97 protein-coding genes, 4 tRNA genes, 3 rRNA genes, 3 pseudogenes and 1 riboswitch (2 of these 108 running past the window's edge) are annotated in these 113,733 nt (G+C 60.6%); of the genes and pseudogenes, 56 read left to right on the forward strand and 51 right to left on the reverse strand.

The annotated features are described in order from the left end of the window. From acs to dksA, 11 genes are all read right to left on the reverse strand, one after another. Positions 1–1,565, reverse strand: the 5' portion of a protein-coding gene (acs, locus tag J4E63_RS01610; RefSeq protein ID WP_207280861.1) for an acetate--CoA ligase. The gene continues 373 nt to the left of window position 1, outside the view; 1,565 of the gene's 1,938 nt are visible here — the first part of the coding sequence; it begins with the start codon at positions 1,563–1,565; the stop codon falls past the left edge of the window. Between the two features lie 200 nt (positions 1,566–1,765). Beyond that, a complete protein-coding gene (gene pgi / locus J4E63_RS01615; protein WP_060740585.1) occupies positions 1,766–3,430 on the reverse strand; it encodes a glucose-6-phosphate isomerase in 1,665 nt (554 codons plus the stop codon). Between the two features lie 327 nt (positions 3,431–3,757). Continuing rightward, a complete protein-coding gene (gene panC / locus J4E63_RS01620) occupies positions 3,758–4,618 on the reverse strand; it encodes a pantoate--beta-alanine ligase (RefSeq protein WP_207280863.1) in 861 nt (286 codons plus the stop codon). Continuing rightward, the gene (gene panB / locus J4E63_RS01625; RefSeq protein WP_060740587.1) at positions 4,615–5,415 is read right to left on the reverse strand and encodes a 3-methyl-2-oxobutanoate hydroxymethyltransferase; all 801 of its coding nucleotides are present in this window, start codon (positions 5,413–5,415) and stop codon (positions 4,615–4,617) included. The genes panC and panB overlap by 4 nt, the downstream gene beginning before the upstream one ends. A gap of 365 nt (positions 5,416–5,780) precedes the next feature. After that, positions 5,781–6,266: a 2-amino-4-hydroxy-6-hydroxymethyldihydropteridine diphosphokinase gene (gene folK / locus J4E63_RS01630; RefSeq protein ID WP_207280865.1), complete on the reverse strand. Its 486-nt coding sequence runs from the start codon at positions 6,264–6,266 to the stop codon at positions 5,781–5,783. Between the two features lie 3 nt (positions 6,267–6,269). Next, positions 6,270–7,667 carry a polynucleotide adenylyltransferase PcnB gene (locus tag J4E63_RS01635; protein ID WP_060740589.1) on the reverse strand — a complete coding sequence of 466 codons (1,398 nt, stop codon included), beginning with the start codon at positions 7,665–7,667 and terminating at the stop codon, positions 6,270–6,272. Positions 7,668–8,459: 792 nt separating this feature from the next. Beyond that, positions 8,460–9,893, reverse strand: coding sequence for a sigma-54 dependent transcriptional regulator (locus J4E63_RS01640; protein ID WP_060740590.1), 1,434 nt, complete (start codon positions 9,891–9,893; stop codon positions 8,460–8,462). Between the two features lie 22 nt (positions 9,894–9,915). After that, entirely contained in the window at positions 9,916–12,870 is a 2,955-nt protein-coding gene (locus J4E63_RS01645) for a sensor histidine kinase (protein ID WP_207280866.1), read from the reverse strand. Next, positions 12,854–13,030 carry a hypothetical protein gene (locus J4E63_RS01650; RefSeq protein ID WP_003176118.1) on the reverse strand — a complete coding sequence of 59 codons (177 nt, stop codon included), beginning with the start codon at positions 13,028–13,030 and terminating at the stop codon, positions 12,854–12,856. The genes J4E63_RS01645 and J4E63_RS01650 overlap by 17 nt, the downstream gene beginning before the upstream one ends. Positions 13,031–13,107: 77 nt before the next feature. Further along, positions 13,108–13,989: a tRNA glutamyl-Q(34) synthetase GluQRS gene (gene gluQRS, locus J4E63_RS01655; protein WP_207280867.1), complete on the reverse strand. Its 882-nt coding sequence runs from the start codon at positions 13,987–13,989 to the stop codon at positions 13,108–13,110. Between the two features lie 235 nt (positions 13,990–14,224). Beyond that, the gene (gene dksA / locus J4E63_RS01660) at positions 14,225–14,668 is read right to left on the reverse strand and encodes an RNA polymerase-binding protein DksA (protein WP_003205639.1); all 444 of its coding nucleotides are present in this window, start codon (positions 14,666–14,668) and stop codon (positions 14,225–14,227) included. A 338-nt stretch (positions 14,669–15,006) separates the two neighbouring features. On the opposite strand from dksA, the gene J4E63_RS01665 reads away from it, so the two are divergent. Both J4E63_RS01665 and sfsA read left to right on the forward strand, forming a co-directional pair. After that, on the forward strand, positions 15,007–16,179 hold the full coding sequence (locus J4E63_RS01665; RefSeq protein WP_103310725.1) for a pyridoxal phosphate-dependent aminotransferase: 1,173 nt from the start codon (positions 15,007–15,009) through the stop codon (positions 16,177–16,179). Beyond that, positions 16,179–16,934: a DNA/RNA nuclease SfsA gene (gene sfsA, locus J4E63_RS01670; RefSeq protein WP_072411740.1), complete on the forward strand. Its 756-nt coding sequence runs from the start codon at positions 16,179–16,181 to the stop codon at positions 16,932–16,934. Before J4E63_RS01665 ends, sfsA begins: the two co-directional genes overlap by 1 nt. On the opposite strand, the gene J4E63_RS01675 is transcribed toward sfsA, so the two are convergent. Then, positions 16,890–17,207 (reverse strand): Rieske (2Fe-2S) protein, encoded by a 318-nt coding sequence (locus J4E63_RS01675; RefSeq protein WP_192263723.1) that lies wholly within the window; start codon positions 17,205–17,207, stop codon positions 16,890–16,892. The genes sfsA and J4E63_RS01675 overlap by 45 nt on opposite strands. Before the next feature lie 256 nt (positions 17,208–17,463). On the opposite strand from J4E63_RS01675, the gene J4E63_RS01680 reads away from it, so the two are divergent. The 4 genes from J4E63_RS01680 to J4E63_RS01695 are packed head-to-tail and all read left to right on the forward strand — an operon-like array spanning position 17,464 to position 21,014. After that, a complete protein-coding gene (locus tag J4E63_RS01680; protein WP_207280868.1) occupies positions 17,464–18,342 on the forward strand; it encodes a hemin ABC transporter substrate-binding protein in 879 nt (292 codons plus the stop codon). Positions 18,343–18,392: 50 nt separating this feature from the next. Next, positions 18,393–19,376 (forward strand): iron ABC transporter permease, encoded by a 984-nt coding sequence (locus J4E63_RS01685; protein ID WP_207282434.1) that lies wholly within the window; start codon positions 18,393–18,395, stop codon positions 19,374–19,376. Next, the gene (locus J4E63_RS01690; RefSeq protein WP_207280869.1) at positions 19,376–20,143 is read left to right on the forward strand and encodes a heme ABC transporter ATP-binding protein; all 768 of its coding nucleotides are present in this window, start codon (positions 19,376–19,378) and stop codon (positions 20,141–20,143) included. Before J4E63_RS01685 ends, J4E63_RS01690 begins: the two co-directional genes overlap by 1 nt. Positions 20,144–20,165: 22 nt before the next feature. Then, on the forward strand, positions 20,166–21,014 hold the full coding sequence (locus J4E63_RS01695; RefSeq protein ID WP_207280871.1) for a ChaN family lipoprotein: 849 nt from the start codon (positions 20,166–20,168) through the stop codon (positions 21,012–21,014). Positions 21,015–21,236: 222 nt separating this feature from the next. On the opposite strand, the gene J4E63_RS01700 is transcribed toward J4E63_RS01695, so the two are convergent. The 3 genes from J4E63_RS01700 to J4E63_RS01710 all read right to left on the reverse strand — a co-directional run bounded on the left by J4E63_RS01700 (position 21,237) and on the right by J4E63_RS01710 (position 23,722). Continuing rightward, positions 21,237–21,509, reverse strand: a complete 273-nt coding sequence (locus J4E63_RS01700; RefSeq protein ID WP_072411727.1) for a TfoX/Sxy family protein — start codon at positions 21,507–21,509, stop codon at positions 21,237–21,239. A 223-nt stretch (positions 21,510–21,732) separates the two neighbouring features. After that, a complete protein-coding gene (locus J4E63_RS01705; protein ID WP_060740600.1) occupies positions 21,733–22,074 on the reverse strand; it encodes a pentapeptide repeat-containing protein in 342 nt (113 codons plus the stop codon). Positions 22,075–22,165: 91 nt separating this feature from the next. Further along, positions 22,166–23,722, reverse strand: a complete 1,557-nt coding sequence (locus J4E63_RS01710; protein WP_207280872.1) for a bifunctional aminoglycoside phosphotransferase/ATP-binding protein — start codon at positions 23,720–23,722, stop codon at positions 22,166–22,168. Positions 23,723–23,841: 119 nt separating this feature from the next. On the opposite strand from J4E63_RS01710, the gene mrcB reads away from it, so the two are divergent. Genes mrcB through J4E63_RS01725 form a run of 3 tightly spaced genes read left to right on the forward strand, consistent with a single transcriptional unit; the run spans position 23,842 to position 27,225 of the window. Beyond that, on the forward strand, positions 23,842–26,160 hold the full coding sequence (gene mrcB, locus J4E63_RS01715) for a penicillin-binding protein 1B (protein WP_060740602.1): 2,319 nt from the start codon (positions 23,842–23,844) through the stop codon (positions 26,158–26,160). Between the two features lie 16 nt (positions 26,161–26,176). After that, entirely contained in the window at positions 26,177–26,896 is a 720-nt protein-coding gene (locus J4E63_RS01720) for a M48 family metallopeptidase (RefSeq protein ID WP_207280873.1), read from the forward strand. Beyond that, a complete protein-coding gene (locus J4E63_RS01725; RefSeq protein ID WP_060740604.1) occupies positions 26,896–27,225 on the forward strand; it encodes a YqcC family protein in 330 nt (109 codons plus the stop codon). Before J4E63_RS01720 ends, J4E63_RS01725 begins: the two co-directional genes overlap by 1 nt. A 6-nt stretch (positions 27,226–27,231) precedes the next feature. On the opposite strand, the gene J4E63_RS01730 is transcribed toward J4E63_RS01725, so the two are convergent. Then, positions 27,232–27,654, reverse strand: a complete 423-nt coding sequence (locus J4E63_RS01730; protein WP_207280874.1) for a DUF4124 domain-containing protein — start codon at positions 27,652–27,654, stop codon at positions 27,232–27,234. Between the two features lie 401 nt (positions 27,655–28,055). Here J4E63_RS01730 and J4E63_RS01735 point away from each other — a divergent pair, with 401 nt between their 5' ends. The 14 genes from J4E63_RS01735 to J4E63_RS01800 all read left to right on the forward strand — a co-directional run bounded on the left by J4E63_RS01735 (position 28,056) and on the right by J4E63_RS01800 (position 43,517). After that, entirely contained in the window at positions 28,056–29,780 is a 1,725-nt protein-coding gene (locus J4E63_RS01735; protein WP_192263712.1) for an acetolactate synthase 3 large subunit, read from the forward strand. Positions 29,781–29,782: 2 nt separating this feature from the next. After that, the gene (gene ilvN, locus J4E63_RS01740) at positions 29,783–30,274 is read left to right on the forward strand and encodes an acetolactate synthase small subunit (protein WP_003176102.1); all 492 of its coding nucleotides are present in this window, start codon (positions 29,783–29,785) and stop codon (positions 30,272–30,274) included. Positions 30,275–30,319: 45 nt separating this feature from the next. After that, positions 30,320–31,336, forward strand: a complete 1,017-nt coding sequence (ilvC, locus tag J4E63_RS01745) for a ketol-acid reductoisomerase (RefSeq protein WP_003185459.1) — start codon at positions 30,320–30,322, stop codon at positions 31,334–31,336. A 146-nt stretch (positions 31,337–31,482) separates the two neighbouring features. Then, complete coding sequence (gene pssA / locus J4E63_RS01750; RefSeq protein WP_060740606.1) at positions 31,483–32,328, forward strand: CDP-diacylglycerol--serine O-phosphatidyltransferase; 846 nt, start codon at positions 31,483–31,485, stop codon at positions 32,326–32,328. 75 nt (positions 32,329–32,403) lie between these two features. Next, positions 32,404–33,417, forward strand: coding sequence for a protein-methionine-sulfoxide reductase catalytic subunit MsrP (gene msrP / locus J4E63_RS01755; protein WP_207280878.1), 1,014 nt, complete (start codon positions 32,404–32,406; stop codon positions 33,415–33,417). Then, positions 33,417–34,037: a protein-methionine-sulfoxide reductase heme-binding subunit MsrQ gene (msrQ, locus tag J4E63_RS01760; protein WP_207280879.1), complete on the forward strand. Its 621-nt coding sequence runs from the start codon at positions 33,417–33,419 to the stop codon at positions 34,035–34,037. Before msrP ends, msrQ begins: the two co-directional genes overlap by 1 nt. 542 nt (positions 34,038–34,579) lie before the next feature. Beyond that, positions 34,580–36,116 (forward strand): 16S ribosomal RNA (locus tag J4E63_RS01765). Positions 36,117–36,197: 81 nt separating this feature from the next. Beyond that, a tRNA-Ile gene (locus J4E63_RS01770) sits at positions 36,198–36,274 on the forward strand. Positions 36,275–36,304: 30 nt separating this feature from the next. Next, a tRNA-Ala gene (locus J4E63_RS01775) sits at positions 36,305–36,380 on the forward strand. Positions 36,381–36,625: 245 nt separating this feature from the next. Further along, positions 36,626–39,517: ribosomal RNA gene (locus J4E63_RS01780) — 23S ribosomal RNA — on the forward strand. Positions 39,518–39,687: 170 nt separating this feature from the next. Further along, positions 39,688–39,803: ribosomal RNA gene (rrf, locus tag J4E63_RS01785) — 5S ribosomal RNA — on the forward strand. The 16S, 23S and 5S rRNA genes sit together here with 2 tRNA genes alongside, the layout of an rRNA operon. A gap of 148 nt (positions 39,804–39,951) precedes the next feature. Next, on the forward strand, positions 39,952–40,611 hold the full coding sequence (locus J4E63_RS01790) for a paraquat-inducible protein A (RefSeq protein ID WP_072412160.1): 660 nt from the start codon (positions 39,952–39,954) through the stop codon (positions 40,609–40,611). Beyond that, a complete protein-coding gene (locus J4E63_RS01795; RefSeq protein WP_060740610.1) occupies positions 40,598–41,221 on the forward strand; it encodes a paraquat-inducible protein A in 624 nt (207 codons plus the stop codon). The genes J4E63_RS01790 and J4E63_RS01795 overlap by 14 nt, the downstream gene beginning before the upstream one ends. Beyond that, complete coding sequence (locus J4E63_RS01800) at positions 41,214–43,517, forward strand: PqiB family protein (protein ID WP_207280881.1); 2,304 nt, start codon at positions 41,214–41,216, stop codon at positions 43,515–43,517. The genes J4E63_RS01795 and J4E63_RS01800 overlap by 8 nt, the downstream gene beginning before the upstream one ends. 188 nt (positions 43,518–43,705) lie before the next feature. On the opposite strand, the gene mksF is transcribed toward J4E63_RS01800, so the two are convergent. The 3 genes from mksF to mksB are packed head-to-tail and all read right to left on the reverse strand — an operon-like array spanning position 43,706 to position 48,514. Next, positions 43,706–46,546, reverse strand: coding sequence for an Mks condensin complex protein MksF (mksF, locus tag J4E63_RS01805; RefSeq protein ID WP_207280883.1), 2,841 nt, complete (start codon positions 46,544–46,546; stop codon positions 43,706–43,708). Next, positions 46,543–47,244 carry an Mks condensin complex protein MksE gene (gene mksE, locus J4E63_RS01810; RefSeq protein ID WP_003205590.1) on the reverse strand — a complete coding sequence of 234 codons (702 nt, stop codon included), beginning with the start codon at positions 47,242–47,244 and terminating at the stop codon, positions 46,543–46,545. Before mksE ends, mksF begins: the two co-directional genes overlap by 4 nt. Next, positions 47,234–48,514, reverse strand: coding sequence for an Mks condensin complex protein MksB (gene mksB, locus J4E63_RS01815; protein WP_060743131.1), 1,281 nt, complete (start codon positions 48,512–48,514; stop codon positions 47,234–47,236). The genes mksE and mksB overlap by 11 nt, the downstream gene beginning before the upstream one ends. A 181-nt stretch (positions 48,515–48,695) precedes the next feature. Here mksB and J4E63_RS01820 point away from each other — a divergent pair, with 181 nt between their 5' ends. Together J4E63_RS01820 and rimI are read left to right on the forward strand one after the other, a co-directional pair. Continuing rightward, positions 48,696–49,475, forward strand: coding sequence for an energy transducer TonB (locus J4E63_RS01820; RefSeq protein WP_207280885.1), 780 nt, complete (start codon positions 48,696–48,698; stop codon positions 49,473–49,475). Continuing rightward, positions 49,468–49,920, forward strand: coding sequence for a ribosomal protein S18-alanine N-acetyltransferase (gene rimI, locus J4E63_RS01825; RefSeq protein ID WP_047229376.1), 453 nt, complete (start codon positions 49,468–49,470; stop codon positions 49,918–49,920). The genes J4E63_RS01820 and rimI overlap by 8 nt, the downstream gene beginning before the upstream one ends. Before the next feature lie 186 nt (positions 49,921–50,106). Here the strand turns inward: rimI and J4E63_RS01830 are convergent, their stop codons facing one another. Then, positions 50,107–50,511, reverse strand: a complete 405-nt coding sequence (locus J4E63_RS01830; protein WP_207280886.1) for a serine kinase/phosphatase — start codon at positions 50,509–50,511, stop codon at positions 50,107–50,109. Positions 50,512–50,643: 132 nt separating this feature from the next. Between J4E63_RS01830 and can the strand changes: the two genes are divergently transcribed. Then, complete coding sequence (gene can / locus J4E63_RS01835) at positions 50,644–51,288, forward strand: carbonate dehydratase (RefSeq protein WP_003185433.1); 645 nt, start codon at positions 50,644–50,646, stop codon at positions 51,286–51,288. 10 nt (positions 51,289–51,298) lie between these two features. On the opposite strand, the gene J4E63_RS01840 is transcribed toward can, so the two are convergent. From J4E63_RS01840 to J4E63_RS01850, 3 genes are all read right to left on the reverse strand, one after another. Further along, complete coding sequence (locus J4E63_RS01840; RefSeq protein ID WP_207280887.1) at positions 51,299–51,826, reverse strand: lysine methyltransferase; 528 nt, start codon at positions 51,824–51,826, stop codon at positions 51,299–51,301. Positions 51,827–52,006: 180 nt separating this feature from the next. Beyond that, entirely contained in the window at positions 52,007–53,176 is a 1,170-nt protein-coding gene (locus tag J4E63_RS01845; RefSeq protein ID WP_207280888.1) for a hypothetical protein, read from the reverse strand. 113 nt (positions 53,177–53,289) lie between these two features. Further along, the gene (locus J4E63_RS01850; RefSeq protein WP_192264329.1) at positions 53,290–54,708 is read right to left on the reverse strand and encodes a short-chain fatty acid transporter; all 1,419 of its coding nucleotides are present in this window, start codon (positions 54,706–54,708) and stop codon (positions 53,290–53,292) included. Between the two features lie 308 nt (positions 54,709–55,016). Here J4E63_RS01850 and J4E63_RS31135 point away from each other — a divergent pair. The 4 genes and pseudogenes from J4E63_RS31135 to J4E63_RS01865 all read left to right on the forward strand — a co-directional run. Beyond that, positions 55,017–55,703 (forward strand): annotated as a pseudogene (locus J4E63_RS31135) (PAS domain-containing protein); the annotation flags it as partial. A gap of 108 nt (positions 55,704–55,811) precedes the next feature. Further along, positions 55,812–56,243 (forward strand): annotated as a pseudogene (locus J4E63_RS31140) (methyl-accepting chemotaxis protein); the annotation flags it as partial. Between the two features lie 125 nt (positions 56,244–56,368). Then, positions 56,369–56,887, forward strand: a complete 519-nt coding sequence (locus tag J4E63_RS01860) for a DUF2975 domain-containing protein (protein WP_310650579.1) — start codon at positions 56,369–56,371, stop codon at positions 56,885–56,887. A 7-nt stretch (positions 56,888–56,894) separates the two neighbouring features. Beyond that, a complete protein-coding gene (locus J4E63_RS01865; RefSeq protein ID WP_207280890.1) occupies positions 56,895–57,113 on the forward strand; it encodes a helix-turn-helix transcriptional regulator in 219 nt (72 codons plus the stop codon). Here the strand turns inward: J4E63_RS01865 and ggt are convergent. From ggt to J4E63_RS01880, 3 genes are all read right to left on the reverse strand, one after another. Beyond that, the gene (gene ggt / locus J4E63_RS01870) at positions 57,110–58,951 is read right to left on the reverse strand and encodes a gamma-glutamyltransferase (protein WP_310650691.1); all 1,842 of its coding nucleotides are present in this window, start codon (positions 58,949–58,951) and stop codon (positions 57,110–57,112) included. The two genes, J4E63_RS01865 and ggt, sit on opposite strands and share 4 nt — an antisense overlap. 163 nt (positions 58,952–59,114) lie before the next feature. Continuing rightward, positions 59,115–61,499: a penicillin acylase family protein gene (locus J4E63_RS01875; RefSeq protein WP_207282436.1), complete on the reverse strand. Its 2,385-nt coding sequence runs from the start codon at positions 61,497–61,499 to the stop codon at positions 59,115–59,117. Between the two features lie 47 nt (positions 61,500–61,546). Then, positions 61,547–62,776, reverse strand: coding sequence for a cation:proton antiporter (locus J4E63_RS01880; protein WP_060740622.1), 1,230 nt, complete (start codon positions 62,774–62,776; stop codon positions 61,547–61,549). A 222-nt stretch (positions 62,777–62,998) separates the two neighbouring features. On the opposite strand from J4E63_RS01880, the gene J4E63_RS01885 reads away from it, so the two are divergent. The 10 genes from J4E63_RS01885 to J4E63_RS01930 all read left to right on the forward strand — a co-directional run bounded on the left by J4E63_RS01885 (position 62,999) and on the right by J4E63_RS01930 (position 71,715). Further along, positions 62,999–63,307, forward strand: coding sequence for a hypothetical protein (locus J4E63_RS01885; protein WP_060740623.1), 309 nt, complete (start codon positions 62,999–63,001; stop codon positions 63,305–63,307). Between the two features lie 26 nt (positions 63,308–63,333). Then, positions 63,334–64,218, forward strand: coding sequence for a hypothetical protein (locus tag J4E63_RS01890; protein WP_207280891.1), 885 nt, complete (start codon positions 63,334–63,336; stop codon positions 64,216–64,218). A 1-nt stretch (position 64,219) separates the two neighbouring features. After that, positions 64,220–64,915, forward strand: a complete 696-nt coding sequence (locus J4E63_RS01895) for an SDR family NAD(P)-dependent oxidoreductase (protein WP_207280892.1) — start codon at positions 64,220–64,222, stop codon at positions 64,913–64,915. Continuing rightward, positions 64,912–66,279, forward strand: coding sequence for a fatty acid--CoA ligase family protein (locus J4E63_RS01900; protein WP_207280893.1), 1,368 nt, complete (start codon positions 64,912–64,914; stop codon positions 66,277–66,279). The genes J4E63_RS01895 and J4E63_RS01900 overlap by 4 nt, the downstream gene beginning before the upstream one ends. Next, positions 66,276–66,896, forward strand: coding sequence for a hypothetical protein (locus tag J4E63_RS01905; protein ID WP_060740627.1), 621 nt, complete (start codon positions 66,276–66,278; stop codon positions 66,894–66,896). The genes J4E63_RS01900 and J4E63_RS01905 overlap by 4 nt, the downstream gene beginning before the upstream one ends. Before the next feature lie 15 nt (positions 66,897–66,911). Then, positions 66,912–68,624, forward strand: a complete 1,713-nt coding sequence (gene cmlS / locus J4E63_RS01910) for a chloramphenicol-biosynthetic FADH2-dependent halogenase CmlS (protein ID WP_060740628.1) — start codon at positions 66,912–66,914, stop codon at positions 68,622–68,624. Further along, positions 68,614–69,171, forward strand: a complete 558-nt coding sequence (locus tag J4E63_RS01915; protein ID WP_207280894.1) for an alpha/beta hydrolase — start codon at positions 68,614–68,616, stop codon at positions 69,169–69,171. Before cmlS ends, J4E63_RS01915 begins: the two co-directional genes overlap by 11 nt. Before the next feature lie 63 nt (positions 69,172–69,234). Beyond that, positions 69,235–70,638 carry a hypothetical protein gene (locus J4E63_RS01920; RefSeq protein WP_207280895.1) on the forward strand — a complete coding sequence of 468 codons (1,404 nt, stop codon included), beginning with the start codon at positions 69,235–69,237 and terminating at the stop codon, positions 70,636–70,638. A 10-nt stretch (positions 70,639–70,648) separates the two neighbouring features. After that, on the forward strand, positions 70,649–71,020 hold the full coding sequence (locus tag J4E63_RS01925; protein WP_207280896.1) for a hypothetical protein: 372 nt from the start codon (positions 70,649–70,651) through the stop codon (positions 71,018–71,020). Continuing rightward, entirely contained in the window at positions 71,017–71,715 is a 699-nt protein-coding gene (locus tag J4E63_RS01930) for a 4'-phosphopantetheinyl transferase superfamily protein (RefSeq protein ID WP_207280901.1), read from the forward strand. The genes J4E63_RS01925 and J4E63_RS01930 overlap by 4 nt, the downstream gene beginning before the upstream one ends. Here the strand turns inward: J4E63_RS01930 and J4E63_RS01935 are convergent. From J4E63_RS01935 to J4E63_RS01945, 3 genes are read right to left on the reverse strand one after another with little or no spacing between them, the layout of a single operon-like run. Next, entirely contained in the window at positions 71,702–72,430 is a 729-nt protein-coding gene (locus J4E63_RS01935; RefSeq protein ID WP_192264347.1) for a LuxR family transcriptional regulator, read from the reverse strand. The two genes, J4E63_RS01930 and J4E63_RS01935, sit on opposite strands and share 14 nt — an antisense overlap. Before the next feature lie 45 nt (positions 72,431–72,475). After that, positions 72,476–73,402 carry a DMT family transporter gene (locus J4E63_RS01940; RefSeq protein ID WP_207280902.1) on the reverse strand — a complete coding sequence of 309 codons (927 nt, stop codon included), beginning with the start codon at positions 73,400–73,402 and terminating at the stop codon, positions 72,476–72,478. Continuing rightward, complete coding sequence (locus tag J4E63_RS01945; protein ID WP_207280903.1) at positions 73,402–73,758, reverse strand: hypothetical protein; 357 nt, start codon at positions 73,756–73,758, stop codon at positions 73,402–73,404. Before J4E63_RS01945 ends, J4E63_RS01940 begins: the two co-directional genes overlap by 1 nt. Before the next feature lie 112 nt (positions 73,759–73,870). Here J4E63_RS01945 and J4E63_RS01950 point away from each other — a divergent pair, with 112 nt between their 5' ends. Then, positions 73,871–74,785 carry a LysR substrate-binding domain-containing protein gene (locus J4E63_RS01950; RefSeq protein WP_207280904.1) on the forward strand — a complete coding sequence of 305 codons (915 nt, stop codon included), beginning with the start codon at positions 73,871–73,873 and terminating at the stop codon, positions 74,783–74,785. A 60-nt stretch (positions 74,786–74,845) separates the two neighbouring features. Here the strand turns inward: J4E63_RS01950 and J4E63_RS01955 are convergent. Continuing rightward, positions 74,846–74,922, reverse strand: a tRNA-Met gene (locus J4E63_RS01955). Between the two features lie 103 nt (positions 74,923–75,025). Further along, a complete protein-coding gene (locus J4E63_RS01960; RefSeq protein WP_207280905.1) occupies positions 75,026–77,083 on the reverse strand; it encodes a methyl-accepting chemotaxis protein in 2,058 nt (685 codons plus the stop codon). Positions 77,084–77,413: 330 nt separating this feature from the next. Between J4E63_RS01960 and J4E63_RS01965 the strand changes: the two genes are divergently transcribed. The 5 genes and pseudogenes from J4E63_RS01965 (at position 77,414) to J4E63_RS01980 (ending at position 84,720) form a co-directional block, all read left to right on the forward strand. Further along, complete coding sequence (locus tag J4E63_RS01965) at positions 77,414–78,631, forward strand: MFS transporter (RefSeq protein ID WP_207280906.1); 1,218 nt, start codon at positions 77,414–77,416, stop codon at positions 78,629–78,631. A gap of 66 nt (positions 78,632–78,697) precedes the next feature. Continuing rightward, positions 78,698–79,759, forward strand: a complete 1,062-nt coding sequence (locus tag J4E63_RS01970) for an ankyrin repeat domain-containing protein (protein WP_259333564.1) — start codon at positions 78,698–78,700, stop codon at positions 79,757–79,759. A 737-nt stretch (positions 79,760–80,496) separates the two neighbouring features. Next, positions 80,497–81,519: pseudogene (locus J4E63_RS31145) on the forward strand (HAMP domain-containing protein); the annotation flags it as partial. 111 nt (positions 81,520–81,630) lie between these two features. Then, complete coding sequence (locus tag J4E63_RS31150; RefSeq protein WP_404942838.1) at positions 81,631–82,443, forward strand: methyl-accepting chemotaxis protein; 813 nt, start codon at positions 81,631–81,633, stop codon at positions 82,441–82,443. A gap of 51 nt (positions 82,444–82,494) precedes the next feature. Next, complete coding sequence (locus tag J4E63_RS01980) at positions 82,495–84,720, forward strand: OsmC domain/YcaO domain-containing protein (RefSeq protein WP_207280911.1); 2,226 nt, start codon at positions 82,495–82,497, stop codon at positions 84,718–84,720. Between the two features lie 49 nt (positions 84,721–84,769). Here the strand turns inward: J4E63_RS01980 and J4E63_RS01985 are convergent, their stop codons facing one another. Genes J4E63_RS01985 through J4E63_RS01995 form a run of 3 tightly spaced genes read right to left on the reverse strand, consistent with a single transcriptional unit; the run spans position 84,770 to position 87,584 of the window. Continuing rightward, positions 84,770–85,561, reverse strand: coding sequence for an ABC transporter ATP-binding protein (locus tag J4E63_RS01985; RefSeq protein ID WP_207280912.1), 792 nt, complete (start codon positions 85,559–85,561; stop codon positions 84,770–84,772). Then, positions 85,558–86,574 (reverse strand): iron ABC transporter permease, encoded by a 1,017-nt coding sequence (locus J4E63_RS01990; RefSeq protein ID WP_207280915.1) that lies wholly within the window; start codon positions 86,572–86,574, stop codon positions 85,558–85,560. The genes J4E63_RS01985 and J4E63_RS01990 overlap by 4 nt, the downstream gene beginning before the upstream one ends. Continuing rightward, positions 86,571–87,584, reverse strand: a complete 1,014-nt coding sequence (locus J4E63_RS01995) for an ABC transporter substrate-binding protein (protein ID WP_207280917.1) — start codon at positions 87,582–87,584, stop codon at positions 86,571–86,573. Before J4E63_RS01995 ends, J4E63_RS01990 begins: the two co-directional genes overlap by 4 nt. Positions 87,585–87,724: 140 nt before the next feature. Continuing rightward, positions 87,725–87,920, reverse strand: a riboswitch (cobalamin riboswitch). 145 nt (positions 87,921–88,065) lie between these two features. Here J4E63_RS01995 and J4E63_RS02000 point away from each other — a divergent pair. After that, positions 88,066–88,509 (forward strand): DUF3592 domain-containing protein, encoded by a 444-nt coding sequence (locus tag J4E63_RS02000; protein WP_207280919.1) that lies wholly within the window; start codon positions 88,066–88,068, stop codon positions 88,507–88,509. Positions 88,510–88,512: 3 nt separating this feature from the next. Next, the gene (locus J4E63_RS02005; protein ID WP_207280921.1) at positions 88,513–89,100 is read left to right on the forward strand and encodes a hypothetical protein; all 588 of its coding nucleotides are present in this window, start codon (positions 88,513–88,515) and stop codon (positions 89,098–89,100) included. Between the two features lie 1,001 nt (positions 89,101–90,101). Here J4E63_RS02005 and J4E63_RS02010 read toward each other — a convergent pair. The 9 genes from J4E63_RS02010 to J4E63_RS02050 form a co-directional block, all read right to left on the reverse strand. After that, entirely contained in the window at positions 90,102–91,310 is a 1,209-nt protein-coding gene (locus J4E63_RS02010; RefSeq protein ID WP_207280923.1) for an MFS transporter, read from the reverse strand. A 298-nt stretch (positions 91,311–91,608) separates the two neighbouring features. Continuing rightward, on the reverse strand, positions 91,609–92,709 hold the full coding sequence (gene ychF, locus J4E63_RS02015; protein ID WP_060740647.1) for a redox-regulated ATPase YchF: 1,101 nt from the start codon (positions 92,707–92,709) through the stop codon (positions 91,609–91,611). 22 nt (positions 92,710–92,731) lie between these two features. Next, positions 92,732–93,316: an aminoacyl-tRNA hydrolase gene (gene pth / locus J4E63_RS02020; RefSeq protein ID WP_003185374.1), complete on the reverse strand. Its 585-nt coding sequence runs from the start codon at positions 93,314–93,316 to the stop codon at positions 92,732–92,734. A gap of 166 nt (positions 93,317–93,482) precedes the next feature. Next, positions 93,483–94,085 carry a 50S ribosomal protein L25/general stress protein Ctc gene (locus J4E63_RS02025; protein ID WP_060740648.1) on the reverse strand — a complete coding sequence of 201 codons (603 nt, stop codon included), beginning with the start codon at positions 94,083–94,085 and terminating at the stop codon, positions 93,483–93,485. Between the two features lie 142 nt (positions 94,086–94,227). Beyond that, positions 94,228–95,169, reverse strand: a complete 942-nt coding sequence (locus J4E63_RS02030; RefSeq protein ID WP_003171603.1) for a ribose-phosphate pyrophosphokinase — start codon at positions 95,167–95,169, stop codon at positions 94,228–94,230. Positions 95,170–95,216: 47 nt separating this feature from the next. Beyond that, positions 95,217–95,291 (reverse strand) — tRNA-Gln (locus J4E63_RS02035). A 37-nt stretch (positions 95,292–95,328) separates the two neighbouring features. After that, positions 95,329–96,180 (reverse strand): 4-(cytidine 5'-diphospho)-2-C-methyl-D-erythritol kinase, encoded by an 852-nt coding sequence (ispE, locus tag J4E63_RS02040; protein WP_207280925.1) that lies wholly within the window; start codon positions 96,178–96,180, stop codon positions 95,329–95,331. Between the two features lies 1 nt (position 96,181). Further along, the gene (gene lolB, locus J4E63_RS02045; protein ID WP_030138578.1) at positions 96,182–96,799 is read right to left on the reverse strand and encodes a lipoprotein insertase outer membrane protein LolB; all 618 of its coding nucleotides are present in this window, start codon (positions 96,797–96,799) and stop codon (positions 96,182–96,184) included. A gap of 4 nt (positions 96,800–96,803) precedes the next feature. Next, positions 96,804–98,528, reverse strand: a complete 1,725-nt coding sequence (locus J4E63_RS02050) for a tetratricopeptide repeat protein (RefSeq protein ID WP_060740651.1) — start codon at positions 98,526–98,528, stop codon at positions 96,804–96,806. A 172-nt stretch (positions 98,529–98,700) separates the two neighbouring features. Here J4E63_RS02050 and hemA point away from each other — a divergent pair, with 172 nt between their 5' ends. The 6 genes from hemA to J4E63_RS02080 all read left to right on the forward strand — a co-directional run bounded on the left by hemA (position 98,701) and on the right by J4E63_RS02080 (position 104,079). Further along, complete coding sequence (hemA, locus tag J4E63_RS02055) at positions 98,701–99,990, forward strand: glutamyl-tRNA reductase (RefSeq protein WP_092172160.1); 1,290 nt, start codon at positions 98,701–98,703, stop codon at positions 99,988–99,990. Then, complete coding sequence (gene prfA, locus J4E63_RS02060) at positions 99,987–101,069, forward strand: peptide chain release factor 1 (protein ID WP_060740653.1); 1,083 nt, start codon at positions 99,987–99,989, stop codon at positions 101,067–101,069. The genes hemA and prfA overlap by 4 nt, the downstream gene beginning before the upstream one ends. A gap of 14 nt (positions 101,070–101,083) precedes the next feature. After that, positions 101,084–101,914 carry a peptide chain release factor N(5)-glutamine methyltransferase gene (prmC, locus tag J4E63_RS02065; RefSeq protein ID WP_207280926.1) on the forward strand — a complete coding sequence of 277 codons (831 nt, stop codon included), beginning with the start codon at positions 101,084–101,086 and terminating at the stop codon, positions 101,912–101,914. Beyond that, positions 101,908–102,663, forward strand: coding sequence for a molybdopterin-synthase adenylyltransferase MoeB (locus tag J4E63_RS02070; RefSeq protein WP_060743134.1), 756 nt, complete (start codon positions 101,908–101,910; stop codon positions 102,661–102,663). The genes prmC and J4E63_RS02070 overlap by 7 nt, the downstream gene beginning before the upstream one ends. After that, positions 102,656–103,447, forward strand: coding sequence for a glutamate racemase (gene murI / locus J4E63_RS02075; RefSeq protein WP_103309093.1), 792 nt, complete (start codon positions 102,656–102,658; stop codon positions 103,445–103,447). Before J4E63_RS02070 ends, murI begins: the two co-directional genes overlap by 8 nt. Positions 103,448–103,560: 113 nt before the next feature. Further along, positions 103,561–104,079 carry an acyloxyacyl hydrolase gene (locus tag J4E63_RS02080; protein WP_060740656.1) on the forward strand — a complete coding sequence of 173 codons (519 nt, stop codon included), beginning with the start codon at positions 103,561–103,563 and terminating at the stop codon, positions 104,077–104,079. A gap of 111 nt (positions 104,080–104,190) precedes the next feature. On the opposite strand, the gene J4E63_RS02085 is transcribed toward J4E63_RS02080, so the two are convergent. The 6 genes from J4E63_RS02085 to J4E63_RS02110 all read right to left on the reverse strand — a co-directional run bounded on the left by J4E63_RS02085 (position 104,191) and on the right by J4E63_RS02110 (position 109,949). After that, on the reverse strand, positions 104,191–104,496 hold the full coding sequence (locus tag J4E63_RS02085) for a YkgJ family cysteine cluster protein (protein WP_060740657.1): 306 nt from the start codon (positions 104,494–104,496) through the stop codon (positions 104,191–104,193). Positions 104,497–104,523: 27 nt separating this feature from the next. After that, the gene (locus J4E63_RS02090; RefSeq protein ID WP_207280927.1) at positions 104,524–105,291 is read right to left on the reverse strand and encodes an SDR family oxidoreductase; all 768 of its coding nucleotides are present in this window, start codon (positions 105,289–105,291) and stop codon (positions 104,524–104,526) included. A gap of 120 nt (positions 105,292–105,411) precedes the next feature. Continuing rightward, on the reverse strand, positions 105,412–106,863 hold the full coding sequence (phrB, locus tag J4E63_RS02095) for a deoxyribodipyrimidine photo-lyase (protein WP_207282438.1): 1,452 nt from the start codon (positions 106,861–106,863) through the stop codon (positions 105,412–105,414). A gap of 12 nt (positions 106,864–106,875) precedes the next feature. Further along, positions 106,876–107,823 carry a MerR family transcriptional regulator gene (locus J4E63_RS02100; protein WP_207280928.1) on the reverse strand — a complete coding sequence of 316 codons (948 nt, stop codon included), beginning with the start codon at positions 107,821–107,823 and terminating at the stop codon, positions 106,876–106,878. Beyond that, positions 107,823–108,785, reverse strand: coding sequence for a DUF523 and DUF1722 domain-containing protein (locus tag J4E63_RS02105; protein WP_207280929.1), 963 nt, complete (start codon positions 108,783–108,785; stop codon positions 107,823–107,825). Before J4E63_RS02105 ends, J4E63_RS02100 begins: the two co-directional genes overlap by 1 nt. 177 nt (positions 108,786–108,962) lie before the next feature. After that, positions 108,963–109,949, reverse strand: coding sequence for an NAD(P)/FAD-dependent oxidoreductase (locus J4E63_RS02110; RefSeq protein WP_060740661.1), 987 nt, complete (start codon positions 109,947–109,949; stop codon positions 108,963–108,965). Positions 109,950–110,145: 196 nt separating this feature from the next. On the opposite strand from J4E63_RS02110, the gene J4E63_RS02115 reads away from it, so the two are divergent. Beyond that, positions 110,146–111,045 (forward strand): TIGR01777 family oxidoreductase, encoded by a 900-nt coding sequence (locus tag J4E63_RS02115; RefSeq protein WP_192262118.1) that lies wholly within the window; start codon positions 110,146–110,148, stop codon positions 111,043–111,045. Positions 111,046–111,058: 13 nt separating this feature from the next. After that, positions 111,059–112,084, forward strand: a complete 1,026-nt coding sequence (gene hemH / locus J4E63_RS02120; protein WP_192262119.1) for a ferrochelatase — start codon at positions 111,059–111,061, stop codon at positions 112,082–112,084. A 143-nt stretch (positions 112,085–112,227) separates the two neighbouring features. Here hemH and J4E63_RS02125 read toward each other — a convergent pair whose 3' ends face one another. Further along, positions 112,228–113,502, reverse strand: coding sequence for a uracil-xanthine permease family protein (locus tag J4E63_RS02125; protein ID WP_207280930.1), 1,275 nt, complete (start codon positions 113,500–113,502; stop codon positions 112,228–112,230). A gap of 2 nt (positions 113,503–113,504) precedes the next feature. Next, positions 113,505–113,733 carry the end of a uracil phosphoribosyltransferase gene (gene upp / locus J4E63_RS02130; protein WP_192262121.1) on the reverse strand. 410 nt of this gene lie beyond the right edge of the window, so 229 of the gene's 639 nt are visible here — the last part of the coding sequence; its start codon lies beyond the right edge, outside the window; it ends in the stop codon at positions 113,505–113,507.

Genomic DNA, 113,733 nt, shown 5'->3' on the forward strand with positions numbered 1-113,733 from the left:
TGCCCGGAGACGTTGATCACATCGTCGATGCGCCCGGTGATCCAGTAATCGCCGTCTTCGTCGCGGCGCGCGCCGTCGCCGGTGAAGTAATAGCCGGGATAGGGCTTGAAGTACGTGTCCACCATGCGTTGGTGGTCGCCATAGACACTGCGAATCTGCCCAGGCCAACTGGATTTGATCGCCAGTACACCGCTGCCGGCGCCGCTGATTTCCTTGCCCACCTCATCCAGCAAGACCGGTTGCACACCGAACATCGGCCGGGTGGCGCAGCCCGGTTTGAGCCGTGGGGCGCTGACCAACGGGCTGAGCATGATGCCGCCGGTTTCGGTCTGCCACCAGGTATCGACAATCGGGCAGCGCTGTTCGCCTACCACGTTGAAATACCATTCCCACGCCTCCGGGTTGATCGGTTCACCGACGCTGCCGAGCAATCGCAGGCTTTTGCGGGACGTTTCCTGCAACGGTCCGGCCCCTTCGCGCATCAACGCGCGCAGGGCGGTCGGTGCGGTGTAGAAGATGTTGACCTGATGCTTGTCGATCACCTGCCAGAAGCGCGAACTGCTGGGGTGGCTCGGCACGCCCTCGAAGATCAGCGTGGTGGCGCCGTTGGCCAGCGGGCCGTAGACGATGTAGCTATGGCCGGTGACCCAACCGACGTCGGCGGTGCACCAGAACACTTCGTTGTCGCGGTAGTCCAGCACGTACTTGAATGTCATCGCCGCTTGCAGCAGGTAACCGCCCGTGGTGTGCAGCACGCCCTTGGGTTTGCCGGTACTGCCGGAGGTGTAGAGGATGAACAGCGGGTCTTCGGCGTCCATCGGTTCGGGTGGACAGTCGTCGCTCATGTCGTGCATGGCCTGGTGATACCAGAGGTCACGACCTTCAACCCAGCCCACCTCGCCCTGGGTGCGCTCGACCACCAGCACGGTGCTGACGTTCGGGCAGCTTTCCAGGGCCTTGTCGACGTTGCGCTTGAGCGGTATGAAGCGCCCGCCACGCACGCCTTCGTCAGCCGTGATCACGGTGCGGCAATCGGCATCGAGAATCCGGTCGCGCAGGGAGTCCGGCGAGAAACCGCCGAACACCACCGAATGCACCGCGCCGATGCGGGTGCAGGCGAGCATGGCGTAGGCGGCCTCGGGAATCATCGGCATGTAGATGCAGACCCGGTCGCCTTTCTTCACGCCGCGGCTTTTCAGCACGTTGGCCAGGCGGCACACATGGTTGTGCAGTTTCTTGTAGGTGATTTGCGCCGATTCGGCGGGGTTGTCGCCTTCCCAGATGATCGCGACCCGTTCGCCACGAGTGTCCAGGTGACGGTCGATGCAATTGGCGCTGACGTTCAGCTTGCCGCCGGCGAACCAGGTCGCGTCGCCGTTCTTGAGGTCATAGCGCTGGACGGTTTGCCAGGGCGTCATCCAGTCGAGAAAGCGTGTGGCCTGCTCGGCCCAGAAGGCGCTGGGGTGTTCGATGGATTCTTTGTAGAGCCGCTTGTACTCGTCCTGACTCAGTTGCGCAGCCCGGCGGACGGCATCGGCGTGGGGGTACTGGCTGATATCGAACATGACGGTTCCTTATTCTTGTTTTTGCGACAAGTCATAAAGATGCGCCGAGTAGCGGGAGGGTTCAAGTCATGCACAAACAACTGTGGGAGCGAGCTTGCTCGCGATGGCGGTGTGTCAGTCAACATGAGTGTCAACTGATCCACCGCCATCGCGAGCAAGCTCGCTCCCACAAAGGTCAGTACTTGGAGTGCGACCTACGATCAGCCGCGGTGACGCCCGCGGAAGTAGTTGATCAAACCCTGGGTCGAGGCATCTTCGGCCGGGTTTTCTTCGCTGCCCACCAGGCGGTTGTAGACGCCCTTGCCCAGTTCCTTGCCCAGTTCCACGCCCCATTGGTCGAAGGCGTTGATGCCCCAGACCACGCTTTGCACGAACACTTTGTGCTCATACAACGCCACCAGTGCGCCGAGGCGCCGTGGGCTGATGCGTTCGACCACCAGGGTGTTGCTCGGACGGTTGCCCGGGATCACCTTGTGGGAGGCCAGTTTCTGCACCTCTTCTTCGCTGGCGCCCTTGTCCCGCAGCTCGGCTTCGGCCTCGGCGCGGGTCTTGCCCAGCATCAGCGCCTGGCTCTGGGACAGGCAGTTGGCGTACAGCCACTGGTGATGGTCGGAAACCGGGTTGAAGCTGACGATCGGCACGATGAAGTCGGCCGGGATCAACTGGGTGCCTTGGTGCAGCAACTGGTGGTAGGCGTGCTGGCCGTTGCAGCCGACGCCGCCCCAGATCACCGGGCCCGTGTCGGTCGACACCGGGGTGCCGTCCTGGCGCACGCTCTTGCCGTTGGATTCCATGTCCAATTGCTGCAAATGCTTGGTGATGTTACGCAGGTAGTGGTCGTACGGCAGGATCGCATGGCTCTGCGCACCCCAGAAGTTGCCGTACCACACGCCCAGCAGCGCCAGCAGCACCGGCATGTTCTGCTCGAACGGGGCGCTCTGGAAGTGCTGGTCCATGGAATAGGCGCCGGAGAGCAATTCCTTGAAGTTCGACATGCCGATGGCCAGGGCGATCGGCAGGCCGATGGCCGACCACAGCGAGTAACGCCCGCCGACCCAGTCCCACATCGGGAAGATGTTCTCTTCACGGATGCCGAAGGCCACGGCGGCGGCGTTGTTGCTCGACACGGCGATGAAGTGGCGATACAGCTCCGCTTCGGAACCACCCTGGGCCAGGTACCAGGCGCGGGCGGCCTGGGCGTTCTTCAGGGTTTCGAGGGTGTTGAAGGATTTCGACGAGACGATGAACAGCGTGGTCTCGGCGCGCAGCTTCATGGTCAGTTCATGGAACTCGCTGCCGTCGATGTTCGCCAGATAGTGGCAGCGAACGCCTTTTTGCGCGTAGGACAACAGCGCTTCAGACACCAGTTCCGGGCCGAGGAAAGAACCACCGATGCCGATGTTCACCACGTCGGTGATCGGCTTCTCGGTGTAGCCGCGCCACAGGCCGTCGTGAATGCGGCCGACCAGGTCAGTGATCTGGTTCAGCACTTTATGCACGTCCGGCATCACGTTGACGCCGTTGACCAGCAACTTGTCGCCCACCGGCCGACGCAGGGCAGTGTGCAAGGCCGGGCGATTTTCCGAGGCGTTGACGATTTCGCCCTCGAACAGCGACTTGATCGCGCCCTTGAGGTCGACTTCGTTGGCCAGGCCCACCAGCAGGTCGCGGGTCTGGGCGTTGATCAGGTTTTTCGAGTAGTCGAGAAACAGGCCGCAGCTCGACAGGGTGAATTGAGTGAAACGCTGCGGATCGGCATTGAACGCTTCGCGCATGCTGAAATCCTGCATGGCTTTGCGGTGGTCATTCAGCGCTTGCCAGGCTGGCAGAGCGGTCACGTCATGAGGGGTTCGGTAATACGCCATCGCTGCGGGTTTCCTTTTTACTTGAACGACCTTTTGTACACTAAAAATTCCGGCGCGGCTCGAGGTGGGCATCCGGACACTGCATCGACATGATCGCCAGACGCAGGGCGACTACAGTAAACCTCGCGTTGCAATCTGTCTTGACTTTGTCTGACCGGTTCCCGGTACTTTTTTATACAACGGGATGGGAAGGGTCCGACAGACGGAACGCAGATGACTCTCTGTGGGAGCGAGCTTGCTCGCGATGGCGTCAGGTCAGCCGACATCGATGTCGACTGATGCATCGCTATCGCGAGCAAGCTCGCTCCCACAGGTTTTTGTGATGTTTCAGGCGGGGGTGTCGAGGTCCAGATGCAGGTTGTCGATCAGGCGCGTGGTGCCGAGGAAGGCGGCCACCAGAATCACCAGGTCGCGGTCCTCGCTCAACGCCGGGCGCAGGGTCTTGGCGTGACGGATTTCCAGGTAATCGGGACGCAGGCCGGCAGCTTCCAGTTGCTTGAGCTGTTCGCCGATCAGCGCCGGGAAATCCCGCTGGCCCTGTTTGATTGACTCGGCGATCTGGCTCAGGACGCGATAGACCACGGGCGCGACGGCACGTTGCTTCGGGCTGAGGAAGCCATTGCGCGACGACAGCGCCAGGCCATCCTCGGCGCGGACGGTCGGCTCGCCGATGATCTGGATCGGCATGTTCAAGTCATGGACCAGGGCGCGGATCACCGCCAGTTGCTGGAAGTCTTTCTGGCCAAACACCGCCAGGTCAGGCTGGACCATGTTGAACAGCTTGCTGACCACCGTCGCCACACCCTCGAAATGCCCTGGACGGCTGGCGCCGCACAAGCCTTCGGACAATTGCGGGACGCTGACCCGGGTCTGTCCGGCCATGCCGTCGGGGTACATTTCTTCGACGCTGGGGGCGAACAGCAGATGGCAGCCGGCCTGGAGCAGTTTTTCCTGGTCGGCTGCCAGGGTGCGGGGGTATTTGTCCAGGTCTTCGCCGGCGCCGAATTGCAGCGGATTGACGAAAATGCTCGCCACCACGAAGTCGGCCCGTTGTGCGGCCTTGGTGACCAGCGCCACGTGACCGCTGTGCAGATTGCCCATGGTCGGCACGAAGGCGATGCGTTTGCCTTCGCCACGGGCACGGGCCACGGCGGCGCGCAGTTCGCGTACGGTTTTGACGGTGTTCATGCAGAAAATCCGTGTTCGGCACCCGGGAACGTCGCGGCCTTGACTTCAGCGACGTAGGTGCTCAAGGCGCCCTGGATGGAGGTTTGCCCGGCCATGAAGTTCTTCACGAACTTGGGCACGCGACCGGTGATCGACAGCCCGAGCATGTCGTGGAGCACCAGCACCTGGCCATCGGTGGCGTTGCCGGCGCCGATCCCGATCACCGGGATCTTCACTGCCTGGGTGATTTCTTCAGCCAGCTCGCTGGGTACGCATTCGAGCAGCAGCATCGCCGCGCCCGCCTGCTCCAGCGCAATCGCATCGGCACGCATCTGCCGCGCCTGGTTCTCATTGCGACCCTGGACCTTGTAGCCGCCGAGAATATTCACCGCTTGAGGGGTCAGGCCCAGGTGCGCGCACACTGGAATGCCCCGTTCGGCCAGCAGCCGAATCGAATCGGCCAGCCACAACGCGCCTTCGACCTTGATCATGTGGGCACCGGCCTGCATCAGCATGGCGCTGTTGGTCATGGTTTGTTCGAGGGTGGCGTAGGCCATGAACGGCAGGTCGGCGAGGATCAGCGCATCGGTGTTACCGCGTTTGACGGCGGCCACATGGTAGGCCATCTCGGCGGTGGTCACCGGCAGCGTGCTGTCGTGACCTTGCAGCACCATGCCGAGGGAATCGCCCACCAGCAGCACTTCGACACCGGCCTCATTGCAGGCATGGGCGAAGGTTGCGTCATAGCAGGTCAGCATGGTGATTTTCTCACCTTTTTGCTTGAGACCTTGCAGCGTGGTCAGGGTAATAGCTGGCATGAAAAAGTCCTCATTAGGCGCTCGTGAATGACTGCGAGTAACGCGCATGATTCGTTATCTATACAGGCGCACCTTCTATGCGTGGTGCTTGTAAGGCCTGGATTGCGCCCTTTAGTGCCGCGTTGGCGGCAGCGGGACGCCTATAGTCGTGAGGAGCAATCGGGAAGTCAATTGGATGTGTTACCGGCGGGTGTTACCGGGGTTACTGATGCGTTTCAGCGTAGAGGCGCGTTTCGGATCTGACTGCCGGGTCCCGAAACCTGTGGGAACGAGCTTGCTCGCGATGGCGGTGTGTCAGTCACCCCGGATGCTGGATGTGCCGACGCTATCGCGAGCAAGCTCGCTCCCACAGGGGATGGTCTTCGTCAGTGGGAGGGCAGGCGTTCCAGGCCGGCAAACGGGCACGCGGCAAGCAGGTCCTTGAGCAAGCGTCCATCGACCAGGCGCAGGTCGGCGGGGGCCAGTTCGGCCAGTGGGTACAGGACAAAGGCCCGGGCCTGCATGTGGTAGTGGGGGACCTTGAGGCGGGGCTCGTCGATCAGGCGCTCGCCGAACAGCAGGATGTCCAGGTCCAGGGTGCGCGGCCCCCAGCGTTCGAGGCGTTCGCGACCCTGTCCGGTTTCGATGGCTTGCAGCGCATCGAGCAGGTCCAGCGGTGCCAGGTGGCTGTCCAGCGCCGCCACCGCATTGGTGTAGCGCGGCTGGCCGGGTAGCAGGGAGTCGCTTTGATAAAACGCCGAGACTCCCACCAGTTGGGTATCGGGCAATTGCGCCAGCGCCTGGACGGCACTGCGCAATTGTTCGGCGGGTTCGGCCAGGTTGCTGCCCATGCCGATGTAGATACGTTCCATCGATTACTCGCCCGATGCGCTCGGTACACCGGCACGCTTGCGCTTGGCACCGCTGCTGCGGCGACGCTTGCGTGGGCCGCTGGCGCCGTCATCCTTGCCGCTGAGCTCACGAATCATATCGCGGCGCTCGCTGTCGTTGGCGTCCTGGTAATCGGTCCACCATTCGCCCAGGCCATCGGTCTGCTCGCCCGCGCTTTCACGCAGCAGCAGGAAATCGTAGCCAGCGCGGAAACGCGGGTTGTCCAGCAGCAGGTCGGCACGTTTGCCGCTGCGCCGTGGCAGGCGCTCCTGCATGTCCCAGATCTCGCGGATCGGCATCGTGAAGCGTTTTGGAATGGCGATGCGCTGGCACTGTTCGGCGATCAGCTCGTGGGCGGCTTCCTGCATCGCCGGGATCGGCGGCATGCCACGGTCTTGCAGGCGCAGCACCCGGGCCGGGAGGGCAGGCCAGAGCAAGGCGGCGAACAGGAACGCCGGCGTCACCGGCTTGTTCTGCTTGATGCGCAGGTCGGTGTTGATCAGTGCTTCGCTGATCAAGGTGTGGGTGTAGGTCGGGTTGTGCTCCAGGGCCTCGGCGCTGGCGGGGAACAGCGGATCGAACAGCTGCAGGTCCACCAGCATCTCGAAGGTGTCTGCCGCGTTGCCTGACAGGAACAGTTTGAGCACTTCCTCGAACAGGCGCGCCGAGGGGATCTCCCGCAGCATGGGCGCCAGTTCGCGAATCGGCATGGCGCTGTGTTTTTCGATGCCGAAATCCAGCTTGGCGGCGAAACGCACGGCACGCAGCATCCGCACCGGGTCTTCCTGGTAGCGCTGCTTCGGATCGCCGATCAGACGGATCAGACGATTGCGAATGTCGTGTACGCCGTTGGCGTAATCGAGGATGCGTTCGCTGACCGGATCGTAATACAGGGCGTTGATGGTGAAGTCGCGGCGTTGCGCGTCTTCTTCCAACGTGCCGTAGACGTTATCGCGCAGGATGCGTCCGCTCTCGTTGCGGGAAGACTGGTTGCTGTCTTCCTCTTCATCGTTTTGCGGATGATTGGCGCGGAAGGTTGCCACTTCGATGATCTCGCGGCCGAAGTGGATATGGACCAGCTTGAAGCGCCGGCCAATGATCCGCGCATTGCGAAACTCGGCCCGTATCTGTTCCGGCGTGGCGCTGGTGGCGACGTCGAAATCCTTGGGGGTGATGTTGAGCAGCATGTCGCGCACGCAGCCACCGACCAGGTAGGCCTGGTAGCCGGCGTTCTGCAAACGTTCGACGATGTTCACCGCATAACGGCTGAACTGGGCCTTTTGCAGCGAATGCTGGCCGCTGTTGAGCACTTCAGGCGTGCTGCGAATGTGTTGCGTACGACGCAAGGGAGAACGGAATGACTGGAACAGCTTCTTCAGCATGGGATGCACTGTTTGAAGGAATATTCGGCCAAAAACGAAGAATGACCGCATGATGGGCGGGGATTCTAGCATTTAGTCGAGGGATGGTGTAGGACGCAGCAGTTTTGAGCTGCAAGCTGCAAGCGACAAGCTTTGTAGGCTTCAAGGAAGGGAAATGACAGAAACCACAAGGGGAGCCGAAGCTCCCCCAGAATTAGTTGCGTGCTCTGTTTTTATTATTGGTTTCGGGCTTCTTGTTTTTGTTGAGTGCCCGCGCCACGAGGTTTTCCCTTCGTGGCCCTCCCAATCGGGAGCCAAGAGCAAACGGATTGCTTTGGTCGCTGTGTTGCAGTGATCAATCGATCCAACCAGTTCAGGCACCTGTCTTGAGACAGTTTTTATTGTTCTCGGCCTGGTTGTGGGGCAAGCCCCAAATACAACGCCTCTCCAAAAGAATCAGTTAGCTGCGCCTCTCGCCGTCTTGTTTTTATTGTGCGTGAGTCGATTCGTCTTATTTTTATTGTCTTTTGCATTGCTTGTTATTGTTCTTGTACCAAAGCTATAGCAGGGTGCGTGCCAACTTTTGCGAACCCCAGATAAACCGGGGGTTCTATGGTTATAGCCATTTTTCCGAGGCGAAAAAAAGCCGGGGTTTCGTTACCGTAAACCCCGGCTTCTGTTACGTGAAAAAGACTGAGGTAACAGTTTTTTCACATCCCCTGTGGGAGCGAGCTTGCTCGCGATGGGGGATCAGCTTGCCCTATAGCGCGACTGACACACCGCTATCGCGAGCAAGCCCGCTCCCACACTTCCTCAGCTTTCGCTGGTCGCCCCGGTCTTGCGCCGTGGAATGCCCAGGCGCTGGCGCCGTTCCCACAGGCACTTGCGGCTGACGCCCAGCTTGCGTGCCAGTTCGGTCTCGGTCATGTGGTCCTGGTGCTCGAGGACGAAATGCTGGAAGTAGTCCTCCAGGGACAGGTCTTCGGTGGGTTCGTGGCTGGTGTTGTTGGCAGCGCCGCCCTGTTGCGGGGCCAGGCCGATGAATTCTTCGTCGTCCAGGTCGCTCAGTTCGATGTCGATGCCCAGCAGGTCGGCAGAGATTTCCGGGCTCTCGCACAGGATCACCGCCCGCTCGACCGCGTTTTCCAGCTCCCGAACGTTACCCGGCCAGGCGTAATGACGAATGGCCTGTTCGGCGTCCGGGGCGAACTTGAGGTCGGTGCGGTTGACCCGCGCGCTCTGGCGGGCCAAAAACGCCTGGGCGATTTCATTGACGTCCGCGCCACGCTCGCGCAGGGCAGGGAGCTTCAAGGCGATCACGTGCAAGCGGTAATACAAGTCTTCGCGAAACTGGCCGATTTTCGCCAGGCTCTTGAGATCACGGTGGGTGGCCGCGATCAGGCGGACATCGACCTTCTGCGACTGCACCGAGCCGACCCGGCGGATCTCGCCTTCCTGAAGTACCCGCAGCAACCGCGCCTGGGCCTCCAGTGGCAGCTCGCCGATTTCATCGAGGAACAACGTGCCGCCGTCCGCCGCTTCCACCAGCCCGGCACGCCCGGCGCTGGCGCCGGTGAACGCACCTTTCTCGTGACCGAACAGTTCGGACTCGATCAGGCTCTCTGGAATTGCCGCGCAGTTCACCGAGATCATCGGTGCCTTGGCTCGCCGCGACAGGTTGTGCAGGGCGCGGGCCACCAATTCCTTGCCGGTGCCGGACTCGCCCTGGACCAGGACATTGGAGTCGGTCGGCGCCACTTTGCGGATCTTGCTGTACAGGTCCTGCATGGGCGGGCAGGAACCGATGATGCCGATCTCGCCATTACTGTTGCTGGCCCCGACTTTCGCGGAGGCGCTGGCCTTGCCGACGGGCTCCACCGGGTTGCTGGTCGCCGCCTGTCGGTCACGCAGGATGCGGGCCACGGCCTGGAGCATCTCGTCGTGGTCGAACGGTTTGGCGATGTAGTCCACCGCGCCCATTTTCATGGAGTCGACCGCCGAGCGCAGGCTGGCGTAGCTGGTCATGATCAGCACCGGCGTGCCCTGGCCGAGCTTGATCAGCTCGGTACCCGGGGCGCCAGGCAGGCGCAGGTCGCTGACAATCAGGTCGAACGTGGGGATGCTGAAACGTTCTTGTGCTTCCTGCACTGAACCGGCTTCGCTGACCTGGTACTGGTTGCGTTCCAGCAGGCGGCGCAAGGCGGAGCGGATAATTGTTTCGTCTTCGACGATCAAAATGTGCGGCATTGATTCGATTCTCTCGACGGTCTCAGTTCACAGCGGACGTCGCTTCGACATGACGCGGCAAGGTCACCCGGATACGGGTGCCGCGCTGGCTCTGAACATCGGCCGGGCTGTCGATGGTGATTTGTCCATAATGCTCTTCAACGATGGAATAGACCAGTGCGAGGCCCAGACCGGTGCCTTCGCCAGGATCCTTGGTGGTGAAGAAGGGTTCGAACAATCGGTCCATGATGTTCTGTGGGATACCGCTGCCTTCGTCTTCGACGATCAGGTCGACCGTGTGTTCGAAGGCTTCGCTCTTGACCCGCACCGCGCTGCCGGCCGGTGAGGCGTCCCGCGCGTTGGAGAGCAGGTTGATCAACACCTGGGCGAGCCGCTGGGGGTCGCCATCGACCCAATGGTCCGGGTCGCACAGGTTGAAGAATTGCACCTCGAAATTGCGCCGGTTGAGGGCCAGCAGACCAATGGCATCCTGGGCCACTTCGGCCAGGCAGACGGGTTCGTCATTGTGCTGGTGGCCGCCGGCATGGGCGAAGCTCATCAGCGACTGGACGATGCGCGACACGCGCTTGGTCTGTTCGAGGATCTGGCCGCTGATCTCCGTCAACTCACCATCGTCCTCGCGCTCTTCGCGCAGGTTCTGCGCCAGGCAGGCGATGCCGGTGATCGGGTTGCCGATTTCGTGGGCCACCCCGGCGGCCAGCCGGCCAATGCTTGCCAGTCGTTCGGAGTGGACCAGCTTGTCTTCGAGCATCTGGGTGTCGGTCAGGTCTTCCACCAGCAGCACCAGGCCGCTGTTGCCCGGTGCCAACGGCTCGTCGATCGCCGCCTTGTGCAGGTTCAGCCAGCGGGTCTGGCCGTCGAGGGCCAGATGCTGTTTGTGCAGGTGCTCGTCAGGCAGGTCGATGAAGCCTTGCAGCAAGCCTTTCCATGGTTCGCCCAGGGTGCTCAGGCGTGAACCGACCACGCGCTGGGCGGCGATTCCGGTCAGTTCTTCCATGGCCTTGTTCCACATCAGGATTTCCTGGTCCTTGGCCAGGGAACACACGCCCATCGGCAGTTCCTGCAGGGTCTGGCGGTGGTAGCGGCGCAAGGCGTCCAGTTCGGCGGCCAGGCCGGTGAGGCGCGAGTGGTAATCCTCGAGGCGGCTTTCGATGAAGTGGATGTCTTCAGTGACATAGTTCTCGCCGCCGGCCTTGTAGGGCAGGAACGTCTCGACCATGTCCTGGGCCACGCTGGGACCCATCAGGCCGGACAGGTTGGCCTCGATTCGGTCCCGCAGGCGACGCAAGGCATACGGGCGGCGTTCATCGAAGGGCAGGTAAAGGTCGCGCAGGGCCTGTTCGACTTCCTTTTGCGCGGCTTTGGCGCCCAGGGGCTTGGCCAGTTGGGTGGCGAACTCCTGGGGCGAGGCGGCGTGGAGTTCACGGCGCTGCGGACGACGAACATTGTCTACCGCACAGGCTTCGGCGGCGCTGGCCTCTTCGCTGCTGGCGTTGGTGAACAGCGAGATCAGGGTGAACATCAGCACGTTCGCTGCCAGGGACGCGATGGCCGCCATATGCCAACTGGTGTCGTCGAGCACGTAGATCATGTTCAGCAGCGGAATATAGAAACCCTGCAAGTTACCCATCAGCGGCAGCAGCATCGCCACCAGCCACACCAGGATCCCCGCCAGCAGGCCGGCGATGAAGCCGCGGCGGTTGGCGGTCGGCCAATACAGCACCGACAGCACGCCGGGCAGGAACTGCAAGGTGGCGACGAAGGCGACGATGCCCAGGTTGGCCAGGTCCTGCCCGTCGCCCAGCATCAGGTAGAAACCGTAGCCGGCCATGATGATTGCGACGATCAGCGCCCGTCGGGTCCATTTCAGCCAGCGGTAGATGTTGCCTTCGGCCGGTGGCTGGTAGAGCGGCAGCACCAGGTGGTTGAGGGCCATCCCCGACAAGGCCAGCGTGGTGACGATGATCAGGCCGCTGGCCGCCGACAGGCCGCCGACGTAGGCCAGCAACGCCAGGGGCTTGCTGTTGGCGGCGATGCCGATGCCCAGGGTGAAATATTCCGGGTTGGTGCTGGCGCCCAGCTTCAAGCCGGCCCAGAGGATCAGCGGCACCGCCAGGCTCATCAGCAGCAGGAACAGCGGCAGGCCCCAACTGGCGCTCACCAGCGAGCGCGGGTTGAGGTTTTCGGTAAAGGTCATGTGGTACATGTGCGGCATCACGATGGCCGAGGCGAAGAACACCAGCAACAGCGTGCGCCACGGGCCTTCCTGCAAGGGTGTGTGCAAGGCGGCGAGGGCGGTCTGGTTCTGCAGCAGCCACACTTCCAGCTGTTGCGGGCCGTCGAACACGCCGTACAGGGCATAGAGACCGACGCCGCCGATGGCGATCAGCTTGATCACCGACTCGAAGGCGATCGCGAACACCAGGCCTTCGTGTTTCTCCCGCGTGGCGATGTGCCGGGAACCGAAGAAAATCGTGAACAGGATGATCAGCACGCAGAAGCTCAACGCCACCCGGTGCTGCACCGGTTCGCGGGTCAGGATGCTGATGGAATCGGCCACGGCCTGTATTTGCAGGGCCAGCAACGGTAGCACCCCGACCAGCATGAAGATCGTGGTCAGGGCGCCGGCCCAGGTGCTGCGAAAGCGAAAGGCGAACAGGTCGGCCAGGGAGGACAGTTGGTAGGTGCGGGTGATTTTCAGGATCGGGTAGAGCAACACTGGCGCCAGCAGGAACGCGCCCGATACACCGAGGTAACTGGAGAGGAAACCATAGCCGTACTGATAGGCCAGCCCGACCGTGCCGTAGAACGCCCACGCACTGGCATAGACACCCAGCGACAGGGTGTAGGTCAGCGGGTGGCGGATGATCGCCCGGGGAATCATGCCCCGTTCGCTGATCCAGGCCACGCCGAACAGCACTGCCAGGTAGGCGGCACTGATCAGGATCATCTGGGTCAGGCTAAAGCTCATCGGCATCTTTTTGGCTCTGCAGGATGAAGGTCACGACAATCAGGATCAGCCAGAGCAGATACGGCCGATACCAGGCACCCGTGGCATCGATCCACCAATCCATGATGGCCGGGGAGAACAAGTAAATCCCCACTACCAGGAGCAGGACCAAGCGATAGATATACATCCCGGCCTCTCTAATTTATGCGCGTGCCCGAAAACGTGCGGCGATGGTAACGGATGGGCGCCAAGCTGCAAGGGCCGTCAACGTATTTGCGCTTCGGGCAGGCTCAGTGTGCGCGGGATCTTGCCAGCGTCCCAGTGGCGAATGCCCCAGGCCAGCAGTTCCCGTGGGCTGGCGTCGTCCAGTTCGAGGCCCGGTTGCTGGCCCAGCGCGCGCAACGCCCGTAGCAGCAGCGGCGTGGCCTGGTCGGCCGCCAGTGGCGGTGAACGGTAGGATTTGCCGAGCTTGTGCCCGTCGGGCTGGGTGATCAACGGCACGTGCAGGTAACGCGGTTGTGGCAACCCGAGCAGTTCTTGCAGGTAGAGCTGGCGCGGCGTGGAGTCCAGCAGGTCGGCGCCGCGCACGATATCGGTCACCCCTTGCCAGGCGTCGTCCAGGACCACGGCCAATTGATAGGCATGGAGTCCGTCGCGGCGGCGGATCACGAAATCACCGACTTCACGGCCCAGGTGCTGGCGGTATTCGCCCTGGACCCGGTCGGTGAAGTGGTACTCGAGCTCGGGGACGCGCAGGCGGATGGCGGCGTCTTCGGTGCCGTGTCCGGCATTGCGGCACAGGCCCGGATAAATGCCCCGGTACGCCTCCAGTTGCTTGCGCGAACAGGTGCAGGCATAGGCCAGGCCTTGGCTGAACAGCCGGTTGATGACTTGGTCGTAGGCGTCATGGCGCTCGCTCTGGCGAACCATTTCGCCGTCCCATTCAAACCCGTAGCTTTCCAGCGCCTTGAGAATCGCCGCTTGCGCGCCCGGTTCTTCCCGGGGCGGGTCGAGGTCTTCCATGCGCAGCAACCAGCGCCCGTCCACGGCCCGGGCATCCAGGTACGATGCCAATGCGGCGACCAGCGAGCCGAAATGCAGGTGGCCGCTGGGGGTGGGGGCGAAGCGTCCGATGTAGGCAGTCATAGGGTGAATGTTACTGGGTCCGGGCGGTGGGCATGCAATCTCGACAACAAAGCATATCCCCTTGTGGGAGCGAGCTTGCTCGCGATAGCGGCCTGTCAGCCACATCACTGCTGGCTGATCCACTGCTATCGCGAGCAAGCTCGCTCCCACAGGGCGGGGCATCGAAGCGTGGAGAAAATATCGGAAACAAAAAACGGAGCGTATGAACGCTCCGTTTCGATAACAGCCCCGGCGATTACTTGCCGACCTGTTTTTCCTTGATTTCCGCCAGGGTCTTGCAGTCGATGCACAGGTCGGCGGTCGGTCGGGCTTCCAGGCGACGAATACCGATCTCGATGCCGCAGGACTCGCACCAACCGTATTCTTCGTCTTCGATCAGTTGCAGGGTCTTGTCGATTTTCTTGATGAGCTTGCGCTCACGGTCACGGGCGCGCAGTTCGAGGCTGAACTCTTCTTCCTGACTGGCACGGTCGGCCGGGTCGGGGAAGTTGGCCGCTTCGTCTTTCATGTGATCCACGGTGCGGTCGACTTCCTGCATCAAGTCCTGTTTCCACTTGTTCAGGATCTTGGTGAAGTGCGCGCGCATGGGGGCGCCCATATACTCTTCGCCAGCTTGCGGGACGTAAGGCTCAAACCCGCTGAGCGACTGATTTTGATTTTGCTTTGCTTGGGTGGGCATGAATGGACCGCCTCTACTCTTGTAATCCACTACGCAGGATTGCTCCATCACCGACACCTGCCGGCCCTGCGGCTGCAAGCGGGCGAACTTACCAGATCAAATCGGGCCGCGCTACTCCCGGTTGTCGAGCCTGCGGCGGCCGGGGTCTGTAAAACGTGGCCGGGTTCGCTTCGGTGGGGATCTAAACCTGCTCAATGCTTGATTCTAGTCAAGCCTGGGCCAATCGCGGGAGTCATTTCCTGCAATTCGAGGGCTCAGACCGCTTTGGCCTCGCGCGTGTTCCCGCAGTTGTTCCCGAGTTGGGTAGAATCGGTTCTTTTTCCCCTGAAGGAAGGCCAATGGCTCAGCCCTACAGTGCGCGCAGCCGCGCCATCGAACCTTTCCATGTGATGGCGCTGTTGGCTCGCGCCAACGAACTGCAAGCCGCCGGGCATGACGTCATTCACCTGGAGATCGGCGAGCCGGACTTCACCACCGCCGAACCGATCATCCAGGCCGGCCAGGCCGCGCTGGCGGCGGGCAAGACCCGTTACACCGCGGCCCGTGGCATTCCCGAGCTGCGCGAAGCCATCTCGGGTTTCTATGGCCAGCGCTACGGGGTGGACATCGATCCTCGACGCATCATGATCACGCCGGGCGGCTCCGGCGCGTTGCTGCTGACCAGCGCCTTGCTGGTGGACCCGGGCAAGCATTGGCTGTTGGCCGACCCCGGCTATCCGTGCAACCGTCATTTCCTGCGCCTGGTGGAAGGCGCGGCACAACTGGTGCCCGTGGGGCCGGATGTGCGCTATCAATTGACGCCGGACCTGGTGGACCGTCATTGGGACCAGGACAGCGTCGGTGCGTTGGTGGCCTCGCCAGCCAACCCGACCGGGACGATTCTCACCCGGGACGAGCTGGCAGGGTTGTCCAAGGCCATCAAGGGCCACAACGGCCATCTGGTGGTGGACGAGATCTATCACGGCCTGACCTATGGCACCGACGCTGCCAGTGTGCTGGAAGTCGACGACGACGCCTTTGTCCTTAATAGTTTTTCCAAGTATTTCGGCATGACCGGCTGGCGGCTGGGCTGGTTGGTGGCTCCTTCGGCGGCCATCGGCGAGCTGGAAAAACTTGCGCAGAACCTCTACATCAGTGCGCCGAGCATGGCCCAGTACGCCGCCTTGGCCTGTTTCGAGCCCGCCACCATCGAAATCTTCGAGCAGCGGCGGGCCGAGTTCGCGCTGCGCCGCGACTTTCTGCTGCCGGCCTTGCGTGAACTGGGCTTCGGTATCGCGGTGGAGCCGCAAGGGGCGTTTTACCTCTATGCCGATATCAGCACCTTCGGTGGCGATGCCTTTGCGTTCTGCCAGCATTTCCTGGAAACCGAACACGTGGCCTTCACCCCGGGCCTGGATTTCGGTCGTCATCAGGCCAGCCACCATGTGCGGTTCGCCTATACACAGAGCTTGCCGCGGCTACAGGAAGCGGTGGCGCGAATTGAACGTGGACTGCGGAGCTGGCAAGGCTGATGCGTTTTTCCCCTGCGTTGGAAGAAGGTCGTCTGATTCGACGTTACAAGCGTTTTCTCGCTGATATCGAGACCGTTCACGGCGAACTCCTCACTATTCACTGCCCCAACACCGGCTCGATGCTTAACTGCATGGCTGAAGGCGCGCGCGTCTGGTTCAGTCGCTCCAGCGACCCCAAGCGCAAGTTGCCCGGCACCTGGGAAATCGGCGAAACCCCTCAAGGGCGGCTGGCCTGCATCAATACCGCGAGGGCCAACGCCTTGGTCGAAGAAGCCTTGCGCGCCGGGGTCATCAGTGAACTGAACGGGTTCACCGGGCTCAAGCGTGAAGTGGCTTATGGCGTGGAAAACAGCCGCATCGATTTTCGCCTGGACTACGCCCAAGGCTCGGCCTGGGTCGAAGTCAAAAGTGTCACGTTGGGTTTCGATGGCACCCAGGTGGCGGCGTTTCCCGATGCGGTCACGCTGCGCGGAGCCAAGCATCTGAGGGAGCTCGCCTGCCTGGCCCGGGAAGGTGTGCGGGCGGTGCAGCTGTATTGCGTGAACCTGAGTGGCATCGAGGCCGTGCGCCCGGCACACGAGATCGACCCGGTATACGCCGCAGCCCTGCGTGATGCGGTGGCGGCGGGGGTGGAAGTGTTGGCCTACGGAGTGACGTTGACGCCCGAGCAGATGTGGGTGGACCGTGCGTTGCCAGTGTTGCTCGAACCGCTACCGTTCGACCCAGATGCCTTGCTCGTCCTCCCGGCTGTCTAGCGCGGCCAGGAACTGACCGGCGCAGGGGCCGGCCACGCATTCACCGCTCTCGATCAGGAACAGCGCGCCGTGAGTGGCGCACTGGATCAGGCTGGCGCTGGGGTCGAGGAACTGGTCGGGTTGCCATTCCAGCGGCACGCCCCGGTGCGGGCAGCGGTTGAGATAGGCATACACCTGGCCGGCGCGTCGCACGGCCAGCACCTTGCGCCCATCGAGGTCGAAACCGCGACTGCCGTTGTCGGGCAGTTCGGCGGCGGTACAAAGAAACTTCATGTGTGTCTCTATATGTCTGTCGGAGTGAGCGTCAGTGGGAGCGAGCTTGCTCGCGATAGCGGTCGATCAGCCAACATTAAGGTGACTGGTACACCGCTATCGCGAGCAAGCTCGCTCCCACATGGCTGCATGTAGCAAAAGATCCACGCTTGACGGTCAAATGAAAACAATTATCAAATGGCGCCTCCTTCGCAGGTGGTTGAGGATACTTGGCCCGGCCCGGTCCTGCGAAAAACTTCTTTGAGGAAGCTGCCCGATGCGCCTGAACATCCGCGTTGTTGCGCTCTGTGTCGCACTGTTGGTCAACCAGGGGGCCAGCGCGGCTGAATCGCCGCAGCGTTGGGTCAGCGCCGGCGGCGCCTTGTCGGAGTGGGTCAGCGCGCTGGGGGGTGAGTCGAAACTGGTGGGCGTGGACACCACCAGCCAGCATCCTGAATCCTTGCGGGCCCTGCCCAGCATTGGCTATCAGCGACAACTGTCCGCAGAGGGCGTATTGAGCCTGCGTCCGCAGATCCTGGTGGGTACCGAGGAAATGGGGCCGCCACCTGTGCTGGCGCAAATCCGCAGCGCCGGCGTAAAGGTCGAATTGTTCTCGGCCACGCCAGACCTGCCGACCCTGCAGGGCAACTTGCAGCACCTGGGGCAATTGTTGGGCGCGCAGGCCGAGGCGACACGGTTGTTCGACCATTATCAGGAACAGCTCACCCAGCAGTATGCCCGGGTGACCGAGGCCCAGCGCAAGCAAAAGGCTCCCGGCGTATTGCTGTTGGTCGGCAGTTCCGGTGGCAAGCCGCTGGTCGCTGGCAAGGGCACGGCTGCCGATTGGCTGTTGCAGCAGGCCGGTGGTCACAACCTGGCGACCCACAGCGGTTACAAGTCTTTTTCTGTGGAAACCCTGGCCGGCCTGAATCCTGAAGTGCTGGTCTTCGCCGACCGTGCCTTGAGTGGTGAAGAAGCCCGTGCGGCGCTGTTCAGGGAAAATCCGATTCTTTCCTCGACCCGGGCCGCCAGGGACGGGCGCATCATGGAGCTTGACCCGACGCTGTTGGTGGGCGGATTGGGCCCGCGGTTGCCGCAAAGCCTGGTGAAACTGACGGCAGGCTTTTATCCGGCTGAGCCGGCCGCGGCGCCATGACTTCGTTGGTCAAGCCACGCCCTTTATTTATCGGCTTGGGCCTGCTGTGTTTGCTGGCGACCTGGCTGTCCCTGGCCCTGGGGCCGGTGAGCCTGCCGCTGCTGGACACCTTGCGCGCCGCTTTGCGCCTGTTGGGCCTGCCGGTGGCCGCCGATGGCCTGGAGCAGGCGGAACTGATCCTCGGTCAGATCCGTTTGCCGCGCACCCTGCTGGGCTTGGCGGTGGGCGGGGTGTTGGCGTTGTCCGGCGTGGCGATGCAGGGGCTGTTCCGTAACCCGCTGGCAGACCCGGGGTTGGTGGGTGTGTCCAGCGGTGCGGCGTTGGGCGCAGCCGTCGCCATTGTCGGTGGCTCGGCGCTGGGTGGGTTGCCCGAAGCCTTCGGCCCTTACGTGTTGTCGTTGTGTGCGTTCCTTGGCGGGCTCGGCGTTACGGCGCTGGTCTATCGTCTCGGTCGCCGCAATGGCCAGACCCATGTCGCGACCATGCTCCTGGCCGGCATCGCCCTGACCGCGCTGTCCGGTTCCGCCGTCGGCCTGTTCACCTACCTGGCGGACGATGCGACCCTGCGCACCCTGACGTTCTGGAACCTGGGCAGTCTCAACGGCGCCAGTTACTCGAGGTTGTGGCCGCTGTTGCTGGTCAGCGCCGGCGTGGCGCTCTGGTTGCCACGTCGGGCCCGGGAGCTCAATGCGCTGTTGCTGGGCGAGTCGGAGGCAGCCCATTTGGGCGTCAACGTCGAAGCCCTCAAGCGTGAGCTGGTGTTTTGTACGGCCCTGGGGGTTGGCGCGGCGGTGGCGGCGGCGGGCATGATCGGTTTCGTCGGGCTGGTGGTGCCGCATCTGGTGCGCCTGGTGGCCGGCCCCGACCACCGTGTGTTGCTGCCCGCTTCAGTGCTGGCGGGGGCAAGCCTGTTGTTGTTCGCCGACCTGGTGGCACGCTTGGCGCTGGCCCCTGCGGAATTGCCGATCGGCATCGTCACGGCCTTCATCGGCGCGCCGTTCTTCCTCTATCTATTGGTACGAGGGCGCGCCTGATGTTGCGAGCACAGGACCTGCACATTCAGCGTGGCCGCAAAACCGTGCTGGCGGACATCAATCTGCTGCTCAACCCCGGCGAAGTGCTCGGCGTGCTCGGGCCCAACGGTGCGGGCAAAAGTACCTTGCTGGCGGGCCTGTGTGGCCAATTGCGGCCGAGCCGGGGGCAGGTCTGGCTCGAAGACCGTCCACTGGCCCAATGGCAGGGTGCCGAGCGCGCCCGTCGCCTGGCGGTCTTGCCGCAGTCCTCGACCCTGGATTTTGCCTTTCGCGTCGAGGAAGTCGTCGGCATGGGGCGCCTGCCGCATCAGAGTGGTCGGCTGCGCGACGAGCAAATCGTCGCCGCGGCGCTGCAAGCGGCAGACGCCGCGCATCTGCACGGCCGCAGTTACCTGGCGTTGTCCGGCGGCGAACGCCAGCGGGTGCATCTGGCGCGGGTGTTGGCGCAGTTGTGGCCGGGTGAAGCGGGGCAGACCCTGTTACTGGATGAGCCAACCTCGATGCTCGATCCGCTGCATCAGCACACCATTCTCCAGGCGGTGCGTGAATTCGCCGGTCGCGGCGCCGCCGTGCTGGTTATCCTGCATGACCTGAACCTGGCGGCGCGTTACTGTGATCGCCTGTTGCTGCTCGCGTCCGGTCGGCCGGTGGCCCTGGACACGCCCCGGCACGTACTGCGCCCGGAACCGCTCAAGGCGGTGTTTGGCCTGGATGTGCTGGTGCAAGACCATCCGGAGCGCGGGCATCCATTGATCATTGCCCGCTGAGGGCGCCCTGGGGGATACGGACGTGCGCCTGCTCCTGATTCTGGCATTGAGTGTACTGACGGCGTGCCAGAGCATCGCCCCGCCCCCGCTCGACGGACGGATCCGTGATTTGCACAACGGCCAGGCCGTGACGCCCCAGACACTGGTCGAACGCCTGGCAAAGGCGCCTCGGGTGGTGGTGGGGGAGCGGCACGACAATCCTGACCACCACGCGCTGCAGCTATGGCTGCTCCAGGCCTTGGCCAGCCAGCGGGCCCAGGGCAGCCTGTTGCTGGAAATGCTCACCCCCTCCCAACAGCCACGCGTTGATTCGGTCCGCCAACTGCCCGCCTTGCCCAAGGAGTTGCCCGACGCGTTGGCCTGGTCCCCCGGCTGGGATTGGAGCCTGTATGGGCCCGTTGTCGAGTTTGCCCTGGCGCAACGCTATCCGTTGCTGGCCGCCAATCTGGACGCCGCCGAGATCCAGCGTTTCTATCGGCAAGCGCCCAGCTTGATGGGCGCTCGCGCCAATGCCGCCACGGTGAAGGACGCGTTGTTGGGACAGATCCGTGAATCTCACTGTGGTTTGCTGCCGGAATCGCAAATGCCGCCGATGCTGGCCGTGCAGCAACAGCGTGACCGGCGCATGGCCGAACGCCTGCTGCAAGCGCCGACACCGGCATTGTTGTTCGCAGGCGCCTGGCATGGGCGAAAAGATGTCGGCGTGCCGCTGCACGCGTTGGACCTTGGCGCCAGCGAGGCACCGATCGTCCTGATGTTGGCCGAGGAGGGCAGTGACGTGACGTCGGCCATGGCGGACTACGTGTGGTACACCCCGGCCATGCCGCCCCAGGATTATTGTGCGCAGATGCGTGAGCACGTCGGTAAGTGATATCGCAGGCAAAAAAAGACCCGGCAAGAGCCGGGTCAAATAACCGTGATTAGCCTGATGAGGAGATATCTGAGAGTCCGAACCAAGGGCTGTTCAAATATCGACCAGTCTCGCGACTGGATGTGGTAATCATAGCGATTCTCATTACCATGTCAAACATTGTTTTTGCGATTCGTCGAAATAACCTCGCGGCCAGGGTTCGCACTGGAAACGAAAGGGGTATCAGACTTTGTGACGCGTCGAAATGGCGTCCAGTTGTTTATTCAGGGCTTCCTTGCGTTCAGCGGGAATGTCGTTCCAATGCACATCCATCAACGCCCCCTCGATGGCGTACAGCAACACTTTGGACGCCCGGAAGCCGCGCGTGCGCACGGCGCGATAGGCGTCCACCGCCCCGAGCCGGCGTAGATCAGAAGCGCTGTGGATACCCACGGCGTGCAGCCACTGGGCCGATGTCTTGCCCAGATTCTTCAGGTGTTGCAGTTCATCATTCATCGAGCCTCCTTGCGACGGCCGACTGGTGCGGTGGGCAAGCTTCTGAGCAGTGTAGCGGTCAGTAGGAAAAGCGTGATTCTTTGGTGGGATTAGATGCAAAAGCTTCTAATGCATTACGCACGATGAGGAGGGAAAAGACTGCATTCTCCAGCGCAAGCGGGGGCGCTGGAGGTCTGTTCGGTCGTGGCAGGTCCGCGCGTTGGCCGGCGCGGTTCAGGCACTGTCAGCGGGTGCGGTAGCGCAGCCGGGTGCCGAAGTTCATCGACATCAAGATTTCATCCGCAGACAGTTCGGGCGGAAAGTAGGCGCCGGATATTTGCGCATGGGCCAGGCTCGCGCCTTCCAGTGACGACTTGCGAAAATCGATGCCGCGCAAATCGGCGGAGCGGAAGTAGGCGTCGCTGAAGTCAACGTCGTCCGCGTTCAGTTCCCGCAGATCAAGGCCTCGAAAATCGCCGCCGCGCATGTCGACCGGACCTTGTGGGCGTTCGCTGTTGAACCCGGCGATATCATCTTTGCGCAGCAAGGCATAAAGCGGGGTACCGAGAAGTTTGGGAAGGCTCATTTCATATCACCTGATGGTTTTATGACGCCAGTATAGTGCCACTATTTGGCGGCCGTGAAGCCGGACATCGCTTCACGGCCGAAATAGTGATCTACAGGCCTGGCAGGCGCTGGCGGATCTGCGCGACCACGATGTCGAGCGTACCGCTTTCGTTGGTTTGGACCCGCTTGCTGCAGAGAATTTCCGCCGGGGTCAGGGCTTCACGGCTGGACTGTTGTGCGGCGATGACTGCCAGGTTCGCATCGGAGGGGTCTTGTTGGTCGGCCTGGCGCTGTGCCAGCCGGCTTTCGATGACCGCTTGCGGCGCGTCGCAGTCGAGGATCAGGAACGGAGCGCCAGTGGCCTCGGCGACTTTTGCCGCGGCGTCGCGCTGATCGTGTTTGAGGTAGGTGGCATCGATCACTACAGGGAATCCGGCGCGCAGGATCGCCGCGGCGACTTCATGCAGGCGGGCGTAGGTGGCGCTGCTGGCGTCGCTGCTATAGATGCCGGCTTGTGGATCGTTGGGGACCTGTTGCTGGCCGAACAGGCGCTTGCGCTCCACGTCCGAACGCAGGCGAATGGCGCCCAGTGCCTCTACCAGGCGCATCGCGACATGGCTTTTGCCAACGGCCGAAACACCGTGGGTGATGGCCAGGAAAGGCGAAGGAATGGTGCTGTAGCTTTCGGCCAGGTTGGCGTAGTTGCGGTATTGGCGCAGGGTGGTGGCGCGCTGCACCGGATCGGCTTCGGCCGGCATGCTGAACAGCGCGACTTTTGCCCGGACGAGGGCGCGGTAGGCTTTATAGAAGTTCAGCAACTCCAGGCCCTGGTAGTCGCCGGTCAGTTCCAGGTACTGGCTGACGAAACGCCGCGCCAGGGACTTGAGACCACGGTCCTCCAGGTCCATCGCCAGGAAGCCGGTGTCGGCGTAGACGTCGGTGAAACGGAACGGTTCGTTGAATTCGATGCAGTCGAAAATCACCACCTTGCCGTCGATCACGGTGGCGTTGCCCAGGTGGATATCACCGTGGCATTCACGGATGAAGCCCTCGGCCTTGCGCTGGGTGAGCAGCGGCTTGAGGCGTTCGAAACTGCTTTCGGCCCAGGCTTGCAACGCTTCGAGTTGCAACAGGTCGGCCTTGTCGTTGAGGAATGGACGGATCTGTTCGAAGTTCTGCAGCACCGGTGCCATCACGCTTTGCGGAGTCCCGGCGTCGTTTTCGGCGGGCACCTTGGGCGTGGAGAGGTGGAACTGGGCGATCTGGGCGGCCATCTCGTCGATGTGCGCGGTGGTCAGTTCGCCGTTGGCTTGCAACGTGCTGAGCAATTGGCTCTGTGGGAACTGACGCATCTTCAGGGCGTATTCGATGGCCGGGCCGTCGCCACCCAGTTGTGGCGCTTCGACGCTACCGGTAATCGGCAGGACGTCCAGGTACAGGTCTTGGGTCAGGCGCTGGTTCAGGCGCAACTCTTCGCCGCAGAAATGCTGGCGCGCCTCGAGGCTGGTGAAATCGAGGAAACCGAAGTTGACCGGCTTTTTGAATTTGTAGGCGTATGGCCCGGTGAGCAATACCCAGGAAATGTGGGTTTCGATGACCTGGAACGCTTCGACGGGATGCGGGTAGAGGGCCGGGTTTTGCAAGGCGGCGATCAGGGATTGGCTCACGGGCGGTCCTTCAGAGTCTGGGAAAATTCAAGGCCGTCATTATGGCGGCAAGCCGCGCTAACGCAAACCGCGTGGCGGGCTCATGTTGAACCGCAGCAAAGTGCGTATAATCCGCCGCCATGACTCGTACCCGATCCCCCCGTACCCCCAAGAAACCACCCGCCAGTCGCCTGCGGCCCTGGCTGGGCTGGGCCCTTAAACTCAGCCTGGTGGGCCTCGTCGTGCTCGCCGGTTTTGCGGTCTATCTCGATGCCGTGGTCCAGGAGAAATTCTCCGGCAAGCGCTGGACCATCCCGGCCAAGGTCTATGCCCGGCCGTTGGAGCTGTTCGTCGGACAAAAGCTGAGCAAGGACGACTTCCTGACCGAACTCGATGCCTTGGGTTATCGCCGTGAAAGCGTGGCCAATGGTCCGGGTGCGGCCTCGGTCAATGGCAATACCATCGACCTCAACACCCGTGGTTTCCAGTTCTATGAAGGCATGGAACAGGCGCAACCGGTGCGGGTGCGTTTTTCCGGTGACTATGTGGCAGCGCTGACCGGCGCCAACAACGCGAGCCTGTCGGTGGTGCGCCTTGAGCCGCTGCTCATTGGTGGCCTGTACCCCAAGAACCTCGAAGACCGGATCCTGATCAAGATCGACCAGGTACCGCCGTTCCTGCTCGACACGCTGATCGCCGTCGAAGACCGCGACTTCTACCATCACTTCGGCGTCTCGCCCAAGTCGATCGCCCGGGCCATCTGGGTCAACACGTCCTCGGGGCATATGCGCCAGGGCGGCAGTACCCTGACCCAGCAGTTGGTCAAGAACTTCTACCTGACCAACGAGCGCAGCCTGACTCGCAAGCTCACCGAAGCCATGATGGCGCTGTTGCTGGAGCTGCACTACGACAAGCAGGAGATTCTGGAGGCGTACCTCAACGAGGTCTTCGTCGGCCAGGACGGCCAGCGGGCGGTGCACGGTTTCGGCCTTGCCAGCCAGTTCTTCTTCAGCCAGCCGCTGTCCGAGCTCAAGCTGCATCAGGTGGCGTTGCTGGTGGGCATGGTCAAGGGACCGTCCTCCTACAACCCGCGGCGTAATCCGGAACGTGCCCTCGAGCGGCGCAACCTGGTGCTCGACCTGCTGCAACAACAAGGTGTGGCGACGGCCGAGCAAGTTGAAGCCGCGAAAAAGATGCCATTGGGCGTGACCAAGCGTGGCAGCCTGGCGGACAGTTCGTTCCCCGGCTTCATGGACCTGGTCAAGCGTCAGCTACGGGAAGACTACCGCGACGAAGACTTGACCGAAGAAGGCCTGCGCATCTTCACCAGTTTCGATCCGATCCTGCAGATGAAGGCCGAAGCCTCGGTCGAGGACACCTTCAAACGGCTGGGCGGACGCAAGGGTGCCGACGAAGTCGAAGCGGCCATGGTGGTGACCAACCCGGAAACCGGCGAAGTCCAAGCCATGATCGGCAGCCGCCAGGCCAGTTTCGCCGGCTTCAACCGGGCCCTGGATGCGGTGCGTCCGATTGGCTCGCTGATCAAGCCGGCGGTGTACCTCACCGCCCTGGAAAAGCCGAGCCAGTACACGCTGACCAGTTGGCTGTCGGACGAGACGTTCTCGGTCAAGGGCGCGGATGGCCAGGTCTGGAAACCGCAGAACTATGATCGTCGTTCCCACGGCACGGTGTTCCTCTATCAGGGGTTGGCGCATTCCTACAACCTGTCGACGGCTCGCCTCGGGCTGGAAGTCGGCGTGCCGAACGTACTCAAGACCCTGGCGCGGCTGGGGGTGAGTCGCGAGTTCCCGGCCTTCCCATCGATGTTGCTGGGGGCGGGTGGGCTGACGCCGATAGAAGTGGCGGCGATGTACCAGACGCTGGCCAACGGCGGTTTCAATACGCCGATGCGCGGGATCCGCAGCGTGCTGACCGCCGATGGCGAGCCGCTCAAGCGTTATCCGTTCCAGATCCAGCAGCGCTTCGATCCGGCCTCCATTTATCTGATCCAGAGCGCGATGCAGCGGGTCATGCGTGAAGGCACCGGCAGTTCGGTTTATAACGTGCTGCCCCGGACCCTGACCCTGGCGGGCAAGACCGGGACCAGTAACGACTCGCGCGACAGCTGGTTCGCCGGTTTCAGCCAGGACTTGTTGGCGGTGGTCTGGCTCGGACGTGATGACAACGGCAAGACTCCGTTCACCGGCGCCACTGGCGCGTTGCAGGTCTGGACCAGTTTCATGCGCAAGGCCGACCCCTTGCCGCTGGACATGCCGCAACCGGACAACATCGTCCAGGCCTGGGTCGATTCGCGTACTGGCCAAGGCTCCGACGCCAATTGCCCGGGTGCCGTACAGATGCCGTATATTCGCGGCAGCGAACCGCCACCCGGTGCAGCCTGTGGCGGCACGAATCCCGCCGAATCGGTGATGGATTGGGTCAAGGACTGGATGAATTAAGCAAAGAGGGTTTCAAGTGAACAAGTGGTTGATTCCAGCGGTAACGGCCGTGGCTTTGCTCAGTGGTTGCTCTACCGTACAACGCGGTTCGATTCCGGTCGTTGACTCCGGCACGGCTGTGTCCAACAGCGAGCGGGTTTCGGCCAACGGCGGTTTCCGTCAAACGACAGTGAAGCGGCCGGCACAGGGCCAGGTCCAGGCCATCCCGCAGGGCGACACCGGTGTCGTCGTGATGGTGCCCGGCGGTGGTGCGACAACCTCGGCGCCGATCAGCAGCACGCCGATCACGCCGGGCCCGATCACGCCAGGGCCTATCGAAACTTCGCCGGTCGATCAGGGCAGCTACAGCATGCCTTCGACGCCGAGCAGCGTCCCGTCGGCAAGTTCCGGCGGTTTGTCCGCCGATGAACAACTGGACGGCCCAGTGCTGGCCCTGCTGACCACGGCACAACAGCAACAGGCTGGCGGTGACCTCAACGGTGCGTCCTCCAGCCTGGAGCGTGCCCAGCGTGTAGCGCCGCGCGAACCGCAGGTGCTTTATCGCCTGGCCCAGGTGCGCATGGCCCAGGGCGATGCGCCGCAAGCCGAACAACTGGCTCGCCGTGGCCTGACATTCTCCAATGGTCGCCCGGCACTTCAGGCCAGCCTGTGGGAATTGATCGCCCAGGCCCGTGAGAAACAAGGCGACTCCGCTGGCGCGGCGTTGGCCCGTCAGAAGGCCAAGGTTTCGCTCTGATGGATACGCGTTTTCCCCAAATCGCCGATCAGTTGCTGCTGATCGAGCGGGAGTTGCGGGTCCAGGGCTGGTGGAGCGAGGTATCGCCTTCGGCCGAGGCGCTGGCCAGTGTAGAGCCGTTCGCGGTCGATACCCTGGATTTCGAGCAGTGGCTGCAATGGATTTTCCTGCCCAGGATGAAAGCCATCCTGGAAAACGACCTGCCGCTGCCCAACGCCTCGGGCATCCTGGCCATGGCCGAGATGGTCTATGCCCAGCGACCCGGGCAGGGCGTGGGATTGCAGCGGCTGTTGGCGCAGTTCGACCAGATGATCAGCAACGTCGGCTGACCGACGTTACTGGCAGTGCTCATCGATCTGCTTGCGGGTTTCCTCGATGCGCTGGCGCCGCTCTTCGTCATTGAGGCGGCGCATTTCCCCTTCTACGTCCTCACGTACCCGCGGGTTGTTCTGCAACTGCGCCAGGTTGGTCCTGGCCTGCTCGCAAAATGCCTTGAGCTGGGCTTCCTGCTCGGCCACCTGTTTCTTGACCTCTTTATCGATCGCCTTCTGGTCGCCAATGACGCCGCCGGAAGGCGGCGCGGGCGGTTTGGCGACGGATGGCGAGGACTTGATCACGGTGGTGGCCTCTGCGTCCTGGGGCGGCTGGGATCCGAAGTGGGTGACACCTTGGGCATCCACCCATTTGTAGACCTGGGCGGCCATGCATATCGGGCTCAGGCCAACCAGCAGGCTGGCCGTCAAGAAGATCATTCGCATGCTGTTTCCTTGTCTTGGGTTGCGCAATTGAAGCTAACACAGTTGCCGTTTAAGGGTTTTTTCTTGCGTTCTCATGCGCTTACTTCGAATAAAGCACATAGACGACTTGACTTGAAGGAGGCGAAACAGAAGAATCCAAAGTCCGCTGTAGAGGGACTGCCAGAAGCAGACCCACTCGGCAGATCATGAGGCGCACATCCGCGCCGACCTGTTACACCCGCAACGCGTTACCTCGCGCTGGGTGGGAAAGGCCCGCAACACTTGGGACGATCCCAATACTTGCTCAGTCAGTGCTGACGTAGTCGGCGACCACCGTCGCTCATGCTCTGCCGAGAAGTAAACCTATTAAGACCCGTCCCCTTTTCGTGGGTCGGTATTCTGGCGTTTTAGAGGTGAACAACGTGGAGCTTTTATCTGGCGGTGAGATGCTCGTCCGCTTTTTGCGTGACGAAGGCGTCAAATATATCTACGGGTACCCCGGTGGTGCTCTTCTTCATGTCTACGATGCCCTGTTCAAAGAACCGGAAGTGACCCACATCCTGGTTCGTCACGAGCAGGCGGCCACCCATATGGCTGATGGTTATGCCCGTGCTACCGGCAAGGCCGGCGTGGTCCTGGTGACTTCCGGTCCTGGCGCCACGAACGCCATCACCGGTATCGCCACCGCGTACATGGACTCCATCCCGATGGTGATCATCTCCGGCCAGGTGCCCAGCACCATGGTGGGCACCGATGCGTTCCAGGAAACCGACATGATCGGTATCTCCCGGCCGATCGTGAAGCACAGCTTCATGATCAAGCACGCGTCGGAAATCCCGGAAGTCATGAAGAAGGCTTTCTACCTGGCTGAATCCGGTCGTCCGGGCCCGGTCGTGGTCGATGTCCCGAAAGACATGACCAACCCGGCCGAGAAGTTCGAATACATCTTCCCGAAAAAAGCCAAGCTGCGTTCCTACAGCCCGGCGGTCCGTGGTCACTCCGGGCAGATCCGCAAGGCAGCCGAAATGCTGCTGGCGGCCAAGCGCCCTGTGTTGTACTCCGGGGGTGGCGTTATCCTCGGCGGTGGCTCCGCGCCGCTGACCGAACTGGCAAAAATGCTCAACCTGCCGGTCACCAATACGCTGATGGGCCTGGGTGCGTTCCCAGGCACCGACCGTCAGTTCATCGGCATGCTCGGCATGCACGGCAGCTACACCGCCAACCTGGCGATGCACCACGCCGATGTGATCCTGGCGGTCGGCGCGCGTTTCGATGACCGTGTGATCAACGGCCCGGCGAAGTTCTGCCCGAACGCCAAGATCATCCATATCGACATCGACCCGGCGTCCATCTCCAAGACCATCAAGGCAGACGTGCCGATCGTCGGTCCTGTCGAGAGCGTGCTGACCGAAATGGTCGCCATTCTCAAGGAAATCGGCGAGGTTCCGAACAAGGAGTCCGTGGCCAGTTGGTGGAAGCAGGTCGATGAATGGCGCGGCGATCGCGGCCTGTTCCCTTATGACAAGGGCGACGGCAGTGTGATCAAGCCGCAGACCGTGATCGAAACCCTGTGCGAAGTGACCAAGGGCGATGCCTTTGTGACCTCCGACGTGGGTCAGCACCAGATGTTCGCTGCGCAGTACTACAAGTTCGACAAACCCAACCGCTGGATCAACTCCGGTGGCCTGGGCACCATGGGCTTCGGTTTCCCGGCGGCCATGGGTATCAAGTTGAGCTTTCCGCAAGCCGATGTCGCCTGCGTTACCGGCGAAGGCAGCATCCAGATGAACATCCAGGAACTGTCCACCTGCCTGCAATACGGTTTGCCGGTGAAGATCGTGATCCTGAACAACGGTGTGTTGGGGATGGTTCGCCAGTGGCAGGACATGAGCTACGGCAGCCGTCACTCGCACTCCTACATGGAATCGCTGCCTGATTTCGTCAAGCTGGCGGAGGCCTACGGTCACGTTGGCGTGCGCATCACCGAATCGAAGGATTTGAAGTCGAAGATGGAGGAAGCGTTCGCCATGAAGGATCGCCTGGTGGTGATCGATATTGCGGTCGACACCAGCGAGCACGTCTACCCGATGCAGATCAAAGACGGCTCCATGCGCGATATGTGGCTGAGCAAGACGGAGCGTACCTAATCATGCGACACATTATTTCCTTGCTTCTGGAAAACGAACCGGGTGCGCTGTCTCGTGTTGTAGGCCTGTTCTCGCAGCGCAACTACAACATTGAAAGCCTGACCGTGGCGCCAACCGAAGACCCGACCCTGTCGCGTCTGACGCTGACTACCGTGGGGCACGATGAAGTCATCGAGCAGATCACCAAGAACCTGAACAAGCTGATCGAGGTGGTCAAGCTGGTGGACCTGTCGGAGAGCGCTCACATCGAGCGTGAACTGATGCTGGTCAAGGTCAAGGCCACCGGCGCCCAGCGCGCCGAGATCAAACGTACTACCGATATTTATCGTGGGCAGATCGTCGATGTCAGCGCCAGCGTCTATACCGTTCAGTTGACCGGTACCAGCGACAAGCTCGACAGCTTCATTCAATCGATCGGTACTGCCTCGATTCTGGAAACCGTACGCAGTGGCGTCACCGGGATTGCCCGTGGCGACAAAGTACTGAGCATCTAAACCAAATTAGCGAATGGCCTGAATGGCCGGATATAGGGGAAATTCATGAAAGTTTTCTACGATAAAGACTGCGACCTGTCGATCATCCAGGGCAAGAAAGTCGCCATCATCGGTTACGGTTCCCAAGGTCACGCCCAGGCGTGCAACCTGAAAGACTCCGGCGTTGACGTGACTGTCGGCCTGCGTAAAGGCTCGGCCACCGTTGCCAAGGCCGAGGCCCACGGCCTGAAAGTGACCGACGTGGCTTCTGCCGTTGCCGCAGCCGACCTGGTCATGATCCTGACTCCGGACGAGTTCCAATCGGCGCTGTACAAGAACGAAATCGAGCCGAACATCAAGAAAGGCGCCACCCTGGCCTTCTCCCACGGCTTCGCGATCCACTACAACCAGGTTGTGCCACGTGCCGACCTCGACGTGATCATGATCGCGCCGAAAGCCCCAGGCCACACCGTGCGTTCCGAGTTCGTGAAGGGCGGCGGTATCCCTGACCTGATCGCTATCTACCAGGATGCGTCCGGCAACGCCAAGAACGTGGCCCTGTCCTACGCTGCTGGCGTGGGTGGCGGTCGTACCGGCATCATCGAAACCACTTTCAAGGACGAGACCGAAACCGACCTGTTCGGCGAGCAAGCCGTTCTGTGTGGCGGTACCGTCGAGCTGGTCAAGGCCGGTTTCGAAACCCTGGTTGAAGCCGGCTACGCGCCAGAAATGGCCTACTTCGAGTGCCTGCACGAACTGAAGCTGATCGTTGACCTCATGTACGAAGGCGGTATCGCCAACATGAACTACTCGATCTCCAACAACGCCGAATACGGCGAGTACGTGACCGGTCCGGAAGTCATCAACGCCGAGTCCCGCCAGGCCATGCGCAACGCCCTGAAACGTATTCAGGACGGCGAATACGCCAAGATGTTCATCAGCGAAGGCGCCACCGGCTATCCTTCGATGACCGCCAAGCGTCGCAACAACGCCGCCCACGGTATCGAAATCATCGGCGAGCAGCTGCGCTCGATGATGCCGTGGATCGGTGCCAACAAGATCGTCGACAAAGCCAAGAACTAAGTCGCGAACTTGAGTCGAAAAACGCGGCCTTGGCCGCGTTTTTTCGTTTGGGCGATGGCTTCTGGTATAAAGCTGCATCGTTTGCGGCCGAACCGTCGTCCCAGACACCTGTCGAATTTTTTTCACACCGTTGCAAGGTATTGCCCATGAGCGAACGTCCCGACGAGCCAAACCAGGCTCCTGACGCCGAAAGCCTGTTGCCCATCGATGAGCATGTCGAAGAAGGCCATGACGCTGAAGGCCGTAAGGTCCGGCATCGTGGCATCTATCTGCTGCCGAATCTGTTCACCACCGCGAACCTGTTCGCCGGTTTCTATTCCATCATCAGCTCCATGAGTGCCCAGGCTGCCTTGAGCGCCGGTGATAGCGCAGGAGCGAGCCGTTACTTCGCCTCCGCCGCCATTGCCATCTTCGTCGCCATGGTGCTCGATGGCCTGGACGGGCGCGTCGCCCGCATGACCAATACCCAGAGCGCGTTCGGCGCCGAGTACGATTCACTGTCCGACATGGTCGCTTTTGGCGTGGCTCCCGCCTTGCTGGCGTTCGGTTGGGCGCTGGGGGACATGGGCAAGGTCGGCTGGATGGTTGCCTTCATCTATGTGGCGGGTGCGGCGTTGCGCCTGGCTCGTTTCAACACCCAGGTCGGCAAGGCTGACAAACGTTACTTCATCGGCCTGGCCAGTCCGGCCGCGGCGGGTGTGGTGGCCGGTGTGGTCTGGGCATTCAGCGACTACGGCATCCAGGGTTCGAAAATGTCGTTCCTGGTAGCGCTGCTGGTTGCCGCGGCCGGGATGCTGATGGTCAGCAACATCAAGTACAACAGCTTCAAGGAGCTGGATCTGAAGGGGCGTGTGCCATTCGTGGCGATTCTGGCTGTGGTGCTGGTCTTCGCGGTGGTGTTCAGTGATCCGCCGCGTATCCTGCTGCTGGTATTCCTCGCCTATGCCGCTTCCGGCCCGGTGCAATACTTGTTGCGTCTTCGCCGACGCTAAACGTTGCCTTAATGTAATTTCCCCCATACTCCGCAGTCTATTGGTGCATCTGCCCTCCAATACTGCGGAGTTGTCATGCTGATCAAGATCCCCAAGTCGTCCGACTGCCGTGAATCGGACGTCACGCCCGAATCCCTCTATCTATCCCGTCGTCAGATGCTCGGTGCAACCATGGCGGGCCTTGCCGTGAGCAGCTTGCCGCGATGGGCCAGTGCTGCCGACGCGGCGCGTTATGCCGAGGTCGAGCCGGGGAAGGCGCCGTCCTGGTTTGCCGAGAAATTGCCCTCCGTCCAGTGGGGGGCGGTCACGGTCAAGAACGAGCCCATCACACCGTTCAAGGACGCGACCCATTACAACAACTTCTATGAGTTCGGGACCGACAAAGGGGACCCGGCAGCCAATGCCGGCTCCTTGAAGACCGAACCCTGGAGCGTGGTAGTGGACGGGGAGGTGGGTAAGCCGGGGCGCTATGGGTTGGAAGACTTCATGAAGCCTTATCAACTGGAAGAGCGGATTTATCGACTGCGTTGTGTCGAGGCCTGGTCGATGGTCATTCCGTGGATCGGTTTTCCCATCTCGGCATTGCTCAAGCAGGTCGAGCCGACCTCCAAGGCCAAGTACATCCGCTTCGAAACCTTGCAGGACCCCAAGGTCATGCCGGGGCAGCGTTCCGGTTTCGCCTTGATCGACTGGCCGTATGTGGAAGGCTTGCGATTGGACGAGGCGATGAACCCGTTGGCCATCCTCGCGGTTGGGATGTACGGGCGGGAGTTGCCGAATCAGAACGGCGCGCCGCTGCGCTTGGTAGTTCCGTGGAAGTACGGTTTCAAAAGTGTGAAGTCCATCGTGCGCATCAGCCTGGTGAGCGAGCAGCCAAAGACCACCTGGCAAAGCATTGCGTCTGACGAGTACGGCTTTTATGCCAACGTCAATCCAACGGTCGATCATCCGCGCTGGACCCAGGCACGTGAACGTCGTTTGCCGAGCGGGCTGTTCAGTCCCAATGTACGGGATACGCTGATGTTCAACGGCTATCAGGATGAGGTCGCTTCTTTATATGCAGGGATGGACCTGAGGAAGGACTACTGATGCGTTTTCCAGTCTGGCGAATGAGCGTCTTCATCGCCGCGGCAGTCTGGCCGTTGCTGTGGCTTTACGAGGCCTTGATGAATGCGTTGGGCCCCGACCCGGGCAAGGTGCTGGTGGATCGGCTCGGGTTGGGGACGCTGATTTTGCTGTTGATCACCTTGAGCATGACGCCGTTGCAAAAAATGACGGGGTGGGCGGGGTGGATTGCGGTCAGGCGCCAGTTGGGGTTGTGGTGCTTTGCTTATGTGGTGCTGCATTTAAGCGGGTATGCGGCGTTCATACTGGGATTCGACTGGTCGCAGTTGGGCGTCGAGTTGAGCAAGCGGCCTTACATTATTGTTGGGGCGCTTGGGTTTCTCGGCTTGCTGGCGCTGGCTGTCACATCCAATCGCTACAGCCAGCGGCGACTTGGTGTGCGCTGGAAGAAATTGCATCGCCTGGTGTATCTGATTCTGGGGCTTGGGCTGCTGCATATGCTGTGGATCGTGCGGGCAGATTTGAAGGAGTGGTCGATATACGCCTTTATCGGGGCTGTACTGTTGATGCTGAGAGTCCCGCCGGTTATGCGTCGAATCCCGCGTTTGCTGGGTAAGAAAGTCCCTTCTGCAACAAAAGCGTAATTAAGGGTTGACGGCAGATTCTGGACGTCTATAATTCGCCCCACTTCCGGCGCAGTCGAAACGGAAAACTCCTTGAGATTCAACGAGTTAAGTAGGTTTCGAAGGTGCGGGGCTTCAGTTCATCGAAGTCCGGAAGGAGCAGGTAGAGTGGTGTTGTTTGACTCTATATGCGGTTCGATCTTCTCGGTCGAAAGCGGTGAAAAAGAGGTGTTGACAGCAGCGAGTAACGCTGTAGAATTCGCCTCCCGCTAACGAGAGATCGGAAGCGCAAGTGGTTGAAGTTGAAAAGGAAACTTTGAAAACTTCTTAAAATAACCGCTTGACAGATACACGAGGCGCTGTAGAATGCGCGCCTCGGTTGAGACGAAAGACTCAGCCAGCCGCTCTTTAACAACTGAATCAAGCAATTCGTGTGGGTGCTTGTGGAGTCAGACTGCTAGTCAACAGATTATCAGCATCACAAGTTACTCCGCGAGAAATCAAAGATGTAACCAACGATTGCTGAGCCAAGTTTAGGGTTTTCTCAAAACCCAAAGATGTTTGAACTGAAGAGTTTGATCATGGCTCAGATTGAACGCTGGCGGCAGGCCTAACACATGCAAGTCGAGCGGTAGAGAGGTGCTTGCACCTCTTGAGAGCGGCGGACGGGTGAGTAATGCCTAGGAATCTGCCTGGTAGTGGGGGATAACGCTCGGAAACGGACGCTAATACCGCATACGTCCTACGGGAGAAAGCAGGGGACCTTCGGGCCTTGCGCTATCAGATGAGCCTAGGTCGGATTAGCTAGTTGGTGAGGTAATGGCTCACCAAGGCGACGATCCGTAACTGGTCTGAGAGGATGATCAGTCACACTGGAACTGAGACACGGTCCAGACTCCTACGGGAGGCAGCAGTGGGGAATATTGGACAATGGGCGAAAGCCTGATCCAGCCATGCCGCGTGTGTGAAGAAGGTCTTCGGATTGTAAAGCACTTTAAGTTGGGAGGAAGGGCATTAACCTAATACGTTAGTGTTTTGACGTTACCGACAGAATAAGCACCGGCTAACTCTGTGCCAGCAGCCGCGGTAATACAGAGGGTGCAAGCGTTAATCGGAATTACTGGGCGTAAAGCGCGCGTAGGTGGTTCGTTAAGTTGGATGTGAAATCCCCGGGCTCAACCTGGGAACTGCATTCAAAACTGTCGAGCTAGAGTATGGTAGAGGGTGGTGGAATTTCCTGTGTAGCGGTGAAATGCGTAGATATAGGAAGGAACACCAGTGGCGAAGGCGACCACCTGGACTGATACTGACACTGAGGTGCGAAAGCGTGGGGAGCAAACAGGATTAGATACCCTGGTAGTCCACGCCGTAAACGATGTCAACTAGCCGTTGGGAGCCTTGAGCTCTTAGTGGCGCAGCTAACGCATTAAGTTGACCGCCTGGGGAGTACGGCCGCAAGGTTAAAACTCAAATGAATTGACGGGGGCCCGCACAAGCGGTGGAGCATGTGGTTTAATTCGAAGCAACGCGAAGAACCTTACCAGGCCTTGACATCCAATGAACTTTCCAGAGATGGATTGGTGCCTTCGGGAACATTGAGACAGGTGCTGCATGGCTGTCGTCAGCTCGTGTCGTGAGATGTTGGGTTAAGTCCCGTAACGAGCGCAACCCTTGTCCTTAGTTACCAGCACGTTATGGTGGGCACTCTAAGGAGACTGCCGGTGACAAACCGGAGGAAGGTGGGGATGACGTCAAGTCATCATGGCCCTTACGGCCTGGGCTACACACGTGCTACAATGGTCGGTACAGAGGGTTGCCAAGCCGCGAGGTGGAGCTAATCCCACAAAACCGATCGTAGTCCGGATCGCAGTCTGCAACTCGACTGCGTGAAGTCGGAATCGCTAGTAATCGCGAATCAGAATGTCGCGGTGAATACGTTCCCGGGCCTTGTACACACCGCCCGTCACACCATGGGAGTGGGTTGCACCAGAAGTAGCTAGTCTAACCTTCGGGGGGACGGTTACCACGGTGTGATTCATGACTGGGGTGAAGTCGTAACAAGGTAGCCGTAGGGGAACCTGCGGCTGGATCACCTCCTTAATCGACGACCGCAGCTGCTTCATGAGCTCCCACACGAATTGCTTGATTCATTGAAGAAGACGAAAGAAGCAGCCCGAAATTGGGTCTGTAGCTCAGTTGGTTAGAGCGCACCCCTGATAAGGGTGAGGTCGGCAGTTCGAATCTGCCCAGACCCACCAATTTTGTGTGGGAAACGCCTGTAGAAATACGGGGCCATAGCTCAGCTGGGAGAGCGCCTGCCTTGCACGCAGGAGGTCAGCGGTTCGATCCCGCTTGGCTCCACCACTACTGCTTCGATTGTATAAAGCTTAGAAATGAGCATTCCATCGGTTCGATGGTGAATGTTGATTTCTAGTCTTTGACTAGTTCGTTCTTTAAAAATTTGGGTATGTGATAGAAAGATAGACTGGACGTTACTTTCACTGGTAACGGATCAGGCTAAGGTAAAATTTGTGAGTTGCTCGTAGAGCAAGATCGAATTTTCGGCGAATGTCGTCTTCACAGTATAACCAGATTGCTTGGGGTTATATGGTCAAGTGAAGAAGCGCATACGGTGGATGCCTTGGCAGTCAGAGGCGATGAAAGACGTGGTAGCCTGCGAAAAGCTTCGGGGAGTCGGCAAACAGACTGTGATCCGGAGATGTCTGAATGGGGGAACCCAGCCATCATAAGATGGTTATCTTGTACTGAATACATAGGTGCAAGAAGCGAACCAGGGGAACTGAAACATCTAAGTACCCTGAGGAAAAGAAATCAACCGAGATTCCCTTAGTAGTGGCGAGCGAACGGGGACTAGCCCTTAAGCTTCTTTGATTTTAGCGGAACGCTCTGGAAAGTGCGGCCATAGTGGGTGATAGCCCTGTACGCGAAAGGATCTTAGAAGTGAAATCGAGTAGGACGGAGCACGAGAAACTTTGTCTGAATATGGGGGGACCATCCTCCAAGGCTAAATACTACTGACTGACCGATAGTGAACTAGTACCGTGAGGGAAAGGCGAAAAGAACCCCGGAGAGGGGAGTGAAATAGATCCTGAAACCGTATGCGTACAAGCAGTGGGAGCCCACTTTGTTGGGTGACTGCGTACCTTTTGTATAATGGGTCAGCGACTTATTTTCAGTGGCGAGCTTAACCGAATAGGGGAGGCGTAGCGAAAGCGAGTCTTAATAGGGCGTCTAGTCGCTGGGAATAGACCCGAAACCGGGCGATCTATCCATGGGCAGGTTGAAGGTTAGGTAACACTGACTGGAGGACCGAACCGACTACCGTTGAAAAGTTAGCGGATGACCTGTGGATCGGAGTGAAAGGCTAATCAAGCTCGGAGATAGCTGGTTCTCCTCGAAAGCTATTTAGGTAGCGCCTCATGTATCACTGTAGGGGGTAGAGCACTGTTTCGGCTAGGGGGTCATCCCGACTTACCAAACCGATGCAAACTCCGAATACCTACAAGTGCCGAGCATGGGAGACACACGGCGGGTGCTAACGTCCGTCGTGAAAAGGGAAACAACCCAGACCGTCAGCTAAGGTCCCAAAGTTATGGTTAAGTGGGAAACGATGTGGGAAGGCTTAGACAGCTAGGAGGTTGGCTTAGAAGCAGCCACCCTTTAAAGAAAGCGTAATAGCTCACTAGTCGAGTCGGCCTGCGCGGAAGATGTAACGGGGCTCAAACCATACACCGAAGCTACGGGTATCACGCAAGTGATGCGGTAGAGGAGCGTTCTGTAAGCCTGTGAAGGTGAGTTGAGAAGCTTGCTGGAGGTATCAGAAGTGCGAATGCTGACATGAGTAACGACAATGGGTGTGAAAAACACCCACGCCGAAAGACCAAGGTTTCCTGCGCAACGTTAATCGACGCAGGGTTAGTCGGTCCCTAAGGCGAGGCTGAAAAGCGTAGTCGATGGAAAACAGGTTAATATTCCTGTACTTCTGGTTATTGCGATGGAGGGACGGAGAAGGCTAGGCCAGCTTGGCGTTGGTTGTCCAAGTTTAAGGTGGTAGGCTGAGATCTTAGGTAAATCCGGGATCTTAAGGCCGAGAGCTGATGACGAGTTACCCTTTGGGTGACGAAGTGGTTGATGCCATGCTTCCAAGAAAAGCTTCTAAGCTTCAGGTAACCAGGAACCGTACCCCAAACCGACACAGGTGGTTGGGTAGAGAATACCAAGGCGCTTGAGAGAACTCGGGTGAAGGAACTAGGCAAAATGGCACCGTAACTTCGGGAGAAGGTGCGCCGGTGAGGGTGAAGCACTTGCTGCGTAAGCCCACGCCGGTCGAAGATACCAGGCCGCTGCGACTGTTTATTAAAAACACAGCACTCTGCAAACACGAAAGTGGACGTATAGGGTGTGACGCCTGCCCGGTGCCGGAAGGTTAATTGATGGGGTTAGCTAACGCGAAGCTCTTGATCGAAGCCCCGGTAAACGGCGGCCGTAACTATAACGGTCCTAAGGTAGCGAAATTCCTTGTCGGGTAAGTTCCGACCTGCACGAATGGCGTAACGATGGCGGCGCTGTCTCCACCCGAGACTCAGTGAAATTGAAATCGCTGTGAAGATGCAGTGTATCCGCGGCTAGACGGAAAGACCCCGTGAACCTTTACTATAGCTTTGCACTGGACTTTGAATTTGCTTGTGTAGGATAGGTGGGAGGCTTTGAAGCGTGGACGCCAGTTCGCGTGGAGCCATCCTTGAAATACCACCCTGGCAACTTTGAGGTTCTAACTCAGGTCCGTTATCCGGATCGAGGACAGTGTATGGTGGGTAGTTTGACTGGGGCGGTCTCCTCCTAAAGAGTAACGGAGGAGTACGAAGGTGCGCTCAGACCGGTCGGAAATCGGTCGTAGAGTATAAAGGCAAAAGCGCGCTTGACTGCGAGACAGACACGTCGAGCAGGTACGAAAGTAGGTCTTAGTGATCCGGTGGTTCTGTATGGAAGGGCCATCGCTCAACGGATAAAAGGTACTCCGGGGATAACAGGCTGATACCGCCCAAGAGTTCATATCGACGGCGGTGTTTGGCACCTCGATGTCGGCTCATCACATCCTGGGGCTGAAGCCGGTCCCAAGGGTATGGCTGTTCGCCATTTAAAGTGGTACGCGAGCTGGGTTTAGAACGTCGTGAGACAGTTCGGTCCCTATCTGCCGTGGACGTTTGAGATTTGAGAGGGGCTGCTCCTAGTACGAGAGGACCGGAGTGGACGAACCTCTGGTGTTCCGGTTGTCACGCCAGTGGCATTGCCGGGTAGCTATGTTCGGAAAAGATAACCGCTGAAAGCATCTAAGCGGGAAACTTGCCTCAAGATGAGATCTCACTGGGACCTTGAGTCCCCTGAAGGGCCGTCGAAGACTACGACGTTGATAGGCAGGGTGTGTAAGCGCTGTGAGGCGTTGAGCTAACCTGTACTAATTGCCCGTGAGGCTTGACCATATAACACCCAAGCAATTTGTAGACTCCAAGCCGCAAGGCGAACGAGACCAGATTGTGGTGTGTGAAGACGAAACGAACCGAAAGTTCGCGACGCTCGATTGCAACACACAAACTATCGCATACCCATTCGCTGGAACGTGACCGCAAGGCACGCGCTGGCTACCGAATTTCTTGACGACCATAGAGCATTGGAACCACCTGATCCCATCCCGAACTCAGAAGTGAAACGATGCATCGCCGATGGTAGTGTGGGGTTTCCCCATGTGAGAGTAGGTCATCGTCAAGATTAAATTCCGAAACCCCTATCTGCTGACGCAGGTAGGGGTTTTGTTTTGCTCGTCATAAAAGTCTGCGAACGCTCGTGATAAATTTGCACAGTTATTTTCGAGCTGGAGCACTAGAATAGCCCCACCTTAGCTGAGCCAGAGCTGTTTATGCCCGATCCGTCAGACACTGATAGGTTGCCAGATCTCCCCCTGGGCGATTTGGTTGCGTGTCATGAGTGCGACTTGTTGATGCGCAAGCCCCAACTGGCCCATGGCGAAAAAGCCGAGTGCCCCCGCTGCGGTTATGAGCTTTATGCTCACCGGCACAATGTAGTCGAACGCAGTCTTGCGTTGGTGATCGCCGCCCTGCTGTTATATGTGCCGGCCAACTTCTTACCCATCATGCAACTCAATCTGCTTGGGCAGTCCTCCCAGGACACCGTCTGGAGTGGAGTAGTGGGTCTGTTCGATACCGGCATGCAAGGCGTCTCGGTAGTCGTGTTCCTGTGCAGCATGGGCATTCCGTTACTCAAGTTGCTTTGTCAGTTGGCTGTGCTGCTGACCATTCGCCTGGACGTTGGCCGTAGCTACGGTTTGTTGCTGTACCGCATTTATCACCATCTACGGGACTGGGGAATGCTCGAGGTTTACCTCATGGGCGTGCTGGTGGCCATCGTCAAGTTGGCAGACATGGCAGCCATCACCGTAGGCCTTGGCTTGGTGTGTTTCATCAGTTTGTTGCTGGTCCAGGTCTGGCTGGAGGTGGTGATGTCACCGCATCAGATCTGGCAGGCATTATCAGGAGAGGATGCCCATGCGGGCGATTGATGCCGGCATTCTGGTTTGTACGGAATGCCATGAATTGAATCGGCAGGACGCTGAGGCCGACAAACAAACCTGTACTCGCTGCGGCGCGCTGATCCATCCCCGTCGCCCGAACAGCTTGATGCGAACCTGGGCATTGTTGATCACGGCCGCGATTCTTTATATCCCGGCCAATATGCTGCCGATCATGACCATCAACTCACTGGGCCAGGGCGCCCCGAGCACTATCATGGCCGGCGTCATCGAGTTGGTTCACCACGGCATGATTCCTATCGCCTCCGTGGTGTTCATCGCCAGTATCCTTGTGCCGACCTTCAAGCTGGTGGGCATCGCTTTGTTATTGTTTTCCGTGCAGCGGCACCAGCCCATGTCGGCGCGGCAGCGCATCCTTATGTACCGTTTCATCGAATTCATTGGTCGTTGGTCGATGCTGGATATTTTCGTGATCGCCATTCTGGTGGCGGTGGTGAATTTTGGGCGGCTCGCCAGTGTCGAAGCCGGTCTCGGCGCGATTGCTTTCGCCAGCGTAGTGATTTTGACAATGATTGCCGCAGTAACCTTTGATCCCCGACTGATTTGGGATAACACGGAGTCGGATAACGACCATGACTGATTTGCCTACCGCTAAAACCCGACCGGCCTCGAACTGGTCAGCCATCTGGGTCTTGCCGCTGATTGCGTTGATCATCGGCGGCTGGCTTGGCTGGCGGGCTTATAACGAGACCGGAATCGAGATTACTGTGCGCTTTGAGAGTGGCGAAGGCATCCAGGTCAACAAAACCGAAGTCGTCTACAAAGGGATGACAGTCGGTAAGGTGACGGCGCTCACACTTGATGACGAAGGCAGTTCCAAGGGCGTGGTCGCGACGGTCGAGATGAACAAGGACGTCGATCAGTATCTCAAGACCGGCACACGTTTCTGGCTGGTCAAGCCGAGCGTGAGCCTGGCTGGGATCACCGGTTTGGAAACCCTGGTGTCGGGTAACTATGTGGCGATCAACCCGGGTGAGGGGGAGTCGACCCGTAAGTTCAAGGCCCTGGCCGAAGAGCCGCCGCTGTCGGACGCCAAACCGGGTTTGCACCTGACCCTCAAGGCTGACCGGCTGGGTTCGCTGAACCGCGGCAGCCCGGTGTTCTACAAACAGATCCAGGTCGGCCAGGTGAAAAGTTACCTGCTGTCCGAGGATCAGAGCAAAGTCGAGGTCAAAGTCTTCATCGAGCCGACCTATGCCAGCCTGGTTCGTAAACACACGCGTTTCTGGAACGCCAGCGGCATCAGCATCGATGCCAACCTGTCGGGTGTGAAAGTGCGCAGCGAGTCCCTGGCCAGCATCGTGGCCGGCGGTATTGCATTCGCCACACCGGAAAGCCGCAAGGACAGTCCTCCAACGGATCCGAGCCTGCCGTTTCGTCTCTACGAAGACTTTGATGCGGCCGCTGCGGGAATCCGGGTGAAAGTCAAACTCAGCGACTTCGAGGGATTGCAGGCCGGGCGTACGCCGGTGATGTACAAAGGCATCCAGGTCGGCAGCCTGAAGAACCTCAAGGTCGATCCGGACCTGGCTAGCGCGACGGCTGAACTGACCCTGGACCCCTTGGCCGAAGATTACCTAGTCACCGGCACACAGTTCTGGGTCGTCAAGCCATCGATCTCCCTGGCAGGTATCACCGGCCTGGAAGCGCTGGTCAAGGGTAACTACATTGCCATACGTCCAGGTGATAAGGGCGGTGCGCCGCAACGGGAATTCGAGGCCAGGGCGAAGGCCCCTCCACTGGACTTGCGCTCGCCGGGGCTGCACCTGGTCTTGCTGACCGAAAACCTCGGATCGCTGGAGGTCGGCAGTCCGATTCTCTATAAGCAGGTCAAGGTCGGCTCGGTGCAGAGCTATCAGTTCTCCCGCAAGAAAAAGCAATTGATCATTGGTGTGCACATCGATAAGGAATATGAAGGCCTGGTCAACGGTTCGACGCGATTCTGGAATGCCAGCGGCGTTACCCTCACGGGCGGCTTGACCGGCGGGATACAGGTCAAGAGCGAGTCCCTGCAAAGCCTGATGGCCGGCGGGATCGCCTTCGAAACGCCGGAACCGAACGTGCCGTTGAAAAGACGCATCCCACGCTTTCGTTTGCATGCAGATCGCGAAGCCGCGCAGCAGAGGGGCACGGTCGTGACGATCAAGGTCGACCGCGCCGACGGCTTGCGCAGCGGTACGCCGATCCGTTTCAAAGGCCTGGATGTGGGCAAGATCGAAGACGTCGATCTCAGTGCCGACATGCAATCGGTGTTGCTCACTGCGCGTATCACCGAAGTGCCGGAGCGTATCGCCCGGGTCGGGTCTCAGTTCTGGGTGGTCAAGCCTGAGTTGGGGTTGATGAAGACCTCCAACCTGGAGACGCTGGTCACAGGCCAATACATTGAAGTGCAGCCTTCGGCGAAAAACCTCGGGCCACAAAAAAGCTTCGTGGCCTTGGCCAACCCCCCGGAAAGCGTTGTACCCGAAGCGGGTCTGAGCCTGGTGCTGAGTGCGGCCCGCCGTGGTTCGTTGAAGATCGGCGTGCCGGTCACCTATCGCGAGATCACGGTAGGCAAGGTCACCGGTTATGAACTGGGCCAGACGGCGGACCGGGTGTTGATCCATATCCTGATCGAGCCCAAATATGCACCACTGGTGCGCAGCGGCACACGCTTCTGGAACAGCAGTGGCTTCGGTTTGGACTTCGGTCTGTTCAAGGGTGCGACGGTGCGAACCGAGTCGCTTGAAACGCTGATCCAGGGCGGTATTGCGTTCGCAACGCCGGACGGTGAACGAATGGGCAATCCGGCCCGAGCGGAGCAGACCTTCCCGTTGTTCGATAAGTTTGAAGACGAATGGCTGACCTGGGCGCCGAAGATCAGTCTTGGCAAGTAGTTGTGGCGCTATCGCGAGCAAGCTCGCTCCCACAGGGATGCAGGATCGTTCATCCAGAAGCAGTCCAATGTGGGAGCGAGCTTGCTCGCGATGAGGCCTTCCGTTGCACTGAAGACTCAAAACTGGCGCAATAAAAAAAGGCCGCGGTCCAAATGGACCGCGGCCTTTTTCATGCCCGGCTGTTCACCTCACACCGGATCCAGCTCCGGCTCGTCGGCCTGCACATTCACCGTGGCCTTTACCGCATCGTGACGACGGATGTATTTCCAGTCAGCTTCGTCGATGTAGATGCCGTTCGGGCCGCTGCCGCCTTCCAGGTCGATGGCGACACTGGCGCAGACTTGCGGTTTCACACTGGCGAGGATCGGCACGAAGCCCAGTTGCAGGCTGGTTTCCAGCAATGCCGCCTGGTTTTTCTCGTCGATGTCCGCCGCTTCGTCCAGGTAGTAAGGCAGGCGCACGCGGCCGGCCTGTTCGCGGTCCATCAGGTGCAGCAACAAGTACATGTTGGTCAGCGCCTTGATGGTCATGGTGGTGCCGTTGGATGCCGCGCCGTCGATGTCGGTGTGGATCACGGGTTGGCCGTTGACCTTGGTGATCTCGAACGCCAGTTCGAACAGGTCCTTGAGGCCGAGCTGGTTGTGATTCGCCGCCACCAGCCGCGCCAGGTACTCCTTGGCTTCTTCGTTCTTGTTGTCCTGCTCGGCGCTCTGGCTGAGGTCGAACACCGACAGCGTCTCGCCTTCCTCGTACTGGCCAGCGCTGTGGATGATCTGGTCGATGTGCTTGAGCGCTTCCTTGTTCGGCGCCAGGACGATGCGGAAGCTCTGCAGGTTGGACACCTGGCGCTTGTTGATCTCGCGGTTGAACAGCGCCAGTTGATGCTCGAGGCTGTCGTAGTCGCTGCGGATGTTGCGCAGGGTCCGGGCGATGTCGGTCACGGCCGCACGGCGTGCCTTGCCCAGGGTCAGGGCCTCGTCGGTGCGGTGGGCATAGGCGTTGATCAGCAGTTGCAGGCGCCGCTCCATGTCATCTTCGCTGTCGAACTTGGCCACGCCCTTGAGGCGCACCTGGGCATACAACGCTTCGATCTGGCCATCGACCCGCAGCAGCCCTTGCCAGCTGTCCTGGTAGTCGTTGAGCAGCGGCAGCAGGTTGTCCATGGAGTCGTCGACCGGGTCCATGAACGGCGTGCCGAATGGCAGGTCCGCCGGGAGCAATTGACGACGGCGCAGGGCGTCGTCGAGGGTGCGTTGCTTGGCTTCCATGTCGGCGATCTGTCGGCCCACCAGTTGCAACTTGGCGGACAATTGCTGGACGCGTTCGGTGAAGGCATCGCTGGAGCGCTTGAGTTCGTCCTGGGCGGCTTCCATCTGCGCCAGTTGTTCGAGCTTCTCGGCTTCCTCGGCGCTCAGGGTCTGGCTGCGACGGAAGTCTTCCAAGGCTTTTTGCGCATCCAGTACCTGCTGGTACAGCGCCTCGGTCTGGGTCTTGCTCGCGGCGCGGTCGGCGGCCACGGCTTGTTGGGTCTTGAGCTGCTTGAGTTCTTTTTCCAGACGCTCCTTCTGGTCCCGCAGCGCGGCACGGTCGGCCAGGGCTTGCAGGGCGGGTGGCTCGATGTGGGACAGGTCGATGGACAGCCCCGGCACTTCGAAGCGCTCACCTTTGAAGCCGTCGAGGATCAGCTCCATGGATTTGACCCACTCGCCGTTCTCGTCCAGCGCGATGCCGTGTTCGCCCAGGGGCAGGCTGAACAGGGCGCTGTTGAACAAACGCATCAGGCGTTCGACATCCTGCTGGGAGAATTCTTCACGCAGGCGGGCGTAGCTGTTGTTGTCGGCGTGATCGAGTTGCTGCTTGACCGACTTCAGGCGTTTTTCCAGGTCCCGCAGGCGCTCTTCCAGGTCTTCGGCACTGAATTGCCGGGACTGGGCCAGGGCACCGGCCAGTTCGTCGTGGGCGTCCTTGGCGGCGAGCAGTTGCTGTTCCAGGACCTTGACGTCATCCACCAGGGCAAAGCGATGCTTGAGCACCGACAGCTCGCCGAGCCAGCGCTGGATGCCGCTGATTTCCCGTTCCAGGCGCATCAGCTCCTGGGTGCCACCGCGCTGATCGTTCTGCAGCGAGTCCTGCTCGTTGCGGTAGTGTTCGGCCTGGATAGTCAGCTCTTCCTTGCGCGCACTGGCGTAGTCCGACCAAGTGCCCAGCAACGAATCGAGCAATGGCGAGAGGCGATGCAATTTGCCGCGCAGGACATCGCGCTGCTTCACGCCATTGGCCAGGGCTTCCACCAGCGGGCCGGCGGCCACGAGGGAGTTGTAGTCCTGTTCCATGCGGCGTACGTCACGGAAGGCTTCTTCGCACGCGGCGATGTAGTCCACGCTGCCGGAACGCAGGCTGTGTTCGAACGCATCGAGGAACAATTGCTTGAGCTTGGCCGCGGTGATTTCACGCATGTGCAGCAGGTTGATGAACAGGGCGCGGAAGGTCTTGAGGCTTTGCTCGCTGGTGGAGCGCAGCGGGATCAGCGTCAGGTCCAGCGGGATCGAGGTGTGACCACCCACTAGCAGGCGTCGCAGTTCATCCGGCTTGAGTTCGTAGGCTTTCAGGCCTTCGCGCTCCAGGTTGGTGAACAGCTCTTTCTGCCGCAGGCAGGTGTCATTTTTCTGATAGTGGGCCAGGTCCAGTTTGCCGGCGTAGGCAAAGAACTGGTGCCCGAAACCGCCGCCGGGGCCGCGACCGACCACGCCAATCACGTGCGGGCCGTGGGGCAGGGCGACTTCCACCAGGATGTAGCTGGTGTCCGAGGCAAAGTAGAAACGCCGGGATTGCTCCAGGCTGTACTTGCCGAAGCTCATGTCCGACATGCGCGCCAGGATCGGGAACTGCAAGGCGTTGATCGAGGCGGATTTACCCAGGTTGTTCGCACCGTAAACCGACAGCGGTTCTTCCAGCGGGAACAAGCCAAGGCTGTAGCCGGCGGTGTTCAAAAGGGCAAAGCGGCGGATGCCGTAGCGTTCCTTGCTCATGCGTCGGTCTCCTGTTCTTCGGCAATGGCGCGGGCCAGGGCGTCTTCTTCGCTTTCACCTTCGAATTCGCTGAGGTCCAGCGGATCATCGGTCTGCAGCAGTTTTTCGTCGCTGTCTTCGTCGATCAATACCGGTACCGGCAACGGCAGCACGCTGTGCAGGCTGGCGGCCAGGTCGCGGTCCTGCTGGACCGACAGGCAGACGTCGAGGAAGCGGTGCATCGGCGGCAGGAAACGGTACACGCCGTTTTCTTCGCTGGCAAAACCCAGTTGGGTCATGCGGCGCATGATTTTTTCTTCCAGCTCTTCCTGGGTCTGTACTTCGGCCTGGATGAACAGGTCGCGGTATTTTTCCAGCAGCGAAGGTAGCTCATCGCGGCCCAGGCTGCCGCCGTCGAGCACGGCAATCGGGTCGCGGCCCTGGTCGGCCAGGTGCTCGACCAGGATGAAGGTGAACAGGGCCAGGCGCTGGGCGGTCTTGTTCACCGCCGCGGCGGCCAGGTCCGGCACGAAGTAGTAGAAGCCACGGGTGTCGCACACCAGCTCGAAGCCCAGGGCCTTGAACAGCGTGCGGTACTGGTCCTGGAAGTTCGACAGTTGGGCGTACAGCTCCGGGTCGCGGCGGCTGACGTGGTAACCCTTGAACAGCTCGCGGAAGATCGGCGCCAGCTGGGACAGTTCGGATAGATCAAGATGCATGGGGGATGCTCGCAGAATCCTCGGCGGCGGTGTCGCCGGCCGAGAGCAGGGCGAAGGAGCGCAGGCTGACCTGATGCTCGTGAGTGTGGTAGTCGCGGCGCTCCAGGCGCTCGCGCTTGAAGCGTTTCTCCCGCGACAGGCGCGAGAACCAGTACAGCAATTCGTCGGTGGCGCCGTCCGGTTCCTGTTCCAGCAGCCAGGTCATCAGGTCCGGCATCGGCAGGGCGTCTTCGCAACGCTCGACCATCTCGCGCACAGTGCGTGGCGCGCGCGGTGCTTCGCCACCCTTGTGGGTCTTGTGGGACTTGGGGAAGCGCGCCGGTTTCGGTTCGAAGCGGGCCAGGGCATAGACATAGGCTTCGACCTGGCTGGCACTGCCCAGGAAGGTGCTTTGCGGCCGGGTGAACAGCGGCATGGCGGCTTGCGGCACGGCATCGATGCCTTTGCGGCGAATGGCGGCCAGGGCCAACGCGGCGCCACGGGTCACGGCGTTGTGGCGGCGAGCCTCCTCGCGCAGCGGCAGGAGCAGTTCACGGGCATGGCGCAGGGTCAACTGGGCGCTGGTCTGCATCTCGAGGATGCGCGCGTGGGTGCGCAGCAGCATGTCGTCGTCCACCAGGTGCCCGAGGCGCTGCTGTTCGGTGAGCATGCGCAACAGCACGTTCTCGACCTTGCGCACGCCTTGCTCGAAAGCGCCGTCGGCGTTCACCAATTGGATCATCGGCTCGACGTATTCGTCCCAGGTCGCCAACACTTCGGCGTAGCGTTGACGCAGGGGGATCTGTCGGTCGCTGGTCTTGGCCCGTTCGGCCACCGCCACCAGGGCCTGTTCGTCGTTGGCGAGTTTCTTGAGGACGTCGCGCACGCGCATGTCCAGCAGGCGCAACTGGCGGGCCAGGTCGTTGCCGTCGCGAATGTCGAAGGCGTCCTGGATGTAACCGGCCAGGCGTTCGAGGTGACGCAGGTAGGCTTCGATCTCCAGGCACAGGCCCAGGCGGTGTTCGCGGCGCAGGTAGGCGAGGAAGTCGTGGATCTGGGCGTTGAGCTCGAAGCGGTTCGGGCTTTTCGCCACCGGCACGAGAATGTCCAGGCGGATCCACACGTCCAGCAGGTTGGTGATGTCCTGGGGCGTGCTGTCCAGTTGTTGGGCGGCCAGCTGTGAACGCAATTCGTTGAGGCTCAGGGTGCCCTGGTCGAAGTGCTCGCACAAAGGTTCCAGCAATGCCCAGTGTTCAGCGAGGGCGCGCAAGACGCGCTTGGGTTCGATCATCGCAATGGCCGTCGGGTTGGCAATTAAAAGCGGCGATTGTACTGCATCGAGCCGGTTGCGATTCACCCCCTGGACGGACTGTCGTTCGCTATCGATCAACAATTGCTCCAACAGGGAAGCGATCCGCGCCGAAGGGCGGTAGAATCGCTTCCACTTTCAGTTATCCACAAGTGGCCGACCCTTGCTTATCGAGTCCCGTCGCCGCGCCTATCTGACCGCCATGCAGGTGGTCAACTGGCTGCCGCGTACCGAATTGCCGTTCGCCGCCCCGTCGCGGCCCGAGCTGTTGGAAGCGCCAGAGCCCGAGTACCTCGCGCCGGCCGTGACGGCGCCTGTGGCCAAGACAGTCGCCGAGCCGCCAGCGCCAGCCCCCGAGCGACCAAAGATCGAAGTGCCGCGCCCGAGCCTGGCGTCGACTCGCACCAATGCCAAGCCGGTGGAAGAGGTGGTCGAAGCGCCGCCCAAGGCGCCCTACGTCGCCCCGCCGCGTTTCGCCCTGCAACTGCTGCGGGCCGGGCGTTGCCTGCTGTTGGTGGAGTTGCCCACGGGCGAGCCGTTCCAAAGCCGCGATCCGGCCTATTTGCTGCTCAAGGACATGCTGCGCGCCGCCGGTCTGCCGGACAGTCCGCAAATCATCGGCGAGCCGGTGCGTTGGCCGTTGTTGTCACGGGGCACCATGGACCAGGGGCCGGAAGCGGCGCGGGATTTCGTCCAGGGCTTCGTTTCGGCGCGGCTCGAAGACGAGCCCTGTGTGTGCCTGTGGCTGATCGGCCTGCCGGCGGTGAAGTTTGCCGGCGAGGCGGATGCCGAAGCGTTCAATCGCGAACTGCAGGTCGAAGGCCTGGGCTCGGCCTGGGCGTTGCCCGGGTTGGAACTGTTAATGGAAACGCCACAGCGCAAGGCTGATGTCTGGCAAGCCATGCGCCGGCTGATGGCGCGCTGGAAAGAATCGAATGAGTGACGCTGTATCGTTCCGCCCGATGACCGAGGCGGACCTCGACGCTGTACTGAAAATCGAATACGCGGCCTACAGCCACCCCTGGACCCGCGGGATATTTCTCGACGGGCTGGGCAAATACCAGATCTGGCTGATGTTCGAAGGCCAGCAGCAAGTGGGCCATGGCGTGGTGCAGATCATCCTGGATGAGGCGCACCTGCTCAACATTACCGTCAAGCCGGAAAACCAGGGCCGTGGCCTGGGGTTGCGCCTGTTGGAACACCTCATGTCCATCGCCTACAAGGCCGAGGCCCGGGAATGTTTCCTGGAGGTGCGCGACAGCAACCGCACGGCGTTCCGCTTGTATGAGCGCTATGGCTTCAACGAAGTGGGCCGACGTCGGGATTACTACCCGGCGGTGGGGGGCCGTGAGGATGCGGTGGTCATGGCGTGCACCTTGGTGGACTGAAGCGCCGTGACCCCATGTGGGAGCGAGCTTGCTCGCGAAGACGGCGGTACATTCGACATCGATGCAAACTGATCCACCGCTATCGCGAGCAAGCTCGCTCCCACAGGGGCTTGGCGGTGTGCATCAAGTTTGTGATCAACACAAAACCATGTGGGAGCGAGCTTGCTCGCGATGGCGATTGCCGGGTCAACGCTTGCCATCCAACGGATCGATATCGGCCATTTCCGCTTCGTCCAGCCCGTCGCCTCCACCAATGTCATTTTCGTTCACAATGCTCAGGTCCCAATCGGCCCGTTCGTCGTCGCCGGCCTCGAAGGCATCCCGGGCGCCGTCTTCGTGGATGAGGGTTTCCGGGCTCATGTCGTCGTCGGTCGGTTCGTGATCATCCGTCGAGGCGCCTGTCATGCCCGCTTCACGCACGCGTTCACGAGGCATCAACTGCTCGCGTTCGTCTTGCGGCAATTCGTCGCCGATTTTCGCGCTGGGCTGCTCGTCGTCGAACTCCAACTCATGCATGGAGCCCATGCGATCTTCATTGTCGTCGATGGGTTCCGGTTGCGTCGCATCGAAAGGGCGTCGTGAATCATTCATGGCAATTCCTCATACTGTGGGCCTTACTGGTGTCGACCGACAGCGCAGCCAGGAATTCCAATGCATCGCCGACGTGACCTCGACCGGCGCTCGTCTGTCACAGTTGCGCACTCTCTATCGAGGCTAGACAGCATGAACGAATTACAAGATCTGATTGATAACAACGCGCGCTGGGCCGATGCGATCAAGCAGGAGGATCCTGACTTTTTCGCCAAGCTGGCTCGTCAGCAAACCCCGGAGTATCTGTGGATCGGCTGTTCCGATGCGCGGGTGCCGGCCAACGAGATCGTCGGCATGCTGCCGGGCGATCTGTTCGTGCACCGCAACGTGGCCAACGTGGTGCTGCACACCGACCTCAACTGCCTGTCGGTGATCCAGTACGCAGTGGACGTGCTCAAGGTCAAACACATCCTGGTCACCGGCCATTACGGCTGTGGCGGTGTGCGTGCCTCGATGCAGGACCGCCAACTGGGCCTGATCGACGGCTGGCTGCGCTCGATTCGCGACCTGTACTACGAGCATCGCGAGGCGTTGGGCCAGTTGCCGACCGAAGAAGAGCGGGTCGACCGCCTGTGCGAACTCAACGTGATCCAGCAGGTGGCCAACGTCGGCCATACCAGCATCGTGCAGAACGCCTGGCACCGTGGGCAGAAACTGTCGATTCATGGCTGCATCTACGGCATCAAGGACGGACGCTGGAAGAGCCTGGACACCACGATCAGCGGGTTCGAGCAATTGCCGCCGCAGTATCGGCTGCGTCCGGTCGGCGCGCCCTGACGCCGGCTCGTCAGTCGCGGTGACACTGACGACGCCAGTGCCGTAGAAATGTCATTCCCTGCTCATTGGGCGGTTCGTCATAGCCGGTAATCCAGCCATGACAGTTGTACGAACCGCACCGGCAGGCGAATTGGCGATACAGTTTCTGTTCGGTACTGGCGTAGTCCATCGTCAGGCAGTCGCCTTCATCGATACGGGCCAGTGACCACAGCCACAGTTCGCTCATGTCGAGGAATACATTCGGGTTGCAGGAGTGCAGCAGCAATCCGGCGAAGCGTGGGTCATACATGTGCACGTCCGGCAGGATCTGCAACGTGTGCAGGCGCCGTCGGCTCACCAGCAACCCCGACACCCTGCACATCCTCGTCATGGGCGCGAAGGACTTGCGGGCGATGATGCCGTGGCCGCGCCCGTCGCTCGTCTGGTGCACTTCAAAATCGTGCACAGAGGGGTAGCCCAGGCGGGTGCTGAGTTGTTTTTCCGGGTAGATGCAGTCCCGGCGTTGGGAACAGGTGTCATCGCGGATGAACAGGCTCATGACAGTCCTTGTCGGTGATAGACACTCGACTTGCTGGCGCCGGCGATCCTGCCGACGGTCGTTGAAAAAGCTTTTGATAGCTTCGCCCAAGTCGAGGGCCGTATCTACTGTCGAGTCTGACAGGAGCCAAAAGCGCTTTCCCGTGTCAGCGCAAGCTTACGCGGGAAGGCGCCTCAAGGTTTACACCGCCTCGGCAGGCAGCGGCATGGGCACTTTAAGTTGCGGAAGTTGCGACTTGATTGCCGGCGTTTCGCATTTTTTCGCTGCATCTGCTTCGCTCAGCTTGCGCACCGAGGTGTAGAACAACTCGCAGGTCTTTTCCTTTTGCGTGACCTGCCAGGTCTGCGTGCACTGGTTCAGCAGGGTGCTCGGGTCGGTGCCCGGCTTGCTGCCCATGCCGGCTTGCCAGCAAGCGGCGCTCAGGTCCTGGCCCATGACTTTCAAGCCGGCGGCATCGGCCTTGGCTTCGTCACCGTCGTAGTTTTCCTTGTCAGCGGCATACCAGATATAGCTCGGGTGGTTGGAGCCCAGGACCGGGACCTTGACCCCCGCGGTCGGCGTGATGGTCGCCAGGCCGAGCACGCCAACGGTCTGGCCGTACTGGGTCTTGATCCAGTTCCGAACGGGCGCTCCGAAGGCCACCATCGGCAATGCGGCGCCGCTGGCGGTTTGGGTGACCTGTGTGACCATGGTGGTCTGGTAATCGTTGAAGTAGCTGTAGAGCCCCTCCAATGTGCTACCAGCATTGGACGGCGCTGCGATGGGCGCGATGTCGATGATGGTCTGGTAGGCCGGCGTCTGTTCAACGGCGATGCCGTTGACGGTCAGCAGCGTGGCCCAGCGATCAGTGGTCGCCGACTCCAGGTAATCCTGGGCCTGGGTCAGGGAGTAATCCGGCGGGAAGTGCAGCAACTCGACACTCTTGCGGTTTTCCAGGGCCATGCCCAGCGGCAGGAACAGGTACCAGTTGTAGGACCATTTCTTGTCGCTGTTGAGTTTCGAGGCACCGTTGTACGCCAGGTCCCCGGCGTCGAGCAGCGCCTTCAGCGGTTGGCCGTAGTTCTTGGGCACGCCGTCGATGCTGGCATAGACCTTATCGTTGTCGATGTTGACCTGGACCTTGGCGTTTTCGTAGCCGTCGCGCTGCACACTTTGGGTCAGGTAATGCTGGACGGTCTGCTCCAGGGTCCAGTCGCGAAAACAAATGACGTTGCAGTTGTTGGGGTAGGCAAAGAGGCGGGTGACGCGTTCGGTGCTGCCCAGCTGTACGTCGATCTTGGTAACGTCGGCGGCGTGGACGGTGGCGCTCAGGGTAAGGGCGGCAAGAGGAAGCACTGCGAGTTTGAACATGCTCAGATCCTTTTCAGCGTGAGGGACCCTCAAAAGCAGGGCGTATCCATACTGAAACAGACCGAGCCGAAGAAGAAGTGGGCCGATGGAAATATCGGCCCTTTTTTATGGCTTTATGGCATCACTGGCGGCAAATAACTCAATGTCGTCCCCAGCGCCCACAGCAGCGCCAGCACCAGTGGTGTATGCACCAGCAACTGCACGAAGGAAAAACCGATCAAGTCCCTCGCCTTCAGCCCCAACACCCCCAACAACGGCAGCATGTAGAACGGATTGATGAGGTTGGGCAGCGCTTCGGCGGCGTTGTAGATCTGCACGGCCCAGCCCAGGTGATAGTTCAGGTCGTTGGCCACCTGCATGACGTAGGGCGCTTCGATGATCCACTTGCCGCCGCCGGAAGGAATGAAAAAGCCCAGCACCGCCGAATAGACGCCCATCAGCAAGGCGTAGGTGTCATGGGAGGCGATCTGGACGAAAAAGGTCGAGATATGGTGGGCCAGGGTCTGGGTATCGCTGCCCTTGACCGTGGTCAGCAGCGCGGCGATCGAGCCGTACAACGGGAACTGGATCAACACGCCCGTGGTGGTCGGCACCGCGCGGGCCACGGCGTCGAGGAAGCTGCGCGGCCGCCAGTGCAGCAAGGCGCCCAGCATGATGAACAGGAAGTTATAGGTGTTGAGCCCGGATATGGCACTGATCGCAGGCTTGGTCGAAAACTCGTGGAACAGCCAGCCGGCGGCCAGCAGTACCAGGGCGATGGTCAGCAGCGGACTGTGTTCCAGCCATTCTCCCGGCCGTGTGCGGGGCTGCAACGCGGGCATGCTGAAACTCGGGTCGATCCCGCAGGCGGCGGCGTCACGGGCGCTGTTGGGGCCGGGCGCGGTGGCGTAGGCGACAATCAACGAGATCACGATCAGCGCCAGCAGCATCACGCCCGACTGCCAGAGGAAAATCGTCTGGGTGAACGGAATGACGCCGGTAATCGACAGGATCGAAGGTGGCAGGCTGGCCGGGTTGGCCTGCAGTTGCGCCGCCGACGAAGACAACCCCAGCGCCCACACCGCGCCCAGGCCCAGGTAGGCGGCGGCACCGGCGGCGCGGTAATCCATCTTCAGGTCGGTGCGGCGGGCGAGGGCGCGCACCAGCAAGCCGCCAAACACCAACGACAGTCCCCAGTTGAGCAACGACGCGACCATGGAAATCAGTGCCACCCACGCCACCGCGGAGCGACCGTTGGTCGGAATACGCGCCAGGCGATCGATCAACTTGACGGCGGGCGGCGAGCTGGCAACCACGTAACCGCCAATCACCACGAAGGCCATTTGCATGGTGAACGGGATCAGGCTCCAGAAGCCGTCGCCGAACGCCATGGCCGCTGCCGTGGGCGTGGCGCCGATGAATTGCGTCGCCACGGCGACCACCAGCACCGCCAGTGCGGCGAAGACCCAGGAGTCGGGGAACCAGCGCTCGGCGAAACTGGAACAGCGCAAGGCAAAGCGGGCGGAACGGCTGTCTTCGATGTCAGTGGTCACGGCAATTACCTCGTTTTTATGGTTATGGGGTATTGATGGCGGCAAGGCTCAAAGGTCAGGGCAACAGTAGAACAATCCAGTGACCGTGGAAGGCTTATCGGGTTCGAGGTCACCCGGGAATATTTTCAATGGGGCTCGCGGCGCTCTTTAGAAAAAAAATGCGGGGCCGATGGCAAGAGAACAGCCTATTAATTCATCTGCTGTTCCTGGAGCTGCCCATGTTCAACAACCGCCTGAAGCAGGAGCTACTGGCTCTTCGCCAAGAACTGTCCAGCCTTATGCAAGTCAAGGAAAGCCTGGACCGTGAAATGCTTGGTCTCACCCTGGATGCCGATGGAAGGATTCAATCGGTCAATCAGAATTTCCTCGACGATATGAACTACAGGAGCCAGGACCTGATCGGCCGGCCTGTGGATGAGTTGGTGCCCGCCTATTTGAAATCCAATGAGTTCCAGGCTCGCTTCAAGGCGGCGCTGACCCGTGGCGAGCACTTCTCCGGTGCCGTGCGCTTGCTGCGGGGCAATGGCCAGGAGGCCTGGCTGCGTTCGATCCTCCAGCCTGTACGGAATGCCGACGGGCGGATCCGTTTTTTTTCGATGTATTCCAATGACCTGACCCGCACCATCGAGGGTTCCCGTGAACATGAAAACCTCATCGGTGCGTTGGTGCGTTCAACGGCGGTGATCGAGTTCGATCTGGGCGGTCACGTACTGACGGCCAACGATCGCTTCCTCAATGCCATGGGCTATAACCTCGCGCAGATCAAGGGCAAGCATCACCGCATGTTTTGTGAGCCCGAGGAGTACAACAGCGCGGAATACCAACAATTCTGGAAGCGGCTGAACAGTGGCGAGTTCGTGGCCGGGCGCTTCAAGCGCATCGACAGCAACGGCCGCGAGGTCTGGCTGGAAGCCTCCTACAACCCGGTGCTCGATGCCAACGAGCGACTGTACAAAGTGGTCAAGTTCGCCACCAACATCACAGACCAGGTCAACCAGGAAAAAGCCGTCGCCGAAGCGGCCAACATTGCCTACAGCACCTCGTTGCAGACCGACAACAGCGCCCAGCGCGGCACGACTGTGGTGACCCAGGCCGTGGACGTGATGCGCGACCTGGCCCGGCACATGCAAACCGCTGGCGAAGGCATCGAGGCGTTGAACGAGCAATCCCAGGTGATCGGTACCATCGTCAAGACCATCAGCGGCATCGCCGAACAGACCAACCTGCTGGCGCTCAACGCCGCCATCGAAGCGGCCCGGGCCGGCGAGCAAGGACGGGGCTTTGCGGTGGTGGCCGATGAGGTGCGCCAACTGGCATCACGTACCAGCCAGGCGACCGAGGAAATCGTCGGCGTGGTCCGCCAGAACCAGGACATGGCCCGCAACGCCGTGGCGTTGATGACTGACGGCCAGCACCAGGCCGAACATGGCCTGGCCCTGGCCGCCGAGGCGGGGACGGTGATCGTCGAGATCCAGGACGGGGCGAAGAAGGTGGTCGATGCCGTGAGCCAGTTTGCCAATCAGTTGTCCACGTAGAAGGGATTATTGTTTTTTACATATTAATTATTGTTTTGCGATAATTTCATGGCTATGTTCTGGGCTCCCTTATTCTATTGGAGCCTCACATGCACTCGAATCGTCTTGCCCTGTACAGCCAGCGGATGGCCGCCGTCACCCTTGTTTTCATGGTCGCGATGATGGTCGTCAACGCCGTGGCCTGGCTTTATCCTGAAGCGGCCTCCCGATACGGCCTGGGGTTTGCCCTGACCGAGCGGCAGCTGTCGAGCTTGCCTGAAGAGACGATGCGCTTGACGGGGTGGCAGCGCCTGGGCGGGATACTGTTGACGAGCATTCCCTTGCTGGCCCTGGCGGTCGGGCTCACCAACTTGCGCAGGCTCTTCAAGCACTACGCCCAAGGGCAATACTTTTCCACTGCAGCAGCGGTTTACCTGGGAAATGCGGGGCGCGCGGTGGCGTTGTGGGTGCTGCTGGACTTCATCTGCGAGCCGTTTCTCAGCCTGCTGGTGACGATCAATGCGCCGGTCGGCCAGCGATTGCTGACCTTCAGTATTACCGCGCCGTCTTTCGTCGCTTTATTTCTTGCCGCCTGTATTGCGATCATTGCCCGGATATTGTCCCAGGCCAGTGAAATCGATTCAGAAAACAGAACATTCGTTTGAGATCCCCATGCCCATCGTTATTCAACTCGATGTGATGCTGGCCCTGCGCAAGGTCAAATCCAAGGACCTTGCTGCTGCAATCGGCATTACTGAAGCCAACCTTTCCTTGTTGAAACAAGGAAAGGTCAAGGGCATACGCCTGGCGACCCTTGAAGCCATCTGCAGCTATCTGCACTGTCAGCCCGCGGATCTGCTGGTCTATCAGCCCCAGGGCGAGGGCGATTAGTCGCCCAGTGCTTGACCCTCGCGCCTTGGATCCGCACCGCCGGCCAACGAGGTTTTCCCTTGCGCGTCACGCACCCGGACAATCGCCTGGGTGCCGCTGTTCATGTCGATCTCGCTCACTTCATGGCCTTTGTCTTTCAGCGCCTGGATCAGTGCCGGGCTGAACTGTCCTTTCTCCAGTTCGGTTGGGCCGTTGCGGCTGCCGAAGTTGGGAAGGTTGATGGCGGTTTGCGGGTCGAGGTCCCAATCCAACAGGCCAATCATTGACTTGGCGACGTATTCGATGATCTGGGAGCCGCCGGGGGAGCCGACAGCGGCCACCAATTCCCCCCGATGATCGAAGATCAGCGTCGGTGCCATGGACGAGCGTGGGCGCTTGCCCGGTTCGACGCGGTTGGCGACTTTTTGCCCATTTTCTTCGGGGATGAACGAGAAATCGGTCATCTGGTTGTTGAGCATGAAGCCCTGGACCATCAAGTGTGAGCCGAACGCCGATTCCACGGTCGTGGTCATGGACACGGCGCCACCCTGGTCGTCCACGGCCACCACTTGCGAGGTGGAAATACGCAGGGGTGAACGGTCCGGGGCGTAGGCCACCTGGATGCCCGGTGGTGTCCCGGGCTTGGCGACGCCCATGCTACGAGGGCCGATCAGGCTGGCGCGGCTGGCCAGGTAGCCGGCATCGACCAAGCCTTTGAGCGGCACGGCGACAAAATTGGGGTCGGCAATGTATTGGGCGCGGTCAGCATAGGCCAGGCGCTCGGCTTCGGCGATCAGGTGCACCGCTTCGGGGGTGGGTTCAATGCCGGCAGGCTTGGCGGTCTTGACCGGTTTCAAAGGCGCGAGGGCCGCGTGGCTGTCGCGCTGTTCCAGGGCCTGCAACGTCCCGAGGATCTGCGCCACGGCAACCCCGCCCGAAGACGGTGGTGGCATGCCGCAGACTTGCCAGCGCTTGTAGTCGGTGCACAACGCTGGCCGCTCCCGTGCGGTGTAGCCTTGGAGGTCATTGAGCGAAAGGCTGCCGGGGTTGGCGTGGTTTTGTACCTTGGCGACGATCTCCTCGGCGATCGGGCCTTTGTACAGCGCATCGGGGCCTTCGTTGGCGATGCGCTTGAGCACGCCGGCCAAGGCTGGATTCTTCAGCACCGTGCCAACCGCCTTCGGGCTGCCATCGGCATTGAGAAAGTAGGCGGCCATGTCTGGCGAGCCCGGCAAGGACGGGTCGGTAGCGATCAACGTGTGCAGGCGGGGTGAAATCGCAAAGCCTTGTTCCGCCAGCGTAATGGCTGGCTCGAACAGTGTCGCCCATTTGAGGCGGCCATGTTTGCGATGGGCCAGTTCCAGCCCACGCAACACCCCCGGTGTCCCCACGGAGCGACCGCCGATCTGGGCGGCGGTAAACGGCATGGGTTTGCCGTCGGCTTGCAGGAAAAGTCTTTCGGTGGCACCCGCCGGTGCCGTTTCGCGCCCGTCGTAGGTGCGCACGGCCTTGCCATCCCACAGCACAATGAACGCACCGCCACCGATGCCCGAGGATTGCGGCTCCACCAGGGTCAGCACGGCCTGCATCGCGATGGCCGCGTCGATGGCCGAGCCGCCGCGCCGCAACATCTCCCGCCCGGCCTCGGCCGCCAAAGGATTGGCCGCAGCGGCCATGTGCTTCTCGGCGTAGCGGGTCTGCAGATCGGTACGGAAGCCGGAGATGACCTCCGGTGGGGCGGGCAATGCCGGTGTCGCTGTGGAGGAGGGTGGCGCCTTACAGGCCGCGAGTGTTAGAGCGACAGCCAGCAGCGAAACGGCTGACAGGCGATGAAGGTTCGGTTTCAGATCTGTAGGCACGTGTCGCTCCATCCGTGGTGTGGAATATAGAGACCGACTGTAGCGATGGGAGGTGTAGGGCGCAAACCATAAGCCGAATTGTTCACGCGCCATCCCCAGTCTTGGGGGCTCGACAGTGCATTTGCCACGCCGCAGTGTGGCGTGGCATCCAGGGCCGATGAACCTAAGGGGCGGGCGTCAGTGTCAGGGTGCCTTGGGTATGCCGGGCCACGTCCGTCGATGAAAGGTGCAAGGCCTGGTACTCGCCGCGCATGAAGGGCAGGACCTGATCCTCATAGTGGCTGTTGAACGGAACGCCGCTCTGGCCCACCGGGAGTATGCCGAGGGCTTTGTCCGGCGTGGCCAGGTCGATGACCCGGCGCGTCGAGGGACCGTAGGTGACCGACCAGGGCGCCGGACTCAGTGGTGCGGAGAAGTTGTTCGGCACTTCGTGGCTCCCGGGGGCCGGGTAAGGGCCTGCGCTGAGCAGCGGTGCCAGCCATTTCTGGCTGCCAAGCGGATGCGCCTGCGTCAGTTGATGCACCTTGCCCCATTGCCACTGCGTGGAGTCGTCACCCAGGGTGGCCCGCAGATGGGCGATGCTGGTGTTCCAGGCACGAACGATAACGTCGGCCCGGGTCTGCACGTCCGGTTGTGTCCTGTCCTTCCACCAGGGCGAGTACTCGTCGGCGACCAGACGCGGCAGCGCAGCGTCTATTACGCGGGTGCTCAACAGGTTCTGGAACATCATATCGCCCAGCTCATCGTGCAGGGCGCCATAGCTCAGGTCATAAAGGAACTGTGTGAACAGCGTGGCGTCGACCGAGTCCAGCGGGTAGTCGCCCTGCCACTGCGCAAGCTTTTCCAGCCACTGGCGTTGAAGCGGGTCGGCAATCGTCGCGCGCAGGATCGGCAGCACCGGTTGCAACACACGTTGGGCATAGCCGGTCTGGGTGTCGAGTTGCAGCCGGGTGCTTTTTTCGATGTTCCACTGATCGTCCCGGTCCAGTTGTCGGGTCAGGCGTCGACCTCGGTCGGGCAGGTTGTAATAACCGGGTATCGCCATGCCATCTGGCGAGACGGGCTGGGCGTTGGCGGAGACGATGTAGCCCCTGGCCGGGTTTTCTTCATGCGGGTTGGCGCTGAACGGGTAGTAGCCGTCCTTGTCGGCGTCGGGGGTGCTGCCGTCGAGAATGAAATCCGTGGTGACCTGGGGCGGGCGCCTGGGCAATCGAGCAGCCGCCCACCAGGCGATGTCGCCTTGGGCATTGGCGTACACCACGTTGAGTCCCGGGGCCTTGATCAATGACGCTGCCGTGCGAGCCTTGTCCAGCGTGTTGGCGCGGTTGAGCTGATAAAAGGCATCCACCACCGGGTTATCGCCGTCCAGGTACGACCACCAGAGGGCGATGGGCCGGCCAGGGGCATTGTCGCCCAGCGCATCATTGATGATCGGGCCGTGGGGGGAGCGGCGCAGGCGCAGCATGACCGCTTCGGCATCACGCACCTCGATACTCTGCTGTTCTTCCTGCATGGCGACCCAACGGCCCTGGTACCAGACTTCATCGGGGTTGTCGGGATTGGTGGTTTCGCCGATCAAGTCAATGTCATCGTTCTGGAACATCGTGAGGGTCCAGGCGAAGTCGTTGCTGTGCCCCAGCAAGGCGAACGGCACGAGGCTTTCGTAATCGCCGTAGAGTTCGAAATCGGGGGCGTTGAGGTGGGCTTCGTACCACACCGATGGTACGGAAAAACGGATATGCGGGTCACCCGCCAACAGTGGCTTGCCGCTTTGCGTGCGCCGGCCCGAGACAACCCAGGCGTTGCTGCCCTCCATCTGCGGTAGCCCGGAATGGTTCACGGCCTGTTCGCTGAGCTGCGCCAGCGCCGCCATCGATTGCCAGTCGGTGGCGTTCAGTGCCTGGCTGCCAAGGGCGCCTCTTGGGTCCCAACTGCGATCGAAAATGGCCAGGTAGGGCGCCCCCAGCGTGTCCTTGACGTAGGTCAGCATGGGTTCGGTACGAAACGCAGCCGCGAAGCTGTAGGCCATATAGCCGACCACGCTGTAGACGTCCTGGGCGGTGAACGGCCTCTTCTCAATACCGAGCAAATCGAACTCTACAGGGCGTGGATTTTCCATCTGATAGGCGTTGATACCGTCCAGGTACGCCTGCAACGCCTGCCAGGTCGCGCTCTGGTGATCGGCATGCGCCACCTGCCAGTCTGCTTGTTCACGGATACGCAGGGTGCGGAACAGTCTGTCGGTGGGCAGCAGCTTGCTGCCCAGTACGGCGGCTAGTTCACCGCGGGCCAGGCGCCGGAGCATTTCCATCTGGAACAGGCGGTCCTGGGCATGCACGTAACCCAAGGCTCGGTATGCGTCGGGCTCGTTGCCGGCAGTGATATGCGGTACGCCACGCTCATCGAACCGCACCTCGACTGGCGACTGTAGTCCAGGCAGGCTGGCCAGCCCCTGTCGCTGCGGTTGCTTGCCATAGAGGTAGATGGCGATCACGGTAACGCCGATCAGCAGCGCCGCCGCAACGAAGACGCCGATGCGTTTGAGCATGCGTGGTTTTGCAAGGGGCGTGGGGGGCAGGGGGACGTTGAGGGCGGTCATTGCACACCCAGCCTTTGGCGAGCGTGACGCAACCGTTGCAGCAGGTTGAGCAAGGGGCCGGTCATGACCGTGGTGACCACGGTCATGATGACAAAAAGGGTAAAGAGCTCTTTGCCGATAATCCCCAGGTCGAGGCCGATTTTCAGTACCACCAGTTCCATAAGGCCCCTGGCGTTCATCAATACGCCGATGTCAATGGCGACCGGTGTCGAATAACCGGCGAAGCGGGCGCCCAATGCACCGCCCAACAGTTTGCCGGCGATTGCCACCAGCAGCACCAGGCCTAGCAGGCTTACACCGACGGCCGAAAACGTCGCAGCGGTGGTGTTGAGCCCGGCGAGGGCGAAGAAGCCGGGCATCAGCACGATGACCGCAATGTGCTCCACTCGCTCGACCAGCATGTTCAGCAGCCGTTGGTCTCGCGGCAGGCACGCGCCGAACAGAAAAGCACCGAACACTGCATGAACTTGCAGCCATTCGGTGATGCTGCCGTACACCAGCGCACCACACACAAGTACCGCGAGCAGGGTCAAGGTACGCCTGCCCTCAAGGTGAGCTATCCAGCGTCTCAACAAGGGACGCACGCACCAGAATGAAGCGCCGCACAAGGCTGCCAGGCCACACAATCGCAGAGCCAACTCCTGCCATTGACGGTCCAATTGCAAACTCATCGCGGTGATCGCCAGCAACACCCAGGCACAGACATCACTCACGGCGGCAGCCATCAGCGAGAGCGCACCAACCTCACTGTCGAGCATCCGTCGTTCCTTCAGAATGCGCGCCAGGACCGGGAACGCGGTGACCGAAAACAGCGTTGCAATGAACAGGTTGAAGCCTAAGTGGGGGACGCCGGCAGGTGCGAAGGTACTGTAGAGGAGAGGGGCGATCGCAACGCCCAGAATGAAGGGCAGGGCAATGCTGCAGCCGGCGATCAGCAGCACTTTGCCATGGGCGTAGGGGGCGTGCTGTTCAGGCATACGGAACTCGGCGCCGACGACAAACATGAACAGCAGAATTCCGAGGTCGCTGAGCACCTTTAATTGTGTAACAGCGTCGCCCTTAAATAGTGCGTGGTGGAAGTCGGGAAAGAAAAAGCCAAGTACTAAAGGGCCCAATACAAACCCGGCGATCATCTCGCCAACCACTTCTGGTTGCCCTAGTCTTTTTAGAAAGGCACCTGCAACCTTGGCCGTTAATATTATAAAAACGATTTGCAAGAAGAGCATGGGGTTACCTTGTCCGAGAATTGAGGGTACGCCGCCACCGGGCTCTATATAACGTGCTGGCAGTAGGTAGAGGATGTTAGCGGAGCGCGCAGGGATAAAAAAACTATCAGATCTGGTAGTATTTTTTGATGAGATGAACCTGTTAGATTTTCCTCGCTTCGTTGTTGTGCGGCTTGTTAGTCGTGCCCGACTCATGTTTGCCGATAATTCAGAAGGTCGATTATGAAAGACGCGATATTTACGATCATTCATCAAGCCCTGATTGAAGTTAATGCCACGCGTAAAGAGAAGATCGATTTGCAGAATATCGATACGTTGGCGCTTTATGGTACTACCGGGGTGTTCGATTCCATGCAATTGGTCAGCTTTCTGGCTGCGGTAGAAGAAGGCCTGGACGACGAACTGGATATTGAAATCTCGTTGACGTCGGAAAAAGCGGTGTCACAGACCGTCAGCCCGTTCAGCAGTGTTGCCTGTTTGATTGATTTCATTATCGCCGAGCAGCAGGTTCCTCAACTGGCCTCTGCCTGAATGAACGCCACGCAGGGAGCATTGACGTGAACGTGACGGTCCGTAAAGCGCTGAGCAGTGACATGTACCCGGTGTGCAAGCTGTTGCGCGAGTCCACCTTGAACTCCAACTGGATAGGCGTAAATGTGCGCAAGCGCATGTTTGCCGATATCTGGTCCGGGGGAGAGGACTACTTCGGCTATGTGATGCTCGACGGCGACGTGGTGGTGGGTTTTCTCGGTTTGCTGTTTACCACCCAGCCCTGCAACGGGCAGCAGCGCTTCTGCGAATTGCATAGTTGGTATGTACAGGTCGAGTACCGCAAGGAAAGCCTGAAGCTGTTGTTGCCGGTACTGTCGATGCGCAAAGTCACGCTGCTCAACTATACGCCCACGCCGGATGTGTACGAGATCAGCAAGAAGTTCGGCTTTATCGACCTGGAAACCGAGCTGGTGCTGATGTATCCCTTCCCCAATCCGCTGAAAATACGTCGGCGCTATCGCCTGGAAACCGATGTCCATCGAGTCGCGGGCTGGCTGAGCGAGCAGGAAAGCGTGGTCTTCCGGGATCACGCGGGGGTCGAGTGTCGGCACCTGATGATCGTCGATTCAGTGACCGGCGAGTCCTGCTACCTGATAGTCAAGCGCATGACCCGGCGCTGGTTCGAGCCGATCGGTCGGGTACTGTTCATCGGCAACCCGCAGTTGTTTGCACGCAGTCTCGACAGTTGGCGATTGTCCTTATGCCTGCAAATGCGCGTTCAGTGCCTGGTGAGTAATGCGGCGGAACTGGCAGGGTATCCCCTTAGCGGTGTGCGGTTGATCAAGCGCGAAGTCCCGTCACTGGTAAAACCTGCTTCTGGCAGTTTGGCAAATGCACCGATAAAGCCGCTGTACAGCCTGCCGCTACTCATCGGATATAAGTTGCATTGATATGATTATATTGTTGACCGGTACCCGCAAAGGCGTTGGTAAAGAAGCGGCGCTGTATTTTCTGGAACAGGGCCACGTCGTCATTGGTTGCAGTCGCGGTGAAGGTTCAATTGAACATGAGCGCTATACGCACTTCTGTCTGGATTTGAACGACGCCAGTGCGGTCAGGAAAATGATCAAGCATATTCGCTTGAGTCATGCGCAACTGGATGTGCTGATCAATAACGCCGGCGAAGCCAATATGGCGCCTTTTCAGTTGACGCCTGCCGAGACGGTCCAGGGTTTATTTGCGAGCAATGTATTTGGCTTGATGAATGTTACCCGCGAAGCCGTCAAGTTAATGCAGAAGAACGAGCATGCGGGTGTCATCGTGAATATATCTACCGTGGCGACCCATTGGGCCATTCCAGGCCAATCGATATATGCCGCCAGCAAAGCCGCTGTCGAACAGCTGACCCGAACGTTGAGCAAGGAACTTTCGGTTTTTGGCATTCGCATCAATAACCTGGTGTTACCGCTGTACCGAAGCTCTTTGACCCGCACACTTCCTCAAGAGATCAGACAGAAGATGATTGAGCGCCAGACGATAGCCAGGCCCTGTGTGTTTACCGACCTGATCGGACCCTTGACGTTTCTTATCTCCAGCCAGTCGGCTTTTGTGACGGGTGAAACCCTCAGCCTGGGAGGTGTGCAATGAGCCGCGATGCCTTGCTGGCAACGCTGGCTGAACCGGGGCAGCGCGTGGCGCTGTTGCACGGCGAGCAGCAGTGCACCTACAGCGATCTGCATGCCAAGGTGCAGCAGTGCCTGGCCTGGCTGGTCGACCACGGCGTCAAACCGGGGGATGCGGTCATCCTCAACAGTGACTACAGCGTGTCTGGCGTCGCTGCGCTGCTGGCCTTGTACCTGAACCGCAATATTGTGGCGCCGCTGGTCGATCTCAGTGAGCGTTCCCTGCAAACCCTGCAAGGTGCCGCCCGGTGTCAGCATCGGATCGAGATCGTCGCCGATGCCTGGGTGCATCACTCGCTGGCACAACCGGTCGCCGACGAAAGCCCTGAGTACTACAGCGCGCTGCGGGAGAAGGGGCGCTCAGGCCTGGTGTTGTTGAGCAGCGGCAGTACCGGCGCGCCCAAGGCGATCCTGCATGACCTGGATGACCTGATCGACACCAAGCTGGGCAAAGAGCGCAAGAAGCCCCTTTCGATCCTGATGTTCCTGTTGTTCGACCACATCGGCGGCTTGAACTCCTTGCTCAACACGCTGGCGGTGGGCGGGTGCGCGGTGATGCCGGTCGATCGGGCCCCCGAATCGATCTGCGCGCTGGTGGCGCGGCATGGGGTGAAGGTGCTGCCGGTCAGCCCTACCTTCCTTAACCTGATCCTGATGGGGCGGCATCACGAACAGCATGACCTGTCCTCGGTTCGGCTGATCACCTATGGCACTGAAAGCATGCAGCAAAGCCTGCTCAAACGAGTCCAGCAGGCGTTCCCCAAGGCCAAGATGCTGCAAACATTCGGCACCAGTGAAACGGGTATCAGCGCTACGGTCAGCCAGTCCTCGGCCAGCACCTTTTTCAAGCTGGCCGATGCGAACACTCAGTACCGCATTGTCGATGGCGAGTTGCAGCTCAAGACCCGCAGCCAGTTTGTCGGCTACCTGAACCAGGACACCGATAACGTCACCGAAGATGGCTGGTTCCGTACCGGTGATCTGGTGGAGCAGAACGAAGAGGGTTATCTGCGGATCCAGGGACGGCAAAAGGAGCTGATCAACGTCGGGGGGCTCAAGGTGCTACCCACCGAAATCGAAGACGTGATGCTACGCAGCTCGCTGATCGACGACTGCGTGGTGTACGGCGTGCCGAATGCGATCACTGGCCAGGCTGTACACATGGATGTCATGGCCACAGGCGTGGAGAGCAAGAAAGCCCTCAAACAGCATGTGCTCGAGCATCTGGGCAGTTGCCTGGAAGCCTACAAGTTGCCCGTCAAAGTCAACAAGGTCGACGAAATCGCTTTTTCCAATCGGTTCAAGAAGACCCGGGCGGTGCTCTCATGAGCGATATCGTGATCCTCGGCGCCGGGCGCTTCGCGCTGGAACTGGCGACTTACCTGCAAGACATCGAGCCGTTGGCAGTGGTGCGTCACCTGATCGTGCCGGATGAGGCCGGGGGTGATGCCGCCCCTGCCGCGCCGTGGCCCGCCCAAGGCTTGGACCCGCGTTATCGCTACGTTCTGGGGGTGGCCGATATTGCCTTGCGCCAGCAACTGATCGACGCGTACTTCAGCGATGGCCGCTTGTTGGCGCCCAACTTCATCCACCCCAGCGTCCGTCATCGGTTGGACCTGCGCACCAGCCGCGGCAATGTCATCGCCGCCGATTGCCACGTGGGTGTCAACACCCGGATCGGGTCCTGGAACATGATCAATTACCACTGCAGCGTGGGCCACCATTCGCAGTTGGGCGACAACAACTTCCTGTCACCGCATTTCAATGCCGGTAACAGCGTGACCCTCGGTAATCGCTGCTTCATCGGGCTCAGTACCGTGGTCACGCCCCAGACGGTGATTGAAGACGATGTGACGATCCAGGCCGGTTGCACCCTCAGCGAGTGCATCCCGGCGCATTCGCACTGCACATCCACGGCCCGCCAGAAAATCCTTCAACTGGTCTAAAGGAGTAGTACCCGCATGAACAAGTCTGCACACGTCATTATCATGGGTGGTGGTCCTGCTGGCAGTATCGCAGCGTTGACCTTGCAAAAACTCGGGCACCAGGTGACGGTGTTCGAAAAAGAGAAGTTCCCGCGCTACCGCGTAGGCGAATCTTTCTTGCCTGGCACGTTGTCGATCCTGCACCGCCTCGGGCTGAGTGAAAAGATTGCGCAGGCCGGCTACGTGCTCAAGCCTTCCGCCACCTTCCTGTGGGGCAAGACCGAAGCGCCGTGGACCTTCTCGTTCAGCACGCCCAAGACCGAAGACTGGGTGTTCGACCACGCCATCCAGGTTCTGCGCTCGGACTTTGACCAGATGCTGCTCGACACCTGCCGTGAGCGCGGTGTGCGCGTGTTCGAGGAGGCGGCCGTCATCGATGTGGATGCCGAGCAGGCCGACAAAGTCAGCGTAACGGTACGGCACAAGGACGAGACCAGCGAATTCACGGCCGATTACCTGATCGACGCTTCAGGCAGCAATAGCCCGCTGGTGCGCAAGCTGGATCTGCGTGAGTACGACGAGTTCTACAAAAGCGTGGCCTTGTGGTCGTACTTCAAGACCCCGGACCCGTTCAAGAACGACCTCAATGGCACCACTTTCTCGATCACTTTCGAAGATGGCTGGATCTGGATGATCCCGCTCAAGGACGGTATCTACAGCGTGGGTACCATTGTCGACCAGAGCAAGCTGGCCGATATCAAGGCCATGGGGCTCAATGCTTTTTATGACAAGACCCTGGCCAAGAGCGAGCGAGCCCTGTCGATCCTCAACGGTGTGGAGCGTTGCGAGGATGTGAAGCTGGTGCGTGACTGGTCCTACGAAACCAAATACTTCTCCCGCAACCGCTTTTTCCTGTGCGGCGATTCGGCCTGCTTCACCGACCCATTGTTCTCCCAAGGGGTGCACCTGGCCTCGCAGTCGGCGGTCAGCGCAGCCAGCAGCATTGACTACCTGATGCAGCATCCGGAGCAGAACGAAAAGGTCCACGCCTGGTACAACCGCAGCTACAGCGAGACCTACAACCAGTACCACGAGTTTCTGGCGTCCTTCTACACGTTTGCCTCGTTCACTGAGCCGGAATCCGAGTTCTGGACCAAGCGTCGCATCAGCGAGTCGGCCGACGAACGTTTGAAGCGCAAGGAGTGGTTCGAGCAATTGGTCAACGGGGAAAAACAGAACCGCCCGCAGATTGGCGACTTCAAGGACCGCGCCTCCACCATGATTGCCATCGGCCGGCACCAGCGCAATGAGTTGACCGACGAGTTCATGGATGCCGAGCTTAACCCGGCTCGCGTGCGCTGGATCTCCGACTTGACCAAACAGTTGAACCGCATCGCCAGCTTCAACTGGTTGGGCGACCGGGTCGAGACCGCCGACTATTTCAAGATCGAGCCCCTGAGCTTCAAGCTGAGCCTCAAGCGGATCCTGTCCAACGGGGCCGGCAAGGACATGACCAAGTACACCGTGAGCGAAGCCCTGGTGCAGCTGTTCAAGGACCTCTACGAACAGAAGTTCGGCTACAAGGAGTTGATGGTGCGCCTCAACGAAGTGGGGGAGGTGAACTCCTCGCAGTTCGTTATCCGGCTGATGGAGGCCGGCTTGCTCGATGGTTTCGACAAGCATGGGCAACGAGTGCTGGTGCAGGATCGCCTGCGCTTCGATGGGGTAGGTGTCGAATATGAAGTATGACGAGGGGTTCAGTTGGCTTTTCCTGGCGGGCGTCGGCAACTCCGGTGATACCCACTGGCAGCGGCATTGGAACACCGAGCATCCCGATTCATTGTGGCTGGAGCACCGTGACTGGGATAACCCGGACTGCGAGGAGTGGGTCGCGGATTTGCAGGCGCTGTTGTCCGGGCAGCAGCGACCGGTGGTCGTGGTCGCCCATAGCCTGGGGTGCCTGTTGCTCCTGGAGTGGGCGGCGCGACATCGCTCGGACCTGATGCTCGGCGCGTTTCTGGTCGCGGTGCCGGACCCCAATGGCAAGCAGTTTCCGGAGCAGGCCCGTGGCTTCCGACCGGCCGACCAACTGAGCGTCGACTTTCCGGTCACGGTGATCACCAGCCAGAACGATCCCTACGGGGACCTGGATTACGTTCAGCGCAGCGCCCGCCAATTGGGTTGCGGTTGCACCAACCTGGGCGAGCTGGGCCACATCAATGGGAAGTCGCAGTTGGGGTACTGGGATCAGGGCTACAACCTCTTGCAATCCTTTGCCCGGTCACTGAGTCACTGAGTGACGATTGAACACAGGCTGCCCACGGCGGCCTGTATTTCTTTAAGCCATCAGGACGATGCTATGTCAGCTAATGCCGTGTCTGTGCTGCCGGGCGATGAGCTTGGCGCCGCATTATCGCCATCGGTTCGAGGGGTTGCGCAGGGGCAGTGCCACCGTATCCCGGTGCATGCCCGATTTGAAGGGCACAGTGTGCCGGCCACGTTGGCGGTCCGGGACGAGGCGCATTGCGTGCTCGAAGTGCCGGCCGGTCTCTACAGTGCCAACCCCGAGCCTTTCACCGTGGCGCTGTGTTTCCAGCAGTGCCTGCATCGCCCGCAAGTGCCGGTGAACATGCAGGGACGGTGGTCAGGCAATGACCGACCCTGCCTGGAACTGATGAGCTGCGGCTCCAGGCCGGCGTACCTGAATGAGCGCGATCGCGCCGACGCGTCACTCAGGGCGGCGGCGCGAAGCCCCATACTGTTCAATCGTTGCCTGACCGTACAATTGCATTACCTCAGCCCGCTCAACGGCGCCTTCGAGGTACTGGACCGAGATGTAGTGATCGTGCCGGGCATGGATCTGGAACTGCAGTTCAACTGTCCGTGGAGTGGCCTGGCCATGGTGCGTGTGCAGGTCCTGGGGCGTTTCGAGGACCAGGGCCGCTTCCTCTGTCATTTCCGGGTGCTGGACAACCCCTCGAGCACTGCGGTGGCGTTGATGCTGCTGTGCCAGCGTCGGCACTTCTCCTTCGACAGCCTGCCCGTGGCGCTACGCAAGAGTCCGGCCATCGATCGCCTGATCCATGTCGCGATTATCGAAGGGACCGGCGCCATGGACGATTTGCTGACGTGCCGCCTGGCTGCCAACCGTCACTACGGTCGGCTGGAGGACGTGCAGGATCCGCGAGTCTTGTGGGATGAATGGGACCCTTACGCCATCCAGGTCTGCGCGCGGCTGGGCAACAAATGTGTGGGGGCGGGGCGTGTCGTCGTCAACAGCGGCTATCGTGAGCGCTGCGAGATCGAGATGGCGACGCCCTTGCCTCAATGGTTGTGGGCGGCGGGCTTTGTCGAGATGTCCCGGGTCGCCATTTTGCCCGAGTACGCCGGGCATCACGTGATGCTGGCACTGCTGCGCGAACTGGGCAGGATTACCCTGCATTTGCAGAGCCGCTACATTGTGCTGGACGCCATCGATATCCTGGTGCCGATCTACACCCGACTAGGGGCGCAATGCCTGCCGATCAGCAAAAAGCACCCCTACAGTGGTGAAACCGTGCGCGTGATGTATTTCGACGTTGGCCGTCTTCTGAGCCGTCTCGACTGGCATTTGCCCCAGTGGCTGTTTGTTTTCGGTCCTACCATCGGGCACAGCGTGCATCGCCAGCATATCAGCCAGCTGGCCGCTCAATTCCGGGTGTCGGCCACGGGGATACGGGTCAAGCGGGGGATCGCGCGTGCGCTCAAGAAACTCATGGGTTAATCCTTCGGTCGTGAGGCTTGTCAGCTCCACCGCGTCGGCCACCCTGTACGCCGGTTGGGTGGCATTCTGCGCCCGTCAGTTACCCTGGATGGCCATGGCGCAATCGGCCTTGGCGCAGTGGCTGCTCAGTTTCGCGGCTACTTTCGCGTTCTCGGCCTTTATCAGCCGCCGTATCGGCAGCAGCCCGCACCAGGCCGTTGCGGTGCGAGTGGCCGCTTGGGCGATGTTGATCTATGCGGCTGTGCTGCTGAGCGTGCACACGATGATCGGCACGCCGGATCCGCTGCTGACCCTGCTCCCGGTATTGGGCCTGGCGGGAGCCTATGCTTTGTTCTATGCCCGGTTGCAGGTCCGTCACAATGCCCGTGAACAATCTGCATGAGCGCGTTGCAGTTGGTTGTCTTCCCGGTCAATGCACAGGCTGATGCCGCTTGGCATGCCGTGCTGGACGCACAGCAGATGCGACACGCCGCGACCTTGGGCGAGCGTCAGCGAGTTCGTTACCTCAACGCACGCATTGCCCTGCGCCTGACGGTGGCCGGGCTTGTGCAGTGCGATCCGCAACAAGTGGTGATCGAACAGCAGGCCTCGGGGCAATTGTGTATTTGTACCCATCCCCGGCTATTCGCCAGTGTGACTTATGCACAGCATCTGGGCCTGCTGGTCGTGGGGTCGTCCCGTGTGGGCCTTGATTACGAGGACGGTGCCGCCCCGGTCTTCTGGCGCAGTGCTGTGCGTCGATACTTTTGCGAGAGTGAGCGTCGCTGGCTCCAGAGTCGCGATGAGGGGACGCGGGAAGCCGACTTTGTGTGGTTGTGGACCCGGCGCGAGAGTCTGCTCAAATACCGGGGGAGTGGGATACGCGGTGATACGCGGTGCTTATGTCGCCCCGAAGATGCCGCCCCTTCCCAGCGCAGTTTCAACCTGGCCGGAGGGGTCGGCACACTCACCGGTGAGGTGCTTACAGCCGATCTGTTGCCTTCACGGTTGGCCCTGTGCGGTGAGTGGTCGCCAGAACTCGATTTCAGCTGGCACCAGGCGCCTGGCCGGATGCCTTGCTGTGTCAGATCTGAATGAGGTGCATCGACAGGGCCTGGACAACGGCGGCGCTACGCGTCGTCACGCTGAACTTTCGGCGGATATTCTTGAAGTGATAGTCCACGTTGGCTTCCGAACAGCAGCAGATATTCGAGATCTCCCAACTGGTCTTGCCAAAGGCACTCCAGCGCAGTATTTCCTTTTCACGCCGGGTCAGCTTGACCTGGGTGACGGGCGCTGGCGGAACCATCAGGGCCAGGGCGGCTTGCAGGGCTGCGTCCCTGAGCATCGATAGCGTACCCATGTGGTGCCTGATCATTGCTTGCGCCTGATCAGCGTCGCGTGCCTGGAGATTGAGGCCCAATGTCCCGAACTGGCCTTGCGGGCCGTGCAGGGCGAAGGTGACGCCATGCTCCAGGCCGTGCGCCACGGCCAGCGCTCGCAGGCTGTGTTGTTGCGGTGAGCTGTACAGTCGCTCGGTCCAGACGATGGGCGTGACGTTGTGCATGCAGTGCAGCATGACCGGGTCGATCCTGACGTAGCCTGCCTGTTCGTAGGCCTCATGCCAGGCTTGTGGGTAATCGCCAATAACCAGCTCGCTGCGCTCCCGTGCGTTTCTGTCTGGTTTGAGGCGCAGTTCATAGCGGCCAAAGCCCAGTTGCAGAACCGGTTCTTTCAAGCGATCGAACAGATCGCTGCTGGTCGAGATGCCGGGGCCGTCCAGAAGAAACTCAAGCGCTTGCGATAACATCATTCATTTCCTTTTCAATGATTGCCGGCTCAGCTCGCAGGATGCGGATCAACGGTTCATCAGCCAGATCGAAGCCGCGACCAACAGACCTCCAAGGCATTGCCAAACGGAGAGTTGGATATCCAGTACAGCCCAGGACAGCAGCACCGCGAACATTGGCGCCAGGAACAGCCAGCCACTGGTGCTGGTAGCGTCTGCCTGTTTCAGCGCGACGAACCACAGCCCGAACGAGCCGGTCGAGGCCGGTATGGCCAGCCAGGCAAACCAGCCCCACTGCTGGATCGAGAGGTGATCGGGCCAGTGTTCGCCGGCCAGGAGGGCGCAGGCGAGTGCCCCCAGGGCGCCGATGAACAGTTGCCAGAAACTCAAGGTCCACGTGCCGACCGCCACCGGGTTGCGCTTGATGATCAGTGTCGCGGTGGCCCAACTGACGGCGGCGCCCAAACCCAGCGTCACGCCGATCCAGGCGCCAGGCTGTGGGTCTTTTGCAACGTCAGCGCCAATGGCCAGCGCGACGCCGATCAAGCCTGTAACCAGGCCCAACAGGCGGTTGGCCTTGAGCGGCTGCGCGAAGAACAGTCGGTTGCCTACCGCGACCCACACGGGGTTGGTGAAAAGCAGGATCGCGGCCGTGGAGGCCGAGACGGTGCGCATTGCCAGGAACAGCAGGCTCATCACGGCCGTGGTCTGGGTAAGGCCGATGATGGCGATCACCAGCACCTGCCGTGCGTCCAAGTGGCGTGGGAGCAGGTTGGCACGCCAGGAACCACCTTGCATGAATACCAACGGCAAGGTTGCCAGCGCGGCCAGGAAGAACCGCCAGCCCACCAGCATCAAGGGATCGAATCCCTGCTCGAGCAATATCTTGCCCGACACGAAGCTTGAGCCCATCAGAAATGTGGACGCCAGGATCGTGACAGCGAAACCCAGTCGGCTATGGAGGCCCGGCGCCTCGCCAGCCACTGACAGGGCCATCAGCGGATCTCGATCCGCAGCGGCAGGGCCCGGCTCGGTAACAGGGGGGCGATGCGCCATTGGCCCAAGCGTTTGATGGTTTCCTGTGGCGCCGGCGCCAAGGCAAGCTGCAGCACCCCGGTACCGTCGATCAGCGCTTTGCCGGCGCTCAACCTGAGGCTCTGGCTTTGCTCCAGGAGCATGTCGCGACCTTCCCAGCTCACCCAATGACTGCCGCTCAGGGCGTAAGCAATGATGTCCTGGCGCAAGTGCAACGACATCAGCTCGGTCGGGCGAAGATAGATGTAGACCCAGTCCGGCTCGCCGTCGGATGACCCCTGGGAATTGGCACTGAAAGAGACCGTCAACGTACGCACCCTGGTCTTCCTTCTGAAAAAGTCATTGGAAAATACATCTGCGCTTACATTAAATGGCCGGTTTCGGTAAAAACATCAGTAATTTCTTGAAGTAATTGTTAGCGGGGCTTACATGTCGGCGATCCCTCCCCTCAGTTGTCTGCGCAGTTTCGAAGCTGTCAGCCGCTTGTCCAGTGTCACCTTGGCGGCGACGGAGCTGCACGTCACTCATTCGGCGGTCAGCCAGCAGCTCAAGGTGCTGGAAGAGATGCTGGGTGTGACACTGTTCGTGCGCGAGGGACGTACCTTGCGCATCACTGAAGACGGTCGGTTGTACTCGTTGCAGGTGCGTGAGTCGTTGAAGAACATCGCCGATGCGACTCGCCAGGTTAAAGCGCAGCCCAAGGCTTCGGAGCTGGTGGTGGCGGTCATGCCTTCCTTCGGCTTCTCCTGGCTGCTGCCGCGCATCGGTCGATTCCAGGCGCGTTACCCGCATATCACGGTGCGTCTGCAGGCCAGTCTCACCGTGACCAATCTGGCGCAGGAGGCGGTGGACGTCAGCGTGCGCATGGGGCGGGGCGACTGGGAGCAGGTGGAAAAACAGCTGTTGTTTCACGACGAAATGATCGTTGTCGCTTCCCCGGGCTTCAATGGCGGACAGCTACCGCATACGCCGGCGCAGATCGTCGCGAGCCCGATCATTTTCACCATGGACTCCTGGCAACCCTGGTGCGAGGCGGCGGGGCTGGACACCGAGGTCACGCGCAAAGGGCTGTGCAGCAACGATTCGAATCTGGTGCTGGAGGCCGTGCGACTCAAGCAGGGTATCGCGCTGGTGCGTCGCAGCCTGGTGCATGACGCCATCGGGCGTGGTGAGCTGGTGCAGTTGAGCGAGCATGCGGTGCCGTATGCCTACCCGTATTGGCTGCTGCTACCAGACCGCGAGCGCGTCGAGGCCAAGCGGCAGCAGTTTGCCGAATGGCTGGGTGAGGAGGTTGCGTCGTATCTGCGAGAGCTCAGCCAGGTACGTCGACTGCCGGCCTGCTGAACGGCCATTTTTTGAGGCATAAAAAAACGGCCTATCTTTCGATAGGCCGTTTTTAGTACTTGGTGGCTACACAGGGACTTGAACCCCGGACCCCAGCATTATGAATGCTATGCTCTAACCAACTGAGCTATGTAGCCAAGTGGCGCGCATTATTCGCCGGTAACGAAGATGTGTCAAGCGTAAATCTGAAATATTTCTCTGCGCTTTCAACCGCTTAACAATCCTCGCCGCAAATCCCCGTCAGTTGAGCTGAAATCTCCCTGTGTTGGCACTCAAGGCCTTGCTTCCCTGGCTCAGGGTATCCGCCGCCACGTTCACGGCCCGTGCGCCTTCGAGCAAGCGCATGGCCGCCTGGTCGACCTGCTGGATATTGCCGCTGACCTCGTCGGCGGTGCTGGCTTGTTCATCCACGGCGGTGGCGATTTGCGCCAGGGTGTCGGTGACACTTTGCACGGCGCTGGCAATTTCTCCCAGCCGTTCGCCCAGGCCGGTGACGGCTTGGGCGTCGGTCTGGGCCTGGCCGCAGGCGGCTTCCATCAGGCTGACCGCTTCGTTGACCGTGGCACGCAGGCTGTCGACGGTGCCGGCAATCTGTTGCGTGGAGGACTGGGTGCGTTGCGACAGGCTGCGCACTTCGTCGGCCACCACGGCGAAACCACGGCCCTGTTCCCCGGCGCGCGCCGCTTCGATGGCGGCATTGAGGGCCAGAAGATTGGTCTGCTCGGCCACGCCACGAATGGTATCGACCACCAGTTGGATCTGCTGCCCTTGTTCGCTGACGCGTCCCAGTGCGGCGGCGGTTTCGTTGAGTCGCTGGTTGAGCTGCTGGATGCTCGCCGTGGTGCGCTGGCTGTCGCGACTGCTGTCGGCGGCGATGCGGCGGGTCTGCTGGGCACTGTCGGAGGCCTGTTCACAACTCTTGGCCACGCCCTGGGAGGTGGCGGCCAGTTGCGTCGCGGCGGCGGCGATCTGGCTGATCTGCATCTGCTGGGCCTCGACTTCTCCCAGGGCGCCGCTGGAGTGGGTATTGAGGGTGCGCACGGCATTGCTCAACTGCAACGTTTCGTGGTCCACCCCCAGCAGGCTGTTGCGCAACTGCACCACGGCGACATTGAGAGCGGTGCTGATGGCCGCCAGTTCATCGCGCCCTTGTACCGGCACTTGCAGGCTGAGATTGCCGTCGCGCAGGGCCTCGGCCAGCAGGGTGATGCCGCTGGCGCTGCGCCGGATCGACGCTTGCAGGCACACAAAAAGATACAGCGCCGCCAGCAGCAGGCAGCCCAGCACCGTCGCTACCAGGGTGAACTGGCGAATCGCCGAACCTTGGTAGTGATCCAGCCGCGTATCCAATGCCACCAGTGATTGTTGCCGCAGGGTCGCCAGGTCGGTGAGGAGGGCGTCCATGTGTTTTTCGAAGTCTTCCGGCTTCAGGTTGATGGAGCCACCGAACACGCCGTCATCCAGCACTTTCAGGCCGGCGTCCAAGTGCTTGAGGCTGCCTTGGAATTGTCCGGCCCAGGTTTGCAGATCGCTGGGCAGGCGGGTTTCCAGCAATGCTCCGGTCTTGACCAGTTGGTCCCGGGCATCACCGATACGGCTGCGCAGGTCCCGCAGTTGCAGGCGACTCTGCAGCGTGAACTGCCCCGACACCACGGAGGCCTGGCCAACGCTGGCCAGACGGCCGACCCGTTCGATCAGGTCCGGTGTCTGCTGGGTCGAAATCTGGGTCAGCAGGTAGGTTTCCAGCCAGGAGGCGAGGGTCAGGCGGTTGTCCATGACCATTTGTTCGCGCAAGGCTTGCAGGGCGCTGAGGGCCGCGGTGAAACGGTCGTAGCCATCCGGCCACCAACCCACGCTGCCCAGGCTCTTGGAGTCCAGACCGTTGAGGCTGGTTTGCAGGGTTTGATAGCGGGCAAGCGTGTCGGCTTCGGCACCTTCGCTTTGCAAGGTGGTGCCCAGGTCACTGGCGGCCTGGTTGAGGGCGGGTTGCACCGCTTCGTACGCCGCCATGGCGGCCAGCGTCGCGGGTGTCGGCTGCCGATTGGTCTCGGTGGCACGCCAGCGGGCGGCGCGGTTGCGCTGGGCGGTGAGCAGGTTGTCGAGATTATCCAGGGCCAGCAATTGGCGAACCCCGGCGCGTTCTCCGGAAATCAGGCTGAGCTTGTCGCGATAGTCCTGGCCGATCAGCCACAGGCTGCCCATGAGCGGCAGGATAAAAAGCAGGAACAGCAATTGGAATTTGCGGGCGAAGCCGAAACGCCCCAACAACCTGATTCCCGGTGATAGAAAAGCCTGCATGCCCATACTCCCCTGGATACCCCTGCACTGTTTTTGTGCGTTTTTTACACAGTGCTAAAACGGGTGCCCTTTTAAAAGGCCTCGAAAGTTTGTCCAAATCGGCTTGGTAGGCCAGCTCTGTAGCGAAACTTCCCATTCTCGGTCTCCTTTGTAAGGAGCCGCGTTGTAGCTCATTAACAAGGCAAGATTCAGACCATGGCGTTGAGCTATCACTTTGGAATTCGACAAATTTTTCAAGGTCGATAGCAAGCTAAGGGGATAGCCTTGTCGCACCGAAAAATGGCACATTGACGCACCTGCCCATGTGCACCCTCTCGTATGGAAACTCCCATGGCTATCAGCAATACCCAGGCCGCCACCCCTTCCGTTGCCGTCCCGGCGCAAAGCAGTCCGTTGGTCATGCGTATCATCGGCGCCGTGGCGCTGGCGCACCTGATCAACGATTTGATCCAGGCCGTGCTGCCCTCGATCTATCCGATGCTCAAGGACAGCTACGGCCTGACCTTCACCCAGGTTGGCCTGATCACCCTGACGTTCCAGTTGACCGCATCTTTGTTGCAGCCCTGGGTCGGCTATCACACGGATCGCCATCCCAAGCCCTGGCTGCTGCCGGCCGGGACGGTGTGCACGTTGATCGGCATTGTGATGATGTCCATGGTCGGCAGTTTTGCCTTGATCCTATTGGCGGCGGGATTGATCGGTATCGGCTCGTCGACCTTCCACCCGGAAGCATCGCGGGTGGCACGACTGGCTTCGGGTGGGCGCTACGGGCTGGCGCAATCGACGTTCCAGGTGGGCGGTAACGCCGGCTCTGCCTTCGGTCCGCTGCTGGCGGCGGCGATCATCATTCCCTACGGGCAAGGCAATGTGGCCTGGTTCGGGTTGTTCGCCCTGTTTGCGCTGTTCGTGCTGTACCGCATCAGCCGCTGGTACGCCAACCACTTGAACCTGTTCAAGCTCAAGCAAGGCCAGGCGGCCACCCATGGCCTATCCAAGGGGCGGGTCTTGAGCGCGCTGGTGGTGCTGGGGTTGCTGGTGTTTTCCAAGTACTTCTACATGGCCAGTTTTACCAGCTACTTCACGTTCTATCTGATCGAGAAGTTCGACCTGTCGGTGGCCTCTTCGCAGTTGTATCTGTTCCTGTTCCTCGGCGCAGTGGCGGCGGGGACCTTTTTTGGCGGACCGATTGGCGACAGGATCGGGCGCAAGGCGGTGATCTGGTTCTCGATCCTCGGTGTGGCACCGTTCACCCTGATTCTGCCTCACGTCGATCTGCTGTGGACCAGCATTCTCAGCGTGGTCATCGGCTTCATCCTCGCTTCGGCGTTCTCGGCCATCGTCGTGTACGCCCAGGAACTGGTGCCGGGCAATGTCGGGATGATCGCCGGCGTGTTCTTCGGGCTGATGTTCGGCTTCGGCGGGATTGGCGCCGCGCTGCTGGGGCATCTGGCGGACATTCGTGGCATTGAATACGTGTATTGGTTGTGCTCGTTCCTGCCGTTGCTTGGGGTGTTGGCGATTTTCTTGCCGAGGACTAAAAAAGTCTGATCCGCCTCCAGATGGCCGTTGGGTTTTATGCTGAAAAATCTTTTGATCAGAACGGTGACCGCCGCCATGGGTAAGCGTAAACGCAAGACACTGCCGAAGGATTTCGGTCAGTTGCTGGAACAGGCCTCGTTTGCCGAGCTGGTCGCCGTGTTCGAGGCGTGCGAGCTTGAAGCCACCGGCGGCTACAGCAAAAGCACCGCGCTGGGCTTTTACAACTGTCCCGACGCACTGGCCCGCTGGCTGGTGGAGCAGGGCGCCGATATCAATGCCCGTGACACTTACCAACGAACGCCCCTGCACCATCGCAGTTCGAGTTGGATCGGGGGTATCGATCTGCTGCTGGATTTGGGCGCCGATATCGAGGCGCAGGACTACCAGGGCTACACGCCGTTGCATGCCGCGGCCAACAGCCACAAAGCCGAGGCCATCGCGGCCCTGATCCGCCGTGGCGCCAATGTCGATGCCAAGAGTCGGCAGGGGCACGGTGTCCTGCATATTGCCCTGGCCACTACCCGCAATGCCGATATCGAGGCCACCGCGAAAATCGCCCAGACGCTGCTGGCGGCAGGGCTGCAATGCGATGACGGTATGCTCGCTGAAGTGCAGCGCATCGGCCGTGAATTCGAATTTCACCGGGCCTCTTTCAACCCGGACTACCTCGAAGCAACGGACGCCGCCCTGACCCGTCTCTATCGCCTTTTCGACGTCGAGCCCGTTGCTTCTCGCAAGGTTCACGACGGTCAGGCCGCCATCGTCGTGACGGCCAGTGGCTGGCCAGACCAGCATCAGCAATTGTGGGAGCTGCTGGTGCCATCCTCAGGCGCCGCAGCGACGGCGCAGGGTGAGGTGATCCGCATCAGTGGCCGTATCTCCCGAGAGATTCACCACAACGGATCGGCCAACTGGGACGCCGATTTCAAAGCGATGTTGGTGGCTCTGGTTGACCATCTGGGCAGCGCCGTGCCCTTGCCTGAGGCCGACCTCGCTGAAGCCCGGGCGATGGCTGCTGTTTTGCGGGGTGGCAACGATAACGCCGAGCAGACTGATCGTCTCTGTGAGTTGGCCGTGCATTGGGTGATCGCCAACCCGCAGCCGGTGCCATTGGCGGCGCCTTCCTACAGCAGGTGACGCGACGGCGCGTCCCGCCCCTTCAGGAGCGAATAGCCCGGCGTGATACCTCGTGCGTCGGTGTTGAATTACGACCAAAGTACTGTTTTGTATAACGCCTAAGTTCGATTTTGTACAAAAGTCGGTCGTGTTAATTTGTGGCTGTGGTTATTGGTCTGAATGGATTCTGCGAGATTATTCAAGAGTGACCCCAGGGTTACTGGAAAAGCAGGGATCGCGCATTCTTTCCACCTATCGCCCTTATTGCCCTGGCACTTAAGGCCTTCGGTTCTTGATTTGAATACCTCTAGCTGCTTTTCAGGTGGATAGAGCGGATTTACGCCCCAACCTGCCACGATTCAAATACTTATAAAGCGCTGCATCGCTGTGCCCTTTCAAGGCGATTGCCTTGTGGACAGCGTAAACAGCCGTGATCGATTGTTATTTGCCGCGTCGTGCACAAGTTAAAGGCCGTCGTCTTTAGCGTTGGCAATAAATAGAATCAGGTAGGGGATGATATGAAGTTCAAGTCATTGCAGGCACGCATTTGTGTCACAGCAGGCGTATGCCTGTTTGTTTCATCCATCAGCCTGGTTGTCTACGGGCTCTTTACCGCTCGTACCAATGAGCAATACGTCGCTTCCGAAGTCTCGGCGCTGGTTGAAAAGTCAACGATCCGGGAAATCCAGAACCTCGCCGAGTCCCGTGCCAATGCCATCCAGGCCAAGTTGCAGAATGCGCTGGACGCCGCCCGCACCATGGCCAACACCTTTGCCGCCAGCAAGGCCGCGCAAAGTCCCTTGGCGTTGGGGCGTGAGCAGATCAACAGCGTATTGCTCAGCGTCCTCAAGGATAACCCGGACTTCAACGGCACCTACTCCTGCTGGGAACCCAATGCGTTGGACGGCCAGGATCCGGCGTTCCGTAACGCTACCGACGGCAATAATCCCCTGACGGGACGCTTCACGCCTTACTGGACTCGCAGCGCCGACGGTCATGTCGCGGTGCAGCCATTGGTCGAGTATGACTCCCCGGATCGTCATCCCAACGGCGTGCCCAAGGGCGGCTGGTACAGCGGCCCGCGCGACACCCTGAAGGAGAGTGTGCTCGATCCCATTCCCTATGTGGTCCAGGGCAAGAACGTCTGGCTGACCACCCTGTCGGTGCCAATCGTGGCCAACGGCAAGTTCTACGGTGTGGTCGGGGCTGACTTCGATATCGCCTTTATCCAGAAACTCAGCGAACAGATGTCTGCCGAACTCTACGGCGGCAAAGGCACGGTTTCGATCTTGAGTAACCAAGGGTTGGTGGTCGCGGACAGCCAGCGCACCGACCTGATCGGGCAATCCATCAAGGCTCTGTTGCCTGAGTCTTGGGAAAAAGTGCTCAGCGATATCCAGGGCGGTCGGGGTGACGGCCAGCTCAATCCGCAAACCCAGAATATCGAAGTGCTGATGCCCATTGCACTCGGTCGCACGGGCAAGCCCTGGGCGGTGTTGATTCGTTTGCCCAAGGCCGTGGTCATGGCCCAGGCCATCGCCCTGGAGCAGGAGTTGCAAGCGCGCAGTATCAGCAACAGCATCTGGCAAGTGTCGGTAGGGCTGGGCATTTCCCTGTTGGCGTTGGTCGCCCTCTGGTTCGCCACGGCGAAAATCGTCGGGCCGATTCGCGAGGCCGCGGCGTTGGCCGCCAACATCAGTCTGGGCGATTTCTCGCGCCGCCTGGTGCAGCAATCCGAGGATGAAGTCGGGCAACTGTCTGCCGCACTCAATGACATGTCCGAAAGCCTGCAGCGGCAGGTGAGGGTGGCCGAGCGTATTTCCGAAGGGGATCTGGACCTGGAGGTCCGCTTGTCTTCGCCCCACGATACCCTTGGCAAGTCACTGGAGAAGATGGTCAGCAACCTGAACCAGCTGATTTCCGAGGTGCAGACCAGCGCCACCCAGATTACCGGCAGCTCGGCGCAGGTCACCGACCTGAGCCAGTCATTGTCCGATGGTGCGTCGAACTCCGCGTCGTCCATTACCGAAATCAGCGCGGTGATGACGCAAATGGCTGCGCAGACCCGGGACAACGCCGCCAACGCCAAGAAAGCCGATGAGCAATCCCAGGCATCACGGGCCGATGCGGGGGAGAGCGATAAATTGATGAGCGAGCTGATTGCCGCGATGGCTGAAATCGACAACTCGGGCAAGGACATCACCGCGATCATCACCACCATCGACAACATTGCCGCTCAAACCAATCTGTTGGCGCTGAACGCGGCCATCGAAGCCGCCCGGGCGGGTGAGCTTGGGCGCGGTTTTGCCGTCGTCGCCGACGAAGTGCGCAGCCTGGCCGCCCGCAGCGCCGAGGCCGCCCAACAGACGGCGGCATTGATCGCCGATTCGTCGAGCAAGACCCAGCGCGGCATGATCATCGCCGGCCGGACCGCCGAATCGCTGAAAAACATCGTTCATGGAACCAGCGCGGTTTCCAACCTGGTTTCGCTGATCTACCAGGCCTCCAGCGAGCAGGCTTCGGGCTTGCAGCAGGCCAGTATCGGCTTGGAGCAGATCGATGAAGTGACGCAGAAAAACCAGTCCAACTCACAAGAATGCGCGGTGGCGGCCAAGGATCTTTCGGAGCGGGCCTCACTGATGCAGCGTGTGCTGGGTCGTTTCAAAGTCAAAAGGGGTGGGCTAAAGCACAAGACTTCCGATTGAAAAAGCGGATAATGGCCGCCTATTTTTTGCTCGTGATGCTGGTAATCCCGTATGGAAATCAAGGTCAACTTTCTCGACAACCTTCGACTTGAAGCCAAGTTTGATGACTTTACGGTGGTGGCCGATCAACCTATCCGCTACAAGGGCGACGGCTCGGCCCCCGGGCCGTTCGATTACTTCCTGGCTTCGTCGGCGTTGTGCGCGGCTTACTTTGTGAAGTTGTATTGCCAGACGCGCAATATTCCCACCGATAACATTCGTCTGTCGCAGAACAATATTGTCGATCCGGAAAATCGCTACAACCAGATCTTCAAGATCCAGGTCGAGCTCCCGGCGGATATCAGCGACAAAGACCGCCAAGGCATTCTGCGCTCCATCGACCGTTGCACGGTGAAGAAGGTCGTGCAAGCCGGGCCTGAGTTTGTCATTGAAGAGGTGGAAAACCTCGACGCCGATGCCCAGGCGTTGCTGATGCCCAATTCGGTTTCCCAAGCCGGCACCTACATCGCCGGCAAGGACCTGCCGCTGGAGCAGACCATCGCCAATATGTCGGGCATTTTGGCCGACCTGGGCATGAAGATCGAGATCGCTTCGTGGCGCAATATTGTCCCCAATGTGTGGTCGCTGCATATTCGCGATGCCCACTCGCCGATGTGTTTTACCAATGGCAAGGGCGCGACCAAAGAGAGCGCACTGGCGTCGGCGTTGGGCGAGTTTATCGAGCGACTGAACTGCAATTTTTTCTACAACGATCAGTTCTGGGGCGAAGACATCGCCAACGCGGCGTTTGTGCATTACCCGGACGAGCGCTGGTTCAAGCCTGGCCGTAAAGATGCGTTGCCGGCGGAAATCCTCGACGCGTACTGCCTGAACATCTACAACCGCGACGGCGAGCTGCGTGGCTCCCACCTGATCGATACCAACTCGGGTAATGAAGAGCGCGGCATCTGCTCGCTGCCGTACGTGCGCCAGTCGGACGGCGAGGTGGTGTATTTTCCGTCCAACCTGATTGAAAACCTGTTCCTGAGCAACGGCATGAGCGCCGGTAACACGCTGGCCGAAGCTCAGGTGCAATGCCTGTCGGAAATTTTCGAGCGCGCGGTCAAACGCGAGATCATCGAAGGTGAATTCGCACTGCCGGATGTACCGGCCAACGTGCTGGCGAAGTACCCGGGAATCATGGCCGGTATTCAGGCGCTGGAAGAGCAGGGGTTCCCCGTCCTGGTGAAGGATGCCTCCCTGGGGGGCGAATTCCCGGTGATGTGCGTCACGTTGATGAACCCGCGTACCGGCGGTGTGTTTGCCTCGTTCGGCGCACACCCGAGCCTGGAAGTGGCGCTGGAGCGCAGCCTGACCGAATTGTTGCAGGGCCGCAGTTTCGAAGGCCTCAACGACTTGCCACAGCCGACGTTCGAAGGTCATGCGGTGACCGAGCCGAATAACTTCGTCGAGCACTTCATCGACTCCAGCGGCGTGGTGTCGTGGCGCTTCTTCAGTGCCAAGTCAGATTACGAATTCGTGGAGTGGGACTTCTCCGGCCAGGGTGAAAACTCGAATGCCGAGGAAGCCGCGACCTTGTTCGGCATTCTCGAAGGCATGGGCAAGGAAGTGTACATGGCGGTCTACGAGCATATCGGCGCGAAAGCGTGCCGTATCCTGGTGCCGGGCTATTCGGAAATCTATCCCGTGGACGATCTGATCTGGGATAACACCAACAAAGCGCTGTTTTTCCGCGCCGACATCCTGAACCTGCATCGCCTGGACGAAGACGAACTGCAAGCGCTGGTCGAGCGTCTGGTGGAAAGCGAGCTGGACGACTACACCGACATCACCACCTTGATCGGCATAGAGTTTGATGACAACACGGCTTGGGGCCAGTTGACGATCCTGGAGTTGAAGCTGCTGATCTATCTGGCCTTGCAGCAGTTTGAAGAGGCGAAGGAAGCGGTGGAAACCTTCCTGCAGTACAACGACAACACGGTTGAGCGCGGGTTGTTCTACCAGGCCGTGAATGTGGTGCTGGAGATGAAGCTGGACGAAGACCTGGAACTGGAAGACTACGAGGCCAATTTCCGTCGGATGTTTGGCAACGAGCGGATGGATGCGGCGATCGGCTCGGTGGACGGCAGCGTGCGCTTCCATGGCTTGACGCCGACCAGCATGAAGCTGGAGGGTCTCGATAGACACCTGCGCCTGATCGACAGCTACAAAAAACTGCACGCGGCGCGGGCCAATGTGTCGGCTTTATCTTCCGGGCTCGCCCCGTCGCTTGGCTGAATCTGAGCACTTGCATAGGGTTCGGTTTTTTCCGAACCCCGAGATTCAGTCAAACGGAACGAAAGCGCAGGATCTGCGCGCCGTCGAAAGGGTCGATCAGGTAATGGGCGTGCACGCCGAACGTATCCTGCAAGCGTTGCGGGGTCAGCACCTCCAGTGGTTTGCCGAGGGCCACCAGCCGGCCCCGTTCCAGTACCGCCAGGCGATCACAGGTCAACGCCTGGTTCAGGTCATGCAGGGCGATGACCGTCGTGACAGGTAGCGCTTGCACGACTTTCAGGATGGCGAGCTGATGCTGGATATCCAGGTGATTAGTGGGTTCGTCCAGCAATAGAATCTGCGGGCGTTGGGCCAGGGCCCGAGCGATGTGAACGCGTTGGCGTTCACCGCCGGACAGACTGTGCCAGGTGCGGTTTTTCAAGTGCGCCGCATCGACGTCCCACAGCGCCTGCTGGACGATGGCGGCGTCTTCGTTTGACCACGGACTCAAGGCTGATAGCCACGGCGTTCGGCCCAAGGCAACGGCGTCGAACACGCTGATCGCATCCAGTGTGTCGGCCTGTTGCTCAACCACGGCCAGGGTCTGCGCGACGGTTCGCCGTGCCAGCGTCTTGAGGGGCTGGTTGTTGAGGTGAATGTCGCCCCGGCTGGGGGCGCGCACGCCCGCCAGCAGTTTGAGCAGTGTGGATTTTCCCGAACCGTTGGGCCCGACGAGGCCCAGGGTTTCGCCTCGGCGGATGTCCAGGTGGATATCGTGCAACAACTCGGCGTCCCGCACATGGAACCCGAGGGCGGAACAACTCAGCACGGATTCGCCGATAACAGAGGTGACGGCATTCATCGGGCATTTCTCCGACCGATCAGGATCAACGCGAACACCGGAGCACCCACCAGTGCAGTGATGACGCCGACCGGGATGACTTGGCCTTTGATCAGTGTTCGGGAGAAGACATCGGCGGCGATCAGGAACACCGCGCCACCCAACGCGCTTGCCGGCAACAGGCGCGCATGCCGGGTCCCCAGCAACAAACGCACGGCATGGGGAATGACCAAACCGACGAAACCGATGGAGCCCACAATCGACACCATCACCGCTGTCACCAGCGCCGCGCAGCTGATCAGTAGAAATTGCACTCGGCGTACCGGAATGCCAAGGGAGGCGGCCGAGTCGGCGCCAAAGGTAAAGGCGTCCAGCGCCCGCCGGTGCCACAGGCACACCGCAAGACCGATCAATGCCACGGGCACCGACAGCCACACCGACGGCCAACGGACCCCACTGAGATTTCCCAGCAACCAGAACATGATGCCGCGAGCTTGTTCGGAGCTGGCGGACTTGGTAATCAGAAACGCGGTGAGCGCATTGAACAACTGCGAACCGGCAATCCCGGCCAGGATGATCTGCCCGGTGCCAGCGGGTGAGCGGCTGGCACGGGCCAGCAAAACGACCACGGCGAACGCGGCAACGGCCCCGGCGAAGGCCCCGACCGACAACGAAATCAGCCCCGCCCCAATGCCCAGCAGCGCCACCAGTACCGCGCCTGTCGAGGCGCCGGCGGAGATGCCGAGCAGGTAAGGATCGGCCAATGGGTTGCGCAACAGCGATTGCAAGATCACCCCGCAGGTCGCCAGGCCCGCACCGCAGGCCGCCGCCACCAGCGCACGGGTCAGCCGGTAGTTCCAGACGATGCCTTCGTCTATCGGGTCGAGGGCATAACCTGCGGCCCACAGTTTGTTGGCCAGCACCTGGAACACCACGTTCGGCTCGATACTCGTCTCACCGATGGCCACGCCGGCAATCACTGCCAGGAGCAGCGCCGCCAACGCCAGCAACGTTCGAATCAGCGTCGGAATCATTTCGGCAGGTCGTAGCCGCTGATGGCCGTCGCCAGGGTTTCCAGGCCGTCGAACATTCTGATGCTGGCTTGCATGGCCATCGCATCGAGAATGATGATGCGGTTGTTTTTCACCGCGTCCATATTGCGGGTCACCGGGTCACTGCGCAGGAATTGCAGCTTCTTTTCATGGTCATCAGCCGGAAAACGTCGGCGATCCATGCGGGCAATGACCAGGAAGGTCGGGTTGGCCTTGGCGATGGTTTCCCAGCCGACGGTCGGCCATTCCTCATCGGACTCGACCACGTTGCGCACGCCCAGGGTACTGAGCATGAAGTCAGGAATGCCCTTGTGCCCGGCCACATAGGGGTCGATATCCAGACTGGCGCTGGAGAACCAGAACAGCGCACTCGTCTGCTTCAGATCCTTGGCCTGCACCGTGGCGATAGACTTCGCCAGGCTCGCCTTGAGTTGGGCATTCAACTGCTGGCCACGCTCCTGTACGTCGAAGATTTCAGCCAACTGGCTGATGCTCTTGTAGATGCTGTCGATGCGAAACGCCTCCAGCCGCGTGCCATCCGCGCCGACCAGATTATCCTTGGCTTCGCAATCGGAGGGCATCAGGTAGGTCGGGATCTTCAGTTCGTGAAACTGCTGGCGGGTACCGACCACGCCTTGCGGTCCGACCATCCATTCCAGTTCCACCGCCACCAGTTGCGGACGTTTGCCGATCACGGCCTCGAAGCTCGGCTCGTTATCGGCCAGGCGTTCGATCTTGTCGTTCTGCGCCTTGTATTTCATCTGCACATCGTTGAACCAGAGCGAAGTGCCAACCACCTTGTCGCTCAACCCCATGGCATAGAGCATTTCAGTGCCGGCCTGGCCGATGGTCACGGCGCGACTGGGCGATTGCTCGAAAGTCAGCGTGCTGCCGCAGTTCTCGAGGGTCAGGGGGTATTGAGTCGGGGCCGCGTGGGCGAGGCTCGGCAGACCCAGGGCAATGACGAGGGAGGCAAGGCGGGGCAGCAGCATGATGCAAACTCCAGTTGACCGTACACGGAGCAGGGGACGGACTGGAAAACACATCATCGAACGCTGTCGCTAAAGCACTGAAGTGGCGATCGGCCCAGTGACGCGCAACGCAAGGATGCCCTTCCCGGACACCCCGCCGGTTAGTGATTGACTTGGCCGGCAGGTCTCCTGACTAATGCGTCATCGCCTGGCTCCAGCCTTCCCGGGGCGATCCCAGTGGCCATTGAGGAGCAGACTCAGCACCTACAGTTGCGGGGGCAGTTCCGTTTGATGCCGTGCGAGGCATCTCGGATTCCCTATTAGTCCCGTGGGGGAACCGGCGCTGGGCATGGTAGTCGATCAGGGTGTTTATCACCACTCGCCACTGAGAGGTCTTCTCCTGGCGTCGTACGATTGCGGGAATGATTTTCCGGAGGTGCGGCATAGCGCCGCTTCTTGCTATTCTGGTCGCCCTCTTCATGGACGAACACTGAGACAAACCATGGCTAACTACACCCCGTCACACATCGGGAAGATATTGCTGGGCCTGCTGTTTGCCCTGATTGGTATCGGTTTGTTGAGCATTGCCATCAATCTCACGCTTGAGCGACGCGAGTTTCTCGACCGCGCACAGACCGCCGATGGCATCGTCAGCCACTTGAATGCCGGTGGTTCGCATCCTGAGATCGCCTTCACCACGAGCAGTGGTGAAAAAATCTCCTACCCCCAGGGCGGCTTCATTTTCGGCTATCAGCAGGGTCAGCCGGTGCGGGTGCACTACCTGTCCGAGCAGCCTGCCAACAGCGCCATCGTCGATGACTTGGCCGCGCTGTGGGGCACTTCCGGGGTCCTGGGTCTTATCGGTCTGGTGTTCACGCTTGTCGGTCTGGCAAAAGCTATCCGTCAGCGCGGTCGCGGTGCGGTTCATTCACATAAAGGACTTTAACGTATGAGCTACAACATCCCGATCCCGGTCAATGAAAGTCGCTGGCAGTATCAGACCGCCAGTGGTGGCGGCCTGACCGTGGTCATGGTGGCGGGCAGTGGCGGTTCGATCATCCTGCGTTCGCCCGAGGGCGAGGACGTCAGCTACCGCTACGGCGGCGTCGGAGTAGGTGCCGGATTTGGCGCGCGGCTGCCGCGTTTCGGCAAGATCAACATCCAGATCAAGGGCAAGGGTGTGGCTGCGGCCGGCGCGGCGGAGGCGTTTCCCAGCACCGGCAAGGTGTTTGTCAGCGATGCCTTGGTCGCTCGCGACCTGACCAGTGACGACATCACCGGACCTTGCATGTACACCGAAGTAGGGGTGGGCCTGGGAATCGGTGGCTCGGCCACGGCGCTGTTGTTCGGGCTTGATCCCAAGTTGCTGGCGTTGTCGATGGCACTGAATTCCAACCCGGCGACCTCGCTCATCGCTTCCACCCTGGTCAACCAGCGGCTGGCGAAGTCGGCCAAGGGGGCGGTGGTCATGGCCGGTATAAACGCTGGCCTGCAGGCCGGTGGTGGCGCTGCGATTTACATCGGTTATCTGTTCTAGTCTGGGGCAAGGCCACAGTGCCGATTAGAAAAAACGGTGCTTCTTCCTGAGGGGGAGGTGCCGTTTTTTGGGGCTTTTCTTTTATGGTGGGATTGGTGTGTATATCCGTTGCTGCGGTAACGGCTACTTAGGGTTCCGCTCTTACGGCGGGTCACTTTTGAGAGGCGTGTGCGGACCGGACACATGGTTGACGGGTGTGCGGGGACATAGTTGACACTTTCTGGCGAGCAAGCTCGCTCCCACAGTTTTTTGTGTCGTATACAGATGCTGTGAACATCCACACCTCCATGTGGGAGCGGGCTTGCTCGCGAAAGCGGAGGATCAGTTTGCGATGATGTTGGCTGTGCCGACGTCATCGCGAGCAAGCTCGCTCCCACAGGTTTTTGTGTCGTGTACAGATGCTGTGAACATCCACACCCCCATGTGGGAGCGAGCTTGCTCGCGATAGCGGAGGATCAGTTTGCGATGATGTTGGCTGTGCCGATGTCATCGCGAGCAAGCTCGCTCCCACAGGTTTTTGCGTCGTATACAGATGCTGTGAACATCCACACCCCCATGTGGGAGCGAGCTTGCTCGCGATAGCGGAGGATCAGTTTGTGGTGATGTTGGCTGTGTCGACGTCATCGCGAGCAAGCTCGCTCCCACAGGTTTTTGTGTCGTATACAGATGCTGTGAACACCCCCACCCCCATGTGGGAGCGGGCTTGCTCGCGATAGCGGCGGGTCAGCCACAAAGATGCTGGAGGTGCCCCCGCTCTTGCTTTGCTTTAGATCTTGATCTCGACGCCCCGTTAAACCACGCTGGCCCACGGAGCAATGCCTTCTCCCCGGGCCACAGCTTCTTCGGAGAGGGGGCGGGCACTACGCTGGAGATGGTTTACAACAAGGAACTGGACCGCACTTATCTGACGGATGCGGAAGCGGACGCACAAGGCCACAACTGGCGCCTCCACACTGAATGGATTCTGGAAATCGAGGCATGATCAAGTCCGATCATGCACATCACTGGAAGGTGATTTCGTGACCAGTTGCAGACGAAGTGCGCAGTGTGCGAAGCCCTGGAAGCACTATCAGCACCATGGCCAGGCCCGCGACAATCGCGACGCCGAACCCTGCCTGCGCGCCACAGACGTCGATGACCAAGCCCGCCAATACGCCGCCGAGCGCTACGCCGATGCTGACGCCGGTCGACATCCACGTAAACCCTTCGGTGATCCTGGAAGGCGGAACAATCATCGTACCGAGATTCATGATGATGACCATCGTTGGCGCAAACGACATGCCTGCCAAAAATAGCATTCCGGAAAGGACATAGACGTTCGGTGAAAGAATGGGCAACACAGCAGTGACCGCCGTTACCAGCGCCCCGATAAAAAACTGCTGATCAATCGGCATGGAAGCCCTTAAGGCGCCGAACGTCAGGCCTGCGATCAGTGAGCCGAGGGCATAGGTTGCCAGGATGAAGCTGGCAGACGCCGGCCAGCCCTGTGCGTTGGCGAAGGCGACAACCGCCACGTCAACGGATCCTCCAATGACGCCCATCGCCAACAGTGCCAGCACGATGGTAGGAACGCCGGGGATAAGCAAGGCCGACCCTGTGTTCCTCGCCGTGCCCACGACCACCTTCGGTTCCGTCTGCCGCTGCATGAGAAACGCCGTCACGCCGACCATCAACAACAAGACCGCAGCAAGGGGCCCGGCTTGGGCGAAAAAACTGATGCTCAAACCAATGGCAAGTGGTGGGCCGATGACAAAGGCCAGTTCAGTTATAACGGTATCCAGGGAAAAGGCTGTGTGTAGCTGTGGCTTGCCCCGGAAAAGTTGTATCCAGCGTGCCCTTATCATGGCGGGCATGCTTGGCATCGTGCCCGCCAATGCCGCGAGAATGAACAGTAGTGTGACCGGAGCGCTCATATACACGGCAATGATCAGCGCGAGCAGCATACTGGTGCTGAAGGCCGCCAAAGGGGGCAGAACCCGGCGTTGCCCCCGCCGGTCGACGAGTTTCGATACTTGCGGACCGATAAGCGCAGTCGCCAGGGTATAAGTACCGGCGACCGCGCCTGCCAGCCAATAAAGTCCTGTCTGCTGCACCAACATGGTGATGATGCCAATGCCGATCATTGCCTGTGGCAGACGGGCAATGGCGCTCGTAATCACTAGCCCGATGGCGCCCGGGGCGGAGAAAAGTTCGCGGTAGGGGTTTGCCATGATGCTTCCTTTATCATGTGACACTGATGAATAACCCGCTGCCTGTGACACAAACTGATGGGACGGCAAACCGGCGGCTGGTCATTTGAGCACGCCTGCGAATGGGCCGTTACACGTTATTTGGGCAGGACAACACGGTACACGTCGCTGCTATTCAAGCAAACGAAGCCCAGGGGGAGGCGGGCGACGGATTGATATCGGACGGTTCTGGATTGCAACGAGATGCTCCAACGCAAAAGCCCCGCATCGCGGGGCGATAACGGGGCTTTTTGGATGCTGCGTGGAGCGGCGTGGCGGGTTAGACGTTAAAGCGGAAGTGCATCACGTCGCCATCCTTGACGATGTATTCCTTGCCTTCCAGACGCCATTTACCCGCTTCCTTGGCGCCCGCCTCGCCCTTGTACTGGATGAAATCCGAGTAGGCGATGACTTCGGCACGGATGAAGCCTTTTTCGAAGTCGGTGTGGATCACACCGGCGGCTTGCGGTGCGGTGGCACCCACGCGGACGGTCCAGGCGCGCACTTCTTCGACACCGGCGGTGAAGTAGGTCTGCAGGTGGAGCATCTCGTAGCCGGCGCGGATCACGCGGTTCAGGCCAGGCTCTTCCAGGCCCAGGGCCTCGAGGAACATGTCTTTCTCTTCACCGTCGTCCAGTTCGGCGATTTCCGCTTCGATCTTGTTGCAGACCGGAACGACCATGGCGCCTTCTTCCTCGGCAATGGCCTTGACCACGTCCAGGTGCGGGTTGTTCTCGAAACCGTCTTCAGCGACGTTGGCGATGTACATGACCGGTTTGGTGGTCAACAGGTGGAAGCCCTTGATCACCAGCTTTTCGTCGGTGCTCATGTTCTTCATCAGGCTGCGTGCAGGCTTGCCTTCGGTGAAGTGGGCGATCAATTGTTCCAGCAGGCCTTTCTGGACGACCGCGTCCTTGTCGCCGCCCTTGGCGTTGCGGGCAACTTTCTGCAGTTGTTTTTCGCAGCTGTCGAGGTCGGCGAAAATCAGTTCCAGGTCGATGATTTCGATGTCGCGTTTCGGGTCGACGCTGTTGGAGACGTGAATCACGTTCTCGTCTTCGAAGCAGCGCACCACGTGGGCGATGGCATCGGTTTCACGGATGTTGGCCAGGAACTTGTTGCCCAGGCCTTCGCCTTTCGACGCGCCAGCCACCAGGCCTGCGATGTCGACGAATTCCATGGTGGTCGGCAGGATGCGCTTGGGGTTGACGATAGCCGCCAAGGCTTCCAGGCGCGGATCGGGCATCGGCACGATGCCGCTGTTCGGCTCGATGGTGCAGAAGGGGAAGTTCTCGGCCGCGATACCGGATTTGGTCAGGGCGTTGAACAGGGTGGACTTGCCGACGTTAGGCAGGCCGACGATGCCGCAATTGAATCCCATGGTGTTTCCCCTCGGATAAGTGTCAGGCCTTCTGGCTGTGCAGGTTTTTCATCGCGCGGTTCCATTCACCGGCGAGGATATCCGGCAGCACGCCGAGGGCAAAGTCGATGCTGGCATCGAGTTTTTCCTGTTCGGCGCGAGGCGCACGACCCAGGACAAAGTTAGAAACCATACTGGCAACGCCCGGGTGGCCGATGCCAAGCCGCAGGCGGTGAAAGGTATTCTGATTACCCAGTTGCGCGATGATGTCGCGCAACCCGTTGTGACCGCCATGGCCGCCGCCTTGCTTGAGCTTGGCAACGCCCGGAGGCAGGTCGAGTTCGTCGTGGGCCACCAGGATTTCTTCAGGCTTGATGCGAAAGAAACCGGCCAATGCCGCCACGGCCTGGCCGCTGCGGTTCATGTAGGTGGTGGGAATCAACAGGCGAACATCCTGACCCTGATGCGAGAAGCGCCCGGTCAGGCCGAAATACTTGCGATCGGCGGCCAGGCTGACGCCTTGTGCGTGCGCGATGCGCTCAACAAAAAGGGCCCCTGCGTTATGCCGGGTCTGTTCGTATTCAGCGCCTGGATTTCCCAGGCCAACGATCAGTTTAATGGCAGTCACGATAGGGGCCCTTCCTGGAGTGTGGATAACGATGTCGCAATCAGGCGGTGTTGCGACAGTGGACGAAAATGGCGGATTTACCGTTAAGTAAACTTCGCGTTCTCGCCCGCTGTCTCGCTACGTTCCAGTCCGCGATGTTTCCGGTCACTCCGGCGACAGAGTGAAATTACTCTGCAGCGCCTTCTTCAGTGGCTTCTGGAGCAACACGTGGAGCGTGGACGTTGGCAACAGCCTTGTCATCGCCGTGTGCCAGAGCAACAAACTCAACGCCTTTAGGAGCCTTGAGGTCGGACAGGTGAATGATCGTGCCGACTTCGGCGTCAGCCAGGTCGACTTCGATGAATTCAGGCAGGTCTTTCGGCAGGCAGGAAACTTCCAGCTCGGAAGTCACGTGCGAGATCTCGCCGCCTTTCTTGACCGGAGCAGCTTCGTTGATGAAGTGCACTGGAACAACAGCAGTCAGCTTCTGACCGGCAACAACGCGGACGAAGTCAGCGTGCATCACGTGGCCTTTGGCCGGGTGACGCTGCAGGGCTTTGATCACGACGTTTTGCTTGGTGCCGCCAACGTTCAGCTCGATGATGTGGCTGTAGGCCGCTTCGTTTTCGAGCAGTTTGGCAACTTCTTTGGCCAGCATGCTGATGGACTCAGGGGCTTTGTCGCCACCGTAGACTACAGCTGGAACCAGGCTTGCGAGACGACGCAGGCGGCGGCTCGCACCTTTCCCCAGGTCGGAACGCACTTCAGCATTCAGAGTAAAATCGTTCATGTTGTATCTCCAAAATAGCCATGACCGAGTGACGTTTGCGACCAGCGTCAGGCACGGTATGGGCAAAAAAGCCCCGCCCCGACAGGTGATGTCGGGGCGGGGCGCTTTTCGTCAACGAGATGTCCTGGGAAGGGCAGGGCCCTTAGCGGAACATCGCGCTGATCGATTCTTCATTGCTGATGCGGCGAACCGCTTCGGCAACCACCGGTGCGATATCCAGTTGACGGATACGCGCACAGGCTTGTGCTGCAGCGGACAGCGGAATGGTATTGGTCACCACCAGCTCGTCCAGCACGGAATTTTCAATGTTCTCGATTGCCCGACCGGACAGCACAGGGTGTGTGCAGTAGGCAAAGACCTTGGCAGCGCCATGCTCTTTCAGGGCCTTGGCCGCGTGGCACAGGGTGCCGGCGGTATCGACCATGTCATCGACCAGAATACAGGTACGCCCTTCGACGTCGCCGATGATATGCATCACTTCGGAGTGATTGGCTTTCTCACGGCGTTTGTCGATGATACCCAGATCCACGCCCAGGGATTTGGCAACAGCCCGTGCACGCACGACGCCGCCAATGTCCGGGGACACGATCATCAGGTTTTCGAAGCGCTGATCTTCAATATCATCCACCAGGACGGGGGAGCCGTAGATGTTATCCACGGGAATATCGAAGAAACCCTGAATCTGGTCAGCATGCAGATCAACCGTGAGGACACGGTCGATGCCGACTACGGTGAGCATATCAGCCACGACTTTCGCGCTGATGGCCACACGTGCGGAACGCGGACGGCGATCCTGACGGGCATAACCAAAGTAAGGAATAACAGCAGTGATACGAGTAGCCGAGGAACGGCGGAAGGCATCAGCCATCACGACGAGTTCCATCAGGTTATCGTTGGTCGGAGCGCAAGTCGGCTGAATAATGAAGACGTCTTTACCGCGAACGTTTTCATTGATCTCGGCAGTGATTTCGCCGTCGGAAAATTTACCGACAGAAATGTCACCGAGAGGGATATGCAGCTGACGTACGACACGCCGAGCCAGATCGGGGTTGGCGTTCCCCGTAAAGACCATCATCTTGGACACGCGCAGTACCTGAAGGCTGAGGGTATACCTGGATGAGTATAGGAAAATGGCAGGGGCGGCTGGATTCGAACCAACGCATGGCAGGATCAAAACCTGCTGCCTTACCGCTTGGCGACGCCCCTGTATCTGTTGCTGCGAGTGCCCAGCACTCGATTCCTTTTAGAGCAGGTCTTGCAGCTTGCGATGCAACATCGAAACGTTGCTTCCTTTCGCTACAAACCCTGTAAGGGTCTCTGTAAGAAGGGCCGAGACTTTATCAGCTTCAGCTTTGCTTGGGAAGCCCCCAAACACACAACTTCCAGTTCCGGTGAGTTTTGCTTCGGTAAATTTACCTAACAAATTCAAAGCGTTACGAACATCTGGATAACGCCTTGCTACCACCGGTAAGCAGTCATTTCGACTGTTTCCCTTGGGAACGGGGCGCACTTTAATGGGAGGAGAGTTACGTGTCAACAGTGGATCTGAAAAAATTTCTGCTGTACTTACAGATACTTGCGGCACCAGCACCAAGTACCAGGGTTCCTCGGGTTCCACTGGGGTGAGTTTTTCCCCGACGCCCTCGGCGAAAGCGGCGTGGCCACGCACGAAAACCGGCACGTCGGCGCCCAGCGTCAGGCCCAGGGCCGCCAGGCGATCGATGTCCCAGCCAAGCTGCCACAAATGGTTGAGGCCCAATAAAGTCGTCGCCGCATTCGAGCTGCCGCCACCGATGCCGCCGCCCATGGGCAGGATTTTGTCGATCCAGATATCGATGCCCAGCGTACAACCGGATTGCGCCTGGAGTTGTTTCGCGGCCTTGACGATCAGGTTGCTGTCGTGGGGCACGCCTTCGAACTCGGTATGCAGATGAATCACGCCGTCGTCGCGCACGGCGAAGGTGATGTCGTCGCCGTAGTCCAGGAACTGGAAGATCGTCTGCAACTCGTGGTAGCCGTCCGGACGACGGCCGAGGATGTGCAGCATCAGGTTGAGCTTGGCCGGGGAGGGCAGGGTCAGGCGTGCAGCGGTCATGTCATTGCCCCAGCTTGCGCGGCTGCCATTGCTTGATCACCAGCGTGACGTCGAGGTTGCTGCCGTGCAATTTGATGCGTTCGGGCAGCCAGTAGCCGTTCTGCTGGGCATAGCTGAGGTATTCGATCTGCCAGTCATCCTGTTCCAGGTTGGACAGGCGGCTGTCGGCATCGAGGGTCAGGCGACTTTTACTGTCCGGTGCCGGCAGCCCGCGGACCCACCAGGTCAGGTGGGAGACCGGCAGTTTCCAGCCCAGCTGTTCTTCCAGCAGCGCTTCGGGGGTCGGGGCCTCGTAGCGTCCCTGATTGGCGACTTCCAGGGAAACCTGGCCCGGCCGGCCAGTCAGGCGGGCCGCGCCGCGACCCAGTGGGCCCGACAGGCGAATGTCGTAGTAGTCCTGGCGTTGCAGCCAGAACAGCGTGCCGCTGCCCGAGTCTTTCGGGGCGCGGATGCCGATCTTGCCGTCGATCTGCCAGCCGTCGAGGCCGCTCAGTTGTTGCTTGTGCTCGCGCCACTGGGCCTGGTTGCCCTGGCCCTGGACGGATTCACGGGCGCCGAAGCCCGCGCAACCGGCGAGCAAGGCAATGAAGCTGAAAACGATAAAATGGCGCAAAAACATAATCTTAAAGAGTCTCGGATCCGGTCAGGCGTTTGATGGTGCTGCGCAAGATAGGGCTGTCCGGCTGATCCTTGAGGAATCGGCTCCAGATCTGCCGGGCTTCGCGTTGTTTGCCGTTGGCCCACAGGACCTCGCCCAGGTGAGCGGCGACTTCCTGGTCGGGAAAGCGCTCCAGGGCCTGGCGCAACAGGCGTTCGGCTTCGTCGAGATTGCCCAGGCGGAAATTCACCCAGCCAAGGCTGTCGAGTACCGCCGGGTCTTCCGGATTGATCTGGTGGGCCTGTTCGATCAGCAGCTTGGCTTCGTCATAGCGGGTGGTGCGATCCGACAAGGTGTAGCCCAGGGCATTGAGGGCCATGGCGTTGTCCGGGTCACGCTGGATGATCAGGCGCAGATCCTTTTCCATCTGGGCCAGGTCATTGCGTTTTTCCGCCAGCATGGCACGGGTATACAACAGGTTCAGATCGTCCGGGTACTGCTTCAAGGCTTGCTGCAGTACGTTCCAGGCCTTGTCGCCCTGATTGTTGGCCGACAGGGTTTCGGCTTCGATCAGGTACAGCTGGATGCCGTAGTCCGGCTGGGAGTCGCGTTGTACCGCGAGGCGGCTCTGGGCATCGGCGGTCTTGCCATTGCTGATCAGGATATCGGCCTGGCGCAACTGCGCCGGCAGATAGTCGTTGCCCGGGCCGACCTGGGCGTACTCGATCAGTGCGCTCTCGGGGTCGTTGCGTTCCTCGGCGATGCGACCCAGGTTCAAATGGGCCGAGTCGACATGGCTTTCCCGGGCGATCAGGTCTTCCAGGTAACCCTTGGCCTCTTCCCAAGCCTTGGCTTCCAGGCAGACCAGTGCCAGGGAATAGCGTAGCTCGTCGTCTTCCGGGTATTGCTGGACCAGGCTGGAGAACTCCACCTTGGCGTCGTCCATGCGGTTGTTTTCCACCAGCATGCGGGCGTAGGTGAGGCGCAGGCGTTTGTCGTCCGGGTACTTCTTGATGCTTTTTTCCAGCAGCGGCAAGGCTTCGTCGCCGCGGTTCAAGCCTTGCAGCAGGCGGGCACGCAGCAGGATCGGCGCCACTTCGCCGGCTTCCGGCGGGTTGTCTTCCAGCAGGGTGAGGGCGCCCTGGGTGTCGCCATCCTGTTGCAGCAGCAGGGCCTTGCCGAAAATCAGCTGGCCGTTATTCGGGTGGCGCTGCAACAGGCGATCGAAGCTTTTCATCAGGCCGTTGCGGGTTTCCTGGTCGGTATCGGCGGCCGACAGCGCCAGGAAGTCGAAATGGGTGTCGCCCTTGCCCAGCAGGACTTTCTCCATATAGACCATGGAGTCGTCGTAGCGCCCGGCCCGGGCCAGTTGCACGGCGGCGGCGCGCTGCGCTTCCAGGTCATCGGGGGCATTCCTGGCCCAGATCAGCGCGGTATCCAGCGCGGGCTGGTCGGCGCCCAGGTATTCGGCAATGCGAAATGCCCGCTCGGAGATGCCCGGGTCCTGGGTATTGATGGCCTGGGTCACGTAGTTGTCCAGTGCAATGTCGAAGCGATTGCGCTGGCCTGCCAGTTCGGCGCTCAACAGGCTGAAGATGGTTTCTTCGCTGAACGAGCCATAGACCTTGGGTTTTTCAGGGGCCTGCACACTGTCTTCGACTGGCGGCGTACCGTCTGTCGAAACGGGGGCCATGGACTGGCAGCCGCTGAGCAAGGCAAGGGCGAGGAGCAACGCGGAGGATCTATTCATATAGGAAGAGGACGACTAACCTGCGGTCGGATCATCATGACACAAGCCTTGGGTCAAACATAACCGCCCCGTCGATTTACAGCCCAGGGCAAGGCGATAGAGATCGAGTGGTTGTTCTGAATCTGACGAAGTAGGACAATTGCCGGCTTCACGTCACCATCAGCGACCTTGAATGGCCTTCCTTGCACTCGGTATTAACCACAAGACTGCTTCAGTAGACGTCCGCGAGCGCGTGGCCTTTACGCCTGAGCAGCTGGTTGAGGCCCTGCAGCAGCTCTGCCGACTCACCGACAGCCGCGAAGCTGCGATCCTCTCCACCTGCAATCGCAGCGAGCTTTATATAGAACAGGATCATGTTTCGGCCGATTCAGTGCTGCGCTGGCTGGCCGAATATCACAACCTGAGCCTTGAAGAGCTGCGCGCCAGTGCCTATGTGCACGAAGACGATGCGGCCGTTCGTCACATGATGCGCGTCGCCTCGGGGCTCGACTCGCTGGTGCTGGGCGAGCCGCAGATTCTCGGCCAGATGAAATCGGCCTACGCCGTGGCCCGCGAGGCCGGCACCGTCGGCCCGCTGCTGGGGCGCTTGTTCCAGGCCACCTTCAATGCCGCCAAGCAGGTGCGCACCGACACCGCCATCGGCGAGAACCCGGTGTCGGTGGCGTTCGCCGCCGTCAGCCTGGCGAAACAGATTTTCAGTGATTTGCAACGCAGCCAGGCGCTGCTGATCGGCGCCGGTGAGACCATCACCCTGGTCGCTCGCCATCTCCACGACCTGGGTGTGAAGCGCATTGTCGTCGCCAACCGGACCCTGGAGCGGGCCAGCACCCTGGCCGAACAGTTCGGTGCCCATGCGGTGCTGCTGTCGGACATTCCCGCTGAACTGGTGCACAGCGACATCGTCATCAGTTCCACCGCCAGCCAGTTGCCGATCCTCGGTAAGGGCGCCGTGGAAAGTGCCCTGAAGCTGCGCAAGCACAAGCCGATTTTCATGGTGGACATCGCCGTTCCCCGGGACATCGAGCCGGAAGTCGGCGAGCTGGACGACGTTTACCTCTATAGCGTCGACGACCTGCACGAGGTGGTGGCCGAGAACCTCAAGAGCCGGCAGGGCGCAGCCCAGGCGGCGGAAGAGATGATCGGCGTCGGTGCCGAGGACTTCATGGTGCGCCTGCGCGAGCTGGCGGCGGTGGATGTGCTCAAGGCGTATCGTCAACAGAGCGAACGCCTGCGCGACGAGGAGCTGCAAAAGGCCCAGCGCCTGCTGGCCAACGGCGGCAGTGCCGAAGAGGTGCTGGTGCAACTGGCCCGCGGCCTGACCAACAAGTTGCTCCACGCCCCCAGTGTCCAGCTCAAGAAGCTGACTGCCGAAGGCCGCCTCGATGCGCTGGCCATGGCCCAGGAACTCTTTGCCCTCGGTGAGGGCTCACCGGATAGCTTTTCGGATAAAAAACCGCAATGAAAGCGTCGCTGCTCAACAAACTGGACATCCTCCAGGACCGTTTCGAAGAATTGACCGCCTTGCTGGGCGATGGCGAAGTCATTGCCGACCAGAACAAATTCCGCACCTATTCCAAGGAATACGCGGAAGTCGAGCCGATTGTCGCCACCTATAAACAGCTGCTTAAAGTGCAGGGCGACCTCGAAGGCGCCCAGGCGCTGCTCAAGGACAGCGACCCGGACATGCGCGAAATGGCCGTGGAGGAAGTGCGCGAAGCCAAGGAACAGTTGCTCGAACTGGAAAGCAACCTGCAGCGCATGCTGCTGCCCAAGGACCCGAACGACGGGCGCAACGTGTTCCTCGAGATCCGTGCCGGCACCGGCGGCGACGAGGCGGCGATTTTTTCCGGCGACCTGTTCCGCATGTATTCGCGTTATGCCGAGCGTCGCGGTTGGCGCGTGGAGATCCTGTCGGAGAACGAAGGCGAGCACGGCGGCTATAAAGAAGTCATCGCCCGGGTCGAAGGCGACAATGTCTACGGCAAGCTGAAGTTCGAATCCGGCGCCCACCGCGTGCAGCGCGTGCCGGCCACCGAGTCCCAGGGGCGCATCCACACCTCGGCCTGCACCGTGGCGGTATTGCCCGAGCCGGACGAGCAGGAAGCCATCGAGATCAACCCGGCGGACCTGCGGGTCGACACGTACCGTTCCTCCGGCGCGGGCGGCCAGCACGTCAACAAGACCGACTCGGCGATCCGCATTACGCACTTGCCCTCGGGCATCGTGGTCGAGTGCCAGGAAGAGCGTTCCCAGCACAAGAACCGTGCGCGGGCCATGGCCTGGTTGTCGGCCAAGCTCAACGACCAGCAGACCAGCGCCGCTGCCAATGCCATCGCCAGCGAACGCAAATTGCTGGTGGGTTCGGGCGATCGTTCCGAACGGATCCGCACCTACAACTTCGCCCAGGGCCGGGTCACCGACCATCGCGTCAACCTGACCCTGTATTCCCTGGACGAGATCCTGGCCGGTGGTGTCGATGCGGTCATCGAGCCGTTGCTGGCCGAATACCAGGCCGACCAGTTGGCGGCGATTGGCGAGTAAGCACAGGTGAATAAATGACCATCATCGCCAGTCTGTTACGCGCCGCCGAGCTGCCGGATTCGCCCACGCCACGACTGGATGTCGAGTTGTTGCTGGCCGCTGCCCTGGGCAAGTCCCGCAGCTTCCTGCACACCTGGCCCGAGCGGATCGTGCCCAGCGAGGCGGCGTTGCTGTTCTCCGAATACCTGCGTCGCCGTCGCTCCGGCGAGCCGGTGGCCTACATCCTTGGGCAACAGGGTTTCTGGAAACTCGACCTGGAAGTGGCGCCCCATACGCTGATCCCGCGTCCCGACACCGAGCTGCTGGTGGAAACCGCACTGGCCTTGCTGCCCGCGACACCGGCCCGGGTCCTGGACCTGGGCACCGGCAGCGGCGCGATTGCCCTGGCATTGGCCAGTGAGCGCCCGGCCTGGAACGTCACGGCGGTCGACCGGGTGCTGGAGGCCGTGGCCCTGGCCGAACGCAATCGCCAGCGCCTGGACCTGCGTAATGTCACGGTATTGAGCAGCCATTGGTTCAGCGCCTTGGAAGGCGAGCGTTTCCAGTTGATCATCAGCAACCCGCCGTACATCGCGGCCAGCGATCCGCACCTGGCCGAGGGCGACGTGCGTTTCGAACCGGCCAGTGCCTTGGTGGCCGGGCCGGACGGGCTCGATGATCTGCGCCAGATCGTGGCCCAGGCGCCGGCGCACCTCGAACCGGGCGGCTGGCTGATGCTCGAGCATGGTTACGACCAGGCCGAGGCGGTGCGCGACTTGCTGAGCGCCCAAGGGTTTGTTGACGTCCACAGCCGCAAGGACCTGGGCGGCCATGAGCGTATCAGCCTGGGGTGCCTGCCGTGCTGAACGATCAGGAGCTGTTGCGCTACAGCCGGCAGATTCTGTTGCAGCACGTCGACATCGACGGCCAATTGCGTCTCAAGCAAAGCCGCGTGTTGATCATCGGCCTCGGCGGGCTCGGCGCTCCGGTGGCGTTGTACCTGGCCGCGGCTGGCGTGGGCGAGATGCACCTGGCGGATTTCGACAGCGTCGATCTGACCAACCTGCAACGCCAGGTCATTCACGACACCGACAGCGTCGGCCTGAGCAAGGTCGATTCGGCGATGCGGCGCCTGGGAGCGATCAACCCCGAGGTTCGGTTGGTGCCTCACCGGGCGGCCATGGACGAAGACAGCCTGGCCGCTGCGGTCGCGGCGGTGGATGTGGTGCTCGACTGCTCGGACAATTTCTCGACCCGCGAAGCGGTGAACGCGGCCTGTGTCGCGGCGGGTAAACCGCTGGTCAGCGGCGCGGCGATTCGCCTGGAAGGGCAGTTGTCGGTGTTCGATCCGCGCCGCCCTGAAAGCCCTTGCTACCACTGCCTCTACGGCCACGGTAGCGAAGCCGAGCTGACCTGCAGCGAAGCCGGTGTGATCGGGCCGCTGGTGGGGTTGGTGGGCAGTCTGCAAGCCCTTGAAGCCTTGAAGCTGCTGGTCGGTTTCGGCGAGCCGTTGGTGGGACGACTATTGCTGATCGACGCCCTGGGCACGCGTTTCCGCGAATTGCGGGTCAAGCGCGACCCGGGGTGCAGTGTCTGTGGTGGCTCGCATGAATGACGCACCGGTGGGAGTGCTGGACTCGGGCGTCGGCGGGCTGTCGGTGCTGGGCGAGATCCGTCAGTTGCTGCCCAATGAGTCGCTGCTGTACGTGGCTGACTGTGGGCACATTCCCTACGGCGAGAAGAGCCCGGAATACATCCGACAGCGCAGCACGATCATTGCCGACTTTCTCTTCAGTCAGGGCGCCAAGGCGTTGGTGGTTGCCTGCAACACCGCTACGGTGGCCGCGGTCGCCGATCTGCGGCGCGATTTTCCCCGCTGGCCGATCGTCGGCATGGAACCGGCGGTCAAGCCGGCGGCCGCCGCAACCCGCAGCGGTATCGTCGGGGTGCTGGCGACCACCGGCACCTTGCAGAGCGCCAAATTCGCCGCCTTGCTCGACCGTTTCGCCACCGATGTGCGCGTCATCACCCAGCCGTGCCCGGGCCTGGTGGAGTTGATCGAAGCGGGGGACCTGCACAGCCAGGCCCTGCATCAACTGCTGCAACACTACGTCGAGCCGTTGCTTGCAGCCGGCTGCGATACGCTGATCCTGGGCTGCACCCACTATCCATTCCTCAAGCCTTTGCTCAAGGACATGATCCCAAGGCACATCAGCCTGATCGACACCGGCGCCGCCGTGGCCCGGCAACTTCAGCGCCTGTTGGCCGAACGTGGGTGGCTGGCAGAGGGTGCGCCCCACGAAACGCAATTCTGGACCAGCGCAGACCCGATACATTTGAGAAAAATCCTACCGCTGCTATGGCATTCGTCTGGCGTTGTGCGAAGCTTCGAACTGTAAGAAAAACGTGAAAATTGTGTGAAACGGGCTGAACTTCTGTTTTACCGCGGATTTCTATAGCTTTGTCTGTTTGTAACAAAACTAACTAAGTCTGTTCGCAAAGGATGTTTCTAATGAAGCGCTTATTCTGCTTTGCCGCGTTTGCGGCTGCATTGCTGGGGCACACTTACACCGCTCAGGCGGCGGGTGTGGAGTTTGGGGTTGGACAAACTAGCGACTCGACCATGACCTATCGCCTGGGCATGCAGTTCGACTGGGACAAGAGTTGGCTGCAAAGTGACGTCGGTCGCCTGACTGGTTATTGGAGCGGCGCCTATACCTATTGGGAAGGGGACGAGACGTCCAGCAACCATAGCCTGTCGTTCTCGCCCGTGTTTGTGTATGAGTTTTCCGGCCAGAACGTGAAGCCTTACATCGAGGCGGGTGTCGGCGTTGCACTGTTCGCCAACACCGAAGTGGAAAGCAACAAGTTGGGGACGGCCTTCCAGTTCGAGGATCGCATCGGGTTCGGCCTGCGCTTCAATGGCGGACATGAAGTGGGTATTCGCGCCACTCACTACTCCAACGCAGGTATCAAGTCGACCAACGACGGTGTGGAAAGCTACGCGCTGCACTACACGATGCCGCTGTAACACCTGAACAATTGTGGGAGCGAGCTTGCTCGCGATAGCGATAGACCAGCCACCTTGAGTTGTCTGACCTACCGCTATCGCGAGCAAGCTCGCTCCCACAGGTTTTTTCGCCTACCGATACGCCGTCGCAATACCCTGGCGTTCTTCCAGGCATTCCGGCGCGCCCATCTCGAACTCGCGGCAGATCAGCGGGCGCTTTTCGTAGATGGTGCACATCATGCTGTCGCGATCCAGGGCCGCGCACCAGCCGTCGTCGAGCCGCAGCATCACTTCCCCACCCCAATCGTCCGTGTCGATAAAACGCTCCGGGACCCCGGTGTCGGTGATCAGCATCACTTCCAACTGGCAGCAGCACGCCGCGCACGTCGAGCAGGTGACGGCCGGTGCCGGGATTTCATGGAGGGGGATGGTTTTCATGGCGCGCAGTGTAAGGCAATCGGCGGCTCAGGGTCGTCCCTTGATCGGATAGCCGTTTTTTGCCTGGCATGAGTCGATGTCGGCCGGCAGGGTTTCGCTGGATGAAGGCAAGGGCCACAGTGCGGTCATGGACGCGATGGGAAGCGCGACTTCCCGGGGGCGTTCGACCAAGTACTTCAGCACATGCCGCGCCGCTTCTTCTGGCGACCAGTGGACCGGGAATGGGAAACAATCGTCGGGCCCCAGCGATGGATCGTCGTAGCCAGGGTGCACCCATGTCACATCCACGCCTGCAGACGTCAGCTCTGCCCGAGTCGATTCGAACAGATGGCGCATCCCGCTTCCACCCGCTTCGATGTTCGAGGGCGGCAGATACGTCGCCGGGCTGGCAATACCCACCAGATGAGGTTTGCTTCCGGCGCGCAACAAGGGTATGGCCACTTCGATGCAGAAACTGGCGGCCAGCAGGTTACTGCGCACGATATGCTCGATCAATCTGTGGTCAGTATGCTGTTCGTCAACGTACTCAGTCGTTCCAACATTGAGGATCACCTGATCCAGGGCGCCCCATTGCCGGGTGATCTGTTCACCGATCTCGCGCACGGTCTGGCTGTCGGTCAAATTGCCGGGCACGGTCAGCACTTGTCCTGGATAACGTACCGAAAGGGTTTCGCACGAGCGGTGTGAACTGACGGCCAGGTATGCACCTGTCTCGAGTATCGCTTCAGCCAACGAAGCACCGATTCCGTTGCCGGCCCCGGTGAGCCAATAACGCCGGGGCAGTCTTGAACCCATTCCGTACTCCTTTCGATTGCCTGACGCTGATACACGACTTTCAGTAGAGTTCGCACGATTAGTACGACTATATGTTATCGGGTAAATATTGCATCCCGCGCCCCGGCAATTTCATGTTCGCTAATCGCCCACCCCTTCAGCGGCTGCGTCCTGTCGCGTCGGCAGGTTTCTGAATGCTGCCAGCGCACGGGCCCTGGACTCGCGCAAATCGACGATCGGTGCCGGATAATCCACTGCGCCAAACAAGCCGCCCTGGGTATTTGGGCTATGGACCTGTTGCCTGTCCAGGTCGTTCAGTTCAGGCAACCAGTACTTGATGAACAGGCCCTCGCGGTCAAATTTTTCCGACTGGCTCAAAGGGTTGAAGATGCGGAACCAAGGTGCCGAGTCGGTGCCGGTGGAGGCGCTCCACTGCCAGCCGCCATTATTGGCAGCCAGGTCGCCGTCGATCAGGTGCTGCATGAAAAAACGCTCGCCTTCACGCCAATCGATCAGCAGGTTCTTGGTCAGGAACATGGCGACCACCATCCGCAAGCGGTTGTGCATCCAGCCGGTTTCCAGCAATTGGCGCATGGCCGCATCGATAATCGGCAGGCCGGTGCGTGCCTGTTTCCAGGCCTCCAGTTCGCCGGGGGCCTTGCGCCACGCCAGCGCCTCGGTTTCCGGGCGGAACGCGCGGTGGCGCGACACACGTGGGTAGCCCACGAGAATGTGCTTGTAGAACTCGCGCCAGAGCAATTCATTAATCCAGGTCACGGCGCCGGCACTTCCACTCTCGAACTCACCCTGGTTGGCTTGCAGCGCGGCATGCAGGCACTGACGTGGCGACACCACCCCGGCTACCAGATAGGCCGAGAGCTGACTGGTGCCGGGCCGGGCCGGGAAGTCCCGTTCGTGCTGGTAATCGTCGAGGTGCTGGTCGACAAAACTGTCCAGGCGCCGTCGGGCTTCGGTTTCACCGGCGGGCCAGAAGGCGCGCAGTGTTTCGCTGGGCGGGGCGAATCCATCGACCTGCGTCGGCACCGGATCGCGGGCAATGCCGGTGCGGGCCTGCTGGAGCGGTGTGGCGACCAGGCTCGGCAGCGAAAAATGCAGACGGTTGTAGCAGACCTTGCGGAACTGACTGAACACCTGGAAATAATTGCCGGTCTTGGTCAGTACGCTGCCAGGCCTGAACAACAGTTGATCGAGGTGACGGTGAAGCTCGATGCCCTGATCATTCAACGCACGGGCGACTTCGGTGTCGCGCTGTGTTTCATTCAGGCCGTACTCTTCGTTGACATGCACGGCGCCAACGTTCAGTTCGCGACATAGCTTGAGCAGCACGTGCGGCGCCTGGTGCCAATGCGTTGCCTCGCGAATCAAGAGCGGGATGTTCAATTCATCCAGGGCCACGCTCAATACGCCGAGGTTGCGCAGCCAGAAATCGATCTTGCACGCGGCGTCGTCATGGGCACGCCATTGTTCGGGGCTGGTCAGGTACACCGCCACGCAGGGCCCTTGGGCTGCGGCCGCCGCGAGGGCGGTGTTGTCGTGCAGGCGCAAGTCGCTGCGCAGCCAGATCAGTTGCAGGCTGTTTTCCATCTAAAGGAGTTCTCTGCGGCTCAGTTCGCGGTGAGCCGATAGCGGGTCTTCGGCCCAGGACAGGTGAGTCATCGAAACGCCTGTGGATAACCGGGCGTGGTGGATCGACGCGGCCGGGCCGGCAATGATGATCGGGCAGTCGACTCCACCCAGCAGCCTGGGCAGTTGGGACAGATTGATGGCGTGACTGGAATACAATAGGACGCCGCGAGCCTTGAGGCGTTCGACCGCCAGGGCCAGTTCGCCCGCCGGTAGCGGGCTGTCGAGCACCTCCACCGGGCAATCGGCGCTGCTGGCCAGCCAGGCGGTCAGCCACAGGTGCGGTTCCTGGGGCAAGTCCGAATGATTGACCAGCAACAGTGGCGCACCGCGCAACTGACGGTTGTTGTGGTAGATCCGGCTGCCAAACTTGCTGCGCAGCCACGAGTACAGGAAGACCCGTTCCAACTGCGCGCCGAACTGGCCTTGCCAGCGCACGTGCAGCTCGGCCAGCAATGGCAAGAGCAATTGCTCGCACACGGTCCAGGGCGGATACAGCGCCATCGCTTGGTTGATCAGGTCATCGATCTGACGCTCGGCCAGTTGCGTCACCGCCAGCGCCAGGGCGTTGCGCTGACGCTGCCAATCGTTCTCCGGTGGCGGCGTGGGTGCTGTAGACAGCGGCGGTGTGTCCAGCAGCGGCTTGATCTTGCTCACCGCGACGCCACGATCGATCCAGGTGAGGATGCTGCGGATCCGTTGCACGTGGTCGGCATTGAACAGTCGATGACCCTTGGGCGTGCGGTGCGGCACGATCAGGCCGTACCGGCGCTCCCAGGCCCGCAACGTGACGGCGTTGACACCGGTCTGCCGGGCGACTTCGCGTATGGGCAGCCAGCCTTGCGCCAAGGCCTTGGCAAAGTCGGCCCCCAGGTCTTCGCGGGCGCTGGAATCGGGGTCGTTGTTCATCAAATGGCGTTTCGCAAACTGAGGTTTTCCGGGTGTGGTTGCAGGTAGACCTGCTGCGCCAGGTAAGAGTCGGGGTGCTGGCGCAGGTGATGCTTGAGCAACGTCAGCGGCACCACCAGGGGCACGATGCCGAGGCGGTACTGCCCGATGAGGTGCTGTACCTCCTGCTTGTCGTCGGCGTCGATGGCGCGCTTGAGGTAACCGCTCAGGTGTTGCAGCACATTGGTGTGGGTGCGGCGGGTGGCGCATTTCTTCAAGGCGGCCATCAATGCACTGAAATAGCGTGGACCCAGTTCATTGGGATCGGCCTTGCCCATGTCGCCCAGCAATTTGCCCAGGGTCTTGTACTGCTCGGGATTGTGAGCCATGAGCAGGTATTTGTAGCGCGAGTGGAATTCGATCAGGTCGCGCCGGGTCAGGCCCTGGCGACGCAAGGGTTGCCAGGCGGCATAGGCAAACACTCGGGTCAGGAAGTTCTCCCGAAGCACCGGGTCGTTGAGGCGACCGTCTTCCTCCACGGGCAGATCGGGATGGCGTTCGCAAAAGGCCTGGGCATAGATACCGCGCCCACCGCCCTCCTGGGGGGCACCGTTGTGGTCATAGACCTTGACCCGCTCCAGTCCGCAGGATGGCGATTTCTGCATGAAGATGTAGCCGCAGAGGTCATCCAGTTCCCCGGCCATCTGCTGCCCATAGTCGGCCAATGGCCGGGTCACGTTGAGGTCGCGATTCACCGTACCGAGCGCCTCGGGGTGTTCAGGATTGCCCACCAGGCGAATCGGCTCCCGGGGAATGCCCAGGCCGATGGCGACTTCGGGGCACACCGGCACGAAATCGAAGTAATCGATGAGGGTGCGGCTGCACAACGACGATTGCTTGTGCCCGCCGTTGAAGCGAACTTCGGCACCCATCAGGCAGGCGCTGATGGCGATTCTGGGTTTGGCGATGGCTGCGCTGGGCATGGGCGACCTCTGATGGGTTAATCTTGTACAAGATTATATTTATGTACAATATTTTCATCATAGGTCCGAATGCACACAAGTCAACCGGATTCATCGAGGGGCTGGGCGACGTCAGTGGGTGCCGCGGGCAGGCTGCTGTCTCTTTCGACAGCAGCGAAGAGCGATGGGTGACGCGATCTACTGCAGGCTTGCGTGCAGGCGGCGTGCAGCCTCCTGGCCGCTGAGCCATGCGCCTTCGACCCGACCGGACAGGCACCAGTCACCACACACGTACAGCCCCAGGTCGGCATCGGCCAGGGCGCCCCACTCATGGCTGCCGGCGGGGCGGGCATAGAGCCAACGATGGGCCACGCTGAAGCTCGGTGCGGGCATCGCGCTGTGCAGCAGTTCGGCGAACGCACCGTGCAGGTGTTCGATCACCGCTTCCTTGGACAGGTCGATGTGCTGCCGGCTCCAGTCGCTGGTGGCGTGCAGGACCCAGGTGTCGAGCTTGCTGTCGCGTCCCGGTTTGCTGCGGTTGCGCGCCAGCCAGTCCAGGGGGCTGTCCTGTACGAAGCAGCCTTCCATGGGCGTATCCAACGGTGCTTCGAAGGCCAGGGCCACAGCCCAGGTCGGGTCCATCTTCACCCCGGCGGCCACGGCGGCCAGCTTCGGTACGGCCGCCAGCAATGCGGTGGCCTGGGGCGCGGGCGTGGCGATCACCACGTGGCCGAAGGGGCCGTGGGTGAAACCTTCCGCGTCCTGCAAATGCCAATGCTCCTGGCCGCGGTACACCTCGGTGATCCGGCAGGAAAACTGCACCTGCAGCTTGTCTAGCAAGGCGCGGGTGATGGCGCTCATGCGCGGGGTGCCGACCCAGCGAGTCTGTTCGTCCGGCGATGGGCTCAGTTGCCCATTCTGGAAGTTGTAGAGCTGCGGGTTCCATTCCGCGGCCCAGCCGTTGGCTTGCCAGCGCTGGACCTCTGTGACGAAGCGGCGATCGCGGGCAGTGAAGTACTGCGCGCCCATGTCCAGTGCGCCAGCGTCGCTGCGCTTGCTCGACATGCGTCCGCCACTGCCGTGGCTTTTATCGAAGAGTTGAACGATATGCCCGGCCTCCGTCAGGGCCTGGGCGGCTGAAAGTCCGGCGATGCCGGTGCCGATGATCGCGATAGGTACAGTCATGAGGGCCTCGTTTACCTTTCTGTACAGACTACGCCGTCGTTTAAACCTGTACAATTCGGGTTTTTGGTATAAGTTTTACCGTTCGCGTTTGGACAGGTTGTCCTATTGTTAAACACAGACCCTGTCCGATACGAAAAATCCCTGCTTATAAAAATAGACTAATGGGCCGGGTAAAACGCGATTCGAGGAACATCTCATGCACATATTGCTGACCGGCGGTACTGGTTTGATCGGACGTCAGCTCTGCCGCCTCTGGTTGCAGCAGGGGCATCGCCTGACGGTATGGAGTCGCCGACCCGAAGAGGTGGCGAAAATCTGCGGGACACCGGTGCGGGGCGTGGCCAAGCTCGACGAAATCCACGAGCCGGTGGACGCGGTGGTCAACCTCGCCGGCGCCCCCATCGCCGACCGTCCCTGGAGCCATAAACGCAAGATGTTGTTGTGGAGCAGTCGTATCACGTTGACGGAAGTTTTGCTGGCGTGGCTGGAGCGTTGCGAGCAGAAGCCGCAGGTGCTGATTTCCGGTTCCGCGGTGGGCTGGTACGGCGACGGTGGCGAGCGTGAATTGACCGAGGAATCGGGACCGGTGAGCGAAGATTTCGCCAGCCAGTTGTGCATCGCCTGGGAAGAAACCGCGCAACGGGCCGAGGCCTTGGGCCTGCGCGTGGTGTTGGTGCGTACTGGTCTGGTCCTGTCCGCCGAGGGCGGCTTTTTGTCGCGGCTGCTGTTGCCATTCAAGCTGGCGCTGGGCGGGCGTATCGGCAATGGTCGGCAGTGGATGCCGTGGGTTCACATCGACGATCAAATCGCCCTGATTGATTTTCTTCTGCACCGCACCGATGCCAGCGGTCCTTATAATGCGTGCGCGCCGAACCCGGTGCGCAACCGCGATTTTGCCAAGGCCCTGGGGCGTGTATTGCATCGGCCGGCCGTGGTGCCAATGCCGGAGCTTGCGCTGAAGGTCACGCTGGGGGAATTGTCCTTGCTGTTGCTCGGCGGCCAGCGCGCCACGCCGGCCCGATTGCAGGCGGCGGGTTTCACATTCCGATTCACTGATTTGCCTGCGGCCCTGGAAGACTTGTCCAGCCGCCTTTGAAATAGGACGTTGCATGACCGATCACGCGTTGCTTCTGGTGAATCTGGGTTCGCCTGCCTCCACCTCGGTGGCCGATGTGCGCCGCTACCTCAATCAATTCCTGATGGACCCGTATGTCATCGACCTGCCATGGCCGGTGCGGCGTTTGCTGGTGTCGCTTATCCTGATTCGGCGTCCCGAGCAGTCGGCCCACGCCTACGCCTCGATCTGGTGGGAAGAGGGGTCGCCGTTGGTGGTGCTCAGTCGTCGGCTGCAACAGGCCATGATCGCGCAGTGGACCCAGGGCCCGGTGGAGCTGGCGATGCGTTATGGCGAGCCGTCCATTGAGTCGGCGTTGGTGCGGCTGGCGAGTCAGGGTCACAAGAAGATCACGTTGGCGCCGTTGTATCCGCAGTTCGCCGACAGCACCGTGACCACGGTGATCGAGGAGGCCAAGCGGGTCGTGCGGGAAAAGAAACTCAATGTGCAGTTTTCGATCCTCCAACCGTTCTACGATCAGCCCGAATACCTCGACGCCCTGGTGACCAGCGCCAAGCCGTACCTGATGCAGGAACACGATCATCTGTTGTTGAGTTTCCACGGCTTGCCGGAACGGCACCTGACCAAGCTCGACCCGACGGGATTTCATTGCTTCAAGGATGCCGACTGCTGCAAGAACGCGCCACCGGAGGTCATGGCGACCTGTTACCGCGCGCAATGCATCCGCACTGCCGAACTGTTTGCCCAACGCATGGGGCTGGCGGATGGCAAATGGTCGGTGTCGTTCCAGTCGCGCTTGGGGCGTGCCAAGTGGATCGAACCCTACACCGAGGCGCGCCTGGAGGAACTGGCCAAAAGCGGCGTGAAGAAAGTGCTGGTGATGTGCCCGGCGTTCGTGGCCGACTGCATTGAAACCCTGGAGGAAATCGGCGATCGCGGCCGTGAACAGTTCCGCGCGGCAGGGGGGGAGGAGTTGGTGCTGGTGCCTTGCCTCAATGATGAGCCGCAGTGGGCGCAGGCGTTGAGTACTCTCTGCGAACGGGCTCCGATCGCGTTGTGAGGTTCAAGGGCCTCATCGCGAGCAAGCTCGCTCCCACATGGGATCTGCGGTGTACACAAATGTTGTGACCACTCGAGATCCACTGTGGGAGCGAGCTTGCTCGCGATGGCTGTCAGGCCGACAACAAAGCCTTCAAGCTTGAGTCAGATCAGCGGCTCATCCGCCTTCTTCTGCTTCCAGCCGTCATTGCCCGGCAGCAGCAGGTTCAGCGCGATCGCCACCACCGCGCACAACGCGATGCCTTTGAGGCCGAAGTCGTCCGGGCCGGTGCCGGTGCCTACCAGCACGCCGCCGATGCCGAACACCAGCGTCACCGAAACGATCACCAGGTTGCGCGCCTCACCCAGGTCGATCTTGTGGCGGATCAGCGTGTTCATGCCCACCGCCGCAATCGAACCGAACAACAGGCACAGGATCCCGCCCATCACCGGCACCGGGATGCTTTGCAGCAGCGCGCCGAACTTGCCGATGAACGCCAGGCTGATGGCAAAGATCGCCGCCCAGGTCATGATCTTCGGGTTGTAGTTCTTGGTCAGCATCACCGCGCCGGTCACTTCGGCGTAGGTGGTGTTGGGCGGGCCACCGAACAGGCCGGCGGCGGTGGTGGCAATGCCGTCACCGAGCAGGGTGCGGTGCAGGCCGGGTTTCTTCAGGTAGTCGCGACCGGTCACGCTGCCCACGGCAATCACGCCGCCGATGTGCTCGATGGCCGGCGCCAGGGCGACCGGCACGATGAACAGGATCGCCTGCCAATTGAACTCCGGCGCGGTGAAGGCTGGCAGGGCGAACCAGGGTGCGGCGGCGATTTTCGCGGTGTCCACGACCCCGAAGAAAAACGCCATGGCAAAGCCCACCAGCACACCGGAAATGATCGGCACCAGGCGGAAAATGCCTTTGCCGAACACCGCCACGATCAGGGTGGTGAGCAGGGCCGGCATCGAGATCATCATCGCGGTCTGATAATGGATCAGCTCGGTGCCGTCGCCGGCCTTGCCCATTGCCATGTTGGCGGCAATCGGCGCCATGGCCAGGCCGATGGAAATGATTACCGGACCGATGACCACTGGCGGCAGCAGGCGGTCGATGAACCCGGTGCCCTTGATCTTCACCGCCAGGCCCAGGAAGGTGTAGACGAAACCCGCCGCCATCACCCCACCCATGGTCGCGGCCAGGCCGAACTGGCCCTTGGCGAGGATGATCGGGGTGATGAAGGCAAAGCTCGAGGCCAGGAACACCGGTACCTGGCGCCCGGTGACGAGTTGGAACAGGATCGTTCCGAGGCCGGCGGTGAACAGCGCCACGTTAGGGTCCAGCCCGGTAATCAGCGGCATCAATACCAGCGCGCCGAAGGCGACGAACAGCATCTGCGCGCCGGACAGGACCTGGCGCCAGAGCGGATCGTTGAACTCATCCTGCATGCTCAAGCGTCCTTCTGCTTGGTGCCGAAGATCTTGTCGCCGGCATCGCCCAGGCCCGGGATGATGTAGCCCTGCTCGTTGAGTTTCTGGTCGATGGACGCGGTGTAGATGGTCACGTCCGGGTGGGCGTCCTGCACGGCCTTGATGCCTTCGGGAGCGGCGACCAGCACCATGGCGCGGATCTCCCGGCAACCAGCCTTTTTCAACAGGTCGATGGTGGCGACCATGGAG

It is taken from the genome of Pseudomonas sp. FW300-N2F2, assembly GCF_017351655.1.
Classification (GTDB): Bacteria; Pseudomonadota; Gammaproteobacteria; order Pseudomonadales; family Pseudomonadaceae; genus Aquipseudomonas; species Aquipseudomonas fluorescens_AA.

Excerpts from the sequence above, each read along its gene's own strand:
- pgi (WP_060740585.1), bottom strand. The coding sequence starts at position 3,430 with ATGGCGTATTACCGAACCCCTCATGACGTGACCGCTCTGCCAGCCTGG.
- panC (WP_207280863.1), bottom strand. The coding sequence starts at position 4,618 with ATGAACACCGTCAAAACCGTACGCGAACTGCGCGCCGCCGTGGCCCGT.
- panB (WP_060740587.1), bottom strand. The coding sequence starts at position 5,415 with ATGCCAGCTATTACCCTGACCACGCTGCAAGGTCTCAAGCAAAAAGGT.
- folK (WP_207280865.1), bottom strand. The coding sequence starts at position 6,266 with ATGGAACGTATCTACATCGGCATGGGCAGCAACCTGGCCGAACCCGCC.
- J4E63_RS01635 (WP_060740589.1), bottom strand. The coding sequence starts at position 7,667 with ATGCTGAAGAAGCTGTTCCAGTCATTCCGTTCTCCCTTGCGTCGTACG.
- J4E63_RS01640 (WP_060740590.1), bottom strand. The coding sequence starts at position 9,893 with ATGCCGCACATTTTGATCGTCGAAGACGAAACAATTATCCGCTCCGCC.
- J4E63_RS01645 (WP_207280866.1), bottom strand. The coding sequence starts at position 12,870 with ATGCCGATGAGCTTTAGCCTGACCCAGATGATCCTGATCAGTGCCGCC.
- J4E63_RS01650 (WP_003176118.1), bottom strand. The coding sequence starts at position 13,030 with ATGTATATCTATCGCTTGGTCCTGCTCCTGGTAGTGGGGATTTACTTG.
- gluQRS (WP_207280867.1), bottom strand. The coding sequence starts at position 13,989 with ATGACTGCCTACATCGGACGCTTCGCCCCCACCCCCAGCGGCCACCTG.
- dksA (WP_003205639.1), bottom strand. The coding sequence starts at position 14,668 with ATGCCCACCCAAGCAAAGCAAAATCAAAATCAGTCGCTCAGCGGGTTT.
- J4E63_RS01665 (WP_103310725.1), top strand. The coding sequence starts at position 15,007 with ATGGCTCAGCCCTACAGTGCGCGCAGCCGCGCCATCGAACCTTTCCAT.
- sfsA (WP_072411740.1), top strand. The coding sequence starts at position 16,179 with ATGCGTTTTTCCCCTGCGTTGGAAGAAGGTCGTCTGATTCGACGTTAC.
- J4E63_RS01675 (WP_192263723.1), bottom strand. The coding sequence starts at position 17,207 with ATGAAGTTTCTTTGTACCGCCGCCGAACTGCCCGACAACGGCAGTCGC.
- J4E63_RS01680 (WP_207280868.1), top strand. The coding sequence starts at position 17,464 with ATGCGCCTGAACATCCGCGTTGTTGCGCTCTGTGTCGCACTGTTGGTC.
- J4E63_RS01690 (WP_207280869.1), top strand. The coding sequence starts at position 19,376 with ATGTTGCGAGCACAGGACCTGCACATTCAGCGTGGCCGCAAAACCGTG.
- J4E63_RS01700 (WP_072411727.1), bottom strand. The coding sequence starts at position 21,509 with ATGAATGATGAACTGCAACACCTGAAGAATCTGGGCAAGACATCGGCC.
- J4E63_RS01705 (WP_060740600.1), bottom strand. The coding sequence starts at position 22,074 with ATGAGCCTTCCCAAACTTCTCGGTACCCCGCTTTATGCCTTGCTGCGC.
- mrcB (WP_060740602.1), top strand. The coding sequence starts at position 23,842 with ATGACTCGTACCCGATCCCCCCGTACCCCCAAGAAACCACCCGCCAGT.
- J4E63_RS01725 (WP_060740604.1), top strand. The coding sequence starts at position 26,896 with ATGGATACGCGTTTTCCCCAAATCGCCGATCAGTTGCTGCTGATCGAG.
- J4E63_RS01730 (WP_207280874.1), bottom strand. The coding sequence starts at position 27,654 with ATGCGAATGATCTTCTTGACGGCCAGCCTGCTGGTTGGCCTGAGCCCG.
- ilvN (WP_003176102.1), top strand. The coding sequence starts at position 29,783 with ATGCGACACATTATTTCCTTGCTTCTGGAAAACGAACCGGGTGCGCTG.
- ilvC (WP_003185459.1), top strand. The coding sequence starts at position 30,320 with ATGAAAGTTTTCTACGATAAAGACTGCGACCTGTCGATCATCCAGGGC.
- pssA (WP_060740606.1), top strand. The coding sequence starts at position 31,483 with ATGAGCGAACGTCCCGACGAGCCAAACCAGGCTCCTGACGCCGAAAGC.
- msrP (WP_207280878.1), top strand. The coding sequence starts at position 32,404 with ATGCTGATCAAGATCCCCAAGTCGTCCGACTGCCGTGAATCGGACGTC.
- msrQ (WP_207280879.1), top strand. The coding sequence starts at position 33,417 with ATGCGTTTTCCAGTCTGGCGAATGAGCGTCTTCATCGCCGCGGCAGTC.
- J4E63_RS01790 (WP_072412160.1), top strand. The coding sequence starts at position 39,952 with ATGCCCGATCCGTCAGACACTGATAGGTTGCCAGATCTCCCCCTGGGC.
- J4E63_RS01795 (WP_060740610.1), top strand. The coding sequence starts at position 40,598 with ATGCGGGCGATTGATGCCGGCATTCTGGTTTGTACGGAATGCCATGAA.
- J4E63_RS01800 (WP_207280881.1), top strand. The coding sequence starts at position 41,214 with ATGACTGATTTGCCTACCGCTAAAACCCGACCGGCCTCGAACTGGTCA.
- mksF (WP_207280883.1), bottom strand. The coding sequence starts at position 46,546 with ATGAGCAAGGAACGCTACGGCATCCGCCGCTTTGCCCTTTTGAACACC.
- mksE (WP_003205590.1), bottom strand. The coding sequence starts at position 47,244 with ATGCATCTTGATCTATCCGAACTGTCCCAGCTGGCGCCGATCTTCCGC.
- mksB (WP_060743131.1), bottom strand. The coding sequence starts at position 48,514 with ATGATCGAACCCAAGCGCGTCTTGCGCGCCCTCGCTGAACACTGGGCA.
- rimI (WP_047229376.1), top strand. The coding sequence starts at position 49,468 with ATGAGTGACGCTGTATCGTTCCGCCCGATGACCGAGGCGGACCTCGAC.
- J4E63_RS01830 (WP_207280886.1), bottom strand. The coding sequence starts at position 50,511 with ATGAATGATTCACGACGCCCTTTCGATGCGACGCAACCGGAACCCATC.
- can (WP_003185433.1), top strand. The coding sequence starts at position 50,644 with ATGAACGAATTACAAGATCTGATTGATAACAACGCGCGCTGGGCCGAT.
- J4E63_RS01840 (WP_207280887.1), bottom strand. The coding sequence starts at position 51,826 with ATGAGCCTGTTCATCCGCGATGACACCTGTTCCCAACGCCGGGACTGC.
- J4E63_RS01845 (WP_207280888.1), bottom strand. The coding sequence starts at position 53,176 with ATGTTCAAACTCGCAGTGCTTCCTCTTGCCGCCCTTACCCTGAGCGCC.
- J4E63_RS01860 (WP_310650579.1), top strand. The coding sequence starts at position 56,369 with ATGGCCGCCGTCACCCTTGTTTTCATGGTCGCGATGATGGTCGTCAAC.
- J4E63_RS01865 (WP_207280890.1), top strand. The coding sequence starts at position 56,895 with ATGCCCATCGTTATTCAACTCGATGTGATGCTGGCCCTGCGCAAGGTC.
- J4E63_RS01875 (WP_207282436.1), bottom strand. The coding sequence starts at position 61,499 with ATGCTCAAACGCATCGGCGTCTTCGTTGCGGCGGCGCTGCTGATCGGC.
- J4E63_RS01880 (WP_060740622.1), bottom strand. The coding sequence starts at position 62,776 with ATGCTCTTCTTGCAAATCGTTTTTATAATATTAACGGCCAAGGTTGCA.
- J4E63_RS01885 (WP_060740623.1), top strand. The coding sequence starts at position 62,999 with ATGAAAGACGCGATATTTACGATCATTCATCAAGCCCTGATTGAAGTT.
- J4E63_RS01895 (WP_207280892.1), top strand. The coding sequence starts at position 64,220 with ATGATTATATTGTTGACCGGTACCCGCAAAGGCGTTGGTAAAGAAGCG.
- J4E63_RS01900 (WP_207280893.1), top strand. The coding sequence starts at position 64,912 with ATGAGCCGCGATGCCTTGCTGGCAACGCTGGCTGAACCGGGGCAGCGC.
- J4E63_RS01905 (WP_060740627.1), top strand. The coding sequence starts at position 66,276 with ATGAGCGATATCGTGATCCTCGGCGCCGGGCGCTTCGCGCTGGAACTG.
- cmlS (WP_060740628.1), top strand. The coding sequence starts at position 66,912 with ATGAACAAGTCTGCACACGTCATTATCATGGGTGGTGGTCCTGCTGGC.
- J4E63_RS01915 (WP_207280894.1), top strand. The coding sequence starts at position 68,614 with ATGAAGTATGACGAGGGGTTCAGTTGGCTTTTCCTGGCGGGCGTCGGC.
- J4E63_RS01920 (WP_207280895.1), top strand. The coding sequence starts at position 69,235 with ATGTCAGCTAATGCCGTGTCTGTGCTGCCGGGCGATGAGCTTGGCGCC.
- J4E63_RS01930 (WP_207280901.1), top strand. The coding sequence starts at position 71,017 with ATGAGCGCGTTGCAGTTGGTTGTCTTCCCGGTCAATGCACAGGCTGAT.
- J4E63_RS01935 (WP_192264347.1), bottom strand. The coding sequence starts at position 72,430 with ATGATGTTATCGCAAGCGCTTGAGTTTCTTCTGGACGGCCCCGGCATC.
- J4E63_RS01940 (WP_207280902.1), bottom strand. The coding sequence starts at position 73,402 with ATGGCCCTGTCAGTGGCTGGCGAGGCGCCGGGCCTCCATAGCCGACTG.
- J4E63_RS01950 (WP_207280904.1), top strand. The coding sequence starts at position 73,871 with ATGTCGGCGATCCCTCCCCTCAGTTGTCTGCGCAGTTTCGAAGCTGTC.
- J4E63_RS01960 (WP_207280905.1), bottom strand. The coding sequence starts at position 77,083 with ATGCAGGCTTTTCTATCACCGGGAATCAGGTTGTTGGGGCGTTTCGGC.
- J4E63_RS01965 (WP_207280906.1), top strand. The coding sequence starts at position 77,414 with ATGGCTATCAGCAATACCCAGGCCGCCACCCCTTCCGTTGCCGTCCCG.
- J4E63_RS01970 (WP_259333564.1), top strand. The coding sequence starts at position 78,698 with ATGGGTAAGCGTAAACGCAAGACACTGCCGAAGGATTTCGGTCAGTTG.
- J4E63_RS31150 (WP_404942838.1), top strand. The coding sequence starts at position 81,631 with ATGGTCAGCAACCTGAACCAGCTGATTTCCGAGGTGCAGACCAGCGCC.
- J4E63_RS01980 (WP_207280911.1), top strand. The coding sequence starts at position 82,495 with ATGGAAATCAAGGTCAACTTTCTCGACAACCTTCGACTTGAAGCCAAG.
- J4E63_RS01985 (WP_207280912.1), bottom strand. The coding sequence starts at position 85,561 with ATGAATGCCGTCACCTCTGTTATCGGCGAATCCGTGCTGAGTTGTTCC.
- J4E63_RS01990 (WP_207280915.1), bottom strand. The coding sequence starts at position 86,574 with ATGATTCCGACGCTGATTCGAACGTTGCTGGCGTTGGCGGCGCTGCTC.
- J4E63_RS01995 (WP_207280917.1), bottom strand. The coding sequence starts at position 87,584 with ATGCTGCTGCCCCGCCTTGCCTCCCTCGTCATTGCCCTGGGTCTGCCG.
- J4E63_RS02000 (WP_207280919.1), top strand. The coding sequence starts at position 88,066 with ATGGCTAACTACACCCCGTCACACATCGGGAAGATATTGCTGGGCCTG.
- J4E63_RS02005 (WP_207280921.1), top strand. The coding sequence starts at position 88,513 with ATGAGCTACAACATCCCGATCCCGGTCAATGAAAGTCGCTGGCAGTAT.
- J4E63_RS02010 (WP_207280923.1), bottom strand. The coding sequence starts at position 91,310 with ATGGCAAACCCCTACCGCGAACTTTTCTCCGCCCCGGGCGCCATCGGG.
- ychF (WP_060740647.1), bottom strand. The coding sequence starts at position 92,709 with ATGGGATTCAATTGCGGCATCGTCGGCCTGCCTAACGTCGGCAAGTCC.
- J4E63_RS02025 (WP_060740648.1), bottom strand. The coding sequence starts at position 94,085 with ATGAACGATTTTACTCTGAATGCTGAAGTGCGTTCCGACCTGGGGAAA.
- ispE (WP_207280925.1), bottom strand. The coding sequence starts at position 96,180 with ATGACCGCTGCACGCCTGACCCTGCCCTCCCCGGCCAAGCTCAACCTG.
- lolB (WP_030138578.1), bottom strand. The coding sequence starts at position 96,799 with ATGTTTTTGCGCCATTTTATCGTTTTCAGCTTCATTGCCTTGCTCGCC.
- J4E63_RS02050 (WP_060740651.1), bottom strand. The coding sequence starts at position 98,528 with ATGAATAGATCCTCCGCGTTGCTCCTCGCCCTTGCCTTGCTCAGCGGC.
- hemA (WP_092172160.1), top strand. The coding sequence starts at position 98,701 with ATGGCCTTCCTTGCACTCGGTATTAACCACAAGACTGCTTCAGTAGAC.
- prfA (WP_060740653.1), top strand. The coding sequence starts at position 99,987 with ATGAAAGCGTCGCTGCTCAACAAACTGGACATCCTCCAGGACCGTTTC.
- prmC (WP_207280926.1), top strand. The coding sequence starts at position 101,084 with ATGACCATCATCGCCAGTCTGTTACGCGCCGCCGAGCTGCCGGATTCG.
- murI (WP_103309093.1), top strand. The coding sequence starts at position 102,656 with ATGAATGACGCACCGGTGGGAGTGCTGGACTCGGGCGTCGGCGGGCTG.
- J4E63_RS02080 (WP_060740656.1), top strand. The coding sequence starts at position 103,561 with ATGAAGCGCTTATTCTGCTTTGCCGCGTTTGCGGCTGCATTGCTGGGG.
- J4E63_RS02085 (WP_060740657.1), bottom strand. The coding sequence starts at position 104,496 with ATGAAAACCATCCCCCTCCATGAAATCCCGGCACCGGCCGTCACCTGC.
- J4E63_RS02090 (WP_207280927.1), bottom strand. The coding sequence starts at position 105,291 with ATGGGTTCAAGACTGCCCCGGCGTTATTGGCTCACCGGGGCCGGCAAC.
- J4E63_RS02100 (WP_207280928.1), bottom strand. The coding sequence starts at position 107,823 with ATGAACAACGACCCCGATTCCAGCGCCCGCGAAGACCTGGGGGCCGAC.
- J4E63_RS02105 (WP_207280929.1), bottom strand. The coding sequence starts at position 108,785 with ATGCCCAGCGCAGCCATCGCCAAACCCAGAATCGCCATCAGCGCCTGC.
- J4E63_RS02110 (WP_060740661.1), bottom strand. The coding sequence starts at position 109,949 with ATGACTGTACCTATCGCGATCATCGGCACCGGCATCGCCGGACTTTCA.
- J4E63_RS02115 (WP_192262118.1), top strand. The coding sequence starts at position 110,146 with ATGCACATATTGCTGACCGGCGGTACTGGTTTGATCGGACGTCAGCTC.
- hemH (WP_192262119.1), top strand. The coding sequence starts at position 111,059 with ATGACCGATCACGCGTTGCTTCTGGTGAATCTGGGTTCGCCTGCCTCC.
- J4E63_RS02125 (WP_207280930.1), bottom strand. The coding sequence starts at position 113,502 with ATGCAGGATGAGTTCAACGATCCGCTCTGGCGCCAGGTCCTGTCCGGC.